Origin of the sequence: Aureitalea marina (assembly GCF_002943755.1) — a bacterium.
GTDB classification, from domain to species: domain Bacteria; phylum Bacteroidota; class Bacteroidia; order Flavobacteriales; family Flavobacteriaceae; genus Aureitalea; species Aureitalea marina.
On the sequence record NZ_MQUB01000001.1, the window covers coordinates 1042501 to 1157843 of the forward strand.

The 115343-nt window shown below is 45.0% G+C and carries 103 protein-coding genes, 3 tRNA genes, 2 other RNA genes and 6 pseudogenes (2 of these 114 only partly in view); 66 read left to right on the top strand and 48 right to left on the bottom strand.

The annotated features are described in order from the left end of the window. A protein-coding gene (trhA, locus tag BST85_RS04675; protein WP_104812196.1) for a PAQR family membrane homeostasis protein TrhA crosses the window boundary here: on the top strand, positions 1–98 show its end. Its footprint begins 523 nt before the window's first position; only the last 98 of its 621 coding nucleotides appear in the window; the start codon falls outside the window, past its left edge; its stop codon occupies positions 96–98. Here trhA and BST85_RS04680 read toward each other — a convergent pair. Both BST85_RS04680 and BST85_RS04685 read right to left on the bottom strand, forming a co-directional pair. Further along, positions 95–772, bottom strand: a complete 678-nt coding sequence (locus BST85_RS04680) for a ZIP family metal transporter (protein ID WP_181039956.1) — start codon at positions 770–772, stop codon at positions 95–97. The genes trhA and BST85_RS04680 overlap by 4 nt on opposite strands. Beyond that, positions 769–1515, bottom strand: a complete 747-nt coding sequence (locus BST85_RS04685) for a class I SAM-dependent methyltransferase (RefSeq protein ID WP_245917636.1) — start codon at positions 1513–1515, stop codon at positions 769–771. Before BST85_RS04685 ends, BST85_RS04680 begins: the two co-directional genes overlap by 4 nt. A gap of 38 nt (positions 1516–1553) precedes the next feature. Between BST85_RS04685 and BST85_RS04690 the strand changes: the two genes are divergently transcribed. Then, positions 1554–2726, top strand: a complete 1173-nt coding sequence (locus BST85_RS04690) for a THUMP domain-containing class I SAM-dependent RNA methyltransferase (RefSeq protein ID WP_104812199.1) — start codon at positions 1554–1556, stop codon at positions 2724–2726. Here the strand turns inward: BST85_RS04690 and BST85_RS04695 are convergent. From BST85_RS04695 to rlmD, 3 genes are read right to left on the bottom strand one after another with little or no spacing between them, the layout of a single operon-like run. Beyond that, positions 2716–3417, bottom strand: a complete 702-nt coding sequence (locus BST85_RS04695) for a DUF6048 family protein (RefSeq protein WP_146090651.1) — start codon at positions 3415–3417, stop codon at positions 2716–2718. The genes BST85_RS04690 and BST85_RS04695 overlap by 11 nt on opposite strands. After that, positions 3383–3883 carry a DUF6452 family protein gene (locus BST85_RS04700; protein WP_104812201.1) on the bottom strand — a complete coding sequence of 167 codons (501 nt, stop codon included), beginning with the start codon at positions 3881–3883 and terminating at the stop codon, positions 3383–3385. Before BST85_RS04700 ends, BST85_RS04695 begins: the two co-directional genes overlap by 35 nt. Position 3884: 1 nt before the next feature. Then, entirely contained in the window at positions 3885–5294 is a 1410-nt protein-coding gene (gene rlmD / locus BST85_RS04705; protein ID WP_104812202.1) for a 23S rRNA (uracil(1939)-C(5))-methyltransferase RlmD, read from the bottom strand. Between the two features lie 143 nt (positions 5295–5437). On the opposite strand from rlmD, the gene rocD reads away from it, so the two are divergent. After that, positions 5438–6718, top strand: coding sequence for an ornithine--oxo-acid transaminase (rocD, locus tag BST85_RS04710; RefSeq protein ID WP_104812203.1), 1281 nt, complete (start codon positions 5438–5440; stop codon positions 6716–6718). A 28-nt stretch (positions 6719–6746) separates the two neighbouring features. Here rocD and BST85_RS04715 read toward each other — a convergent pair whose 3' ends face one another. The 3 genes from BST85_RS04715 to BST85_RS04725 form a co-directional block, all read right to left on the bottom strand. Continuing rightward, the gene (locus BST85_RS04715) at positions 6747–7088 is read right to left on the bottom strand and encodes a CCC motif membrane protein (RefSeq protein ID WP_104812204.1); all 342 of its coding nucleotides are present in this window, start codon (positions 7086–7088) and stop codon (positions 6747–6749) included. 71 nt (positions 7089–7159) lie between these two features. After that, complete coding sequence (locus BST85_RS04720) at positions 7160–7456, bottom strand: DUF2752 domain-containing protein (protein WP_245917637.1); 297 nt, start codon at positions 7454–7456, stop codon at positions 7160–7162. 7 nt (positions 7457–7463) lie between these two features. Next, positions 7464–9416, bottom strand: coding sequence for a T9SS type A sorting domain-containing protein (locus BST85_RS04725; protein ID WP_146090652.1), 1953 nt, complete (start codon positions 9414–9416; stop codon positions 7464–7466). A 149-nt stretch (positions 9417–9565) separates the two neighbouring features. Here BST85_RS04725 and BST85_RS04730 point away from each other — a divergent pair, with 149 nt between their 5' ends. Next, positions 9566–10129: a Smr/MutS family protein gene (locus tag BST85_RS04730; protein WP_104812206.1), complete on the top strand. Its 564-nt coding sequence runs from the start codon at positions 9566–9568 to the stop codon at positions 10127–10129. 1 nt (position 10130) lies between these two features. Here BST85_RS04730 and BST85_RS04735 read toward each other — a convergent pair whose 3' ends face one another. Further along, a complete protein-coding gene (locus BST85_RS04735; RefSeq protein ID WP_104812207.1) occupies positions 10131–11000 on the bottom strand; it encodes a hypothetical protein in 870 nt (289 codons plus the stop codon). Between the two features lie 131 nt (positions 11001–11131). On the opposite strand from BST85_RS04735, the gene BST85_RS04740 reads away from it, so the two are divergent. Continuing rightward, the gene (locus tag BST85_RS04740) at positions 11132–12277 is read left to right on the top strand and encodes a cysteine desulfurase family protein (RefSeq protein WP_104813904.1); all 1146 of its coding nucleotides are present in this window, start codon (positions 11132–11134) and stop codon (positions 12275–12277) included. Between the two features lie 3 nt (positions 12278–12280). On the opposite strand, the gene BST85_RS04745 is transcribed toward BST85_RS04740, so the two are convergent. Beyond that, positions 12281–14743 (bottom strand): TonB-dependent receptor, encoded by a 2463-nt coding sequence (locus BST85_RS04745; RefSeq protein WP_104813905.1) that lies wholly within the window; start codon positions 14741–14743, stop codon positions 12281–12283. Between the two features lie 10 nt (positions 14744–14753). Next, positions 14754–16451, bottom strand: coding sequence for a M23 family metallopeptidase (locus tag BST85_RS04750; protein ID WP_104812208.1), 1698 nt, complete (start codon positions 16449–16451; stop codon positions 14754–14756). Between the two features lie 147 nt (positions 16452–16598). Between BST85_RS04750 and BST85_RS04755 the strand changes: the two genes are divergently transcribed. From BST85_RS04755 to rny, 4 genes are all read left to right on the top strand, one after another. Next, positions 16599–16889, top strand: coding sequence for a hypothetical protein (locus BST85_RS04755; RefSeq protein WP_104812209.1), 291 nt, complete (start codon positions 16599–16601; stop codon positions 16887–16889). Between the two features lie 7 nt (positions 16890–16896). After that, entirely contained in the window at positions 16897–17187 is a 291-nt protein-coding gene (locus tag BST85_RS04760) for a cell division protein ZapA (protein WP_104812210.1), read from the top strand. 56 nt (positions 17188–17243) lie between these two features. Beyond that, a non-coding RNA gene (gene ssrS, locus BST85_RS04765) (6S RNA) lies at positions 17244–17365 on the top strand. 52 nt (positions 17366–17417) lie between these two features. Then, positions 17418–18983, top strand: coding sequence for a ribonuclease Y (gene rny, locus BST85_RS04770; protein WP_104812211.1), 1566 nt, complete (start codon positions 17418–17420; stop codon positions 18981–18983). A gap of 29 nt (positions 18984–19012) precedes the next feature. Here rny and BST85_RS04775 read toward each other — a convergent pair whose 3' ends face one another. After that, the gene (locus BST85_RS04775; protein ID WP_104812212.1) at positions 19013–19960 is read right to left on the bottom strand and encodes an aldo/keto reductase; all 948 of its coding nucleotides are present in this window, start codon (positions 19958–19960) and stop codon (positions 19013–19015) included. 33 nt (positions 19961–19993) lie between these two features. Then, positions 19994–20896: a site-specific tyrosine recombinase XerD gene (gene xerD, locus BST85_RS04780; RefSeq protein WP_104812213.1), complete on the bottom strand. Its 903-nt coding sequence runs from the start codon at positions 20894–20896 to the stop codon at positions 19994–19996. Between the two features lie 82 nt (positions 20897–20978). On the opposite strand from xerD, the gene BST85_RS04785 reads away from it, so the two are divergent. The 4 genes from BST85_RS04785 to aroQ all read left to right on the top strand — a co-directional run bounded on the left by BST85_RS04785 (position 20979) and on the right by aroQ (position 23249). Continuing rightward, positions 20979–21536, top strand: a complete 558-nt coding sequence (locus BST85_RS04785; RefSeq protein ID WP_104812214.1) for a porin family protein — start codon at positions 20979–20981, stop codon at positions 21534–21536. Positions 21537–21581: 45 nt separating this feature from the next. Next, a complete protein-coding gene (locus tag BST85_RS04790; RefSeq protein WP_181039957.1) occupies positions 21582–22103 on the top strand; it encodes a hypothetical protein in 522 nt (173 codons plus the stop codon). Positions 22104–22227: 124 nt separating this feature from the next. After that, positions 22228–22746, top strand: coding sequence for an outer membrane beta-barrel protein (locus tag BST85_RS04795; RefSeq protein WP_181039958.1), 519 nt, complete (start codon positions 22228–22230; stop codon positions 22744–22746). An 86-nt stretch (positions 22747–22832) separates the two neighbouring features. Continuing rightward, positions 22833–23249, top strand: coding sequence for a type II 3-dehydroquinate dehydratase (aroQ, locus tag BST85_RS04800; RefSeq protein WP_104812215.1), 417 nt, complete (start codon positions 22833–22835; stop codon positions 23247–23249). A 45-nt stretch (positions 23250–23294) separates the two neighbouring features. On the opposite strand, the gene lpdA is transcribed toward aroQ, so the two are convergent. The 4 genes from lpdA to BST85_RS04820 all read right to left on the bottom strand — a co-directional run bounded on the left by lpdA (position 23295) and on the right by BST85_RS04820 (position 26200). Then, positions 23295–24671, bottom strand: coding sequence for a dihydrolipoyl dehydrogenase (gene lpdA / locus BST85_RS04805; protein ID WP_104812216.1), 1377 nt, complete (start codon positions 24669–24671; stop codon positions 23295–23297). 99 nt (positions 24672–24770) lie between these two features. Continuing rightward, complete coding sequence (gene msrB, locus BST85_RS04810) at positions 24771–25172, bottom strand: peptide-methionine (R)-S-oxide reductase MsrB (RefSeq protein ID WP_104812217.1); 402 nt, start codon at positions 25170–25172, stop codon at positions 24771–24773. Beyond that, positions 25165–25659, bottom strand: coding sequence for a peptide-methionine (R)-S-oxide reductase MsrB (msrB, locus tag BST85_RS04815; protein WP_104812218.1), 495 nt, complete (start codon positions 25657–25659; stop codon positions 25165–25167). Before msrB (BST85_RS04815) ends, msrB (BST85_RS04810) begins: the two co-directional genes overlap by 8 nt. A 7-nt stretch (positions 25660–25666) precedes the next feature. Further along, on the bottom strand, positions 25667–26200 hold the full coding sequence (locus BST85_RS04820; protein ID WP_104813906.1) for a hypothetical protein: 534 nt from the start codon (positions 26198–26200) through the stop codon (positions 25667–25669). Between the two features lie 137 nt (positions 26201–26337). On the opposite strand from BST85_RS04820, the gene BST85_RS04825 reads away from it, so the two are divergent. After that, on the top strand, positions 26338–27162 hold the full coding sequence (locus BST85_RS04825) for a M48 family metallopeptidase (protein WP_104812219.1): 825 nt from the start codon (positions 26338–26340) through the stop codon (positions 27160–27162). 2 nt (positions 27163–27164) lie between these two features. Further along, positions 27165–28489, top strand: a pseudogene (locus BST85_RS04830) (MFS transporter). A 34-nt stretch (positions 28490–28523) separates the two neighbouring features. Here BST85_RS04830 and BST85_RS04835 read toward each other — a convergent pair. Genes BST85_RS04835 through BST85_RS04850 form a run of 4 tightly spaced genes read right to left on the bottom strand, consistent with a single transcriptional unit; the run spans position 28524 to position 31456 of the window. Continuing rightward, positions 28524–29258: a head GIN domain-containing protein gene (locus tag BST85_RS04835; RefSeq protein ID WP_104812220.1), complete on the bottom strand. Its 735-nt coding sequence runs from the start codon at positions 29256–29258 to the stop codon at positions 28524–28526. A 21-nt stretch (positions 29259–29279) separates the two neighbouring features. Further along, positions 29280–30365 carry a DUF4097 family beta strand repeat-containing protein gene (locus tag BST85_RS04840; protein WP_104812221.1) on the bottom strand — a complete coding sequence of 362 codons (1086 nt, stop codon included), beginning with the start codon at positions 30363–30365 and terminating at the stop codon, positions 29280–29282. Continuing rightward, positions 30349–30900 carry a hypothetical protein gene (locus BST85_RS04845; protein WP_104812222.1) on the bottom strand — a complete coding sequence of 184 codons (552 nt, stop codon included), beginning with the start codon at positions 30898–30900 and terminating at the stop codon, positions 30349–30351. The genes BST85_RS04840 and BST85_RS04845 overlap by 17 nt, the downstream gene beginning before the upstream one ends. Next, positions 30893–31456, bottom strand: a complete 564-nt coding sequence (locus BST85_RS04850; RefSeq protein WP_342750394.1) for an RNA polymerase sigma factor — start codon at positions 31454–31456, stop codon at positions 30893–30895. The genes BST85_RS04845 and BST85_RS04850 overlap by 8 nt, the downstream gene beginning before the upstream one ends. A gap of 212 nt (positions 31457–31668) precedes the next feature. Between BST85_RS04850 and lon the strand changes: the two genes are divergently transcribed. The 3 genes from lon to cmk all read left to right on the top strand — a co-directional run bounded on the left by lon (position 31669) and on the right by cmk (position 35927). Beyond that, the gene (lon, locus tag BST85_RS04855) at positions 31669–34119 is read left to right on the top strand and encodes an endopeptidase La (RefSeq protein WP_104812223.1); all 2451 of its coding nucleotides are present in this window, start codon (positions 31669–31671) and stop codon (positions 34117–34119) included. A gap of 81 nt (positions 34120–34200) precedes the next feature. Further along, on the top strand, positions 34201–35232 hold the full coding sequence (gene porQ / locus BST85_RS04860; protein WP_104812224.1) for a type IX secretion system protein PorQ: 1032 nt from the start codon (positions 34201–34203) through the stop codon (positions 35230–35232). Beyond that, the gene (gene cmk, locus BST85_RS04865) at positions 35232–35927 is read left to right on the top strand and encodes a (d)CMP kinase (RefSeq protein ID WP_104812225.1); all 696 of its coding nucleotides are present in this window, start codon (positions 35232–35234) and stop codon (positions 35925–35927) included. The genes porQ and cmk overlap by 1 nt, the downstream gene beginning before the upstream one ends. On the opposite strand, the gene BST85_RS04870 is transcribed toward cmk, so the two are convergent. Further along, the gene (locus BST85_RS04870; protein ID WP_104812226.1) at positions 35924–37354 is read right to left on the bottom strand and encodes an amidohydrolase; all 1431 of its coding nucleotides are present in this window, start codon (positions 37352–37354) and stop codon (positions 35924–35926) included. The genes cmk and BST85_RS04870 overlap by 4 nt on opposite strands. A gap of 241 nt (positions 37355–37595) precedes the next feature. Here BST85_RS04870 and rpsA point away from each other — a divergent pair, with 241 nt between their 5' ends. The 9 genes from rpsA (at position 37596) to BST85_RS04915 (ending at position 46602) form a co-directional block, all read left to right on the top strand. Next, complete coding sequence (gene rpsA / locus BST85_RS04875; protein ID WP_104812227.1) at positions 37596–39431, top strand: 30S ribosomal protein S1; 1836 nt, start codon at positions 37596–37598, stop codon at positions 39429–39431. A gap of 164 nt (positions 39432–39595) precedes the next feature. Further along, positions 39596–40135 carry a bifunctional pyr operon transcriptional regulator/uracil phosphoribosyltransferase PyrR gene (pyrR, locus tag BST85_RS04880; RefSeq protein ID WP_104812228.1) on the top strand — a complete coding sequence of 180 codons (540 nt, stop codon included), beginning with the start codon at positions 39596–39598 and terminating at the stop codon, positions 40133–40135. A 35-nt stretch (positions 40136–40170) separates the two neighbouring features. Further along, a complete protein-coding gene (locus BST85_RS04885) occupies positions 40171–41109 on the top strand; it encodes an aspartate carbamoyltransferase catalytic subunit (RefSeq protein ID WP_104812229.1) in 939 nt (312 codons plus the stop codon). Next, positions 41099–41434, top strand: coding sequence for a ribonuclease Z (locus BST85_RS04890; RefSeq protein WP_104812230.1), 336 nt, complete (start codon positions 41099–41101; stop codon positions 41432–41434). The genes BST85_RS04885 and BST85_RS04890 overlap by 11 nt, the downstream gene beginning before the upstream one ends. An 18-nt stretch (positions 41435–41452) precedes the next feature. Then, positions 41453–42364 carry a ribonuclease Z gene (locus tag BST85_RS04895; protein WP_104812231.1) on the top strand — a complete coding sequence of 304 codons (912 nt, stop codon included), beginning with the start codon at positions 41453–41455 and terminating at the stop codon, positions 42362–42364. 86 nt (positions 42365–42450) lie between these two features. After that, positions 42451–43095: a pyridoxamine 5'-phosphate oxidase gene (pdxH, locus tag BST85_RS04900; protein ID WP_104812232.1), complete on the top strand. Its 645-nt coding sequence runs from the start codon at positions 42451–42453 to the stop codon at positions 43093–43095. Positions 43096–43105: 10 nt separating this feature from the next. Next, entirely contained in the window at positions 43106–43606 is a 501-nt protein-coding gene (locus tag BST85_RS04905; protein WP_104812233.1) for a SixA phosphatase family protein, read from the top strand. Further along, on the top strand, positions 43599–45701 hold the full coding sequence (gene ppk1, locus BST85_RS04910; protein WP_245917638.1) for a polyphosphate kinase 1: 2103 nt from the start codon (positions 43599–43601) through the stop codon (positions 45699–45701). Before BST85_RS04905 ends, ppk1 begins: the two co-directional genes overlap by 8 nt. Continuing rightward, the gene (locus BST85_RS04915; protein WP_104812234.1) at positions 45688–46602 is read left to right on the top strand and encodes a Ppx/GppA phosphatase family protein; all 915 of its coding nucleotides are present in this window, start codon (positions 45688–45690) and stop codon (positions 46600–46602) included. Before ppk1 ends, BST85_RS04915 begins: the two co-directional genes overlap by 14 nt. A gap of 104 nt (positions 46603–46706) precedes the next feature. Here the strand turns inward: BST85_RS04915 and BST85_RS04920 are convergent, their stop codons facing one another. Both BST85_RS04920 and BST85_RS04925 read right to left on the bottom strand, forming a co-directional pair. Continuing rightward, complete coding sequence (locus BST85_RS04920; RefSeq protein WP_104813909.1) at positions 46707–47288, bottom strand: MiaE family protein; 582 nt, start codon at positions 47286–47288, stop codon at positions 46707–46709. Between the two features lie 28 nt (positions 47289–47316). Then, positions 47317–49062 carry a DNA polymerase III subunit gamma/tau gene (locus BST85_RS04925; protein ID WP_104812235.1) on the bottom strand — a complete coding sequence of 582 codons (1746 nt, stop codon included), beginning with the start codon at positions 49060–49062 and terminating at the stop codon, positions 47317–47319. 90 nt (positions 49063–49152) lie between these two features. On the opposite strand from BST85_RS04925, the gene rnpB reads away from it, so the two are divergent. Continuing rightward, positions 49153–49494: RNase P RNA component class A (gene rnpB / locus BST85_RS04930), an RNA gene on the top strand. A gap of 14 nt (positions 49495–49508) precedes the next feature. Here rnpB and BST85_RS04935 read toward each other — a convergent pair. From BST85_RS04935 to BST85_RS04945, 3 genes and pseudogenes are all read right to left on the bottom strand, one after another. After that, positions 49509–50024: pseudogene (locus tag BST85_RS04935) on the bottom strand (RsmD family RNA methyltransferase); the annotation flags it as partial. Continuing rightward, positions 50024–50815, bottom strand: a pseudogene (locus tag BST85_RS04940) (DUF3822 family protein); the annotation flags it as partial. The pseudogenes BST85_RS04940 and BST85_RS04935, both read right to left, overlap by 1 nt. 10 nt (positions 50816–50825) lie before the next feature. Further along, entirely contained in the window at positions 50826–51497 is a 672-nt protein-coding gene (locus BST85_RS04945; RefSeq protein ID WP_104812237.1) for a hypothetical protein, read from the bottom strand. A 120-nt stretch (positions 51498–51617) separates the two neighbouring features. Between BST85_RS04945 and BST85_RS04950 the strand changes: the two genes are divergently transcribed. From BST85_RS04950 to BST85_RS04960, 4 genes and pseudogenes are all read left to right on the top strand, one after another. Next, entirely contained in the window at positions 51618–53048 is a 1431-nt protein-coding gene (locus tag BST85_RS04950) for an ATP-dependent DNA helicase (RefSeq protein ID WP_104812238.1), read from the top strand. 100 nt (positions 53049–53148) lie between these two features. Further along, positions 53149–53859: pseudogene (gene kdsB / locus BST85_RS14450) on the top strand (3-deoxy-manno-octulosonate cytidylyltransferase); the annotation flags it as partial. A gap of 48 nt (positions 53860–53907) precedes the next feature. Beyond that, a complete protein-coding gene (locus BST85_RS14455) occupies positions 53908–54966 on the top strand; it encodes an iron-containing alcohol dehydrogenase family protein (protein ID WP_245917715.1) in 1059 nt (352 codons plus the stop codon). An 8-nt stretch (positions 54967–54974) separates the two neighbouring features. Continuing rightward, positions 54975–55511 carry a 1-acyl-sn-glycerol-3-phosphate acyltransferase gene (locus tag BST85_RS04960; protein ID WP_104812240.1) on the top strand — a complete coding sequence of 179 codons (537 nt, stop codon included), beginning with the start codon at positions 54975–54977 and terminating at the stop codon, positions 55509–55511. 2 nt (positions 55512–55513) lie between these two features. Here BST85_RS04960 and BST85_RS04965 read toward each other — a convergent pair whose 3' ends face one another. Genes BST85_RS04965 through gcvT form a run of 3 tightly spaced genes read right to left on the bottom strand, consistent with a single transcriptional unit; the run spans position 55514 to position 58226 of the window. Further along, positions 55514–56239, bottom strand: a complete 726-nt coding sequence (locus BST85_RS04965) for a YebC/PmpR family DNA-binding transcriptional regulator (protein ID WP_104812241.1) — start codon at positions 56237–56239, stop codon at positions 55514–55516. 59 nt (positions 56240–56298) lie between these two features. Continuing rightward, the gene (locus BST85_RS04970) at positions 56299–57144 is read right to left on the bottom strand and encodes a sugar nucleotide-binding protein (RefSeq protein ID WP_104812242.1); all 846 of its coding nucleotides are present in this window, start codon (positions 57142–57144) and stop codon (positions 56299–56301) included. Continuing rightward, positions 57144–58226 (bottom strand): glycine cleavage system aminomethyltransferase GcvT, encoded by a 1083-nt coding sequence (gcvT, locus tag BST85_RS04975; protein WP_104812243.1) that lies wholly within the window; start codon positions 58224–58226, stop codon positions 57144–57146. The genes BST85_RS04970 and gcvT overlap by 1 nt, the downstream gene beginning before the upstream one ends. Before the next feature lie 103 nt (positions 58227–58329). On the opposite strand from gcvT, the gene BST85_RS04980 reads away from it, so the two are divergent. Together BST85_RS04980 and hutH are read left to right on the top strand one after the other, a co-directional pair. Then, on the top strand, positions 58330–59874 hold the full coding sequence (locus BST85_RS04980; protein ID WP_104812244.1) for an NAD(P)H-hydrate dehydratase: 1545 nt from the start codon (positions 58330–58332) through the stop codon (positions 59872–59874). Between the two features lie 64 nt (positions 59875–59938). Then, complete coding sequence (gene hutH, locus BST85_RS04985) at positions 59939–61450, top strand: histidine ammonia-lyase (protein WP_104812245.1); 1512 nt, start codon at positions 59939–59941, stop codon at positions 61448–61450. Here hutH and BST85_RS04990 read toward each other — a convergent pair. Both BST85_RS04990 and BST85_RS04995 read right to left on the bottom strand, forming a co-directional pair. Further along, entirely contained in the window at positions 61447–61770 is a 324-nt protein-coding gene (locus BST85_RS04990; RefSeq protein WP_104812246.1) for a TraR/DksA family transcriptional regulator, read from the bottom strand. The two genes, hutH and BST85_RS04990, sit on opposite strands and share 4 nt — an antisense overlap. A gap of 57 nt (positions 61771–61827) precedes the next feature. After that, a complete protein-coding gene (locus BST85_RS04995) occupies positions 61828–64380 on the bottom strand; it encodes an ATP-dependent Clp protease ATP-binding subunit (protein WP_104812247.1) in 2553 nt (850 codons plus the stop codon). 263 nt (positions 64381–64643) lie between these two features. Here BST85_RS04995 and gyrA point away from each other — a divergent pair, with 263 nt between their 5' ends. Together gyrA and BST85_RS05005 are read left to right on the top strand one after the other, a co-directional pair. Continuing rightward, the gene (gyrA, locus tag BST85_RS05000; RefSeq protein ID WP_104812248.1) at positions 64644–67169 is read left to right on the top strand and encodes a DNA gyrase subunit A; all 2526 of its coding nucleotides are present in this window, start codon (positions 64644–64646) and stop codon (positions 67167–67169) included. An 18-nt stretch (positions 67170–67187) separates the two neighbouring features. After that, the gene (locus BST85_RS05005; RefSeq protein WP_104812249.1) at positions 67188–68450 is read left to right on the top strand and encodes a tetratricopeptide repeat protein; all 1263 of its coding nucleotides are present in this window, start codon (positions 67188–67190) and stop codon (positions 68448–68450) included. A gap of 50 nt (positions 68451–68500) precedes the next feature. Here the strand turns inward: BST85_RS05005 and BST85_RS05010 are convergent, their stop codons facing one another. Both BST85_RS05010 and BST85_RS05015 read right to left on the bottom strand, forming a co-directional pair. Beyond that, positions 68501–69250 (bottom strand): C40 family peptidase, encoded by a 750-nt coding sequence (locus BST85_RS05010; protein ID WP_104812250.1) that lies wholly within the window; start codon positions 69248–69250, stop codon positions 68501–68503. Positions 69251–69267: 17 nt separating this feature from the next. Continuing rightward, positions 69268–70446, bottom strand: coding sequence for an acetyl-CoA C-acyltransferase (locus BST85_RS05015; protein WP_104812251.1), 1179 nt, complete (start codon positions 70444–70446; stop codon positions 69268–69270). 153 nt (positions 70447–70599) lie between these two features. Between BST85_RS05015 and BST85_RS05020 the strand changes: the two genes are divergently transcribed. From BST85_RS05020 to BST85_RS05035, 4 genes are all read left to right on the top strand, one after another. Continuing rightward, the gene (locus BST85_RS05020) at positions 70600–72645 is read left to right on the top strand and encodes an HD family phosphohydrolase (RefSeq protein WP_104812252.1); all 2046 of its coding nucleotides are present in this window, start codon (positions 70600–70602) and stop codon (positions 72643–72645) included. A 30-nt stretch (positions 72646–72675) separates the two neighbouring features. Then, complete coding sequence (nagB, locus tag BST85_RS05025) at positions 72676–74583, top strand: glucosamine-6-phosphate deaminase (RefSeq protein ID WP_104812253.1); 1908 nt, start codon at positions 72676–72678, stop codon at positions 74581–74583. 541 nt (positions 74584–75124) lie between these two features. Continuing rightward, entirely contained in the window at positions 75125–75538 is a 414-nt protein-coding gene (locus tag BST85_RS05030) for a hypothetical protein (RefSeq protein WP_146090653.1), read from the top strand. Between the two features lie 168 nt (positions 75539–75706). Continuing rightward, on the top strand, positions 75707–77044 hold the full coding sequence (locus BST85_RS05035) for a purple acid phosphatase family protein (RefSeq protein WP_104812255.1): 1338 nt from the start codon (positions 75707–75709) through the stop codon (positions 77042–77044). Positions 77045–77074: 30 nt separating this feature from the next. On the opposite strand, the gene BST85_RS05040 is transcribed toward BST85_RS05035, so the two are convergent. Both BST85_RS05040 and BST85_RS05045 read right to left on the bottom strand, forming a co-directional pair. Then, positions 77075–77998 (bottom strand): bifunctional metallophosphatase/5'-nucleotidase, encoded by a 924-nt coding sequence (locus BST85_RS05040; protein WP_104812256.1) that lies wholly within the window; start codon positions 77996–77998, stop codon positions 77075–77077. Beyond that, entirely contained in the window at positions 77995–78765 is a 771-nt protein-coding gene (locus BST85_RS05045; RefSeq protein ID WP_104812257.1) for a 5'-nucleotidase C-terminal domain-containing protein, read from the bottom strand. The genes BST85_RS05040 and BST85_RS05045 overlap by 4 nt, the downstream gene beginning before the upstream one ends. A 185-nt stretch (positions 78766–78950) precedes the next feature. On the opposite strand from BST85_RS05045, the gene BST85_RS05050 reads away from it, so the two are divergent. The 5 genes from BST85_RS05050 (at position 78951) to BST85_RS05070 (ending at position 81584) form a co-directional block, all read left to right on the top strand. Beyond that, the gene (locus tag BST85_RS05050) at positions 78951–79526 is read left to right on the top strand and encodes a hypothetical protein (RefSeq protein WP_181039960.1); all 576 of its coding nucleotides are present in this window, start codon (positions 78951–78953) and stop codon (positions 79524–79526) included. Then, positions 79489–79809 (top strand): hypothetical protein, encoded by a 321-nt coding sequence (locus tag BST85_RS05055; RefSeq protein WP_104812259.1) that lies wholly within the window; start codon positions 79489–79491, stop codon positions 79807–79809. Before BST85_RS05050 ends, BST85_RS05055 begins: the two co-directional genes overlap by 38 nt. Positions 79810–79842: 33 nt before the next feature. Next, positions 79843–80790 (top strand): hypothetical protein, encoded by a 948-nt coding sequence (locus tag BST85_RS05060; RefSeq protein ID WP_181039961.1) that lies wholly within the window; start codon positions 79843–79845, stop codon positions 80788–80790. Between the two features lie 62 nt (positions 80791–80852). Beyond that, entirely contained in the window at positions 80853–81200 is a 348-nt protein-coding gene (locus tag BST85_RS05065) for a hypothetical protein (protein WP_104812261.1), read from the top strand. Positions 81201–81212: 12 nt separating this feature from the next. Further along, a complete protein-coding gene (locus BST85_RS05070) occupies positions 81213–81584 on the top strand; it encodes a hypothetical protein (RefSeq protein ID WP_245917639.1) in 372 nt (123 codons plus the stop codon). A gap of 186 nt (positions 81585–81770) precedes the next feature. Here BST85_RS05070 and BST85_RS05075 read toward each other — a convergent pair whose 3' ends face one another. After that, on the bottom strand, positions 81771–82892 hold the full coding sequence (locus BST85_RS05075; protein ID WP_104812263.1) for a hypothetical protein: 1122 nt from the start codon (positions 82890–82892) through the stop codon (positions 81771–81773). A gap of 753 nt (positions 82893–83645) precedes the next feature. Between BST85_RS05075 and BST85_RS14225 the strand changes: the two genes are divergently transcribed. The 9 genes from BST85_RS14225 to BST85_RS05120 all read left to right on the top strand — a co-directional run bounded on the left by BST85_RS14225 (position 83646) and on the right by BST85_RS05120 (position 88542). Beyond that, positions 83646–83996, top strand: coding sequence for a hypothetical protein (locus BST85_RS14225; RefSeq protein WP_146090656.1), 351 nt, complete (start codon positions 83646–83648; stop codon positions 83994–83996). Positions 83997–84188: 192 nt separating this feature from the next. Further along, positions 84189–84479, top strand: a complete 291-nt coding sequence (locus tag BST85_RS05085; RefSeq protein ID WP_104812265.1) for a hypothetical protein — start codon at positions 84189–84191, stop codon at positions 84477–84479. Positions 84480–84735: 256 nt separating this feature from the next. Further along, positions 84736–85152 (top strand): hypothetical protein, encoded by a 417-nt coding sequence (locus tag BST85_RS05090; protein WP_104812266.1) that lies wholly within the window; start codon positions 84736–84738, stop codon positions 85150–85152. Then, a complete protein-coding gene (locus BST85_RS05095) occupies positions 85149–85454 on the top strand; it encodes a hypothetical protein (protein ID WP_104812267.1) in 306 nt (101 codons plus the stop codon). The genes BST85_RS05090 and BST85_RS05095 overlap by 4 nt, the downstream gene beginning before the upstream one ends. A 209-nt stretch (positions 85455–85663) precedes the next feature. Next, positions 85664–86023: a hypothetical protein gene (locus BST85_RS05100; protein WP_104812268.1), complete on the top strand. Its 360-nt coding sequence runs from the start codon at positions 85664–85666 to the stop codon at positions 86021–86023. A gap of 130 nt (positions 86024–86153) precedes the next feature. Continuing rightward, positions 86154–86528 carry a hypothetical protein gene (locus BST85_RS05105; protein ID WP_104812269.1) on the top strand — a complete coding sequence of 125 codons (375 nt, stop codon included), beginning with the start codon at positions 86154–86156 and terminating at the stop codon, positions 86526–86528. A gap of 93 nt (positions 86529–86621) precedes the next feature. After that, positions 86622–87443 carry a leucine-rich repeat domain-containing protein gene (locus BST85_RS05110; RefSeq protein WP_104812270.1) on the top strand — a complete coding sequence of 274 codons (822 nt, stop codon included), beginning with the start codon at positions 86622–86624 and terminating at the stop codon, positions 87441–87443. A 56-nt stretch (positions 87444–87499) separates the two neighbouring features. Continuing rightward, the gene (locus BST85_RS05115; RefSeq protein ID WP_104812271.1) at positions 87500–87973 is read left to right on the top strand and encodes a hypothetical protein; all 474 of its coding nucleotides are present in this window, start codon (positions 87500–87502) and stop codon (positions 87971–87973) included. A gap of 188 nt (positions 87974–88161) precedes the next feature. Beyond that, positions 88162–88542, top strand: coding sequence for a hypothetical protein (locus tag BST85_RS05120; RefSeq protein ID WP_146090657.1), 381 nt, complete (start codon positions 88162–88164; stop codon positions 88540–88542). 452 nt (positions 88543–88994) lie between these two features. Here the strand turns inward: BST85_RS05120 and BST85_RS05125 are convergent. The 6 genes from BST85_RS05125 to BST85_RS05150 all read right to left on the bottom strand — a co-directional run bounded on the left by BST85_RS05125 (position 88995) and on the right by BST85_RS05150 (position 92494). Then, positions 88995–89068: transfer RNA gene (locus BST85_RS05125), tRNA-Arg, on the bottom strand. An 805-nt stretch (positions 89069–89873) separates the two neighbouring features. Then, a tRNA-Pro gene (locus BST85_RS05130) sits at positions 89874–89948 on the bottom strand. Between the two features lie 18 nt (positions 89949–89966). Beyond that, positions 89967–90050 (bottom strand) — tRNA-Ser (locus BST85_RS05135). A gap of 121 nt (positions 90051–90171) precedes the next feature. Next, positions 90172–91341, bottom strand: coding sequence for a THUMP-like domain-containing protein (locus tag BST85_RS05140; protein ID WP_104812273.1), 1170 nt, complete (start codon positions 91339–91341; stop codon positions 90172–90174). Then, entirely contained in the window at positions 91338–91856 is a 519-nt protein-coding gene (locus BST85_RS05145; protein WP_104812274.1) for a TrmH family RNA methyltransferase, read from the bottom strand. Before BST85_RS05145 ends, BST85_RS05140 begins: the two co-directional genes overlap by 4 nt. Beyond that, positions 91856–92494, bottom strand: a complete 639-nt coding sequence (locus tag BST85_RS05150) for a DUF4159 domain-containing protein (protein WP_104812275.1) — start codon at positions 92492–92494, stop codon at positions 91856–91858. Before BST85_RS05150 ends, BST85_RS05145 begins: the two co-directional genes overlap by 1 nt. 181 nt (positions 92495–92675) lie before the next feature. Between BST85_RS05150 and BST85_RS05155 the strand changes: the two genes are divergently transcribed. Then, positions 92676–94094, top strand: a complete 1419-nt coding sequence (locus tag BST85_RS05155) for a helix-turn-helix domain-containing protein (protein WP_104812276.1) — start codon at positions 92676–92678, stop codon at positions 94092–94094. 2 nt (positions 94095–94096) lie between these two features. Here BST85_RS05155 and BST85_RS05160 read toward each other — a convergent pair whose 3' ends face one another. From BST85_RS05160 to tsaD, 3 genes are read right to left on the bottom strand one after another with little or no spacing between them, the layout of a single operon-like run. Then, the gene (locus BST85_RS05160) at positions 94097–94807 is read right to left on the bottom strand and encodes a 16S rRNA (uracil(1498)-N(3))-methyltransferase (RefSeq protein WP_104812277.1); all 711 of its coding nucleotides are present in this window, start codon (positions 94805–94807) and stop codon (positions 94097–94099) included. A gap of 27 nt (positions 94808–94834) precedes the next feature. Next, positions 94835–95632, bottom strand: coding sequence for a M23 family metallopeptidase (locus BST85_RS05165; RefSeq protein ID WP_104812278.1), 798 nt, complete (start codon positions 95630–95632; stop codon positions 94835–94837). Positions 95633–95676: 44 nt separating this feature from the next. Beyond that, positions 95677–96723 (bottom strand): tRNA (adenosine(37)-N6)-threonylcarbamoyltransferase complex transferase subunit TsaD, encoded by a 1047-nt coding sequence (gene tsaD, locus BST85_RS05170; protein ID WP_425427878.1) that lies wholly within the window; start codon positions 96721–96723, stop codon positions 95677–95679. A gap of 74 nt (positions 96724–96797) precedes the next feature. Here tsaD and BST85_RS05175 point away from each other — a divergent pair, with 74 nt between their 5' ends. Next, a complete protein-coding gene (locus BST85_RS05175; protein WP_245917640.1) occupies positions 96798–101180 on the top strand; it encodes a translocation/assembly module TamB domain-containing protein in 4383 nt (1460 codons plus the stop codon). Position 101181: 1 nt separating this feature from the next. On the opposite strand, the pseudogene BST85_RS05180 reads toward BST85_RS05175, so the two are convergent. Then, positions 101182–101564: pseudogene (locus tag BST85_RS05180) on the bottom strand (Rid family detoxifying hydrolase). Positions 101565–101574: 10 nt separating this feature from the next. Further along, a pseudogene (locus BST85_RS05185) lies at positions 101575–103976 on the bottom strand (putative LPS assembly protein LptD). A 586-nt stretch (positions 103977–104562) separates the two neighbouring features. On the opposite strand from BST85_RS05185, the gene BST85_RS05195 reads away from it, so the two are divergent. From BST85_RS05195 to bshA, 10 genes are all read left to right on the top strand, one after another. Beyond that, on the top strand, positions 104563–105684 hold the full coding sequence (locus tag BST85_RS05195) for an N-acetylmuramoyl-L-alanine amidase family protein (RefSeq protein ID WP_104812281.1): 1122 nt from the start codon (positions 104563–104565) through the stop codon (positions 105682–105684). Between the two features lie 53 nt (positions 105685–105737). Continuing rightward, positions 105738–106691, top strand: a complete 954-nt coding sequence (locus tag BST85_RS05200; RefSeq protein WP_104812282.1) for an MlaD family protein — start codon at positions 105738–105740, stop codon at positions 106689–106691. Between the two features lie 3 nt (positions 106692–106694). Then, positions 106695–108011 carry a 4Fe-4S dicluster domain-containing protein gene (locus BST85_RS05205; protein ID WP_104812283.1) on the top strand — a complete coding sequence of 439 codons (1317 nt, stop codon included), beginning with the start codon at positions 106695–106697 and terminating at the stop codon, positions 108009–108011. Between the two features lie 34 nt (positions 108012–108045). Next, the gene (locus BST85_RS05210) at positions 108046–108342 is read left to right on the top strand and encodes a hypothetical protein (protein WP_104813911.1); all 297 of its coding nucleotides are present in this window, start codon (positions 108046–108048) and stop codon (positions 108340–108342) included. Next, on the top strand, positions 108335–108769 hold the full coding sequence (locus BST85_RS05215; RefSeq protein WP_104812284.1) for an LNS2 domain-containing protein: 435 nt from the start codon (positions 108335–108337) through the stop codon (positions 108767–108769). The genes BST85_RS05210 and BST85_RS05215 overlap by 8 nt, the downstream gene beginning before the upstream one ends. A 3-nt stretch (positions 108770–108772) precedes the next feature. Further along, a complete protein-coding gene (locus tag BST85_RS05220; RefSeq protein WP_104812285.1) occupies positions 108773–109564 on the top strand; it encodes a (Fe-S)-binding protein in 792 nt (263 codons plus the stop codon). 175 nt (positions 109565–109739) lie between these two features. Further along, positions 109740–110906, top strand: coding sequence for a porin family protein (locus tag BST85_RS05225; protein WP_104812286.1), 1167 nt, complete (start codon positions 109740–109742; stop codon positions 110904–110906). Position 110907: 1 nt separating this feature from the next. Then, entirely contained in the window at positions 110908–111393 is a 486-nt protein-coding gene (locus tag BST85_RS05230; protein ID WP_104812287.1) for an ABC transporter ATPase, read from the top strand. 19 nt (positions 111394–111412) lie between these two features. Further along, a complete protein-coding gene (locus BST85_RS05235; RefSeq protein WP_104812288.1) occupies positions 111413–114331 on the top strand; it encodes a serine hydrolase domain-containing protein in 2919 nt (972 codons plus the stop codon). Between the two features lie 75 nt (positions 114332–114406). Then, a protein-coding gene (gene bshA, locus BST85_RS05240) for an N-acetyl-alpha-D-glucosaminyl L-malate synthase BshA (RefSeq protein WP_104812289.1) crosses the window boundary here: on the top strand, positions 114407–115343 show its 5' portion. 194 nt of this gene lie beyond the right edge of the window; only the first 937 of its 1131 coding nucleotides appear in the window; it begins with the start codon at positions 114407–114409; its stop codon lies off the right edge, out of view.

The following is a 115343-nucleotide window of genomic DNA, read 5'->3' on the forward strand; positions in this document are numbered from 1 at the left end:
TAGTAGAGCGCATACCCTTCAATCACGCGATCTGGCATATCTGGGTCCTGGCGGGTTCAATTTTCCACTTCTTTTTTATCCTCCTGGATGTGATCTAAAGAAGTTGTGGGCCATAAGCCAGGACAAAACCGGCTATTATGGCGATAAGCTTCTTCAAATTGAATTTGTGATCACGAGAACTTTCAAAGAGTATAGTCGTTGCAACATGAAGGAAAACACCGGATGAAAGAGCATTGATGCGATCTAAATAGGGTAGGACTTCTGATCGTTCAATAGCCACAAAGCTACCCAGGGGAGACATCATTGCAAAAAATGTCAGGAATACTAAAATTTGTTTGAGGGGATATTTTGAGCGTAAAAAGACCAAGGTCAGAATAACTGATACAGGAACCTTGTGAACAATTACTCCAACTAACATTCGATCGCTATGAGCTGCCGGAAATCCTTCTATAAGCGCATGTACAGACAGCCCAAGAAAAAGGGCCCAAGGGAAGGTTCGTCTTTTTTGTTCTAAATGAACGTGGCCATGTTCAGCACCGCGCGTAAAAAAGTCGAGCACTAGTTGCAGGAGCAAACCACAGGCAACCCATAAGCCGGTCTCTTTCCCAAGGCTCTCGTAGGTATCTGGTAACAGTTCAAATAAAGTGACACCTAGTAAAAAAGCTCCACTGAAAGCCAAGGTTATCGATAGCACAAAGGGATCTCTATCGCGAATTAACTTCGCGAGTATTGCCCCTCCCAGGACCGATAATATAAGTGCTAGATAGATCACGATGTTTTAAATATCATAATTAGACGATCCGACCTCTCAGAATCAAAAGGCTGAAGCTCATAATCACCGAAAGTTTCAATTAGATTTAGACCAGTTTGGTCGAAGTAACGCAAAAAATCTGACAGATATAAGGTTTTTACTCGTTCCGTAAAGCGCAAGCTACGGTGTTCATCTTCCAAATGAATATCTTTTACGATGTACTCACCCTCGAGTCTTTTACTAATTTGAAACCTAATACCGTCAATCACTTTAGTTTCCTCTGGAACTAGGTGATTCTTGACATACTCAGCATTCATAAAATCGATTATACCAACTCCATTCGGTTTCATTTCGGATTTGATCGATTGGATGGTTTGAAGATCCTCTCCTTCGGTTTCAAAATATCCAAAACTGGTAAATAGGTTGAAAACAGCATCAAATTGTTCAGGAAAGGGTTTGGTCATGTCATGGACAAAAAAACGAAGTCCTGATCGTTCAAATTCTTTGGCTGCATGAATACTGCGTTCAGACAGATCTAAACCCGTAACGTCATAACCTAAGGAATTGAGATAAATGGAATGTCTGCCCTTGCCGCAGGCCAGATCCAGTATTGAACTACCGGGTTTTAATTGAAGGAATTCGAGTAGACGATTCATAAAGTGGGCTGCCTCTTGATCATTCCTGTCCTTGTACAGTACATGATAATAAGGCGTGTTAAACCAAAATGAATACCAATGATTACCCATAGGAATTTCTACAAGCATCTAAAATAGCTCAATTTTTTACCATCTTTGCAACAGTTATGGGAAAGAACTTTCTTATGGTCGCTAAGACCTTGTATGGTCTGGAGGATCTTTTGGTCAAAGAACTACGCGACCTTGGAGCATCGGAAATCGAAAAGGGTGTGAGAAGCGTATCCTTTCAAGGTGACACTGGTTTTATGTATAAGGCAAATTTGTGCTGTCGTACCGCAGTTAGGATCCTGAAACCGATCTCATCTTTCAACGTTTTTGATGAGGATCAGCTCTATAAGCGGATCTATGAAATCCCCTGGGAGAATCATATGGATAGTCGTGGGACGTTGTCCGTAGAATCAACCGTTTTCTCTAAACGTTTTACCCACTCCAAATATATCGCCTTAAAGACCAAAGATGCCATAGTCGATCGTTTCAGGGATCGTTTTGGTCACAGACCGGACATCGACAGATATCATGCATCCTTGCATGTGCACATTCATATTGACCGTCAGATTGCCACGGTTTCATTGAACAGTTCAGGCCCATCGTTGCATAGGAGAGGCTATCGGGTTGCACCAGTTGCGGCTCCGGTAAGCGAGGTCCTGGCAGCGGGATTGATCATGCTGTCCGGTTGGAGTGGGCAATGTGATTTTCTCGACCCCATGTGTGGAGGTGGAACCATTCCTATCGAGGCTGCGATGATCGCATGTAACATCCCGGCGAACATTAATAGGGCTGAGTTTGGTTTCGAGCATTGGCCAGACTATGACCCTGAATTATTCGAGCTAATCCGAAATTCTGCCTTGAAGCGGGTCAAGGAATTTCATTTTAAGATATATGCCAGAGATCGGGACCCACTTGCGATCCGGAAAACAAAGGCCAATGTTGGAGAAGCCAGCTTAGAAGAATTCATCGACATTCAACAAGCTGATTTTATCAATAGCGAAAAGGAGGACAAGGAAAAGAATTTGTTCATTTTGACCAATCCACCTTATGATCAAAGACTTTCCCTGAGGGATGTATCAGACTTCTATGGTCGCATCGGCAGTACCCTCAAACACGGTTATGCCGGAAGTGAAGCTTGGCTTTTTGCCGCCAATGAGACTGCGCTGAAATCCATTGGGCTTAAACCCAAGAAGAAGATCAAATTATACAATGGTAAATTAGAAGCCAGATTGGTCGGGTTTAATCTCTTTAGCGGAACCCTAAAAGCACGAAAAAGTACTTCTACTTCCTAAAGATGGGTATCAGGTAAGAAACCGTAAACCCATAACCTGCACCGAACTCACTAAAGTCATAGGTCCTGTTATAACCCGGAATGATAAGGTTATCGAAATTCTCCGGTCTGTCCTCTGATAGCAATCGCTTAAGCTGCAGATTGACGCCTAAGAAGATATTATTCCAGACCTCTGTCTTAACACCGAAGACCAGTTCCAGCCAGGAAGCTGAAAGTCCGTCATAGGTGATTGGATCTGTTTTTAATTCTGCGGGAAAGGTGGGGTCTGTTGTGTATATACTGTAAGCCAGCAATTCTTGCTCAAATGTTGCGAAGCCGTATCGCAAACCAAAATAGATCATATTGTTCATACCGATCCAATTCTGGTAGGCATTAAAATCAACACCAAGTTTGGCATAGCTGCCTGTAGCTCTGGATTGTAGATTGACCTCGTCCCATTCCCGTTCTTCAGTACCCAATTCCAAAGCCGCCCAAAATCGTTCGGAGAACCGAAAATCTCCCTGTATCTCAAATCCCGTATAGCCATCTTCGAAAGCCGTCCTCGCCAATTTTGACAGATCAAGACCCAAACGTAGTCCGTAGATATTTGTTTTGCTCAAACTATCAGGCAAAACCTCCTGTTGCTGCGCCTTTGCATGGCCAGCCAAGATCAACGCACTAATGAAAAATGGTAATATGAGCTTCATTCTCATTTTCCACACGGGTTAGGTTAACATTGGCGGTAAGGATCCATGCCTGGTTTACGTCATCGACTCGCTCAAAACCCAGCGAATCGTAAAAGGTCTTAAATGCACAGGCCCTATTTACATAGATATCATCCCGAACATAATTGATATTAACCAGATCAGTATTAGCATCTTCCTCACTATTAGAATTAGTGGTGAAATCCAATGCCGTAACATCAAGGTTAACATTTAATGGGATGGCAATAGAGTCAGTGGTACCGGTAAAAACCACGGTACTTTGATCTGAGGCGGAAGTGATCAATAAATTGGGAACTGATTTTGATTGATTTGGACTGGCTATATCCCTGAACACAATAACTAGCAGTGGGGTAGTGGGTGTGTCTTGGGTGCAGATGTCATCACGGGTACAGCCCGCCAGAATCAATCCGACCAGGAGAACAACCAAAGATCTGAGCTTAAAACGTATATTCATCTCACCGCTTCTCTAAAAGTACGATATTTTCTACGTGGGCTGTATGGGGAAACATATCGACCGGTTGAACAGCCGTTACCTTGTAATGATCGTCCATCAGTGACAGATCCCTCGCTTGGGTTGCCGAATTACAACTCACATAGACAATCTTGGGAACACCAGAATGTATAAGGGTTTGAACTACATCTTTATGCATCCCATCCCGGGGTGGATCTGTGATGATCACGTCCGGAGCCCCATGTTCTTCTATAAATTGTGAGTTCATCACTTGCTTCATGTCTCCAACCACGAATTCTACATTGTCAATGGAGTTTAACCGGGCATTAATTCGTGCAGCATCTATGGCTTCCGGAACTGATTCTACCCCGACAACCTTACCGGCCTTGGCTGCCACAAATTGAGCAATAGTGCCTGTGCCCGTGTAGAGATCGTAGACCGTTTCACCTCCTGTAAGTCCGGCCATTTCCCTGGTAAGTTGATACAGGCGATATGCTTGAGCGCTATTGGTCTGATAGAACGACTTAGCCGTAACCCGAAATTGCAAGCCTTCCATGGTCTCGGTGATGTAATCCTGTCCGTGATAACAAAGGATATCCTGGTCATAGAGGGTATCGTTGGACTTTTGATTGATCACATACAATAAGGAGTTGATCTCTGGGAAATTAGTCTTGATTGCCTCCATCACAGTATCTATGACATTTTGATCAGGATCAAAGAATTGGACCAACACCATGACCTCACCTGACAATGTTGTTCTTATCATCAAGGTTCGGAGTGTACCGGCTTGATTTCTGAGATTAAAAAATGGAATGTTCTCTTTCCTAGCAAAATCCCGAAGGAAGTTTCGGATGGCGTTGGTCTGTTTCAAAGGTAAATGGCATTGGTCGATATCCACAACCTTGTCCCACATTCCAGGCTTGTGGAAGCCTAAAGCTCGTCTATCGGGAATTTGATGGTCAGAAGCGACCTGCTCTTGCGTTAACCATTTGGAATCACTAAAGCTGTATTCCATCTTATTCCGATAATTGTAATGCTCATCAGAACCTACTATCGGAGTAATATCTGGCAACTGGATACCGCCAAGGCGTTTCAAATTATTGACCACCTCCTGCTGTTTAAAGTACAGCTGGTCCTCGTACTTCATGTACTGCCACTTGCAACCACCACAGACTCCGAAGTGTTCACATCGCGGTTCCGTTCGTCGGTCTGAGTACTTACTAAATGAAACAGCAGAACCTTCATAATAGGCTCTTCGTTTCTTAAAGGTCTGTACATCGGCAATATCACCGGGTACGGCGTTATTGACAAAGACCACACGGCCATCAGGTGCCTTGGCTACAGCTTTACCTTTGGCTCCGGCATCCAACATTTCCAGGTTTTCAAATAAGGGTTTTGATCGTCTTCTAGGCATGGTTTCAAAAGTACTACAAATGGGATTTTTATTTGATCTGGCTTTCAAAAAAGATGCTCAATTATTTAGTAATTTGCAAGTCCGGATGATTTCTCTCCAAAAAGAAGGAATGGTCAATGTAGGATCCGTTAATTCAATTTAAAATGGCGGTATTAGAACACATTTCGTCTCAAGAGGCGATGGCGCTTGAAAATAAATATGGCGCACAAAATTACCACCCGCTTCCGGTTGTTTTGAGCAGGGGAGAAGGTGTATTTGTATGGGATGTAGAAGGCAAGAAATACTACGATTTTCTCTCTGCATACTCTTCCGTAAACCAAGGACATTGTCATCCCAAGATCGTTTCGGCCTTGAATGAACAAGCTGGAACGCTGGCGCTGACGTCCAGAGCTTTTTACAATGACATGTTAGGCAGGTATGAGAAGTTCGCCACTCAGTACTTCGGTTATGATAAGTTGTTGCCGATCAATACAGGTGCTGAAGCAGTAGAGACGGCCATTAAATTATGCCGTAAATGGGCATATGAGGTCAAGGGTATCGATCTAAACAAAGCGAAGATCGTGGTGTGTAAGAATAATTTCCACGGACGTACTACTACAATTATCTCCTTTTCCAACGATCCTGTGGCACGAAAGAATTTTGGTCCCTACACCGAAGGGTTCATCAAGGTGGAATACGACAACTTGAAAGAGTTAGAGGAGACGTTTATGGCCCATGATGATATTGCAGGCTTCTTGGTAGAACCGATTCAAGGTGAGGCCGGAGTATATGTGCCAAGTGAAGACTATCTGATTAAAGCGAAAGCTTTGTGTGAGCAGTATAATGTTCTGTTTATTGCCGATGAAGTTCAGACTGGTATTGCTAGAACAGGTCGTTTATTAGCGTCCTGCGGAAACTGTAGTTGTCCTAAGCGGGATTGTTCTGGAACTCCAGATGTAAAGCCTGATATCCTGGTCTTGGGCAAAGCACTCTCCGGTGGAATGTATCCAGTTTCGGCGGTACTATCCACCAATGAGATTATGAATGTTATACAACCGGGTAATCACGGAAGCACTTTTGGAGGTAATCCACTTGCAGCCGCCGTCGCCATCTCCGCTTTGGAAGTGGTTAGGGACGAAGAATTGGCTCTAAATGCCGAACGACTTGGGAAGTTGTTCCGAAAGCATATGAATGCTTATATCGAAGAGAGTAAGATCGTACGACTTGTTCGAGGTAAAGGATTGCTCAATGCCATTGTGATCAATGACGATGAAGAAAGTGATACTGCTTGGAATATTTGTTTGAGATTAAGAGATAATGGTCTATTGGCCAAGCCAACTCACGGGAATATCATTCGATTTGCCCCTCCTTTGGTCATGACCGACCATGAGCTCGAAGAATGTGTCTCTATAATCACGAGTACCTTAAAAGAATTTGAAGCATAAAAAAGCGGCCCTTGTGGCCGCTTTTTCGTTATGGTAGGAGGAATAATTTACCCCCGTACTGTTCCATGATATCTTGATTCATTTCCATGATTCCTTCCATACCCAGGGTTGCAAATAACCATATTACGTATCCCAGGTAAATCAGATTTAAGATTAGTCCGATAATAGCGAGGATTCGTCCTGTCTTTACATTATTAAATCCAGTATACTGCTCCGGAGCTTCGACATAAAGGGCAGTAGCCTTCTTGGCCATGACCAAAGCAATAATTGCAAATATCAATCCTAGTACACCGTAACAGCAACAGGTCAGAATGGAGAGTATTCCAAATACGAGTATGAGCGTGGAATTAGGGAGTTTTTGTTGTTCCATGTTAGATAAGGTTGGTTAATTATATTTAAAAGTAATTTAAATCGTGGATTAATTCATTATAAATGATCAATTTATGAGAGGTATGGGCTCATTTTGATTACATAACTAACCACGATGACGGCGACGTTGAAGATCAACAATCCGATTTTGATCTGATAGTCGTATTTAAATTTGATAAAGAAGTTGACAATAACAAGTGCGGCCAAAAGGAATAAGGTGTAGATGGCCGGGTACATTTTGAAAGCTGCTACAAATTCTCCCTGAAACAAAAGGGCCGTAGCACGTTGAATGCCACAGCCCATACATTCTACCCCGAAGATTTTCTTATTGGTACATTCCAGCATGAAATCTTCAAGGCCCTTGGTCATCTATGGCTTATCTTTTATTGAACACACTGATCTTATAATCTAGTGTGATGTTATCTGTTGTATTCAGTTTTACAATATAGATACCGTCAGATAGATTCCCGGTAGGGAAGGAGTAACGACGACTGTTACCTACGTTCTGCTCACTGAGAACTAGTTTTCCATTGATGTCGAAGATATTGGCCTGTGCAATGTCATAACCCTCCGGATTGCTGATCTCCATATGTGCGGACCGATTATTCTGAACAACGTCAATACTTTCCTTTATTTCCGCAATCAACTGACCGGCCTCTTCTTCCATTTGCCTATTACTCTTAAACACGATATAAAATCTATTCGCATAGGTTCCTGGCGAGAGCACAAAGGTTGCAGTTTTACCACCGGTGAATTGCTGGTAGGTATCTGCTTCAGAATCCCAGATGTACATATCCCTCGTAAGGTGCAACTCTTCATCACCAAAAATCGATAATTTCCGTTGCTGTTCTAGTCTGACAGTAAGTGGAATCTGGTAGTAAGGATCAAAAGGCACAGTTTGCAATACCATCTTTGCTTGTAGACCATCACGCTGAATAGGAAACCATATGTCTCCAACATCTGCATCCATTGGATGAGGAACATCCCATCTGCGATCAAACTCATTAGTCATCTCGTTATTGAACATGAGAACCATATCCCGGATGTGATACTGATCATTAGTTCCTAAAACTCCAAATTGTGTGATAATATGTAACCTAGGAATAACAGGACCGGAGTTTTCTTGTTGATCCTGCTCAGTGTCATTATTATCGTTTTGATCTTGATCCGTCAGTGATATACCTGATGATGATGCAAGTGATATTGCATTTTGTGCATTATTGTTCATACCACGCATCACAGAAGAGGACGGGTCCTCCTGCTCGAATACACGCATGCTATTTGTGAAGGTTACGGATGAATTAGGAGTGCCTTGGATTACAAAACCTTGACCTACGGGGGAGTATCTACGAGGTATGTCCTCTCCAACATCCGATGTAGCGTCTCCTTGTGTCCCGTCGTTGTTCCACTCGTAGAAAGTGGGCACCATATAAGTTCCGTCTGCATCAGGTACGTTTGTCCAAGAGCCATATCCACCTTCATTATCTACATAATAGTGTGAATTAATACTTCTGTTCTCGTCCCAGAACCAAATAGCGGTGATATTTGTGTTATCAGTCATTAACAGGTCCAAATCTATTGCGGAAGGATATGGGTTTCCCGATAGTACCTCTCCGTCAACGGCACTTCCAAGTTCACCACCCCCGGCGTCAGCCGCAGGAATCTGAACATCAATGTCTCCGTTATTCGGACGTCCTCTAAAATCGTAGGTTTGATTATTTGTATCCTCATACAAATTTCCATGGTTGGTTATGTTTGTGCCCTTCATGGTGAAGCCAATGCCCGGAGACCTTGTACCAGTGTTAAATCGTTGCCAGGAATTCAAGCTATTGTATGAGTAAAGCCATCTGCCTGAAATGGTCAATTGAAGATCGGCTCCAAGTCCACTACCAGAACCATTTTTAGTCCCTATGGGGGTTATCACCGAAGCTCGAGAATCAGTAATACTAGAGATTCGCTTATCCTCTATGATGCTTACGTCAAATGGTAAATTTCCTGAAGTTGAAGCATTCTCTTGACTCACAGGAGAGGACCATAAATTGTAGTCAAATGAGTCTGATCTGGTGTCTTGCAAAACAGAGATTGTTCCATCTCCAGAATTTGCAACATCATTACCTTGGATCAGCTGTGCATCATCTCGCAGATAAATACTCGCTTCTGTGGTCGCATCATTGGTATTTGCATCAAGTTCAATGTCATCCGTAACATACAGAACAACATCACTAGCATAGATATACGAGTCCTGGCTTCCTGTTGGCTTTACAGATAATTGTCCCCACACAACGGGAGCAGTGCAAATAACTAAGAATGCAGATAGTAGGGTCTTCATAATTTGTTTTTTTACATAAGCACTTTGGGGTAAAGGCCTTATTATTAGGTTAAAAATAGAAATATTTTCCGAATTTGTGGTCCAATATTCAAAAATTCGCACAAGTAATCCTAAAAAAGTTCGTCAAGTAGTAGTATATACTCGTTGAAATGCAAAATAATGTAGGAAAATACAGCTTCAAACTTGGAGATAAGGTGCAACACCTCGACGAAATGATCGAAGGAGAAGTGGTCGTGATTCATGAAAAATCGGTTGTGGTAAGTGACCAGGACGGATTTGAACATGAAATCGCAATGGACAAGCTTATTTTTTTGCCTGATCAATCTGAAGAAAATCACCTAAAAACATCGCTCTTATCAGGACCTGTGCAATCTAAGGATGAGGAAAATAAACCAAAGAGATCCACGAAGCGTGAAAAGGGTCTGCCCAAAGTTCCAGAATTCGATCTTCACCTTGAAAAGATGTTGGACCATTATCCCAATCTGCACAAGAACAATGCCTTAGACTATCAATTAAACTACGCCAGGATGCAGCTGGAACGAGCCATAGCCAATAAAACTCCCAGGGTAATTTTTATCCATGGCGTTGGTGAGGGAATCTTGAAGCAACAACTTCTCAAGTTGATCCGTCAATACGATCAATTTGACCCACAACCGGCCAGCCCCAGAAAATATGGCGCTGGAGCCACTTTGGTCTATATCAGACAGCGATAGTTTATTGGAAATCAGGGGTAACGAAAAGACTGCCGGACAATATTCCGGTCTGAGTTCCTAGGTCTAGACTTTCCTGTATGATTTGCTCCTCTCCACTTATCAGTACCAGGTCATTGAGCAATACTCGAACGTCACTATTGAAGCTGAATTCGTGAATTCGATAGATATCTATCACGGTCGAAACTGAAACGGCTGGATTGAGAAAATCCGGGCCTGCCAATGGATCGGTGACGTCATTTGTTGGATCCAGATCTATATTGGTGTCTTCGTACCTGGTCAATATCCCATCATTGTCATCGTCGGTGTCCAGGTAGTTCGGGATACCATCTCCGTCAGTATCCTGGGGGTTTTGTGGATCAATTCCGATTTCACTAAGAGTAGGGACGTTATCCCCATCATCATCAAAATCATAAAAATCCGGAAGGCCATCCCCATCGGTATCACCATCTCCTTCAAATTCAGGATCTAGGCCGTCATTATCATCAAAAATCGTAGTGATAAATAGGGTTGCAGAACCATCATTGGCCAGATATTCCTGGGATATAGACGGTGTGGTCGGAGGAATACTGTTACAGAAGTATGAGGCATCCACAGCCTCATTAAAAAGCCGATAGTTCACTTTGCTTGTGTTGCCATTGAGAGTGAAATTGAGAGTGTCAGACTCAACAAACAAAGATTCATCTCCAGGGATCTGAACAGATATACTCTCGGCCGGATCATTATTGATCTTAAAGAAGACTACTACATCAGACCCAAAGCAGCTCTGAAGCGTAGCGTCGTCAAATTCGAAGGTGGTTACAATGATATCTCCGTCATTACAGGAGTAGAGGGCCCAGAAAATCAGGCTGAATAAGAGCAGCTTTCGCCTCATATGCCGTGTCACTTTTGCGTCTGCAAAATACCATTTTTCTTATGAACAGATTGATTGGCATTCGCATTATATGTTTATTTTTGTCCGGATCGATCCTAAGCAACCATAATCCGGATGATCTTACCCACACTATGAGAGTTTATTTTGACAGCGCAGCTACTACCCAGCTTCGAGACGAAGTGGTGAATAAGATGGCTGAAGTTCTTAAATCTGAATATGGAAATCCCTCATCAACACATAGTTATGGCAGATCTTCTAAGGCATTACTTGAACAGGCAAGAAAGGATGTTGCCGCGCATTTAAAGGTAGAAGCTGGTGAGATCATCTTTACTTCAGGTGGTACTGAAGCAGACAACCTGATCATTCACAGTTGTGTGGACGACCTGGGCGTAGAACGCATCATTACCAGTCCGATTGAACATCACGCCGTTTTACATTGCGTAGAGGACCTGGCCGAAAAACGTGGAGTCGAGGTAGAGTATACCCAACTGCTTTCATGTGGTAGCATTGATCTTGAGCATTTAAGTGAACTCCTGGCCAACTCTCAAAAGAAGACCTTGGTCAGTCTGATGCACGTCAATAATGAGATCGGGAATATGTTGGATCTGGAAACAGTAGCCAGGATGTGTAAAGAAGCAGGAGCGCTAATTCATAGTGATACCGTTCAGTCCGTAGGCCATTTTGACATGGATTTCTCCCAGATTCCCGTTGACTTCGCGGCGGTAGCCGCCCATAAGTTCCACGGCCCGAAAGGAGCAGGATTTGCCTTTGTGCGCAAGAACACAGGCTTGAGGCCGCTTATCCACGGAGGTGCCCAGGAAAGAGGGTTAAGAGCAGGTACAGAAGCGGTTTATGCCATTGTCGGTTTGGCAGAGGCACTGAATCTATCTTATCAGAATCTTGAAGAAGAATCAGCGTATATCGCTGGTTTAAAACAGTATTTCATCGAAGAATTGGGTAAAGCCATTCCCAACGCTAAATTTAACGGGGGTTGCACGGATATAGGGAAAAGCACCTACACCCTGATCAATGTTTGTATTCCCATGCCTGCGCAAAAGGCTTTAATGCTGTTGTTTCAGCTCGATCTGAAGGGGATAGCCTGTTCTAAAGGAAGCGCATGTCAGAGTGGAAGTTCCGGTGGTTCTCATGTACTCAAAGCGATCCAATCTCCCGAAGAGTTGCAAAATCCATCTCTTAGATTCTCTTTTTCACATTACAATACCAAGGACGAAATCGACTACGTGGTAGGAGTTCTTAAAGACTTTCTAGATTCCTAACAATTAGAAACGCGCACTCAGGCGCACATTGAACACCCTTGGGGTAAGAAAGTTTGGAATGGCGTACTGGGTTTTGGTATATACATCCCGCACCCAAGTATTGGTAATGGAGTTTTGAACGTCGAAGATGTTGAAGATCTCTGCGCCTACAGCAAGTTCTCTAAAAGGCTTTAGAAATCCTTTGTTTCTGCGGTTATCCTGCCGCACAATGACGTAAGACACACCGAGGTCTGCCCGTCTGTAGTCCGGTAATCTGGTTTGGAAATCGTAAGGATCTGCATAACTAGGCGAACCACCAGGAAGTCCCGTATTGTAGACCAGGTTCAAATACATTTTTAGATCTGGAATTACCTTGACATAGTCCTGGAAAAGAACAGCGAATTTAAGTCGCTGATCAGTCGGGCGGAAGATATAACCCCGGTCGTCAATGTTTTCCTCGGCCCGCATATAGCCAAAGCTCACCCAACTTTCCGTACCTGGCACAAATTCACCCGCTAAGCGGACATCAAGACCATAAGTCCTGGCCACCGCGTTATTGTTCGCCCTATACCTGATCCTGACATTTTCCAGGGTATAGGGGTTGACATTGGTCAAATGTTTGTAATAAACCTCAGAATTGAGCGTAAATGGCCGATCCCAAAGGTCAAAACTGTAATCATTGCCCAAAACCACATGAATGGATTGCTGGGCTTTCACTTCTGGTCTGACGGTTCCCGTAGAATCACGAAGTTCACGGTAGAAGGGAGGCTGGTGATAGAATCCACCAGACAGTCTGAACAACATATCAATATCCCAATCCGGTTTCAAAGCCAATTGAACCCGAGGACTGACCACGGTCTGAGTGTTCGACTGAAGATTTCGTCCGCTCACTGTCCAGTTGTGTGCCCGGATCCCGGCATTCATCCAAACGTCATTGGATCCCCAAGTAGATCGTTTACTCCACTGCACATAACCGGAAAATCTATTGATCTGCACATCATTATCCGCCCTGATCTCTGTAAAAGGAACTATGGGCGAATCGAATGGCTCGTAGGGTTGATTATTCCCAAAATCGGGCACCGGTGGTCGGATTGAGAAACCGGCAGAATCGATTATCTCGTATTCTTCTACCCGATCCCTGAAATCTTCATGGGTGTATTTAACCCCATATTCAATGGTGTTCTCCTCGATCTGAGCAACTCCCTTATGTTCAAAGTTGAAGATCAAAGCGTCCAGATCGTTCCTTGCGTGAGTAAGCTGAGATCCGATCCCTTCACTGAATTCCACCTCTCCCAGATCCTCACTTCCGATATCCGTATTTACCTGTCCCAATCTGTACCTGGCGAATATGTCAAAATATTCCTGTTCCTGGGTATGATAGGCAGAAGCAATGAATTTGGCGGTGTAATTGTTGGACACTACCCAAGTTCCTTTCAAGGCTCCAAAATAGGTGTCGTATCTATCTTCCTCCTGGCCTTCATAAAAGATAAGCAAGGCAACTGGGTCTGATAATGTCCCAAAATTGGTCTGCCTGGTTAAGGGTTCGTAACTGTAGTCATTGACAGAAATATTCCCTAGGAAGCCCAGTTCGAATTTACTACTGACCTTGTAGGTGATCCAGGTCTGTGCGTCGGCGAAGACGGGCCGGAAATTTGCATCCGTCTGTCTGGCATCAACGAAGAGACTGTTATTGCGGTATCTTAATCCAACTATTCCGGACAGCCTTCCGTCTTTAGAAATTCCGCCGGCAGAAACACTAGCACCCAGGAAGCTGAGGTCAACGCTTCCCTCATATCGGGTTGGCCTTCTGTAGGTAATATCTAAAACAGAAGAGAGTTTATCTCCGTATTTCGATTGAAACCCTCCTGCCGAGAAATCTACCTTGGCAGTCAAATCACTATTTACAAAACTGAGTCCTTCCTGCTGACCACTGCGGATCAGGAAAGGTCTGTATACTTCTACTTCGTTCACATAGACGAGGTTCTCGTCATAATTTCCTCCTCGAACGGCGTATTGAGTACTCAGTTCATTATTACTACTTACCCCAGGTAAGGTCTTTAGCAGATTCTCTACCCCAGCATTTGCACCTGGAATTTTCCGTATGGCCTCAGGGCTAATGGAGGTAATTCCCTCTACTCGTTTGCGTTTACGAGCATCCAAAACCACTTCACTGATCTGTTCCACATCCACCTTCATCACCGGGTTGAATTCGTAGTCCTCATTTGGCGAGAGGGTAAGCGTTAAGGTGACATTCTGATGACTGACATGCGAGTAGGTCAGAGTTACAGCTTGGTCCGCAGGAATCTCAATGAAATAGAAACCATTAAGGTCCGACAGGGCGCCTCTGGCCCCATAACTAATTGTCACCCCTGAAATGGGGAAATTGTCCTCATCCAAGATTACACCTTTTACAGTGGCCGTTTGAGCGAGGATCACACTACAGGAAAAGAAAAATATTAGCTGAAGGAAAAACCGGGAAAGCTGCAATAGGGGAGGTTTATTGTTGTTTTCTATATATGGTTGCCTCAAATGTAGCACTATTTCCTACATTATCCACAACTTCAATTTGCAATTTCTGTTCGGTCTCAGATGAAACCATATCGTCAAAATTATAAACGATCCTATTCTTCTTGTAGTCATATTCCATAAGCGCGAATTCACCATTGATGGTGGCCCGGTAGGATCCAATTCCGCTCTTACCATCCGTTATCTTTAACGAAAGTGTCTTATTCTTGCTCACCCATTGACCATCTCTAAAATTAAGCGGCTGAATAACAGGCGGGACTTCATCGCTTGCCAACACATAGGTCCCTAATGTTCTAGTTTTAATGGTGATCTTATCGTTCTCCAGTGTTGATGACTGATAATATGGTTTACCAGAAGGAGAAAGCCTTCCCAGGTATAGACGGGACCGGTCTTCTTCAGGATGGGCAGAAACATCCATGCGGACCGTAATATTTTTATGCACGGGAATCTGATCCTTATCTAGTATGATGGTATCCCCTTTGGCACGAATATCCAGATCGCTGTTCTCATAGAGGCTGCCGGCTGGAAAATAAAGTGAGAATTTACCTTTGGTCAGTGCGGTACCCTGATCTGAAACGATCAGCTCTCCTTGGATCGTCTTGTCCGGAATGTTCAGGTTTAGCCCAGAAGAATACTCGATCGGAACATCAATGATGACCTCGTTCCCGGCTTTATCGCTACAGATGATCTTGACCATTTCGGAATACCCCTGCTCCATCCTAATTGTACCATCATTGCCCTGCGTCTTCAAGAGGCTAAGCGGATTATCATTCTCCCGGAACAATTTCTGGACCCGGCTCCTGTTCTTTTTCCAATAGGCGTAATCTACATACTGATTGATGTATCGAGTCTCATTGAAGTTGAATTTGTCAAATTTTATCTCAAAGAGTGGGCTGCCATTTCTGGTCGTTATCACCTGGTAAAGTCCATTTTTATTGGATGCACCGTCCTGCTGGTCATAGGCGGACACCCCAAAGCCAATCTCCCCCGCTGCCTTTATTGTTCGGGCGATGTAATGCCCATTGGACTGCCGGCTAAGTTGAATTTTGACAGCCTTGGTCAAATTATTGACATGAGCAGAATCCGACAAGGGATAAGCGATGAGCGAATTGATCAGGGGAGGACGGTTGTCTGGAATTTCCATGCCGTAATCCATCGGATTCATAGGCCTGGAATTGGCATCACGAATCTCGAAGTGGAGGTGAGGCCCTCCGCTGCCTCCTGTGTTTCCGCTGTAGGCGATCAGGTCACCTTTCTTAACAGCCAGCTGTTCTTTTTCCGGAAATAACTCTAACTGGAAGGATTCTTTTCTGTATTGATTGGTCTTCACATAATCCTGTATGGCCCCAGCATAATTTTGAAGGTGGGCATATACCGTTGATTGCCCGTTGGGGTGCTGCAGGTAAAGGGCTTTTCCATAGCCGTAATGACTTACTTTGATCCGGACCACATAACCATCGGCCGCAGCGTAAACCGGCAGACCTTCACGTTGTTGGGTTTTGATGTCCAATCCGGAATGAAAGTGATTGGATCGCAATTCTCCAAAACTACCCGACAAGATCATAGGTATATCCAGAGGAGGTGCAAAGAAGTTGGGATCGCCATTCGATTGTCCCAGTGCGGGCAACGAAAAAAAGATCATAAATAGGCCGGCAAAAAGCTCGCGCATAATGAGGTTATTCGTTTTCAATTAAAACGGGGAGATCCGATGGATATGATCGGAGGGAATCAATATTACAAAATAAATGCGAAAACTTTTGACTATTTCGGTTGGCTTCTCTTAACTTTGTGAGAACGTATTGATGGCAGGTTATTGATGAGTACCATTTCCGAAATTGTTGAGAATCTGGAAATTAAGATTCACCAGCTGGTGAAACGCCAGAAGGAATCTGAACAAGAGTCGTCCCGTTTAAAGGCTCAATTAGAGGAAATGACCAAGGACCGTCAGGAGTTGGAGAACCAGGTGGATACCTGGCGCGAGAAATGCAACTCTTTAAAACTTGCCAACTCGATGCTTGGCAGCGACCAATATAAACGAGAGACTAAACTTAAAATAAACGCATTGATCCGGGAAATTGACCATTGTATAGGTCAGTTATCGGATTGAGAAGAAGATGTCAAATCAGCTGAAGATCAAGCTTTCCGTGGCGGATCGAGTTTATCCGCTTACCATCAACCCGGACCAGGAAGAAGGGTTAAGGAAGGCCGCCAAAAAGATAGAGGCTATGATCAAGCGGTTTGAAGAAAGCTATGCCGTAAGGGATAAGCAGGATGTTTTGGCCATGTGTGCCTTACAGTTTGCAGCCCAGGTAGAGCAAAAGGTCATCGATAGTGATAATGATCAGGTAGATGTGGAAAAGCGCCTACAAGCGCTGAACCAGTATCTAACTGAAGAGTTATCATAACGTTCTTTAGACATACAAAAAAGGTTACTGCCTACGTTAATACACATTTTTGGTAAACTCAACACGAATTCTTTAAAAAGGGTGAGTCGTTGTTGTAAAAGCGCGCCGTTACCGGTTTCAATCGGTTGGACGGATTCTTGATCAGCACGTTAATCCTAAACTTGTTTTTAAGGAGTTTATTCAAAATTACCCTATTAACGTAGGCTTTTTTTTATTTATACATACCAGTTATGGACAATATAATTACCATCGTAATAGTGGGAGTCGTAGCTCTGATCGCAGGCTTCCTCATCGCCAAGATGCTGGAAAAGAACAATGCATCACAGGTTGTTCGTTCTGCTAAGAAAGAATCCAATGCCATCTTAAAAGAGGCTAATACTGAGGCGGAAGCGATCAAAAAGGACAAGATCCTGCAGGCCAAGGAAAGGTTTATCGAACTAAAGGCTGAACATGAAAAGGTGATCACGGCCCGAGACAAGAAAATTGCAGAGGCGGAAAAACGCACCAGGGACAAAGAGTCCAAAGTGTCGAGCGAATTGGCACGGAACAAGAAATTAAATGGCAATCTCGAACAAAAGTTGTCGGAATATGATAACCGTATGGCTATCCTGGACAAGAAGAAGTCCGAGGTAGAGAAACTTCACCGTTCTCAGATCGAGCAATTAGAGGTTATCTCCAGTTTGTCTGCAGAAGACGCAAAAGCTCAATTATTGGAGAGCTTAAAAGAGGAGGCCAAGACAGACGCCATGGCGTTCATCCAGCAATCCGTGGAAGAATCCAAACTCACGGCTCAGCAAGAGGCCAGGAAGATCGTGATCAACACTATCCAGCGGATTGGAACAGAAGAAGCCATAGAGAACTGTGTCTCCGTGTTCAACCTGGAAAGTGATGATGTAAAAGGACGGATCATTGGACGAGAGGGACGAAATATTCGTGCGATCGAAGCGGCCACCGGAGTGGAGATCATCGTTGATGACACACCAGAAGCGATTATCCTGTCTTGTTTCGATTCAGTAAGAAGAGAGATTGCCCGTTTATCCATGCACAAATTGGTGACCGATGGACGAATTCACCCGGCCAGGATAGAAGAGGTCGTCAGAAAGACCCGCAAGCAGATCGAAGAGGAGATCATCGAGGTTGGTAAACGAACGGTCATTGACCTTGGTATCCACGGTCTTCATCCGGAACTCATCAAGGCGGTCGGACGGATGCGCTATCGTTCGTCATATGGCCAGAACCTGTTACACCACTCCCGTGAGGTGGCACGTCTTTGTGGTACCATGGCATCGGAATTAGGCCTGAACGCCAAACTGGCGAAACGGGCGGGTCTGTTGCACGATATTGGTAAGGTGCCGGAAAAAGAAACCGAAACACCCCATGCCATTTTAGGTATGCAGTGGGCCGAGAAATACGGTGAGAAACCGGAAGTCTGTAATGCCATTGGAGCTCACCACGATGAAATCGAAATGAACAGTCTTCTTTCGCCTATTGTCCAGGTGTGCGACGCCATAAGCGGAGCCAGACCAGGAGCCCGAAGACAGGTCTTAGACTCATATATTCAGCGGCTTAAAGATCTTGAAAACATCGCCTTTGGCTTTAATGGGGTGAATAAAGCCTATGCTATTCAGGCCGGGCGCGAATTACGCGTTATGGTAGAAAGTGAAAAGGTGAGCGACGAGAAGGCCGCTCAACTATCCTTCGAGATCTCCCAAAAGATCCAAACAGATATGACCTATCCGGGACAAGTGAAGGTCACGGTTATCCGAGAGACTCGAGCTGTCAACATTGCCAAGTAAAATAAAAGCCTCCTAATTGGAGGCTTTTTTTATTCATCGTAGATGTTTTGGTAACCACTGCCGGGCATTTCAAAGAACTTCCCGTCAATAAACCTGAAGTGTTTATCTAAAGCTGCAATATCTGCCATGTCTGTCTTATCCAGTGCAATCTCTGCTGCCTCTAAGTTAGAGCGCATATGGACAGGATTGGTCGATTTGGGAATGGCGGAACTACCCCTGGCGGCATGCCAGCCAATGAGGACTTGCGCCGGAGAAATCCCGTGTTTCTCAGCAATTTGACCGATAGTCGGTATATCGAATAGATTAGGCTCATTGTCTGCCTTCATGGCATCCGGACGATCTCCAGATCCTAAGGGTGAATAGGCTGTAAGGATGATGCCATTTTTGTCGCAATATTCCTTTAATGCATTTTGTTGTAGCAGTGGGTGCAATTCTACCTGATTAACTTCCGGGATGATCTCTGCCTTGGAATTGAGATCTTCTAGCTTCTTTTGACTAAAATTTGACACCCCTATGTGCCGGGTGAGGCCTTTGGCATGCGCCTTTTCCATTTCTTGCCAGGTGGTGATCAGAGGAACTTCATTCAAACTCCTGTAATCCTCCGGCTTGGACGGAAATCCAATTCCTTTTTGAAAGGCAACCGGCCAGTGGATCAGATAAAGGTCCAGATAGTCCAATTGTAATTTATCCAATGACTCTGATAAAGCAGGCAGTACGTCTTCTGAAGCATGTGCATCGTTCCAGAGTTTGGATGTGATGAACAGATCCTCCCGTTTTACATTGCCCTCGGCGAATATTTCCTGCAGGGCTTCTCCGATCTCATTCTCATTCTGATAGACAGCGGCTGTGTCGATATGCCGATAACCGGCATTGACCGCATCCTTAACAGCTTGCTTAACAGTTTCACCTGTAGCTTTCCAGGTTCCCAGACCAATGGCATGAGCCTGGTCTCCATTCTTAAATTTTATCGTTTTCATAGTTGATTTAATGAAATTTGAAGATAGCTAATCCTAGCTAGATTTCCGAGGATGAAAACGGTTGATCACTTCGGTCAGATAGGTGGTGTCGATATGGGTGTATATCTCGGTGGTAGTGATACTTTCATGACCCAGCATCTGCTGGATTGCTCTCAAGTCTGCACCATTTTCCAACAAATGCGTGGCAAAACTATGTCGAAAAGTGTGTGGACTTATGGTCTTGTCGATACCTGCTCTCTCTGCCAATTGCCTGGTCAGGGTGAAGATCATGGCCCTGCTTAAACCTTTTCCTCTCCTGTTGAGGAATAAGGTGTCGCTATAGCCGGGATCGATCTGTTGATGAACCCTCACCTGATCCTGATAGATCTTCACATATTTGATGGTGTTGGGTCCAATTGGAACCAGGCGTTCTTTATTACCCTTACCACTAACTTTGATGAAGCCTTCCTCGAAGAACAAATCTGAAATCCTCAATTGAGTCAATTCGGATACACGCAGGCCGCATCCATAGAGCAGTTCCATGATAGCCCGATTGCGTTCACCTTGTGGATGGCTCAGATCGATGGCCGCTATTAGTCTGTCAATCTCACCGGTGCTGAGGGTTTTAGGTAATTTTCTACCTACACGAGCACTTTCAATAAGCTCGATAGGATTATCTTTTCTATAGCCTTCAAAGACGAGGTAAGAAAAAAAACCCCGTAGGGAGGAAAGTAAGCGGTTCTGAGACCTTGGACTAAGTTCTGAGGCAGAATTCCTGACGAATTGAGTCAGGTTTTCCTGGTCAATGCTCAGTGGAACCTGGCCAGAAGAAAGATGCTCAGACCAGACCATTAATCGATTAAGATCCTGCTCGTAACTGCTAATGGAATTGTCTGAAAGCCCGCGTTCGATGCGACAGTATTGCAAATAATCGGTTATAGCGTTTTGCCAGTTCAATTGAAAGTTCGATTTTCAGGCTAAAATTAACCAATCGAAAATATCCTTGACGGTATTTTCGTTATTCAATCAAATCTTCATCATGAAAAAACAAATTGTTATTGTAATTGCTATCGCATTGCTGCCATTTACCGGCATGGCTCAAGGTCTGGACCTAGGAATCAAAGCTGGGTTAAATTTCGCTACACTATCCGACGCGGCAGGTCTGGATAATAAGACGGGATTTGTAGGAGGTGTTTTCCTGGGAGCAAAATTCAGCGAAAAATTAGGTATACAAGCAGACTTGCTCTATTCGCAACAGGGGGCGGAGCTGGATCTGGGTAGTTTTGACCTGGATTATATCAATATACCGGCAGTGATCAAATACTATCCGGTAAAAGCCTTTAATATTCATTTTGGGCCCCAATTTGGCTTTCTGGTGAATGATGACACTCAGGTGATCGTCAACGAGATCATCAATGATTTCAAGGTAAACGATTTCGATTTCTCTGGAGTAGTGGGGGTAGGTGTCAATTTGCCTTTTGGTCTGCGTCTTGAAGGACGTTATATTTTTGGAATTTCCGAAGTGCCTTCCGGCCCAGTCTACAACAACAGCAGAAACCAGACCTTTCAGTTATCTGCCGGAATTTCCTTGTTGTAGTTCTTCATTATGTCTATCTTGGAGGTACAACCAAAATAGATCATTATGAAAAAAGTTTTACTTCTATCCCTGTTCGTACTGTTAGGACAAGGATTATTTGCGCAAGGATTTCAGATTAGTGTTAACGGTGGATTACCAGTCGGTAATGCTTCGGATTTTGCTGATTTTGCCATCAATGTAGATGCTGCCTATCTATTTGAAGCAGGTTACGAGTTTTCTGCAGGTCCTGTGATAGGATATTCACACTCCTTTGTAGATTTTACCCAAACAGTAGGACCGATAACAATCGATTTAGACGACGTTCAATTTATACCCCTAGCGGCCAGGGGTTCCTGGAATTTTGCGGATGCCTGGACTTTCCAGGGAGATGTAGGATATGCCATCGGCGTGAACGATGGTAACGATGGTGGCTTCTATTACAGCCCAAGAATAATGTACTGGGTTTCACCTATAATTGGCATTGCTGCCGCCTATCGCGGTGTAGCAGTGTCAAACGGTGGTTGGAATATGCTCACACTTGGAGTAGAATTCAATCTAGGAGGCACTTCTAGTGCGGATGTCGAATAACTGATTTCGGTCATATCCCAGCATTTTTTTGGTTAATAAGTTTGTTAAAATAGGGCAATTGACCTATTGAGTTGAGAGTCAATTTCTAAGTAGTTTTAATGTAGTTAACCAATACCTTATTATAATGAGAAAATTATGGATTTTTGCGGTTGTGGCCCTCTTCGGTCTAGCCGCGCAAGCTCAAGGCCATTTCAATGCTGGACTCAGTGGAGGGATACCTGTAGGTGATGCAGGTGACTTTGCTACGTTCGCCATTGCGGTAGATCTCGGTTATCTTTTTGAGATAAATGATAGTTTCGAGGCAGGTGTTGCCACTGGTTATTCGCATTCGTTCGGTGATGATGTAGAAATCGCAGGGTTCACCGTAGAAGTTGATGATGTTCAGTTCATTCCAATAGCGGCTGCGGCAAGATTTGACGTTGCGCCGAGCTTTACTTTAGGTGCGGATGTGGGTTACGCCATTGGTATAAACGATGGTAACGATGGAGGCTTTTATTATGTCCCAAGTGCGACCTATAACGTAAATGAATCTTGGGGAATAATGGGTGCATTCAGAGGAATTTCCAAAGATGGAGGCTCCTGGAATCTGATCACACTAGGGGCTGTTTATACTTTTGGAGCTGGCAGTTCTGACGTAGAATAGACCTTAAGACAAATTGAATTATTCTGGGGGCGATTTCGCCCCTTTTTTTAGCTTAACTTTGAATACCTAATCATAGCTTACGAAATATGCGGATAATCATCATTAACGGCCCTAACCTAAATCTGCTTGGCAAGCGGGAGACTGATATCTATGGTGATCTATCATTCAATGAATTCTTCCAAGCCCTGCAAGAAGAATATCCGCAAGTTCAACTCAGTTCGTATCAATCCAATATAGAAGGAGAGTTGATCGATAAACTTCATGAAGTTGGGTTTGATTGCGATGGAATTATTCTCAATGCAGCCGCCTATACCCATACCTCTATTGGGCTAGGAGATGCGGTCAAGGCGATTTCATGTCCGGTAGTGGAAGTGCATATCTCCAATACCATGCAACGGGAAGAGTTCAGGCATCAATCTTATATCTCTTCTGGTGCTCGAGGGGTTATCTTAGGATTCGGGATGCAGAGCTACGAATTGGCTCTCCAAAGTTTTCTAAAATAAAAAAGCACCCCGTTTTGGAGCGCTTTCTTTAATCCTATTAATTTTCTACAGGTGGATGACCTCGTCGTAGGCATCGGCTACGGCTTCCATCACGGCCTCACTCATGGTGGGGTGAGGGTGAATTGCCTTCAATACTTCATGACCTGTAGTCTCTAGTTTTCTCGCTACGACCGCCTCAGCGATCATATCCGTAACACCAGCTCCTATCATATGACAACCTAGCCATTCTCCGTACTTGGCGTCGAAAATGACTTTCACAAATCCGTCTTTGTTACCGGAGGCACTAGCCTTACCACTGGCAGAGAAAGGAAACTTCCCAACCTTGATGTCAAAACCGGCTTCCTTGGCCTGGGCTTCTGTCATCCCCACACTAGCGATCTCGGGCGAAGTATAGGTACAACCGGGGATGTTACCGTAATCGATTGGCTCTACATGCATGCCAGCGATCTTTTCTACACAGGCGATTCCTTCGGCGGAGGCCACGTGAGCAAGCGCAGGGCCATGTACAATATCTCCTATGGCGTAGTAACCTGGGATATTGGTCTGATACCAATCGTTCACTATGATCTTGCCCTTATCGGTAACTATGCCGACATCCTCTAATCCGATATTCTCTAGGTTTGAGGTAATACCTACCGCGGAAAGGACCACATCGGCTTCCAGGATCTCTTCTCCTTTTTTGGTTTTAACCGTAGCCTTCACCTTGTCTCCTGAAGTATCGACAGATTCTACAGAGGAATTGGTCATAACCTTGATTCCGGATTTCTTAAAGATGCGTTCAAACTGTTTAGAGACTTCTTCGTCTTCTACAGGAACCAGTCTTGGCAGAAATTCTACTATGGTTACATCAGTACCCATACTGTTGTAGAAGTTTGAAAACTCCACACCAATTGCTCCGCTTCCAACGACTATCATACTTTCTGGCTGCTCCGGCAATGTCATTGCCTCCCGATATCCGATCACTTTCTTTCCATCCTGTGGCAAGTTTGGTAATTCCCTGGAACGAGCACCTGTAGCGATCACGATATGATCTGCGCTGTACTCCGTACCATCAACTTCCACCTTTTTACCAGGCTTGAGTTTACCATAACCATTGATCACATCGATCTTGTTCTTCTTCATCAGGAATTGAACCCCTTTGCTCATACCATCGGCTACACCACGACTGCGATCCACTACCTTGCCAAAGTCCTTATCGGCACCTTCTACGGTCAAACCATAGTCCTCAGCATGTTTCAAGTATTCGAAAACCTGGGCACTTTTAAGCAAGGCCTTGGTTGGGATACAACCCCAGTTGAGGCAAACCCCTCCCAGACTTTCCTTTTCGATGATTGCTGTTTTCAAACCTAATTGTGAGGCTCGGATGGCCGCCACATAACCTCCGGGTCCACTGCCCAGAACGATCATATCGTATTTGCTCATTGCGCTAATTGACTAGGGTTAAATTCGAGCCACGAAATTACGGAATATTCAGGTAATCCTGAAGTCAAAATCTAATTATCCTGAGGGCCATGAAATGCCTTAGGATTCGGTCTTAAAATCAATCGAGAGGGAGTTTACACAGTATCGCTGACCCGTCTGTGTAGGACCATCATTAAAGACATGCCCCAGGTGACTGCCACATTGCGCACACAAGATCTCGGTCCTGATCATTCCATGCGAAGTGTCCCTGATATATTCTACTCTTCCGGGGATGGATTCGTCAAAGGAAGGCCAGCCACAGCCACTGTCAAACTTAGAATTACTCTCAAAAAGAGGAGTCCGACAGGCTCCGCAAGAATAGGTGCCCGGCTCGGCATGAAGGTTATACTTACCCGTAAAGGGACGCTCCGTTCCTTTACCCCTCAGGATATGGTAGCGATCATGCCCCAATTCCTCCAACCACTGTTCTTCAGTTTTATGAATTGGATACTGTTTATTCATTGCTCTCAGGTACAAATTTCAGAGCCGCTCCATTGATACAGTGACGTTTTCCAGTAGTATTTCTTGGACCGTCATTAAACACATGACCAAGATGTCCACCGCAGGTAGCGCAATGCTCCTCTGTTCGAGGATAACCGATCTTATAATCGGTAGAATAGGCCACATTGTCCTTGATCTCTCTGTCAAAGCTTGGCCATCCCGTTCCGCTGTCAAATTTATGCTCGCTTTTAAACAAGGGCGTTGCACAGGCCGCACAAACGTAAGTTCCCTGCTCGTAGTTTTTGTTCAATTCTGAGGTGAATGCTCTTTCCGTACCATCCTCTCTGAGCACATAATACTGAATGTCCGTTAGTTGGGCCCGCCATTCTTCGTCTGTTTTAGTCACTTTATAAAGTGTTTCAGACTCTTTTTCTCCTTCTTTATCCTGGGCGGGAGATTGACAGGACATCAATAACCCGCCCAGAATTAGCAATACAATTTTTTTCATAGTTTCTTTAATCCGAATCGATCTCCAAGGGGAGAAATTCTACATCTACAGATTGCATCAACTGCTCCATGGTTAGATTGGCATCGCCAAACTCGGCAGGAACAACGGCAATTCGAAATATTTGGTCGTTCGTAAAGCCACTTCCTAACCCATTGAGGTTGATATCTCCCTGTAAAAATAACAATACATCCAGAAATGTGTGATTAAAGGTGTATTGGAAGGATCCATTCTCCAAATAAATGGTTTGGGGTAATTGACTCCAAACATCCAGGGTACCACCTTGGCCATCCGGAACTACATCCTCTAACCAGTAGACCAGGATAACGTCACTTTCGAACACCTCGATCCGATTGGGAAACACAACCAATTCCTGGAAGTTATTTCCGGCATTAAAACTGACCTGAGCCTCAAATACTTGGCCCAGGATATTGATACCATCATTGCCAGGAGGTCCTGGAGGTCCCGGAGGTCCTGGATCGCCCGTACAGGCTGTGATGCCGATGGCTAAAAATACGAATGCTAATAGTCTGATATGTTTCATAATCATTGGGTTTTGTATTGAGAAATCAAAAGTCTTGCCATTTCTGAAGAGAACCAAAAAAAACAGCTCAAAGATTGGTATTAATTACGCTGAAATAGAATAAATAGTATCTTTAATTGCTTTAATATCACAATTCAATGATCTCCAAGCGACAACTTTGCCTTTCACTGACCTTTTTACTTTTTCTTAGTTGTAATACCAATCCGTTCACGGGCAAGAAGACCCTGGCCTTGGTTCCCAATTCCCAGATCTTTCCCATGGCTTTTCAGCAGTATGACGAGTTCTTAAGCCAGAGCAATGTGGTGAAAGGAACAGCGGAAGCCAGAATGGTGACCAATGTGGGTCAGAAGATCGCGGCAGCTGCAGAACGCTATCTGACAGCTCAAGGTTATGCGGGATATCTGAAAGACTATGCCTGGGAATACAACCTTGTAAATGACGAGACAGTCAATGCCTGGTGTATGCCGGGAGGGAAGATCGTATTTTATACGGGAATATTGCCAATCACTCAAGGGGAAGTTGGCATTGCCACTGTGATGGGGCATGAAGTAGCACACGCATTGGCCAATCACGGACAGCAAAGAATGAGCGCCAGCCAGTTACAGGCCTTGGGAGCGGTAGCAGGGAATGTTGCCTTGAGCAATGATCCGGAGAATGTAGAGATCTTTAATCAGGCATATGGTATTGGATCCCAGGTAGGGGTGATGCTTCCATTTAGTCGAAGTCATGAATCTGAAGCAGATAAAATTGGTCTTTACTTGATGGCCATTGCAGGTTATGAACCTATGGAAGCTGTTCAGCTCTGGGAACGTATGAAGTCAAATAAAAATGGGGAAGCTCCACCGGAATTCCTCAGTACTCACCCATCTGACGACACCCGGATCTCTAACATTCAAGGTTGGGCGCCGGAAGCCAAGGCTGAAGCCCGTAAGTTTGGTGTCACCCAATTCAAAACTCAGTAAACATGCCTAACCTCCCTAAAGGAAGCAAGAAATTGCTTCACGCCTGGGCCTTTTACGACTGGGCCAATTCGGTCTATAGTCTGGTCATAGCCTCGGCCGTCTTTCCCATCTTTTATCAGGCCCTTTTCGAAAGTTCAGGTTTAAAGACAGTGGAAATTTTTGGAGGAAGCATTCGAAGTACTCCTTTGATCACTTATACCACGGCCTTAGCCTTCTTAGTGATTTCCCTCATCTCGCCCTTGCTGTCTGGTATAGCAGATTATGTCTCGAATAAGAAGATGTTCATGCGCTTCTTCTGCTACCTGGGGGCGCTTTCCTGTATGGGCTTGTATTTCTTCTCCCTGGATAGGTTGTATTTCAGCCTCATCCTTTATTTTCTTGGTTTGATAGGATTTTGGGGTAGTCTGGTTTTTTACAATTCCTATCTGCCGGATATTGCGCATCCGGAGCAACAAGACCGCTTGAGCGCCAAAGGGTATTCCTTAGGGTATATCGGTAGTGTGATCCTCTTGCTGATCAACCTGGGTATGGTCATGTTCCCAGAATTATTTGGCTTTGGAGATGGGGAGAGGCCAGTATGAAGGCCATGCGAATCTCCTTTGTCATGGTAGGTCTGTGGTGGATCGGATTCAGTCAATATTCTTTTAAATACCTGCCTAAAGGAGTAGGTGAGGCTAAAAAGGCTCATCCGCGCTTTATGCTGAACGGTTTTCTGGAATTACAGACTGTCTATCGCTCTTTGTCCAACAATAAGAGACTTAAGCGCTACCTGGGGGCCTTCTTTGTGTACAGTATGGCTGTGCAGACAGTGATGCTGGTTGCGACCTATTTTGGTGAACAAGAGATCGGTTGGGGAAGTTCCGAGGAGAAGACCATGGGATTGATCATCAGTATTTTGATCATACAGTTGGTGGCCGTTGCCGGTGCTACTTTAACCTCCCGGGCTTCAGAACGGTATGGCAACATCCCAACCCTGATCGTGATCAACCTGATTTGGGTGATGATCTGTGTGATCGCCTATTTCATTGTGACCCCGGTGCAGTTCTACGCCACGGCAGGTATAGTTGGTCTGGTCATGGGCGGGATTCAGGCTCTGTCTCGATCTACCTATTCCAAATTCTTGCCGGAGACCAAGGATACCACCTCCTACTTCAGCTTCTACGATGTGACCGAAAAGATCGGGATTGTGATCGGAATGCTCTTGTATGGCCTGATCGATCAGATCACAGGAAGTATGCGGAATTCCGTGATATTTCTAGTGGTGTTCTTTGGGCTTGGAGTCATCTTGCTGATCCGCGTCCCTAAAAATGAAGAAAGGACCGCTTAATGCGGCCCTTTCGGTTGGCTATCAAATTAGTCGTTTAGTTGTTTGAGGTGATACTACCTGAACCGGAAGCTTTGGTATCACTTTGTTCCGGGTTACCTCTGTATTCAATATCACCAGATCCTGCCACACGTGCAATAATAGAGCTATTGGCAACTACCTTGGCATCTCCGGAGCCTGAAATTGATACATCTGTATTCTGGGCCTCAAGGCCAAAACCTTTATAATCGCCACTACCACTAATTGCAAGGTCAAGGTCTACGGTTTTCCCGCTTAATTCTATATCGCCAGAACCGGTCACTCTTACTTTGGCCTTACCAGAATTGATATCCAGGATGACATCTCCAGAACCAGTAACACTTATAGCCATGTTTTGGGAATCGATGGTGTCTTTAGTGTCGATGTCTCCCGAACCCGTAAGAGCTACCTCCGAGATGTCCTGGAAGGGAACAGTTACATGGATTCCTTTCTTGGTCTTCAGATTGTAACCTTTTTTGGTCGCGATGACCAGGGAACTACCCTTGACCTGGATATCCAGGTACTCGTGCAGGTTGTCGTCTGTTGTCACCTGTACTGCGCCTTCAGTTCCTCTTTCCAAATGGATGTCCATAGAACCAACACCTTTCACGGCATCATAGCTTCCGGTATTGACGGTTTTGGTGGTTACATTACCATTTCCGGTCACTTTCTTACTGCCCCATTGGGCAAATACACTACTGGTTCCTCCTACTATAAGCAGGGTACAAAGGATGGTTTTGATCGTGGTTTTCATTGTACTGTCGTTTTTTGATTTTTAGTATTTCTTAAGGGTAACTCCTCCGTATTCTGAATTTACGTAGATGGTGTTACCGGATCCTTTAGTTCCGTGGTATCCTTTATAGGTCTTACGGCTATTCTCTTTGTGGGTGTGTTGCATCTCTACCAGCTCTTCACCTTTAAGGCTGGCATAGCGTAGGTCTAGATCGAAATCAAAGCTGTATCCGCTTTCAAAACCGATCTTGATGCCCGCATAGTCCGATTCGATATTGATGTCGCCACCACTGCTGGTTACCCGGTCTACCGAAATGGAGCCGTAGTCTGCACTGACTGTCAGGTCTCCGTTCAGTTTACCGATTCTGAGTGGAATATAATCTCCGCTCCCGTCCATATTGGTCACTTCACCAACTGTGAGCTTGCCATAGTCACAGCTATAATCCAGGGTATGCACTTCCATAACCTCACTTTTGGTGTAATCTGCATTCAGATCTAAGGCCTCAGTTCGTTCCAGGGTAAAGTTGGAATAATCCGCATTGATGGAGCCGGTCTTCATATATCCGATGGTGGAATTCTTGGTGTAATCAAAGTTCAGATCGTTATTGTCTCCCATCAACTCTCCAATATTAAGCTGCCCGTAGTCACAACTGATCTCTGCTCTTCCTTCGATCCGATTCAGATTGATAGGGCCGTAGTCATTGCTCAGGTCTACAGAATTGGTCACAGGCACCTTAATGGTGTAATTGATCTCCATGCTGACGTTGTTATTGTTGTTACCCCACCAGTTCCAACCTTTTTTCTTTCCGTTGAAAACTGTCCTGGCACTAACCCCTGATGCATTTCCTGAGAATTCTACATCGATGTCATCCAATTTCTTTTGGACCTTCTCTTCGTTATTTCCGTTGGTCTTAATTACTACCTCAATAACGGTTCTGTTCTCGTTCCAGCTTACCACGTCAATGTTTCCATAGCTATTGCTCACGGTCAAACTGGCGTTGGTATTTACAGTATATTCTTTGTTCAGTTTCTTTTCTTTGGTGTACTTACCCTTTAATTTACCGCCTGTTGCCAGTACCATAGCCGGTACCATCAACAACAGCATCAGGGCATTAAATGGTCGTCTCATTTCTATTCGCTTTAAGTGTTTCAATTTGTTCAATAGTTTGAATGACCTCTTGCAGTAGTTCGATACGATCCTGGAAATTGGCAATCATCGCATTGATCACTCTTTTGTCATTTCCACTTTCTTTGAGATCTACTTTGAGTTGGTCGTAGTTCTGCTCCAGAAGATCCAGTCGGGTCAAAGCATCATCAATGATCGCTTTGGTCTCTTCGGTCTCAAATCCTTTAAGGGTAGCCAGTTCTTCATTGATGGTTGTAACGAAGAACGACTCGGCCTGCTCCATTTCAGGAGATACAGAGGCGAGCTCTGCAGAATTATCTTCAGGTTCTAATACCGAGATCCCCAATGAGATCAACACCAGGAAGCCGGCTGCTATACTCAATGGCTTCCACCAATTACGCTTGTTCTTAGCTGGTTTCCCCTGCTGCTGGTTCAGTCGAGACATAAACCTGGCTTGATGCCCCTGGGGGGTATCGTGTAGGTCCAATTGCCCTTCTAACTCCTCAAATAATCGATCTATCTGGTCCTTATTACTCATGATGAATAATTAATTTCTTTCGTAAACTTTCTTTGGCTCGTGAAATCATTGTACGGCAGTTGGCGTAACTAATGTCCATGATCTGGCAGATCTCTTCGTAGTCAAAGCCTTCTACAAAATGAAGACTGAGTATCTGACGATAGCTATGATGAAGCTCATTCATGGTTTCCATGAGTTGACTGACCTGAACCTGGGCATAATCCTCAGCATCCAGCCCGTCATTTGCTTCATCGGCGGCCAAAGGAATATTCTCATCAGACACAGTGCTGATACGCTGTGCCTTTCTGAATTGCGCAATGCTATTATTGACCACGATCCGTTTTAGCCAGGCACCAAAAGAAGCTTCTCCTTTGTAGGTGTCCAGTTTCTGGAAGGCGGTCAGGAAAGATTCCTGCATCACATCCTCGGCCTCTGCAATGTCTTTGACTATGCGTAGTGCCGTGTTGTACATGGCGCGCTGATAGCGGTTGTATACTTCCAGCTGTGCCAATTGATTTCCATCTTGACAAAGAACAAGTAACGATTCAATATTCTGTTTGGTTAGTGTCAAAAACATGATCGTTTATGCTAAGGATAGACCCTTAATTAAAATGTTACACTCCGAAAGATTAAAGTTAGGGAAGTGGCACAACTATTGAAACATTAGAACGTAGAAGACTGAACAAAATCCCTGAATAACAAGGTTTTACAATTTAGTTAGCACAAAACAAAGAATAAGAAGTTTCTGAAACCCCTATTTCTGGGTGACAGAATGTCCTGATAATACATATGGCCAGAACAAAATTGATAACACTAGACAGTTTGTCATTGCAGGAATTCCAGGAGGATGCCGAGTTAATTCCATTGATGACCCCAGAGGATGAAGATGCAATGGATAAGGAAGAAGTCCCGGAATCCTTGCCTATCCTTCCCCTTAGAAATACCGTACTATTCCCTGGAGTGGTTATTCCGATCACAGCGGGAAGAGATAAGTCCATCCAATTGATCAATGAGACCAACCGGGGGAATAAGATAATCGGGGTGGTATCTCAAAAGGAAGAAGTACAGGAGGATCCTCAGCTTCAAGACCTCAATACGGTAGGAACGGTAGCAAGGATATTGAGGGTACTCAAGATGCCCGATGGTAACACTACCGTTGTGATCCAAGGTCAAAAACGCTTTGAGATCTCCCAATTGACCACCACCGAGCCTTATCTGACGGCTACCGTCAACCCAGTCCCGGAAGCAAGGCCTTCTGCAGACAATGAAGAATTCCAGGCCATTATCGAGTCAATCAAGGAGATGGCCCTGGAGATCATTAAGGATAGTCCGAACATTCCTTCTGAGGCTTCGTTTGCCATCAAGAACATAGAGAGCAACTCATTCCTGATCAATTTTGTGTCGTCCAATTTGAATATTTCTGTAGAGGACAAACAGAAACTGTTGGAGATCAATGATCTGAAAGAACGAGCTTTAGCTATCCTCAAACACATGAATGTGGAGTTGCAACGGCTCAACCTACGTCAGGATATCCAATCAAAAGTAGAGAGCGATATCAACCAACAACAGAGAGAATACTTCCTGCAACAGCAAATGAAGACCATACAGGAAGAATTGGGTGGAAATGCTCATCAGGTGGAGATCCAGGAATTGCGGGACAAGGCAAAAACCAAGGATTGGCAAGAAGAGGTTGCTGAACACTTCGAAAAAGAGATCTCCAAGTTGGAGCGAATGAATCCACAGGTTGCCGAATATGGTATTCAGCGGAATTACCTGGACCTGATCTTGGAGTTACCCTGGAACGAGATCAGCCAGGATCAATTCGATCTCAAACGGGCTAGAAAAATACTAGATCGCGATCATTATGGCCTGGACGATGTCAAAGACCGGATCGTCGAATATCTGGCGGTACTTAAACTTAGACAGGACATGAAGTCTCCTATTCTCTGTCTGTACGGACCGCCGGGAGTAGGTAAAACTTCATTAGGAAAATCCATAGCCGAGGCTTTGGGCAGGGAGTATGTACGTATGTCACTTGGCGGTTTACGGGACGAAGCGGAGATCAGGGGCCACAGAAAAACCTATATCGGGGCCATGCCAGGCCGGATCGTTCAGAACATCAAAAAGGCCGGTAAAAGCAATCCGGTATTTGTCCTGGATGAGATCGACAAGCTTTCGGTAGGTAGTCAAGGTGACCCTTCGTCTGCTATGCTGGAGGTTCTTGATCCCGAGCAGAACATGGAATTTCACGATAATTTCCTGGAACTGGGATACGATCTGTCCAAGGTATTATTTATCGCTACCTGTAATAGCTTGAGCACCATTCAACCTGCTCTTAGGGACAGGATGGAAATCATCGAGGTCTCAGGTTATACCATAGAAGAGAAGGTGGAGATCGCCAAACAGCATCTGTTGCCCAAGCAATTGGAAGAACACGGACTCAAATCTGATCACCTCAAGATCGGGAAGAGACAATTGGAACGCATCGTAGAAGGGTATACCCGGGAAAGCGGAGTGAGAACCCTTGAAAAGCAAATTGCGAAGATGGTTCGGTATGCGGCCATGAAGATCGCGATGGAGGAGAAGTACGAGACCAAGGTCACGGAGGAAATTATCATACAGGTATTAGGAGCTCCTAAATTAGAGCGAGACCGATACGAGAACCACGATGTGGCCGGGGTGGTTACCGGATTAGCCTGGACTCGGGTAGGAGGAGACATTCTCTATATAGAATCTGCTCTATCCAAAGGAAAAGGACAATTGACCATGACCGGAAACTTGGGTAAGGTGATGAAGGAATCGGCAACTATTGCCCTGGAATATATCAAGTCCAATGCTGATCTATTCGGCATTGACCCGGTTCTATTCGAGAAGTATAACGTGCATATTCACGTTCCGGAAGGAGCCACACCAAAAGATGGACCCAGCGCCGGGATCACCATGCTGACTTCTCTTGTATCACTATTCACCCAGCGACGAGTGCGCAGGAACCTCGCTATGACAGGGGAGATCACCCTGAGAGGAAAAGTACTGCCAGTAGGAGGAATCAAGGAGAAGATCTTAGCCGCCAAGCGCGCTCGTATCAAGGAGATCATACTCTGTGAAGAGAACAAACGAGACATAGACGAGATCAAGCCGCGCTACCTCAAAGGATTGACCTTTCATTATGTCAGAGAGATGAATGAAGTTCTGGAAGTAGCCCTGCTGAAGAACAAGGTGAGCAAGGCCAAGGTCCTTTAGTCCGGAGAACTCTTTAAAAGCCGTCTACAATTTCCTAATATTGCAGACGTTTAAGTTCACAGGAAAAGGTACCTTGTTTACATGCACTTACGGTCTGCCCTTATCGTAGTCCTCTTACTGCTGTTTGTTCGATCCGAATCGGTCGCTCAGATCGGGGGACGGGCAACCTATCAATTCCTGAACCTGGTAAACTCACCAAGACAAGCCGCTTTGGGTGGCAAAACTGTTACCAATTACGATTACGACCCTACCCAGGGACTTTTCAATCCGGCTGCCATCAATTGGGAGATGGACAACCAACTCTCCCTGAACTACACCAATTATTTGGGGGATGTGAATTATGGTACGGCTGCATTTGCCTATCAGTGGGATAGACGACGGACACAGGTGATCCATGCGGGAGTGACCTACGTGAATTACGGTCAGTTTGACGGTTATGACGAATTAGGTAACGCCACCGACACTTTTAGCGGAGGGGAAGTTGCTCTTTCTGTTGGTCACGCTAGGAATATCGCCTTTACCAATTTTCATGTGGGTGCCAATTTGAAGTTCATCTCTTCTAAATTAGAACAATATTCCTCCTTCGGTGTAGCTGTGGACTTGGGCGTTTTTTATTTGTACGAACCCTGGGACCTGAATATTACCCTGGTAGCACGTAACCTGGGATCACAGATCACACCTTACGAGAATACCTACGAGAAATTACCCTTCGAGATGATCTTCGGGATCTCTCAAATATTGCCCAACGTTCCCATTCGCTGGCATTTCACAATGGATAACTTGCAGCGCTGGGACATCGCCTATTCCAATCCCAATAGGGAAGAGACCGATCTGGAAGGTAATACCACCGAAGAGAACATCAATTTCTTTGACGAAGCCCTAAGGCACATGATCCTGGGAATAGAATTGTTTCCGGAAAAAGGATTCAACATTCGTCTGGGATATAATTTTAGAAGGGGGGAAGAACTGAGAATTGTTGAACAACGGGCGTTTGCAGGCATAAGTGGAGGGTTCTCTATTAAGCTAAATAAGCTCAGGCTGAGTTACACCTATGCAAAATACAGCCGGGCCGCTGCTTCCAGTCATTTCGGATTAAATATTAATTTGCAGTAGTGGGACGAATTACGATTGCAATAGACGGACATTCTTCTACCGGAAAGAGCACGGTGGCCCGTCAATTGGCTCATAAACTGGGCTATATCTATGTAGATTCAGGGGCCATGTACCGTGCCGTGACCTATTTCGCCTTGCAAAATGGACTTGTTGATCACGACGGCTTGAACGAAGCTGGACTTGTGGCTAGGCTAGATGAGATTAGTCTTAATTTTGGGATGACCGACGAAGCGGGTAAATCCCCTATCATTTTGAACGGTGAAAACGTCGAATCCGCTATCCGGACCTTGGAAGTGTCTGAATGGGTCAGTCCGGTTGCAACATTGTCCGAGGTACGCAAGAAGATGGTCCAGCAACAGCATCAGCTAGGGGGAGAAGGCGGGATCGTTATGGACGGGCGGGATATCGGAACAGTTGTCTTTCCTCAAGCAGATTTAAAGATCTTTATGACGGCCTCTGCCCAAGTCAGGGCGCAAAGACGATATGATGAACTTTTGGCCCGAGGAGATCAGATCAGCTATTCCGAGGTTTTGGAAAATGTGACAGAAAGAGATCGGATCGACTCCACCAGGGAAGTTTCCCCATTAAAACAGGCCGATGATGCCGTGTTGATCGATAATTCTGAGATGACCCTGGAGGACCAATTCCAATTGGTTTTGAAACTGGCCCTCCAAAAGATCGATCAGATCGATTAGTTCTTTCCAATAGGTGGTGGTCCTTCAGGAATTATGGCCTTGTACTGGTAATCACCTTTTCTTTCCTTGAATTCGGCCTTTACAGCTTCCACCTTTTTTGGGTCTTCAAACAGATCGACCATGGTCATAGCCATCGCTTTGGTAGCATAAAGCATCCCTTTATGACCGATTGACATCCCACCACAGGCTACAACAGCCCAGGAGTGCCAGGGTGTGTCTTTTGGGGCAACCGTTGCACTTAGATTGATGTTGGCCACATTCCAACTTACATCTCCCACATCGGTGGATCCGCCACCAGGGTTCTCTTTTGTCGCCTCCAGTGGCCGAACTTTGCTGTCCATCCCTACTTGGGGCTTTCCTGTTTCTTCCTGGATCTTCTTTCCAAATGCGATCTCTTCTTCGGTATACTCGATATCACCCAGTATTTCCAGGTTGCCCTGCATGATCTCTCCACCTTTACGATTCACCAGTACTTCGTGAAGACCGGAGACCAGAGAGACCTTATAGTCTACATTAGCCATTATGGCAGCGCCTTCGGCCATTTTCATGACGTGCTCGTAGACCGGCATCATGCCTTTACGATCACTATTTCTAACCCTTACCCAGAGTTTACTGTAATCTGGCACTACATTGACCACCTGACCACCATCTTGAATGTGATAGTGCATCCTTACCGTTGGTTTTACGTGTTCCCTGTAATAATTGATCCCGGAAGTGTACAACTCCAAAGCGTCGCTCGCGCTACGGCCGTTCCATGGATCACCAGCTGCGTGAGCAGCCTGGCCATAGAATTCTACGATAAAGTCGACCAGCGCCAGTGAACTCTGAACGTCTGCTTTGGTTTCGGCGCCTGGATGCCAACTGATGTTTACATCGACGTCGTTCCACAATCCGGCTTCGATCATCCAGAGCTTGCCAAAGAATTTCTCTTCTGCAGGGGTCCCCAGGAACTTGATGGTCCCTTTGATCTTACCAGCATCCATCAACTCTTTTATGGCGATGGCGGCACCCAAACTGGCAGTTCCAAACATATTATGCCCACAACCATGTCCGCCTGCTCCGGCCTCTAGTGGCTCCTTAGTAGGCTGGGCCTTTTGCGAAATGCCCGGCAATGCGTCAAACTCACCCAGTATGCTGATAACCGGTGAACCGCTACCATAAGTAGCAGTGAATGCAGTAGGTATCTCGGCTACACCACGTTCTACTGTGAATCCGTTGGCCTCTGCATAACTGGCCAAAACTTCGGCCGATTTTTCCTCCTGGAAGGCGATCTCGGCATTGGCCCAAATGGCGTCACTGATCTCGATCAACTTATCGCTGTGGGCGTCTACAGACTGCATGACAGCAGCCTTGGTTTTAGAAACTTTTTTCTGAGCCCAACTCATGGTAGTGAATAAGGCCAATAACAGGATTACTAGTCTTTTCATTGAAATTTGCTTTAAGGTCTTTAAATATAAAGATTTTGGAGCGTTCGCATTACTGGTCTAAAGCCTTTGAAAATCAAATATTAAATCTTAATTTTGCAGCCCTTTTGGCGGTTAGGCAAGTCCCATTAGGATCATATAAAACGTCTAATTACTTCTACCGGTTTCCGAACCGACTTGCGAGCAGGTAGAATACAAATCAAATGAACAGGGCCCAGGTCCTGATTCAATTGAAAAACTAGAAATGGCTGATAAAGCACAACAAACTGAAGAGCAGGTACAAGAAGTAACCCAGGAGGTTGCCAAGCCAGAAGTCTCTTTAAAAGAAAGTAATCCTGAAAAATTCCTAGCTGAATTTGACTGGGAGAATTACGAAGAAGGGATCGACCCTATCGATGATGGCAAGCTAGCCGAATTCGAAAAATTGGTGGCCCAGAACTTTGTAGACACCCTAGACAATGAAGTGGTTGTTGGGACCGTTGCTCACATGACAGACCGTGATGCGATCATCGACATCAATGCCAAGAGTGAAGGTGTTATCTCCTTAAACGAGTTCCGTTACAATCCTGACCTTAAAGTCGGAGACAAGGTAGATGTCCTGATCGATGTCAGAGAAGACGCCACCGGTCAGTTAGTATTGTCTCACAGAAAGGCCCGTACCATCAAAGCTTGGGAGCGTGTAAACGTTGCTCACGACGAGGGTACTGTAGTTACCGGATTTGTTAAGTGTCGTACCAAAGGTGGTATGATCGTTGACGTATTCGGAATCGAAGCCTTCTTACCAGGATCCCAGATCGATGTTAAACCGATCCGTGATTACGACCTATATGTAGGAAAGACCATGGAATTCAAAGTGGTTAAGATCAACCAGGAATTCAAGAATGTGGTAGTTTCTCACAAAGCGCTTATCGAAGCGGATATCGAAGAACAAAAACGAGAGATCATCGGTCAGCTTGAAAAAGGTCAAGTACTGGAAGGTGTTGTTAAGAATATTACCTCTTACGGTGTATTCGTTGATCTTGGTGGTGTTGACGGACTTGTTCACATTACCGATCTGTCTTGGTCTCGTATCAACCACCCGAACGAGATCGTGGAACTGGATCAGAAACTGAATGTAGTGATCCTGGACTTCGACGAAGACAAGACCCGTATCCAACTTGGACTGAAACAACTGAAAGCTCACCCATGGGATGCCCTTGGTGAAGAGCTTAAAGTAGGTGATCGAGTTAAAGGTAAAGTCGTTGTTATAGCTGACTATGGCGCCTTTATCGAGGTTGCAGAAGGAGTTGAAGGTCTGATCCACGTTTCTGAAATGTCTTGGTCTACTCACCTGAGAAGTGCTCAAGACTTTGTGAACGTTGGAGACGAAGTAGAAGCAGAGATCCTTACCCTGGACAGGGAAGAGCGCAAGATGTCTCTAGGAATCAAGCAGCTGACTCCGGATCCATGGACTGACATCACTTCAAAATACCCTGTAGGTTCTAAGCATAGCGGAATTGTTCGCAACTTTACCAACTTCGGTGTATTTGTAGAGATGGAAGAAGGTATCGATGGTTTGATCTATATCTCCGACCTATCCTGGACCAAGAAAGTGAAGCACCCAAGTGAGTTTACCAACATTGGTGACAATCTGGAGGTGATCGTACTAGAACTGGACGTGGAAGGCCGTAAGCTAAGCCTCGGACACAAGCAAACAACAGAGAATCCTTGGGATAAGTACGAGGATGAGTTTGCCGTGGGAAGCAAGCACAACGCGAGCATAGACGAAGTTGTGGAAAAAGGAGCTGTGATCCATTTCAACGATGACATCACTGCTTTTGTTCCAAAACGTCACATGGTGAAGGAAGATGGTTCCAGCCTGAAGAAAGGTGAAGAGGCAGAATTCCAGATCATCGAGTTCAACAAAGACTTCAAGAAAGTGGTAGCGTCGCATATGACCATCCACCGGGAAGAAGAGGCCAACATTGTTAAGCAGGCAGCTCGCAAGGCAGCCAAGCAGGCAGAAGAGGCTAAACCAACCCTGGGAGATGCTAATGCCAAGCTACAAGAGCTTAAGGATAAAATGGACGGAAAGAAATAATCCGATCCAATCAAATAAAAACCCCTCACTTTGAGGGGTTTTTTTGTGCCTTCTTTCAAATAAGGACATCAAAAACGACCACTGCTGCCATATTTGTTGGAGGCTTCATCGATTAAAAGTTGTATTTTTGTCTCCTGAATAAGCATTCAGATCCTTTCCTGTCTATGAGCCAAAAAGTGTTGTTAAACGCAAATGAGGTGAAAATTGCCCTTCACCGCCTGGCTTGTCAACTAATTGAAAACCACAACGACTTTTCCAATACCGTTTTGATCGGCTTGCAACCACGTGGTATCTATCTGGCCGATCGGTTAAAGCAATTGCTGGAAACGGATTACGGAATCGATAAGATCCAACTAGGCTACCTGGACATTACATTCTACCGTGACGATTTCAGACGAGGAGACAAGATATTAGAGGCCAACAGTACCCAGATCAATTTTATCGTTGAGAATAAACGCGTGGTCTTTGTGGACGACGTACTGTATACCGGAAGGAGTATCCGATCTGCCCTGACCGCTATTCAGTCCTTTGGTCGTCCTAATGAGATCGAGCTGCTATGCCTTATAGACCGGAGGTTTAGCCGTCATTTACCAATACAACCCGATTATCACGGAAGACAGGTGGATGCCATAGGCCAGGAAAAAGTAATTGTGAATTGGGAGGATCAGGATGGAGAAGATGCTGTTTACCTGGTACCCAGATAAGGAATGAATAGAAGAAGTAAACTACAATACCTAGGATGAGTGAGCTAAGTGTAAAACACCTGTTGGGGATCAAATATCTCAGCGAAGCCGATATTCATCTGATCTTCGAAACAGCGGACCATTTCAAAGAAGTGATCAACCGCTCGATCAAGAAAGTACCGACCTTAAGGGATATCACTATAGCCAATCTGTTCTTTGAGAATAGTACCCGAACCAGATTGTCTTTCGAACTGGCGGAAAAAAGATTGTCCGCTGATGTTATCAATTTTTCGGCAGCATCGTCATCTGTTAAGAAAGGTGAGACCCTGGTGGATACGGTCAATAATATACTGTCCATGAAGGTGGACATGGTAGTTATGCGCCATCCCAATCCAGGAGCCGGGATCTACTTATCGAGGCACATCGACGCCAGCATAGTCAACGCGGGAGATGGAGCCCATGAACACCCAACACAAGCCCTGCTGGATTCTTACTCGATCCGTGAACGCCTGGGTGATGTTGCTGGGAAAAAGGTGGTCATTGTAGGAGACATACTGCATTCCAGGGTAGCCCTATCCAATATCTATGCCCTGAACAAGCTTGGAGCAGAGGTTAAAGTTTGTGGACCCAAAACCCTTATTCCTAAATATATAGATCATTTAGGAGTTCAAGTAGAAAATGACCTGAACAAGGCCTTGGCCTGGTGTGATGTAGCCAATATGCTAAGGGTACAGAATGAGCGCATGGACATCAGTTATTTTCCAACAACTAGGGAATACACCCAACAGTTTGGGTTAAACAAGCAACGTTTGGAAAGACTGGATAAAGAGATCGTAGTCATGCACCCTGGCCCTATCAACCGAGGGGTAGAGGTCACTTCTGAGGTAGCTGATAGTGATCAGGCTATCATCCTGGACCAGGTAGAGAATGGAGTTGCCGTGAGAATGGCGGTCCTTTATCTATTAGCCTCCAAAATAGATCGTAATGAAGATTGATCAAACACCCAAGTTTACTGTCCTAAAGGATGAAAAGGGATATTTCCCTGCATTTGCAGCCTACCTGGATAAGGTCATACCTATTAAATTTGGGGATCATCACCTGGTGATCGATCTATTGGAGTTTACGGAGCTTGACTTGGATCAACTGCTCCTACTCCTAAAAGTGAGCACTTACCACCGTTCTACTAAGCATTCACTGGTCATTGTTAGTCAATCTGTGGATATAGACGATATACCTGCAGAACTGGTGGTTGTTCCGAGCCTACAGGAAGCAGCTGATATTATCGAAATGGAGGAGATCGAGCGAGATCTGGGATTTTAGATTAAACATCACCAAGTTTTGAAACTCACCGTATTAGGATGTTACGCAGCGACCCCGAGGGCTTTCACGAATCCAACCTCTCAAGTGTTGGAGATCAAGGGACAGCTCTTTCTGATCGATTGTGGCGAAGGGACTCAGGTCCAGCTTAGACGTTTTAAGGTGAAATTCTCCCGTATTGAACGGATCTTCATTTCCCATCTTCACGGTGACCACTTTTATGGATTGGTTGGGCTCATATCGACCTTCAGGCTACTTGGGAGGGATCGTGAGTTGCATATCTACGGTCCAAAAGGCATTAAAGAGGCTATTACCATGCAATTAAAACTTGGGGATTCCTGGACCAATTACCCCCTTTATTTTCACGAATTGGAGAGTAAGAAACCCCAGGTTATCTTTGAAAACAGCAAAGTAGTTGTGGAGACCATTCCGCTGGAACACCGGGTTTATACCAATGGCTATCTATTTCGAGAAAAGCCAGGTGATCGGAAGTTAATAGTCGAAGAAGCAGTTAAACACGGGGTGGACAAAAGTTACTTTAACAAAGCGAAAAAAGGCTTTGACGTGCCAGGAGAAGGGGATGAACTTGTTGCCAACCATCTGATCACCGAAGATCCTGACCCTCCCCGGTCTTATGCATTTTGTTCTGATACCATCTATTTGCCAAGATTGACCGAGCAATTAAAAGGCGTGGATTTCTTGTACCATGAGTCTACCTTCTTATCTGAACACGACCATCTGGCCACTAAAACCAAACACAGTACAGCTGCCCAGGCCGCTCAGATCGCCAAGGACGCCAGCGTCGGTAAACTGATACTCGGACATTATTCTACCCGTTATCCGGACATACAGGCCTTTGCCGATGATGCTGAGCGCATTTTTCAACCAGTAGAATTAGCAGAAGATGGCAAGGTGTTTGATTTCGACAAATAAGTTGTTATTGAGATAACCAATTAATAAGGATATCATCATTTTTTACCTCTGGCAAATGTTTTAACTTGCACATAAAAGCGTCAATAGTGCAGGATAATCTCTACGACAAACGGCAATCTTACGAAGGGGATCAACTGGATATATCTTCCATAGACCCCAACCCCATGCAGCAATTCAGAACCTGGTACTATCAGGTGGAAGAATATGGGGGAGTGACGGAAGTTAATGCTATGGCCGTATCCACCATTGGATTAGATGGATACCCCAAGACTCGAATGGTCTTGTTAAAAAAATATGATGAGAGAGGCTTTGTTTTCTACTCGAACTATCGTTCCGAAAAAGGAAGGAGCATCGATAAGAACCAGGAAGTCTGTCTGTCCTTCTTCTGGCCCAATCTGGAACGGCAGGTAATTATCAAAGGAATAGCCAAGAAAGCTCCAAAGGACGAATCCGACCATTACTTTGCTTCCAGGCCGCGAGGCAGTCAACTTGGGGCACTGGTTTCCGAGCAGAGTCAAATTGTGGGAAGCCGAAAGGAATTGGAAGAAGAACTGCAACGGTTGGAGCAGCACTATGAGAACAAAGACATTCCAAGACCAGAACATTGGGGAGGATATTTGGTAGAGCCTGTTGAGTTTGAATTCTGGCAGGGAAGGCCTAATCGGTTGCACGATCGGATCAGGTATCGATTAGATGGGATAGACTGGAGCATTGACCGCTTATCACCCTAACTAACTACACATGAAGACATTGTATTTGTTGCGACACGCCAAATCCTCCTGGAAACACGATGTGATCGACCATCAACGACCCCTTAAGCAGCGAGGCTTAAACGATGCTGTGTTGGTTTCCAAGCATGTTGTTGAACAGGTGAAAGCGCCACAGAAGATCATATCCAGTGATGCAGAGCGTGCCATGACCACAGCGCTCTTCTTTAAGGAGGCATTCAAGGTTAAGGACGAGGACTTTACAACCAATCACAATCTCTATGATTTTGGTGGGAGGCAAGTGCTGGAAATTATCAAGAACTTGAATGATTCCTGGAAGCGAGTCATGATCGTGGGTCATAATCACGCATTTACCAGCATAGCCAATATGTTGGGGGATGAGTACATAGAGAATTTACCGACCTGTGGTTTTGTGAAGCTGCAGTTTGACGAAAAGAACTGGAGGGATGTGAACGTAGGTAAGACCAAGTTAACCGTATTCCCTAGGCATCTAAAGACCAAGGAGGATGAGTGAGACCTTAATGAACAAAGAGGTGAGCAATCGCTACCTGAACCGTGAGCTGAGCTGGCTTCAGTTTAATGCGCGGGTGTTGCAGGAAGCGGAGGACATCAGTGTACCCCTGATCGAACGCCTGAGGTTTCTTGGAATTTTCTCTAATAACCTTGACGAATTCTTCAAGGTCCGCTATGCGACCATTCGGCGAATCGTAGAAGCAGGTAGAGAGGGTTTTAATGTGTTGGGAGGTATCACAGCCAAAGATCTGCTGGAAACCATTACCCAAACGGTGATCAGTCAGCAGGCCAATAGCATGAGCGTCCTTAGCGATATCACCCAGGAATTGCAAAAGGAGAACATCCACATCATAGACGAAACCCAGGTAAATGAAGAACAGGCGGAATTTATAAACTCTTATTTCATTCGGAATGTGAGTCCTGCATTGGCCACTATTATGGTATCCGAATTGGAGGAGTTTCCCGAGTTGAAGGATAGCGGGGCCTATTTGGCGATCAGAATGCTGATGAAACCAAATGACGAGACCTTCGAGCAACGGATCAATTATGCACTGATCGAAATTCCGAGGGTCATCGATCGCTTCGTGGTTTTACCCTCCAGCGGTGAGAAGAAGTTCATTATCATGCTGGACGATCTGATCCGATTCAGCCTGGGCAATATCTTCAATATCTTTGAATATGAGGAGATAACTGCTCATATGATCAAGATCACCCGGGATGCGGAACTGGATATCGACAGTGATCTTTCCAGGAGTTTCTTAGAAAAGATCTCCAAGGGTGTAAAGGGACGTAGTTCTGGCGTTCCGGTGCGTTTTGTTTACGACAAAGAGATCGATAATGAGACCTTGGCATTCCTGCTCACCAAAATGGATATACACGATACAGACAGTATTATTCCCGGTGGGCGGTATCACAACCGGCGTGATTATATGGGCTTCCCTGACCTGGGAAGAAAAGACCTGCTCTACGAACCTAAAACACCTTTGCCTATACCAGGACTGAGCTTGCAGGGCAGTATGCTGGACGAAATATCGAAAAAGGATTACTTGCTTTATTCCCCTTACCAATCCTTTGCCTATGTGGTAAAGTTTCTAAGAGAGGCTGCCATCGACCCCAAGGTGAAAACCATCAAGATCACCATTTACAGACTGGCCTCCATCAGTCATATTGCGGGGTCATTGATCAATGCCGTAAAGAACGGCAAGGAAGTGACCGTTCAAATCGAATTACAGGCCAGATTTGACGAGGCAGCCAACATTCGCTACGCCGAACAAATGCAGACCGAAGGGGTCAAGCTGATTTTTGGGGTTACCGGTCTTAAGGTACACTGTAAGGCCTGCGTGGTGGAGAGATTGGAAAGTCAGAAGTTAAGGCGATATTCTTTTATCAGCACCGGTAATTTCAATGAATCCACGGCACGCATCTATACGGATTATACGCTGTTCACTGCTAATCCGAAGATCGGGAAGGAGATCAATAAGGTCTTCGACTTTTTTGAGGTGAATTATCAGGTCAAAAAGTATCGACACCTGATCGTTTCTCCTCATTATACGCGGAACGCTTTCAATAATCTGATCCAACAAGAAGTAGAGAACCACAAGAACGGATTATCCAGCGGCATCCGACTTAAGCTGAATAGTCTGTCAGACTTCAAGATGATCGACAAGCTCTATGACGCCAGCAGGGCAGGAGTGAAGATTCAATTGATCGTACGTGGTATTTGTTGCCTGATCCCCGGAGTAGAAGGGATGTCAGAAAATATTGAGGTGATCAGTATCGTGGACAAATTCCTGGAACACCCCAGATTGTATATATTTGAGAATGCCGGAGATCCCAAATATTATATCTCGTCGGCAGATTTTATGAGCCGGAACCTGGATCGCCGGGTTGAGATCAGTTGTCCGATATACGATCCCGATATCAAAAGAGAGTTGGAGGACACCTTCCAGATCAGTTGGAATGACAATGTCAAGGCCAGGGTTATCTCGGACAAACAGGACAATGCCTATCGCAAGAATGACAAACCACCAGCCCGCTCCCAGTTTGAGCTATATGATTACTACCTGAATAAACTGAAAGAATTTGATTCACATTGAAAAATATGCGGCCATCGACATTGGCTCCAATGCCATTCGATTGCTGATAGCGACCATAATTGAGAAGGAAGGATTCCCCACCCAAGTAAAAAAAACCTCCCTGGTTCGTGTGCCCATTCGGCTAGGTGCAGATGTTTTCCTAAACGGCAGGATATCAGTAAACAACTACAGGCGCATGGTAGACGCCATGAACGCTTATAGTTTATTAATGAAGACTCATGGAGTCTCTAGCTACAGGGCTTGTGCTACGTCTGCCATGCGAGAAGCCGAAAATGGTGAAGAGCTGGCCAGGCAGATCCGAAAGGCCACCGGGGTCAATATCCAGATCATCAATGGTCAGGAAGAGGCCACCATTATTGCGAGTACCAACCTTTGGAACCAGATAGATCCGGACAAGACCTATCTCTACGTTGATGTAGGAGGTGGAAGTACAGAATTTACCGTCTTTTCAGACCGCCATAACATCGTATCAAAATCCTTTAAGTTAGGAACGGTACGTATACTGAACGATATGGTGAGCGACAAGGTGTGGGACGATGTTAAAAAGTGGATCAAAAAGAATACGGGTAAGTACGAGAAGATCAGCCTGATCGGTTCCGGAGGTAATATCAACAGTATCTACAAAAGCAGTGGTCGGAAAATAGGTAAACCCCTCAGTTACCTCTATCTCTACAACTTTTACCAGAAGCTCAAGTCCATGAACTATCATGAACGGATCTTTAATCTGCAAATGAATCCGGATCGAGCTGATGTTATCCTTCCAGCTTCACGAATTTACCTTTCTGCGATGAAATGGAGCAATGCCAAGAATGTATATGTACCCAAGATAGGTTTGTCCGACGGCATTATAAAAACGCTCTATAACGAACGCCAGGCCAGGAATATAGAAGTGAACTCCTGAGTATAGGCAACTTTTTTCCAGTTTTAGACGTCGAGCAATAAACAAACTGTATTGGCGGAACGCGTCTGCACTATATCGATTGGATTCTAATTGGTGTGAAGTAACTAGCCGTGCATGGTCTCTTGCTTCCCAAGATCTTTAATAAGTTCGGCCTCATGAGTCAGTAGATCCTGCCACTTCTGATCAACTTCTTCCCGGTTTCCGTACTTCCTGGCAAATCCCAAAAACATGGTGTAGTGATTGGCCTCGGAGATCATAAGCTTTCGGTAGAAATCGGCCAGTTTCTTGTCTGGAAGTTCTTCGCTGAGCAGCCTGAAGCGTTCACAACTCCGTGCCTCGATTAGTGCAGCATACAACAAGCGGTGGATCAACTGATCCAGACGGCTGCCTCCCTTGGGAAAGAATTTCATCAGATCGTTAACATAGACGTCCTTCCGCTCCCTGCCCAATACATAACCTCGTTCCAATAGCCTGTCGTGAACCATTTTAAAGTGGCTCATCTCTTCCTGTGCCAATAAGGTCATCTCGTCTACCAATTCACTGTATTCAGGATAACCTATGATGAGCGAAATAGCCGTTGACGCTGCCTTTTGTTCACAATAGGCGTGATCTGTAAGGATCTCTTCAATATTCTTCTCTACGATATTGACCCAACGCGGATCGGTGGGCAGCTTTAGCCCCAGCATCTTAATATTCTCCTGGTTCTCCATGGTATTAAATATCGAGATCGAAGGACTTGCGCAGATCTTCGACCAAAGGGTTCTTCTTTTTCATCAGTTCGAACTTCTCCCTGGGGGTATAGGCATACCTTTTTGTCTCCGTTTCGTTTACCTCTATGGAAAGATCGACCTGATCATTCTTGAGCTGCGTACGGATATATCGCAGCAATTCAGGCTTAGCCCGCTCCAATTCCACCTTGATCGTACTATTGGGGAAGACCAGATGGATCAAATGCCCTTCCAGTCGAGGTACTCCCATGGAAAGATGGGAATGTAAGTTAAACCGCCCATCCTTTTCGATCTTACTGGCAAAGCTATTCCAGGCATCCAGCATATCACCTTCTGTAAATTCTTCCCGCAGTTCCTGGCGTTGAACATCCCTGGACTGTCGCTGAAGTTCAAGCTCCTTTTTCTTTCGTACACTTTTAAGCGATAGGCCTGAAACTTTTTCTGCATTGCGCTTAACGAGCCTTTTGGCAGCTTGAACATCCGGTTCAGTGGATAGTTCTGTGGGCTCTGGCGACACATCATCCTCTTTGGCCGGCTTTGAAAGTTCACTTTCCGGATTGATCGGTTTAGCAATGGGATTATCCTGTTTAACTGGGATTTCGGGTCTAGCTTCTTCTTTAGACCCAGGGTTCTTAACCGGAGGAAGTATTTTTAGGCTAGTCTTTTTTTTTTCGAGGCCTTGACCTATAGAAGCTAATTTCATCAGGCATAACTCCACTAGCAAGCGTTGATTGCGGCTACTCTTGTATTCCAGGTCACAGGAATTGGCCAGATCTATAGCCTGCATCAAGAACGATTCTGTCACCTCCTTTGCCTGTTCCAGGTAGCGTTTTCGGATGTCTAAACCAACCTCCAATAAATCCAGGGTTTGAGGGTTCTTACCAACAAGCAGATCCCTAAAATGAGAAGCCAGCCCCGAGATAAAGTGACGGCCATCGAAACCAGAGGCCAGGACCTCGTTAAAGGCGGATAGCAATTCCGGAATCTGGTGAGCCAAGATCATATCGGTCATTGAAAGATAGACCTCGTGATCCAAAACGTGTAAATTCTGCGCTACAGTCTGCCTGGTCAACTTATTGCCGGCAAAGCTAACCACCCGATCAAAGATGGAAAGTGCGTCCCTCATAGCTCCATCCGCTTTTTGGGCGATCAAATGCAGGGCATCATCTTCAGCATCTATTCCTTCCTGCTCGGCCACTTTAGCAAGTTGCTCCTTGATATCCTGGACAGTGATCCTACGGAAATCAAAGATCTGACACCTGGACAAAATGGTCGGAATGATCTTGTGCTTCTCTGTGGTTGCCAGAATGAAAATAGCATGGGAGGGAGGTTCTTCCAAGGTCTTTAAGAATGCATTGAAAGCACTAGAAGACAACATATGCACCTCATCGATGATATAGACCTTGTACTTTCCGATCTGAGGCGGTATTCTGACCTGATCGATCAGACTCCTGATATCGTCTACAGAGTTGTTGGAGGCGGCATCCAGTTCGAAGATATTGAAGGCAAAATCCTCTTCCTTCTGGTGATCTTCGTCCTCGTTGATCCGCTTGGCCAGAATACGAGCGCACGTGGTTTTTCCAACTCCTCGGGGGCCAGTAAATAAAAGGGCTTGAGCCAAATGATCCTGGGCAATGGCATTTTCCAGGGTATTGGTAATGGCCTGCTGTCCGACCACATCTTCAAAACGGGTAGGACGGTACTTTCTGGCTGAAACGATGAAGTGCTCCATAGTGGGTAAACAAATATAAAATACTAGCCTTAGTTGACCGTGATGACCTACCACTAATTTCTGGTTTTTATCAACATTGACTAACTTTGCAGCGCAGGCCGCCTTATCGCTGTGTACTAGGGCATAGCTCAGTACATGGAGGAAAGTCCGGACACCACAGGGAGGCATATCGGTTAACGGCCGACCCTTGTAGCACGTGCTACAGGGAGGACAAGTGCAACAGAAAGTATGTACAGGTTAAGCTGTAGTGAAATCAGGTAAACTCTATGCGGTGAAATGCCATGTATACCTGCGCCTGAGGGCGTCCCGCCCAAGCAGGAGGGTAGGCAGATAGAGGTGTTTGGTAACAAACACTCCAGATAAATGATAAGGTCGTGAACTGAGCTTGCTCTGGTTTACGGACAGAATCCGGCTTACAGGCCTGCTTCCTTTTGGAAAATACTGAATACGGATCCTCCGTATTTTCTCATCTCCACAAAATTGCTCAGATCACTGATGTCCTGGTGTTTGGAATGCTCTATAATCAGTAGTCCATCAGTCTTTAGCCGAGACCCCTCCATGATCTGCCCATGGTATTTCCCAAGCTCTAAAGCTTGCATTTCATAAGGCGGGTCCATAAAGATGAGATCATAACTATTCGAATCCTTCCTCAGATAGGTCCAACAATCCATCTTAACTGTTCTGATGGGAAGATCCAGCTTGGTGGCAGTTTGCTGAATGAACCTTACACAACCCGGATGTTTATCTACAGCTACTACCATTTCGGCACCCCGAGAAGCAAATTCGAAACTGATACCACCTATGCCGGCAAATAGATCCAAAACACGGATCTCACTAAGATCGATTCTGTTACGCAGGATATTGAATAAGCCCTCTTTCGCAAAATCGGTTGTGGGACGTGCAGGAAGATTGCGGGGAGCCTGCAATCTTTTCCCCTTATGGCTTCCGGAGATTATACGCATTACAAACTAAGTTTCAACAGGATCTGATGATGGGTAGGGCCGGGAAAATCATCTACGGCATTCAGTAAGTCCCTTTCCAAAAAACTAAGCTCTCGGATATAGGTGTAGAGCAATTCCCATCTTTCGTCGTCCTGCTCTATATCTCCGCACAATACAACCGGTATATTCTCAGGACTGTAATCCAATTGCTCCAGAGCGAACAACAGGAAATAGACAAAGTCTTCGGAAGATCGGAAGGGGTAGGTGTTACAGAGCTGTAATTTCCCTCCTTTAAAGATCATGAGATCGAATCTATTCCTATTGCTATGCACATAGGCCACTGTTCTTTCCTGGGCTCGTTCCAAATAACAAAAATAGCCAAGCATAAGCGACACTGAATGGTAATAGTCGAAGGTGCCGTACTTGTCGAATAAGAGGTTATTGATATTGACCCATGGTACGTAAACCGAAACCAGATCTGTATTAGAAACTTCGTCATGGGCCAAATAATCTCCTGCCAGTATCCTGGCATTGAATTTCAGATAGTCGCTGGCCCTCCTGGAATCAAACAATGAAGAGGGGACGATCGAATAAAGTTCAGAACAGTGGATCACTTTGATCTCCTCAAAGGGTCCCTCCAGAATCGGTCTGAGGTCAAACTGACGCATCAACTCGTCAGCCACTTGTTCCGGTGTGAGTTCGGAATCGAATGCGTGTTCCCAGCGGCCGATCGCTTTCCGGTTGGAAGCGTCTGCCACTAAAAAAGAAAGTCCGGACAAGGAAACTTGAACGGACAATCGTTTTAAGATGCTATTTTCGGGTCTAGTTTCCGCTGTTGTCTTTTTCGGTGTCGTACAACTGTGGCCAGTTCCCGGTGGTGTTGATCTCGTTCATAGAACCGATAGAGATGTATTCTCCGTTCACACCATCTACAGAATTGACCTGCTTTTCATTGGCAACCATATCTTTATCCTTATCGTGAAGAATGACATCCTTAGATACTTTGCATTCGAACACGGAAAAGACGGTTCCATTTTTTTCCAGCTTGCCCGCTTCGATATCAAATTGAGCATCGATGCCCTCCACTGGCACATTCATCATCGTTTTATATCGATCGCTCCCACCATACAGTGAATCCTTCACATTTACAAACCCTAAAGTATCCAATAAAGTCTCTTCGATAAAGTAACCTTCGTCTATTCCGTATGCCCTATTCTTTTCGACATCCGCATAACTAGTATCTCGTCGCTGAATAATGGCAAATTGAGCAGTGTCCACAAATTGAACCAGGCTATCGAAATTACCACTGAAATTACCGGTGATCTCCTGGTGAGCTAACTGAGCAACTCGAACATCCTTCAAGGTCTTGATCACAGCCCGGTAACGAACTTCTTTCTCCTTGTTAAACTGAACAGGTCCCAAAACGGAATTATAGAGTTTATAGCCAAGGAAAATGATGACTACCCACAGGACAATCTGGATTACAACTTTCATTATGCGATTGTTTAAATAAGTTTGAATTCGATTGGTAACAAATCTACAATTTTTTTTTGTTCACCAAAGTGATACGTCAATTTTTCATCTTTATCTTTGAACGGCCTCGAGCCTTGTAAAATGGAGCAATCAACACTGTATCAACTCTTAAAAAAACGCTTCCCATTTGACCCTACTGTCCGGCAGGAAATGGCCCTGTCCGCCCTGTCGGAATTTGCCACTGAACGTACTCCTCGTACTACCCTGTTAATCAAAGGATATGCCGGAACTGGGAAGACCACTTTGATCGGAACTTTGGTGACCGACTTGTGGAAGTCCCAAATGAGCAGCGTACTGTTAGCTCCAACCGGAAGAGCCGCTAAAGTAGTTAGCAACTACAGCGGTAAACAGGCTTTTACCATACACAAGAAGATCTACCGTCCCTTGAGCAAAAAGGAGGGAGGGGTTAAGTTCAAATTGCAAACCAACAAGCACCGCAACACCCTCTTTATCGTAGACGAGGCTTCCATGATCCCTGATGTGAATCAGGAAGGCCGTATGATGGACAGTGGTGCGCTGCTGGACGATCTGATCCAATATGTATTCCAAGGATACAACTGCAAGCTACTGCTAGTAGGAGACACTGCTCAACTTCCGCCGGTCAAACTGAGCATCAGCCCCGCCCTGGATGAAGATCTGTTGGAGAAACGATACGACCTCAATATTAAATCCATTGAGCTGACCGAGGTGGTCAGACAAGAAGAAGGGAGTGGAATCCTGAGCAATGCCACCCATTTGCGAGAAAATTTCCGACAGGGATTCTTCAATCATTTTCACTTCCGGCTCAGGAGCTTTACGGATATCCACAGACCCCTGGATTCCCAGGAATTACTGGATGCCATAGAAGACAGTTATGCTAGGAATGGCAAAGAGGACACGGCCTTTATCGTTCGATCCAACAAACGAGCCAATCAGTACAACCAGCAAATCCGAAATCGCATTCTCTATCAGCAGGAGGAGATCAATACCGGAGACTATCTCATGGTGGTTAAAAACAACTATTTCTGGTTAGAAGATGGTAGTTCGGCCGGTTTTATCGCCAATGGGGATATAGTCGAGATCTTGCGTGTATTTGATATCGTGGAGAAACACGGGTTTCGGTTTGCAGAAGTTGAAGTACGCATGGTCGATTATCCGGATGTCGCTCCCATGGAAACAGTTTTGTTACTGGACACCTTGGATTCTGCATATGCCAGTTTAACCCAGGAACAAAGCAATGAGCTCTATCAGCAGGTAAGAGCGTCCTATGCGGACATCAAAACCAACTACAAACGTTTTCTGGCTGTTAAGAATGACCGGTTCTTCAATGCGCTGCAAGTCAAATTTGCGTATGCCATGACTTGTCACAAATCTCAGGGAGGTCAATGGAATACTGTTTTTGTGGAGCAACCTTTTCTACCTGATGGCATCAATAAAGAGTACCTGCGTTGGCTTTATACTGCCGTAACCCGGGCCCAGAAAAGTCTATATCTTATCGGGTTTCCGGAAGATTTCTTTGCCGAAACCGATTAAGCCCGATAGGCCCAGAAGATATATTCTCTTAGGTTCGATAAACGAAGGAAACTTCTTATTTTTGTGTAACCATAAACCAATTGAATTGAAGATTATTGCTATGATTCCGGCCCGTTATGGTGCCACTCGATTTCCAGGCAAACTGATGCAAGACCTGGCCGGAAAAACGGTTATCCTCCGTACTTACGAAGCCACACGTGATACCGAACTCTTCGATGAAGTATACGTTGTAACAGACAGCGATGTGATATATCAGGAGATCGTTTCAAACGGCGGCCAGGCCATTATGAGTCAGAAGCAGCACGAATGTGGAAGCGACCGTATAGCCGAAGCCGTGCAGGACATGGACGTGGATATCGTTGTAAATGTTCAAGGAGACGAACCCTTTACCAGTAAAGGCTCCTTGGAAAAGGTTTTGAAAGTGTTCGAGAATGACCATGAAAACCTGATCGACCTGGCATCCATTATGACGGAGATCGATGATTGGAAGGAGATCTCTGATCCCAATTGTGTTAAGGTGATTGTCGATGAGGAGGATTTTGCCATGTACTTCAGTCGATCGCCGGTTCCTTATCCACGCGACAAGAATGTTTCTGTTCAATACTACAAGCACAAAGGAGTCTATGCGTTTCGAAAGAAGGCCCTGATGGATTTCTATCGTTTACCGATGCGCTCACTGGAAGCAACAGAGAAGATAGAATCTATCAGATACCTGGAATACGGTCACCGCATCAAGATGGTCGTTTCTAATGCAGAAGGAATAGAGATCGACACCCCGGAAGATCTTGTCCGAGCCAATAAAGTGCTAAAGGAGGGGGTGGAATCCATGACCGTGAACAACAAATACAGAAACTTCCCTATGGTGCCTAAGGTGGTCTTTGGTGCCGGTTGTTTCGATCAGTTGCAATCTATCCTAACACCGGAGCGAAAGGCGAATGCACCTTTTATCTTTTTGGTGGACGACGTCTTCCGGGACAGGTCTGATCTGGTGGATAGAATCCCGCTTCGTTTTAACGATCAGCTTCAATTTGTTTCGGCAGATGAGGAGCCCAAGACTTCTCAGGTGGATCAAATAGTAGGGGACATCCGAAGCGAATTTAAGATCACCCCATCCGGTATAATTGGAATTGGTGGTGGAACCATCTTGGATCTGTGCAAAGCTGTAGCCATCATGCTGAACAACCAGGGTAGTGCAGCCGATTACCAGGGTTGGGACCTGGTTGGGAACCAAGCCGTCTATCATGTCGGTATTCCTACCATTTCCGGTACAGGAGCGGAAGTGTCAAGGACCACCGTTCTAACCGGACCAGAAAAGAAACTTGGGATCAACAGTGACTTTACACCCTTTGACCAGGTGGTGTTGGATCCAGACCTGACCAAAGGAGTTCCCACGGATCAGTGGTTCTATACCGGGATGGATTGTTTTATCCACTGTGTGGAGTCCCTTTCCGGTTCCTTCCTAAATACCTTTTCCGAAAGTTATGGAGAGAAGGCTTACGACCTGTGTAAGGAGATTTTTTTAAATGGTGATCTGAGTGACGAAGAGTCCAGATCCAAATTGATGATGGCCTCCTGGCACGGCGGAATGAGCATCGCCTATTCTCAAGTTGGAGTTGCTCATGCCATGAGCTATGGCCTGTCTTATGTATTGGGAACCAAACATGGGATTGGAAACTGTATCGTCTTTGATCATCTGGAAGAATATTACCCAGAAGGTGTTGCCTTGTTTAAAGAGATGAAGAAAAAACACAAGATCGAACTACCCACCGGTCTTTGTCAGGATCTCAGCCCCCAACAATTTGACATTATGATGGACATAGCATTGAGCCTTCACCCGCTATGGGAAAATGCTCTTGGTCCAAACTGGGAACAGATCATGACCCGTGAAAAATTACGGGAATTATACCTAAAAATGTAACAGCCAGTTTGTCGTTCAGTCGTTTCATATTTAACAAAGTACTGGGGTGGTCCATAGCAGGAAATTTTGATCCGACTATCAAGAAAAGTGTAGTCATAGCAGTGCCTCACACCAGCTGGCACGATTTCTATGTCGGAGCTTTTACTCGAAAAATCCAAGGTGTGCCCATTCATTATGTGGGTAAAAAAGAACTATTTAAGTGGCCTTTTGGATGGTATTTCCGATGGATGGGAGGGTCTCCCTTGGACCGCACTCCCGGGCAGAACAAAGTTGAATCTATTGCAGCCTTATTTGAAAAAAAAGAGGAGTTTCGCTTGACCCTGGCGCCGGAAGGAACACGAAAGAAAGTGGATAAATGGAAGACGGGGTTTTACTACATCGCTAAAAAGGCAGGAGTCCCAATAATTCCGGTGGCTTTTGATTATTCGTCCAAAACAGTTACCATTCATCCAGCTTTTTACTTAACCGACGATACAGAAGCCGATTTAGCCTATCTGCGAAGTTTATACAGTGGGGTGGTGGGAAAGGTACCTGAGTATACCTAAGGCTATTCTTCAGAGGAACTTTCATCCATGGTGTGATAGACGTTCTGAACGTCATCGTCTTCCTCTATCTTTTCCAGGAGTTTATCTACATCCGCCGCTTGCTCAGCGTTTAATTTCTTGGTGACTTGAGGAATACGCTCAAAACCGGAAGAAAGAATCTCGATCTCGCTAGATTCCAAATAATTTTGTATCGCACCAAAACTTTCGAATGGGGCATAGATCAGCACTCCGTCCTCGTCCTCGAAGATCTCTTCCACGCCAAAATCGATCAATTCCAGTTCCAATTCTTCCATATCCCAGCCTTCGGCATTGATCCGGAAATTACAAACATGGTCAAACATAAAGCTCACCGACCCAGAAGTTCCCAAACTGCCGTCACATTTGTTGAAATATGATCTCACATTCGCAACTGTGCGAGTATTGTTATCGGTAGCGGTCTCAATGAGCACGGCAATACCATGAGGGGCATAACCTTCAAACAAGACCTCCTTAAAATCACCCTGGCTCTTATCCGACGCACGCTTGATGGCACGCTCAATATTGTCCTTAGGCATGTTAACAGCCTTGGCATTCTGAATTACAGCCCTCAATCTGGCATTACTATCAGGGTCCGGACCTCCTTCTTTAACAGCCATCACAATGTCCTTCCCAATACGAGTAAAGGCCTTGGACATGGCTGCCCAGCGTTTCATTTTCCTGGCTTTACGAAATTCGAATGCTCTTCCCATGGTGTTTCTTTAAAGCGAATACAAAAATAAAAATTAGTCCTTCATGCCAAAACGGAAATTTATCCCGTCTTCAACGATGAAATTTCCTCTTGTAATGTACAGTGTCCGATCACATCGGCCACGGTGATGGAATAGGAATCTGGTAAGCTGTCTTCCGCTGGTAGTATGGCGTAGTATCTGTCGTCATTGCTTTGAAATACACGTTTAAAAACAGGCTGAACGGGGTTGATCTTCTCACTGATCTCAGTAAACAGATCTTCATGATGCACCAGGTCACTACTCGCTAAATGGAATACACCATGTAGGTCCTGATTGATCACATAATGAACCTGCTGTGCCAATTTATCGTCAGTGGTTACACTGATGACCATTTTGGGGAAGATCTCAAAACTGGTCTGATTTCGTCCGGCTTGCCTCAAATTGTAGATGGTTGGCGAATTCACCCCAAGCACCCATGGCAATCGTAAAATAGCCCACTGATCCGGTAGTAATTCCCTAACCTGCTTCTCGATGGTCAGTTTCAATTTACCACTGTAACTTTCAGACATAGGCGAGTCCTGTTCATAGGAAGGATACTTCCATCTGGCATCGAAAACCTCATAGGAAGAAAGCAATATCAAACGCCTGTCTGGAGTGGCTCCCACGTAGTCAACCATTTCAGCATGTGTTCGCACTAAGGCCTCTGCCGAGGACGAAAAGGCGGAAATCACAACGGTTGGTTTTAATTCCTCCAGTACTTTAAGAACAGAATGCTTCTCTGCATTGAATTGCCTAAATACCTGGTTGTCCTTATACGGGCCGACCTGGTTGCAATAGGTGGCGTAAACGTCAAAATAGGGCTGCAGTTCCCTGTAGAGTGCCTGACCCAGAAAACCACTGCCTCCTATGATCAGGATCCGTCCCATTAGCCTTTGTAAAACGGAAGTTTAACGATGGTGGCCGGCACGGCTTTCTTACGAATCTGAATCTGAATCTCAGTGCCAACCGCTTTCATGGCAGCGGGTACATAACCCATACCAATACCTCTACCCAATGAGGGGGACATTGTTCCGCTGGTCACCCGGCCAATAGAATTTCCGTCTATATCCAGGATGGCATAGTCCTTCCTGGGAATGGCCTTTTGTTGCATTTCAAACGCGACCAGGCGGTTGGTAATTCCCGCCGCTTTTTCGGCTGCTAATTGCTCCGAATTCACAAAATCCTTGGTGAACTTGGTGATCCAGCCCAACCCTGCTTCCAGAGGCGAGGTGGTATCATCAATATCATTACCGTAAAGGCAATATCCCATTTCCAATCTGAGGGTATCCCTGGCGGCTAAACCAATGGGTTTAATGCCATAATCGGCTCCGGCTTCCATAACCTTGTTCCACACCTGTTCAACCTCAGAATTCTTACAGTAAATCTCAAAGCCACCACTTCCTGTGTAACCGGTTGCGCTGATGATGGCATAATCAATACCGGCAAAATCGGCGACTTCGAAGGTGTAAAATTTGATTGACTCCAAATCGACGCTGGTTAATGCCTGCATGGCCTGGGCGGCTTTTGGCCCCTGAATGGCAAGTAGAGAAAAGTCATCCGATATATTTCGCATTTGAGCTCCGCTGGTATTGTGGGAACTTATCCACTCCCAATCTTTCTCAATATTAGAAGCATTGACCACCAGTAACCACTTTTCCGAATTCAATCGGTATACGATCAGATCGTCAACAATTCCACCCTGATTATTTGGCAAACAACTATACTGAGCCTGACCATCCACCAACTTAGCGGCATCATTGCTAGTCACTCGTTGGATCAGATCTAAGGCGGAGGGGCCTTCTATCAGGAATTCACCCATATGAGATACATCAAATACACCCACACCTTCTCTGACTGTTTGATGCTCAATGTTCACTCCTTCGTATGAAACGGGCATGTTGTATCCGGCAAAGGGTACCATCTTGGCTCCCAGGGCTTGGTGTACATGACTTAATGCAGTGGATTTCATAAAAATTAATTTCGGCAAAAATACGCCAAATGAAACGAGTGGAAAGTAGTTTTTATTTGAATGTTATCCACATTTGGTATCTTGCTGAAAACCCCCTTTTAATATGAAGATATTCTCTGCCGAACAACTCTATGAAGCGGATAGGATCACCTGCGAAAAACAACAGATCAGCTCTACGGATCTCATGGAAAGAGCAGCAGGACAGATCTTCAATTGGTTGAACACCCGGATGCAGGGAGCCCAGGTGCCCATTCATATTTTTTGTGGTATTGGCAACAACGGGGGAGATGGGCTGGCCTTGGGAAGAATGCTGATCAATCACGGTTACAAGGTAGAGGTGTATATTGCCAATTTCACCGATAAACGCTCCAAGTGTTTCTTGATCAATTACGGTCGCATCAAAGATGTTACCAAAAATTGGCCCAAGCTGATGTCAGGGCCGGACGATTTCCCGGAGATACATCCGGACGATATCATTGTGGATGCCCTTTTCGGAATAGGCCTTACCCGGGCCATTGAAGGTTGGGTCAAGGAATTAGTACTACATCTGAATAGCAGTCCGGCATTTAAACTAGCCATAGATATACCTAGTGGTCTCAGTGCAAATGGCCCGGTCCTGGATCCTGAAGGGGTGGTCAGAGCAAATCATACCTTGACCTTCCAGACTCCTAAAATGGCTTTTTTCTTGCCTAAGTCTGGCCAGTTTGTGCCCTATTTTGAGGCCTTGGACATTGGCCTGGATCCACAATATCTAATCGAAACAAAACCAATGGCCTCTATAGTCCTGAAGCCTGAGGTCAAGTCGTTTTACCGGCAACGCAACAAGTACAGCCATAAAGGTGACTATGGACATCTGCTAATGGCAGGAGGGAACCAAGGCCAGATGGGAGCCATGGTATTGTCTTCTCAAGCAGCTCTCAGAACGGGTTGTGGACTGTTAACAGTTCATGTGCCAAAATGTGGCCTGGACATACTTCAAACTGCTGTCCCTGAAGCTATGGCTCAACCGGACTTGGAAGAATTAACCATTAGTGATATACCCGTCAATTGGAGTCCAACAACTGTAGCTGTTGGAATGGGAATGGGAACCAAAGCGGAAACGGCCGAAGCTATAAAAACATTATTCGCTCAAACCGAACAACCCATGGTCATTGATGCCGATGCCTTGAATTTAATTTCCGAGCACCAAAACATGTTTGATTCCATACCTCAAGGTTCCATTCTTACTCCACATCCAGGGGAATTAAAGCGGCTGGTCGGGGAGTGGACAGACGATTATGATAAGATAGAGCGAGTAAAACAATTGTGCGAGAAACACCAACTGATCATACTGGTCAAAGGTGCCAATACGCTGGTGATCGGCCCTGGACTTATCAAGATAAATAGCACCGGGAACCCGGGTATGGCCACAGCTGGTTCCGGAGATGTGCTTTCGGGAATGATCGGCAGTCTGCTGGCCCAAGGTTATGAACCAATCATTGCTGCAATTATGGGGGTATATTTACACGGAAGTGCGGGAAACATGGCAGCAACAGAACTTGGCTTCGAGGCCGTGACTGCCTCCGAGATCAGTTCACGTATATCTGAGTCGTTCCTGGAACTATTCAGAGAAGAAGCGCCTCCACAAAATTCGGGATCGAAAGAGTAAATTCGATCGCTTGAGGTTTTACGGGGACGTCGGAAATTGTATTTTTGCGACACAACCTATTTTAATGAGATCCACCCACTTTATCAGCAATGAACTGCTGACCCTGCCTGTAATCCGTGAGATCATCGAGGAGCATAAAAAGCTGGAGCTTTCCGAGGAGGCTAAAGCCCAGATTGAACGAGCTTACTCTTATCTCCAAGATCGATTGACAAAAGATGAGACCCCTGTTTACGGAATCAATACTGGCTTTGGTTCGTTGTGGAATGTGAAGATCTCACATGAGAACTTGAATTTACTGCAGGAAAATCTGGTGCTTTCGCATGCCTGTGGCACGGGTGACTATGTGCCACATCATATTGTCAAGATTATGCTGTTACTCAAGATTCAGTCCTTGAGCTATGGGTACAGCGGGGTACAACTAGATACGGTACAACGGCTGATAGACTACTTCAATGAGGACATTCTCCCACTCGTTTTTAACCAAGGGAGTCTAGGGGCTTCCGGGGACCTTGCACCCTTGGCGCATATGGCCCTGCCGCTTATCGGTAAAGGAGAGGTCTTTTTTAATGGTGAGATCAGGGAGGCTTCAAAACTATTGGAGGAGAAAGGCTGGAAGCCGATCAAATTAGAGGCTAAAGAAGGACTGGCATTACTGAACGGAACCCAGTTTATGAGTGCTTATGGTGTTCACGCGCTGATCAAAGGGCACAAGCTATCCTATCTGTCCGATCTCATCGGCGCCATATCTTTGGATGCCTTTAATTGTAATATGAGTCCCTTTGACCCGAAGGTACATCTTGTCCGGCCACATCGCGGACAGATCAAGACCGCTCAACGAATACAGGAAATCCTGGAAGAAAGCGGTATAGGGAACTCGGAGGATAAGAAATTACAGGACCCTTACTCATTCCGCTGTATTCCACAGGTTCACGGTGCCTCCAAGGACACCTTGGAATATGTGCGAAAGACCTTCCAGACCGAGATCAATTCTGTTACAGACAATCCGAACATCTTTGTTGGTGAGGATAGTATCATATCTGGTGGTAATTTCCACGGTCAGCCATTGGCCCTGGCACTGGACTTCTTGGGTATCGCTTTGTCTGAGCTGGGCAATATTTCAGAAAGACGGACCTTCCAACTGGTATCCGGACTAAGAGGACTACCACAATTCCTGGTCAACAATCCCGGTTTAAACAGTGGGTTTATGATTCCACAATATACCGCAGCCAGTATAGTGAGCAAGAATAAGCAACTGGCCACACCGGCCTCGGTAGATTCCATAGTTTCCTCTAACGGACAGGAAGATCATGTAAGCATGGGAGCCAATGCAGCCACTCAGTGCCTGGAGATACTGGATAATTTGGAAACCATATTGGCTATTGAATTGATGAATGCCTCGCAAGCTATCGCTTTTAGGAGGCCCATGGAATCCTCTCCTTTTGTGGAGTCTTTTCTGAGTTCCTACCAGGAAGTAGTTCCCTTTGTAGATGAGGATCGGTTGCTATCTGACGATATACAGGCCAGCGTCAACTTCTTACAAAGTCTGACCATAGAGAGCGATCTGCTCTTTGATTAGCGACTACAATGTACGCAACGAATAGTTTGCGGCATAAGAAGTATTCTGCCTTCAGGTATGGGTTGCTTACAACTCACACAGATCCCAAAGTCCAAATCATGGACTCGTTGCAAAGCCAACTCGATATTCCGAAACTTGATCCTGGCCTTGTTCAAGGCTGCCTCGTTCACCGATTTATTGTTGATCGCATCCATACGCGAAACCCGACCAATGGCGTTTTCCGGGGCTATGGGCCTTGTTAGATCCTCGTAGCGCTCAAGCTGAAGGCGAGTAGCTTCCAGATTCTTTAACAACTGTTCTTCTATCTTTCCTCGGTCCATACTAAAAAAGAACGGCCAGCTAAATGCCGGCCGTCAATATAGTCTTCGAAATCAGCATCAGGACTCTGTCGCCTTTTTCGCTTTTTTGATCTTAATGACCAACTCTTCCGATTTCTTATCCAGGTCCATGTGAATGGTGTCACCTTCTTGAAGGTTAGAGTTGATGATCTCTTCTGCCAGAGCATCTTCAATATACTTCTGAATGGCCCGTTTCAATGGTCTAGCACCAAAGTCCTTGTCAAAGCCTTTGTCCGCTATATAAGCTTTGGCCTGATCTGTTAGCACTAATTTGTAACCCAGATCGGTAATGCGCTCATACAGCTTATCCAGTTCGATATCGATGATCTGATCGATATGCTCCTTGTTCAGTACATTGAACACCATGACATCGTCCACTCGGTTCAGGAATTCTGGAGCAAAGGTCTTCTTAAGCGCATTTTCGATCACGCTTTTGGCGTGAGCATCGGCCTGACTGGCCTTAGCCGCAGTTCCAAAACCAACTCCCTGACCAAAGTCCTTCAGTTTCCGAGCTCCGATATTGGAAGTCATGATAATTATTGTATTCCTGAAGTCAATCTTTCTTCCCAAACTATCGGTCAGGTAACCATCATCCAATACCTGTAAAAGCATATTAAAAACGTCCGGGTGGGCCTTTTCGATCTCGTCCAACAGAACGACCGCATAAGGTTTTCTTCGGATCTTCTCGGTCAATTGACCACCTTCTTCATACCCGACATATCCCGGAGGTGCACCGATAAGACGAGATACGGCAAATTTCTCCATATACTCACTCATATCGATACGCACCAAGGCATTATCACTATCAAACAGCTCTCTGGCCAGTACTTTGGCCAACTGGGTTTTACCGACCCCGGTCTGTCCAAGGAAGATAAAGGACCCAATAGGTTTATTAGGATCTTTCAGTCCGGCACGGTTCCGCTGAATAGCCTTAACCACTTTCGCAACAGCTTCATCCTGACCAATAACCTTTCCTTTGATCCGATCCGGGAGGGCAGCTAGTTTAGTGCTCTCTGTCTGGGCGATACGGTTAACGGGAACCCCTGTCATCATGGAGATCACCTCGGCCACATTCTCTTCGGAAACGATTTCCTTGTGGAGTTTGGAGTCGTTCTGCCAGGCTTCCTGCTCAGTGGCCAACTCCTTCTCGAGATTCTTTTCATCGTCCCGAAGCTTAGCAGCTTCTTCGTACTTCTGCTTCTTGACCACAGAATTCTTTAGTTCTCTGACCTCTTCTAATTGTTGTTCTATAGTCAGGATCTTCTGTGGTACGTTGATATTGGTAATGTGTACCCGAGAACCGGCTTCATCCAGGGCGTCGATCGCCTTGTCTGGCAAGAAACGCTCGGTCATATATCGGTTGGTCAACTTGACACAAGCCTCCAGGGCATCTTCTGTATAAATGACGTTGTGATGAGCCTCGTATTTATCTTTGATATTCTTGAGGATCTCTATTGTTTCCTCTACTGAAGTGGGCTCTACCAATACTTTTTGGAAACGGCGCTCCAATGCACCGTCCTTTTCAATATACTGTCGGTACTCATCCAAGGTAGTGGCTCCTATACATTGAATCTCACCTCGCGCAAGGGCAGGTTTGAACATATTGGATGCGTCGAGGGAACCTGTGGCTCCACCGGCACCTACTATGGTATGGATCTCGTCTATAAAAAGGATGATGTCATCATTCTTTTCCAGTTCGTTCATGACGGCTTTCATCCGTTCCTCGAACTGCCCCCTGTATTTGGTTCCTGCCACCAGGCTGGCCAAATCCAGGGTAACCACTCGTTTATCGTACAGGATACGGGAAACCTTACGTTGAACGATCCTTAGTGCCAGTCCCTCCGCAATAGCGGATTTACCAACACCGGGTTCCCCTATAAGTAGGGGATTGTTCTTTTTCCTTCGGCTCAATATCTGGGAGACCCGTTGGATCTCTTCTTCCCGGCCAACCACCGGATCCAGTTTACCGTCATCCGCCAGAGAAGTTAGGTCTCTACCAAAATTGTCCAAAACCGGTGTTTTGGATTTCTTACTTCCTTTGGCCGATCCACTTCCGGTGAACATGTCGTCTTTCTCTTCCTCTGAAGACGAGCTGTCGTCATCGGAATACGACTCGGAGGCCGATGGCTCTACGAAATTCTCATCATTGGCGATCAACAATTTGAATTGATCCTTCACGCCATCGTAATCTACTCTCATCTTGTTGAGTAACTTGGTTGTCGGATCATTCTCGTTGCGCAGTATACAGAGCAACAAATGAGCCGTATTGATCGAATTGCTCTGGAAAAGTTTAGCCTCCAGAAATGTTGTTTTCAGTGCACGTTCTGCCTGTCTGGTCAGGTGCAAGTTCTTTTTATCGTTACCTCCATCTCCGGAATTGGGATTAGCCGGGCTCAGGATTTCCACTTTTCGTCTCAAATGGTTCAGGTCTACATCCAACGCATTGAGTATGGAAACGGCTTTACCATTCCCATCCCGCAATAATCCAAGCATCAGGTGTTCGGTCCCAATAAAATCATGGCCCAACCTGAGTGCCTCTTCCTTGCTGTAGGCGATCACATCTTTGACTCGTGGCGAAAAATTATCATCCATAAAATATCTCCTTCCTTCTACTAAAATAGCTCTTTTTTTAACCTAGGTGGCACAAAAACCGTTCCTCGATGATATTATCAGTAGTAAAAGGACAAAAAAACTTACTGAAATCAAAACCTGACAGGCGGTATTTATCAACGATTATTTTGCCAAATTTTGTTAATAAAAACGTGGATATTGAATGGCCGAAATGGCCCTAAACCCTAATAATTGGCGTATCTTGCAAGCTAAGTTTTGATTTAAAAATATAAAGCATTTTTTAGATGGCTGAAGGTGAGAAATTGATCCCTATCAACATAGAAGATGAAATGAAATCGGCCTATATCGATTATTCGATGTCGGTCATTGTGTCACGAGCCCTGCCAGATGTGCGGGATGGTATGAAGCCGGTGCACCGGAGGGTCCTGTTCGGAATGCACGAATTGGGTGTCAGGGCTAATAGTTCTCACAAGAAATCTGCCAGGATAGTCGGGGAGGTGCTAGGTAAGTATCACCCACACGGGGATTCATCGGTCTATGATGCCATGGTCCGAATGGCCCAGGACTGGAGCCTGCGTTACATGCTGGTGGACGGTCAGGGTAACTTCGGTTCAATTGACGGTGACAGCCCGGCCGCAATGCGATATACTGAGGCCAGGATGCAGAAGATCTCTGAGGAGATGTTGGCGGATATCGACAAGGAAACGGTTGACCATCAACTCAACTTTGACGATACGCTGAGGGAACCGACCGTTTTACCGACCAGGGTCCCAGGTCTATTAATCAATGGTGCCTCTGGGATAGCCGTTGGTATGGCGACCAATATGCCTCCACACAACCTGTCTGAAGTAGTGGACGGAACCATAGCCTACATCGACAACAACGACATCACCATAGACGAATTGATGCAGCACGTCAAGGCACCGGATTTCCCTACCGGAGGTGTAATATACGGATATGAAGGAGTTAGAGACGCCTTCCATACCGGACGTGGACGCGTTGTTATGCGTGGTAAAGCACATTTTGAAGAAGTGGATGGTCGTGAGGCCATAGTGGTCTCCGAGATCCCTTACCAGGTCAATAAGGCCAATATGATCAAGAAGACGGCAGACTTGGTGAACGATAAGAAGATCGAAGGCATCTCCAATATCAGGGACGAAAGTGACCGGAAGGGGATGCGGATCGTTTATCTGTTAAAGCGAGATGCGATTCCAAACATTGTCCTGAACATGCTTTACAAATACACCGAGCTGCAATCCAGTTTCAGTGTGAACAATATTGCACTTGTCAACGGTCGGCCACAACTACTCAATCTAAAGGACCTTATCCATTATTTCGTGGATCACCGTCACGAAGTGGTCACCCGTCGTACAGAATATTTGCTGCGTAAAGCAGAGGAGCGGGCTCACATCTTGGAAGGACTGATCATTGCCTCGGACAATATAGACGAGGTGATCGCTCTAATCCGTGCTTCTGCCAATGCAGAGGAAGCTCGGGCCAAATTGATGGAAACCTTCGAGCTTTCTGAGATTCAGGCCAAGGCCATAGTCGAAATGCGACTGCGCCAACTGACCGGACTGGAGCAAGATAAGCTGAGAACGGAGTACGAAGAGTTGATGAAGACCATAGAGGACTACAAAGATATTCTGGCCAGAAAGGAACGTCGAATGAGCATCATCAAAGATGAACTCAATGAAGTTCGGGAAAAGTTCGGCGATGAACGTCGCTCACAGATCGAATACTCAGGCGGTGATGTGAGCATTACCGATCTGATCCCTGACGAGAAAGTGGTCATTACCATTTCGCATGCTGGTTACATCAAACGTACGTCCCTGACTGAATACCGCAAGCAAAATAGAGGAGGAGTCGGTCAAAAAGCGTCCTCCACCAGAAATGAGGATTTCCTGGAGCACCTGTTTGTAGGGACCAATCACCAGTACATGCTCTTCTTTACACAAAAAGGAAAGTGTTTCTGGATGCGTGTATTCGAGATTCCAGAAGGAAGTAAACAATCCAAGGGTAGGGCTATTCAGAATCTGATCAATATAGAATTGGACGACAAGGTCAAGGCCTTTATCTGTACTCAGGATCTAAAGGACGAAGAATACATCAATAGCCACTATGTGATCATGGCCACCAAGAAGGGTCAGGTCAAGAAAACTCCTTTGGAACAATATTCCAGACCGAGGACCAATGGTATCAACGCTATTACCGTAAGGGAAGGAGACGAATTACTGGAAGCCAAATTAACGACTGGTGATTCACAGGTCATGTTGGCGGTTAAGAGTGGCAAGGCCATACGCTTTGAAGAGGAAAAAACCCGTCCTATGGGTAGGAATGCTTCCGGTGTTCGTGGCATCACCCTGGGTAGCGAGACTGACGAAGTAGTTGGCATGATCGCCATCAACGATCAGGAAAGCAATGTACTTGTAGTCTCGGAGAGAGGTTACGGTAAGCGCTCGGACCTAGAGGACTACCGCATTACCAACCGTGGTGGAAAAGGGGTGAAAACCATTAATGTTACCGAAAAAACCGGTAATTTAGTTGCCATCAAAAATGTAACCGATGCGGACGATCTGATGATCATTAACCGATCGGGCATTGCGATTCGCTTAGCCGTTGAGGATCTGAGGGTTATGGGACGAGCAACACAAGGTGTCCGGCTGATCAACCTGAAAGATGATGATGCCATCGCGGCCGTGGCCAAAGTGATTCACGATGATGAGGATGTGGAAGATCTAGATGACGAAAGTACCAATGAAGAGTCAGGATCTGAAACTACTTCAGAAAATACGGAGAACAACGAGTAAAATTATAATTACAGACCAATGAGAAAACCATTGTTAATCATGTCTGCTATGCTGGTAACTGTGCTGGCGTTTGGGCAGAAGAAAGAGTTGAAGAAGGCAGAGCGTGCCATTAAGTCCGGAGATCTAAGTGAGGCCTTGGCCGCAATCGATCAGGCCGAGGGTATGCTGGGTGGAGCAGATGATGCATTAGTAGCACAATTCTATGTGGTTAAAGCGGAAGCCTATTTAGCCAATGCAGGTGAAAGCGACTTTGACAGTATGAAAAAATCTGCAGAAGCCCTGAAAATGGCCAAAGAGTCCGCAGGTGGCTCTAAGTATGCGGATCGGATCGACCTGGCAAGACAAAACCTGAGAACGGCTATTGTAAACAGTGCGGTTGCCGATCAGAATAGTCAGAATTACGGACCAGCTGCCGAAAAATTGTACGAAAGTTACAAGGTTAGCCCTCAGGACACCTCGGATCTTTATTATGCTGCTGGTAATGCCATCAACGCCAAGGACTACGATCTGGCCATGAAATATTACGACATGCTTTTGGATGTTGGATATACAGGTATTAAGAAGGAATATGTAGCTACCAATACAGAGACTGGCGAGATCGTTGCCTTCCGCGATGAGAACGAAATGAAGACCAATATGTTGACCGGTCTTTATTCCAATCCTGAGGATCGCATGACCGAGTCCGTCCGTGGTGACCTATTGACCAATATGACCCTGATCTACATGGCCCAGAATAAGAATGAGAAGGCCCTAGAATTGATGGCGAAGGCGCGTCAAGAGAATCCCGATGATATTTCTTTGGTCCGAGCAGAAGCAGATCTGGCCTACAAGATGGGAGATATGGACAAATACAAGAACCTGATGCAAGAAGTCATTGCCTCAGACCCTAACAATCCAGAATTGTACTATAACCTGGGTGTTGGTAGTGCTCAGGCTGGAAACGATGATGATGCCAAAAAGCTCTATGCCAAGGCTATCGAATTGGATCCCGAGTATGCGAACGCCAAGATCAATATGGCTGCTTTGATCCTGAAAGGGGAAGGGGCGATCATAGAAGAAATGAATAACCTAGGTACTTCGGCGGCGGATAACAAGCGCTATGACGAACTTAAAGAACAGCGTGTGGATATTTATCGCAGTGCTGTACCATATTTGGAGGATGCCGTTGAGCTTAGACCAAATAATAAAGAGCTGGTAAGAACCTTGATGAACATCTACAGCCAGATCGGAGAAGATGGTAAGTTCAAGGCCATGAAAGCCAAATTGGAATCGATGGACTAATTCGTCCGATTATAGAGAAAAAATTGAACCCGGCCTTGTGCCGGGTTTTTTTATACAATACGTTTGATTACCCTCAACTTATGGGTGTGTTGCCGTATGTCAGTATTGAAGATGCCGGAATGGTCGATCCTATCAATACGTACCTCGCCATGGGCATGGATGATGTGATTATCCGGGAGCATAATGCCTACATGGGTAATTAAACCTTCCTCATTGTCAAAAAAGACTAGATCACCTGGCTCGCTCTCTTCAATAAAACTGAGCGCTTCTCCTAGGGTGGCCTGCTGACTGGCATCTCGCAAAATGGAAATACCATTCAAGCGGTAGACCAGTTGGGTAAATCCGCTGCAGTCTATTCCGAAAGGAGTTTTTCCTCCCCACAAATAAGGAGCATGCATATACAGTAAAGCCGTCTGCACCAAGCGTTCCTTTGGTTGTGATCCACTGAGAGATCTACCTTCAAACTGATGGCCCAAGTATTCCGCTTTATCCACCTGGCTACCTAGGGGGATGGTCAGTAACTGACCGTCTGCCTTTTGAATGAAATCGACAAGGTCCAAGGAGTAAGCTGCCTCTTGTTCCGCCAATCGCAAATAATCTTGCTCAGATATCTCCAAGCCCTGTTTGGGGTCGATCCATCCCTCATAATTGTCGATCTGAGAACGGACCTTCCACCATTTTTTGCGAGTTTCAAGGATCTTGAAAAGTTCGCCATACAGTAACTGGGTAACCATTTCGCTGCGGTCGGATTTATCCTCCCGCACCGGAACTATGGACAATTGGCAGATCCCGTACTTCATTCAGTGATATCAGCTAACTATGCTCGTTGAAGCACCATGGCAGAAGCACCTCCACCGCCATTACAGATGGCAGCAGCACCATATTTGGCATCCTGCTGTTTCAATACGCTCATCAATGTGATCAATATCCGCACTCCACTACAACCCAGTGGGTGACCTAAGGAAACAGCCCCACCGTTAACATTTACTTTATCGTCGGTAAGACCCAGAATCTTCATATTGGCTAATCCGACTACAGAGAAGGCTTCGTTAAACTCGAAGAAGTCAATATCGTCCTGAGAAAGACCTGCTTTCGCCAAGGCCTTTGGCAGTGCTTTGGCCGGAGCCGTAGTAAACCATTTGGGCTCTTGGGCTGCGTCCGCGTATGAAACTATGGTTGCGATTGGCTGCAGACCGAGTTCATTTGCTTTTTCCTCGCTCATCAATACCACTGCTCCAGCTCCGTCGTTAATTGTGGAGGCATTGGCTGCGGTAACCGTACCGTCTTTGGTGAAGGCTGGCCTTAGATTTGGAATCTTCTCCATCTTCACATTGGTGAATTCCTCATCCTTAGAGATTGATAAGGGTTCGCCTCTTCGTTGAGGAACTTCCACGTTAATAACTTCATCGTCAAAACGCCCCAGGCTCCAGGCTTGAGCAGATCGCTCATAAGATTGAACGGCAAAGGCATCCTGGTCTTCACGGCTGAATTGGTATTCTGTCGCACATAGATCTGCACAGACTCCCATGGCCTGCCCATCATAGGCATCCACCAAACCATCTTTTTGCATACCGTCCTCCATGGTCTTAGGACCAAACTTATGTCCGTTACGCATAGGAACATAATGCGGGATGTTGCTCATGCTCTCCATACCACCGGCAACCACGATATCCGCATCCCCTAAGGCAATCGCCTGGGCTCCCTGCATAACCGCTTTCATCCCAGAGGCACAGACCTTGTTCACGGTTGTACACGGAACAGAATCTGGAATCCCGGCACCTATGGCAGCTTGCCTGGCTGGTGCCTGTCCAACTCCGGCTTGAACCACATTACCCATGAGGACTTCCTGTACCTGAGAAGGATCCAGGTCGATTTTTTTCAAGGCACCTGAGATTGCGGCCGAACCTAACTGGGCAGCAGTCAAAGAGGAGAGTTTACCCATAAAACTACCAATGGGTGTGCGGGCCATAGAAGCGATTACTACTTTTCTGCTCATTTCGTTTATTTTTTGGATGATTGTACCAGAAACCGTTAGGCGGATTCGAGTGCGAATTTACGTATTATTCGATGAAAGAACAATGCAATTGGACACGTATCCAGGCCCTGAATTTGCCCTTATTTTTTACCTTTACATTTCGCAGAAAGCTCGATGGATAACATATTAAAATTCTTATCGTCCAACCAGTCTAACATTTACAAGGTTTTTCTGTTTGTCGTTTCCACCTTGCTGATCATCTACCTGCTTCCTAAAGGCGGACAGTTTAAATACAATTTTCAAAAAGGAAAACCGTGGCAGTATGAAAACCTGTATGCGCCATTCAGTTTCACTATCAAGAAAGATGCAGAGACAATCGAACAGGAGATGGAGGATATTCGGAACCAGGCGATCCCATATTTTGATTTTGATCAGCAGTTACCTGCACAAGCGAAGATCCGCTTTAGCGAGTTGGTCCGGACGACCTTGATCGATTCTACCCTGACCATACCCAAAGAACAACTCCTGGTCCTGGGAGAGAATTTGTTGGACCAATTGTATGAACCTGGATATCTGGACGAGTTGCACAGCTATTCAGACGACAAATTGGTCTATCTAAAGAAAGGGAACCAGATCGAAGAGCACAACTACGGGTCCTTTTTTAGATTGGAACAGCTGGACTCCTGGCTTAGTGGCCGATTGGATCAAGTGGAAGATGTGAGCTATTACGGCTTGCTCAGTTCACTGATCAACCGATCGATATTGCCCAATGTGACGCTGAATAGCCGTTTGACGGAATCGGCGATCGAGCAACAAATAGGAGAGATCAACCCCAACAGGGGAGTGGTCGAAAAAGGAGGTCGGATCATTGCCAAGGGCGAAGTGGTTGAAGGAGACAAGTTCCAGATCCTGAATTCACTTAAAGCAGAGTACCAATCTCAGGTCTGGAGCCAGTCGAACTATCTCTGGTTGCTGGTGGGATATTCCTCTTTGATCTCCCTGGTCCTGCTGATGCTGCTATTGTTCTTGAAAAAATATCGCAAGGAAATCTTTGATCACAATACCAAGGTTACCTTCATATTCTTCAACATCGTTCTGATGGTCTTTCTGACCACTTTGGTCGTGCGGATGGATGCCAAGTACGTCTATGTCGTACCCCTCTGTATACTTCCATTGGTACTGAAGGCCTTTTTCGATCCGCGATTGGGCTTGTTTGTTCATGTGCTAACACTGTTGATATTGGGCTTCATCGTCCCGAACAGCTTTGAATATCTCTTTTTGCAGATCATAGCGGGAATTGTAACCATCTTGACCGTCTCAGAACTCTACAAACGGGCCAATCTGTTTATATCAGTCGGTCAGATCACCTTTGTCTACATACTGGGATACTTTGCCTTCTTCATCATTCAAGAGGGAAATATTCAACTGATCGAATGGGAGAATTTTGGATACTTTGTGCTCTGCGGATTGGCCACTTTGTTTGCCCATCCGTTGATCTATTTGTATGAAAAGGTGTTCGGATTGGTATCGGACGTATCCCTGCTGGAATTGAGTGACACCAATTCCAAACTACTGAAGGATCTCTCCAACAAAGCTCCCGGAACCTTTCACCATTCCCTCAATGTGGCCAATCTTTCTGAGGCTGCTGCCAATGAGATCGGGGCCAATGCCATGTTGGTAAGGGTAGGGGCGCTTTATCACGATATTGGTAAGATGTACAATCCAACTTATTTCACCGAGAACCAGGTGAGTGGTATCAATACCTTGGAAGAGCTCGCTCCCAAAGAAGCTGCTCAAATGATCATCGATCATGTTATAAAGGGGATAGAAATCGCGAGGAAGAACAAGTTACCTGATCGGGTGATCGACTTTATCCGAACTCATCACGGAACCAACCTGGTTTACTTTTTCTACAAAAAGGAAGAGGAGAATCAAGGTAGTGCTGATCCAGCCGATTTCCAATATCCCGGTCCCAAACCCTTCTCCCGTGAGACAGCTATTCTTATGATGGCCGATAGTGTGGAAGCTGCCAGCAAGAGCCTAAAGGAGCCTACAGCAGCCAAGATCGACTCTTTTGTCGAGGCTATAGTGGATAAGCAGTTGGAGGGCGGACAGTTCCTCAATGCGAATATTACCCTAAAAGAGATCGAGACCATCAAAAAGGTCTTAAAAAAGAAACTGAACAACATTTATCATCTCCGGGTGGAATATCCCGAATAACCCAACCTAAACGACCAAGCCAAGCCCACTATGAGCCAGATAAATTACCAGCCGGCAGGACAATTTGAAGAGACCCGTTTTGAAAAGATCCACAATGTTCAGTTTTCCGATTCTCAATCTGCCTCCCTGGAGGTTGCGGCCGAGATAGCGGCCTTGATCAGGGAAAAAGCGGCAAACAATGAACCTTGTGTACTAGGCTTAGCCACAGGTTCATCTCCTATTAAGGTCTATGATGAATTGGTCAGACTTCACCGGGAGGAAGGCCTTAGTTTTAAGCATGTGACCACCTTTAACCTGGACGAATATCATCCCATGACCAGGGAGAATATCCAGAGTTACCACTACTTCATGCACGAGCATTTGTTTGATCACATCGACATTCCTGCCCAGCAGATCAATATCCCGGATGGCCAGGTTAAAACGGAAGATTTGCATCAATACTGCCTGGGTTACGAAGAGAAAATACAGCAGGCCGGCGGTTTAGACTTTCAGCTTTTAGGTATAGGGCGTACCGGCCATATAGGCTTTAACGAACCAGGATCACATTACAATTCCGGCACTCGCATGATCACCCTGGATTATATCACGCGAGTGGATGCCGCACCAAGTTTTCTGGGTATAGAGAATGTTCCCAGAAAGGCCATTACCATGGGGATAGCTACTGTTCGTTCTGCAAAACGAGTGGTCCTGATGGGGTGGGGTCAGCACAAAGCAGAGATCATCAAAGAAACTGTTGAGGGTACAATAGATAGTCACGTTCCTGCTACTTATCTGCAGGACCATCCCAATTGCACCTTTGTACTGGACGATGAAGCGGCCTCGGAACTCACGCGCAACAAATCTCCATGGCTAGTAGGCCCCTGCACATGGACTGATTCCTTGAAACGCAAAGGTGTAGTCTGGTTGTGCGGATTATTGAATAAGTCCATTCTACGGTTAACAGACGAGGACTACAACAATCACGGAATGTCCGCCTTGTTGGCCGAAGAAGGATCGGCTTACGACCTGAACATCAAAATGTTCAATGTCTTGCAACATACCATTACCGGCTGGCCCGGTGGCAAGCCCAATGCCGATGACAGCAACCGACCGGAAAGGTCCAAGCCATCTTCCAAGCGTGTACTGATCTTCAGTCCTCATCCTGATGACGATGTAATCTCCATGGGAGGGACCCTGGATCGTCTGATCGAACAGGGGCATGAAGTACATGTAGCTTATCAAACCTCCGGAAATATTGCAGTCTCCAATGCCGAGGCCCTGAAATTTGCAAGAACAGCGCGCTCCTTATACAAAGATTCCGATTCCCTGGATACGATCTGCAAGGAGTTGGATCAAAAGGACGATCTGCAATTGGATAGCCCTGCAGTCAGAAAGTTGAAGGGGGAGATCAGGCGTCAGGAATCTTATGGGGCTACTCGTTTTCTTGGTTTGCATCACAATCATATTCACTTCCTGGACCTCCCGTTCTACGAAACAGGAACCATTAAAAAGAATAAACTGACCGAGGCCGACATATCGATCATGAAAGGGATCATTGACCAAATAAAGCCTCATCAAATCTACGCTGCAGGGGATCTGGCGGACCCTCATGGGACTCATCAGGTTTGTTTGGAGGCGCTATTCCAATCCTTGGATCAGTTAAAGGGAAAAGAGTACATGTTAGATTGTTGGGTTTGGCTCTACCGCGGTGCATGGCATGAGTGGGATCTGCACGAGATACAAATGGCCGTTCCTATGAGTCCGGACCAGGTGTTGAAGAAGCGGAGAGCTATCTACTTCCACCAGACCCAAAAAGACGGAGTGATGTTCCAGGGAGACGACAGTCGGGAATTCTGGATGCGTGTTGAAGAACGCAACGCCACAACAGCCAAGCGTTATCGGGACATGGGATTGGCGGATTACGCGGCCATGGAGGCCTTTGTGCGGTATAATCAATAGTATGGCCATGCGAATTGAGCAGCTTACATTTAACCGTTTTGCGGCTAGACCTAAATACTTCGTGTTGAGCGTTTAGTGTTAAGCAATGTTAAGTGTAATGAATGAATTGTTAAAATCTAAAACGTTGAGTAACATAATTGATCTTGTTGCGTCTTTAAGGTGTATAAATCATTTATCAATCATTAAAAGCCAACATCATGAAAGCAATCAAATCAATCGCGTTTTTCATTAAGACCCATCCCAAATTAAACACAATCAAGTAACGGTTTTAAATTCCTTGAGACCGATCCTAGGGGTGATTAAATTATCGCAATCCTCATTTTTAATAGGTTCAAACGATTTCGCACCATCTTGTTTTTATCTTTTTGTAAACTTTTGATTATTTGATGGTTAAGTAAAAATATACGTATTAATACGTATTCTAAGTCTTATTTCATTCATGTAACTTTGATCTAGAAAAGTAGCCTAACCATCTAGATTCTAATATCAACCTAATCCTACTATGGTTAAAAAGCTTTTGTTGATTTGCATGTTTCATGTTGTGAATTTTGCAATCAGTCAGGAAATACTAGATGCAAAGAACAAACTTGAAGCTGAATTAGTAGGGGAGGTAACTACGGACAATCGATATATCTCATTAACTCGTTCAGGGACTACCGGAAGTAAGGAAGGGTTTGTATTTTATTTTAAGAATTTGGGGTTTCCGGAGCAGAATGATTACTGTTTGGTCACTTTTGAAGCCAGTCGTTCAGAGCTGGATTTGATCTATCTGGCTTTTCGGGAACGCTTCACATTTGAGGATAGCATCGAATTCAAACTTCACGACGCTTTCTTAAAAATTGCCTTTATGAGCGATCCAATTCGAATCCGTGTTGTTGTCATCGAGGAAGGTCAACCCATGAAATGGACCGATCTCAAGCGTGAAGAGGTGGACAGGCTTTTTAAAATGAATTAATAAAATTGGATGGATCATATGAATTACTATGCACAAGTAAGTAATTGATTCGGGAATGGTCCCCCAATACCCCTGCCTTTAACGGTGGGGTTTTTTCTTTCTATCTTTAAACTGATTATAGTATAAGACAACTAGCTTGCTACTAATTAGATTCTTAATAAGTCACTTATGCGCCAATACATTTTGAATACTTTAAAGATCGCTTTCATTTGCTGTATTTCCTGTTATACTATTCAGGCTCAACATACTCATGACGGACTACATCATTGGGAAATTCCTAGCAAAGACCCCGACCGGATCATCTTGACCTTTCACGGTGACCCCAGCTCCAAAAGAGCCGTTACCTGGAGGACAGATTCCACGGTTAACCGATCAGTAGCCCAAATTGCGGAGGCTACAGTTAATTCTGGTTTCACCAAAGAGGCTATAACGGTTGAAGCTCAAACAGAACCATTCGATCTGGGTCGATACAAAGGAAATGCATCGCTCATGGTTAATTATCACAGCGTCACCTTTGAGGAGCTAACTCCAGATACCATCTATGTATACCGGGTTGGGGATGGTATGGATCATTGGTCGGAGTGGATTCAATTTCGCACGGCCAAAGAAACTACTGAAGCTACACAGTTTGTCTATTTTGGCGATGCACAAAACGATGTTCTGGCCCACTGGTCCAGAGTGATCAGAATGGCCTATCAGACGGCGCCAGACGCCTCTTTTGTGGTTCATGCCGGTGATCTTATCAATAACGCACATCGTGACTATGAATGGGCAGAATGGTACAAGGCCGGTGGTTTTATTCACAGCCAGTGGACCGCCATTCCAGTTGTTGGAAATCATGAGTTCCGACCAACAGCAGAAGGTGAACCGAGGAAATTGGCACTTCAATGGAGACCCCAGTTTACCCTCCCTGTAGAACAGTCATTGGACTCCACCCTCCACGAAACAGTGTATACTGTAGATTATCAAGGTGTTCGCATTATCGTTCTCAATTCAAACGATAAGCTAGAGGAACAAACCGAGTACATTGAGGATCAGCTGAAGAGCTCAAAAGCCCAGTGGAACATAATCACCTGCCATCATTCGGTATTCTCGCCCGCCAAAGGAAGAGATTTCCAATTTGCCAGAGAATTCTGGAAGCCGCTTTTTGATAAATATAATGTCGATCTGGTCCTAAACGGGCACGATCATACCTATGCCAGGGGACATGTTCCTGTACGCAGCGCAGACAGCACACTGACCGGTGATATTAAAACAGTTTACGTAACATCGGTTAGCGGGCCGAAGCAATATCAGTTGGACGAGGAACAAATGAAAGCCTATGCTTCCGATGGTTATCAGAGGGATCAAGCAGCTGAACAAACTCAGTTCTTTCAGGTAATCACCATAGATGAAGGTAAGCTGACCTATGTCGCCTATACAGCATTAGGAGAAGAATACGATCGAGCGGTCATCGATAAAGATTTGAAGACTGGAAAGAAGAAACTCATCCAAGCCGATAAATAACAACCAGCTGAAGATATTCATAAATCACTATTAAGCCCAGTGATTATCCCTAATCAGAATAGGAGTAGAAGCCGTCATCTGGTTATTGCTTTCCGAAAACTCAATATCAATCCTCCCTAGATTTATTCCAGCCCAACCAACCTGGTTAATGGTGGTTGTAAAACCTTCTGCATTGGTCAGGATCAAGGGGTCATCCATAAAAGTATGTGTATGACCGCCCAGGATAATATCGATCTCGCTCACTTGCTGTGCTAACACCTTGTCGGAGGGTCGGTCCGGCTGGTCGTATTGATAGCCTAGATGGGATAGACACACGATCAGATCGCAACCCTGCGTTTTAAGCTCCTGCACCATCTCTCTGGCCACCGCAATGGGATCTTGATATACGGTCTTACCGTACATAGCCGAGCTAACCAACGCTTGCAGCCTAATTCCAAGTCCAAAGACACCCACCTTAATTCCACCTTTATCAAATACCTGATAGGGCTTGATCATGCCGTTCAATTGGGTCTTTGAAAAATCGTAATTGGCACTGAGGTGTGGAAAGTTGGCGTATTGCATGGCATACTTCAAGCCGTCAAGACCATTGTCAAATTCGTGGTTACCGATGGTTGTCGCATCATAGCCCATGGTACTCATCAGTTTGAGCTCCAGTTCTCCACCAAACATATTGTAATAAGGTGTTCCCTGGAAAACATCTCCCGCGTCCAATAACATCAGTTGATCAACCTCCTTCCGTATCCTTTGAATGGTTCCTGCGCGAGCGGTCATTCCCCCCAGGCCTTTATAGCGTCCTTCGCCAAAGGCTTCAATATGGGAGTGCATGTCGTTGGTATGTAAAATGGTTAGGCTTTTTCCGGTTATGCCCGGTCTACAACCTGTCAACAAATAGGGGGGTAGGGCCACTGAAGCTGAGGCGGTCAAGGATCGGATGATAAACTGTCTTCGTCTCATGATTTGTTCACTATTACGGCATCTTCTATACTGGCTTGTACATATTCTCCACGCTCTGTCCGCTCCCTAATTTCCTTCTCGATCAAATACCGAACCTTGACTGGTTCGACTTGGTGTCGATTGAGGCCTTGCAACATATCGAATCCGCCTCCGCCGTTGGCCAAGTAATCGCTAATGGATAGAACATAGATTCGATTCTGGTCGATAGGCTCTCCATTGATCAAAACATTCGCAACACCCTGGTTGGTGACGGTAAAACTTGCTGGCCAGATCATGCTGCGGCCAGATTCTCCGATATGTTCTATCACATCAGTCAAAACGGAACCCGGAACGTCCAAGAGCAAGACTTCGTTTTCAAATGGCATCACCTGGTAAACTTCACCAAGTGTAATATCTCCCTTATTGATAGGTGCTCTCAATCCGCCGCGGTGATTCATAATGGAGACATCAATTTTTCGATCAAAAACCTGTTCGGATTGTTCCAGACAAAGTCGGGTGACAAATAGCCCTAAGGTGGATTCATAACCCCCATTGGTGGTGAGGTCGTGTGCCGCAAATCCAATGACTTCATCCATGATGACCTCCATGCGGTCTTTGTAGGGCGCTATGATGGAATCGATGGTTTGTTCTCCTTGTATATCGGAGGTTATCTCTATTCCCGAGACGGAAATATTCGGCTTCTCTTGTTGTGGATCAACACAAGAAGAGAGTTGAACAATCAATAATAGGACCGGTAGAACGGTACGCCAAAATCTGTTTTTGGACATCTTAAAATGACTCAATTTACTGAGTAGGGAAGATAAGTCATAATCATGAGTTGTTTTTAAAAATTACATGATTCATGTCAAACTTTTCAATTTATAACACACTATTTAGACTGCAATACACTCAATATCAGAATAAAATGTACCTTTAAACCTGAATTAGTAACTAAAACTGATTGATGCCCCAAATGAAAATCAGCAAGATACTTTCTCCGTGGTTTTTTAATTACTCCTCTTCTTGGAAGGCTATTCAGGTAGTTATACTACTTCCCTTAATTACACTTTGTTGCACCATTACCGATTCACTTCAGGCCCAGAATGTAGAGCATGAAACGGAGTTGAATTTAGAGCGAAATGAATGGATCAGCCAAACGGTTTCCAAGCTGGAAGCGATTGATCCAGAGCTTATAACCTCTTCTGTCAACCTTCTGACAAGACCAGATGATGGGGAATTCTACAATACCATAGATTTGACCAAAGATAGCCTGATCAAACTACCATCCGGAGACTGGATCTACGTAATTATCCACTCCGGTCACGATAATAAGCTTATCGGCGACCTATCCATAGCTCGCGATCAGTCTGGTCAAGTCTATTTCAACCAGGGGCATGTTTGCGGCGAAATTCGATACAAGGCACATACCCAATCTCCTATAACGAGCAGTGAAGAATTTTTTCTGCATTTAAAAGATTCTTCTGATAAACTGTCCTGGAAGAAATTGGATCATGATGAACTCATATCGGCAGGCCATACACACGACTGATTTGTATGCTTTTGGACGAATTACTGCTCCCTTCATTGGGACAGGGCATTTCATTCTAAACTTGAAGAAGTTAGCTCGCCAAGCTGTCTGTAGACATAAGCGAAGCAGAGCAAAAGCTGGCCGGAGTGAAGATGGATGGACTGTAGCATTCGAAATGAAATTACCGGAAGATTGGGAGGCCTACTATTATCAATTTAACTGGTGGGGGACACGACATCCTTTACAGGGTCAAAAAGGGATATTGATGAAGTACCCCAGTTTCTTTCAGCTGATCACTGATTAAGCTGGCACAATGGTTATGGTGAAAGTTAGCTTAATGGATCACGGTGTCATATTCATCCAAAAGGGGAAATATTCCGATGTAATTCAGGCACTTAGACAGTGGATCGAACTTTACACGGATGCTTTGGAGCAAGGGGATACCTTCACACTCTACCAAGCCGATAAACAGCTCACCGTTATCCAGTTGAACCAGGAAATGGATAACGAACACTTCAACTACCTGGTGAACTACCTCACTTATCCGGAAGGTTTAGAAGATCGGTTTGAGGTCAACGGCTACACCCGTATCGTGGACAAGAGTCTTTTTCCAGGGCAGCAGCTCGGTGATATTGTTCAGATTTATGTCCCTCAAGACGACACCGAGTTCGACATAATTCATGGAATAGTGCAGTCTCGCAAGACATTCAAGATCGATTTTGGAGGGAAGTCTGAAGTAGTGCATTCAGAGAAGTCGTTTTCGGCGCCAAATTCAAGCTATTGTAATTTTCCTTCTGAGACCATAGACGTTAAAAAAAGGAACATTGAACAAAAGCGAAGTTATAGTACGCTGCAAAAATTCAACCGCCGCTTCAACATCATCACACCGATCTATCTAGCCGGAATTGGAATATCCGGGTATTTCACCTATGGGTCTGAATCCTTCCTGAACGTGGTCAAAGTGGCTTCCTTTGGGATGTTCTTTTGGGTCATATTGGAACATGACCGCTTACGATTGCAGCGTGCTTATCTGAAACTTCTGGCCATGTCCATCACTCTGGCCGTGATGGGGTACTATGCGTCAATGGACCATTCTTTCAATGTTTGGTTGAGAGCGACCCGTATGGGTTTGTGCTTTTTGATCTTATATCCCATACTACGATTCCTTTATAAGGCCATGTACAAGCGTGAGCCGGAACTAGACAAACATTCAGAACATTTTGCAGATAAGGTCTATTCCCTGATCATCATGATGGGGGCTGTGGCCGCGAGTCTTTTAATTTGATATTTATCCGGAATAAACCAGAAGATTATCGATCTTTAGGTTGGAATCTCAATTCAACACACATGAAAACCCTTAAATCCATATTCGCATTAGTTAGCCTTATTTGTCTAGTTAGTTGTAGCTCGTCAAAACAAACCACAGTTCTGGATGACGATTACAAGTTAACAACAGTGGAATATCAGGCGGAGGACAATAGCATTGAAGACCTACTAAACTCATATAGCGACAAATCGAAATTTAAAAAGGGACAATCATTGAAAGAGTCCACCTTTATCCAAGAGCGGGAGCGAATAGCGAAATTGATCCGGGAAAATAAAGATCCCAATTTTTCGATCGATCAAGTCAGTTTTGAGGTTGACACCACCTCGACCAAGAATAAATTCTCGGTGACGGCTGTTGTTAAGGAGTGATAAATGCCCTGAATGGAAAAACCTACAACAGGACTAAATAGAACATTGAGCAGGATTTTGATCTGGTTGCCATCATTGGCGCTGTTACTGTTCTATGTTCCGAACGCTTTGGATAAGCTGATCAACCACGACCAAACCGGAAAAATTGTCGAGAGCAGTGCGGTTATGATTACGGCCGGTGTTTTTATCCTAATTGGGACAGCCCTTTTCCTGTACCATAGAACGATACTTATCGGCACCTCCATGTTGGTGCTTTATATGACACCTATCGTGTTAATCCATCTGTATAAAGGAAAACCAGCTGAGATCGTCATGCTGATCCTGATCGCCACCATATTTGCTGCCTATATTCGGAGGCCGCAATTATTTTCAAGGGATAATTAGCTGGTGGGATACTCTAAGAGAAGTTAATGGATTACACGGACGTGTGATCCTGATTCGGTTCAATTTTGCGATTAGTAAACCAGGTGGCTATCGCCAACTGAACACCATGAATTTTTTAATCATTTCAATTTTAATTATTAAAGAATTTTTATGGTTATTATTCTATTTAACGTTATTGGTTTTGACCTATAATCTGAATCGATACTGCAGTCCTCCAATGAATTGGGTTCGTTCACCAAGGAAGCCAAATTCGGCACGGACCATCAAATTCTTATTGAACTGATATTGTCCTCCAACGACCATATTCCACAAATTTTTCTGTCTCTTGTCTATATTATATTGTACAGACGAATCGGCGATTCGTTGACCTGCGTCTTCCAGTCTGAAAAGGAAATTATTGGCTGCGCCGAGGATAGTTGTTGCAGCCTCATACTTAGGTCTGTTAACTACCTGTTGAGGTGGGCTTAGCGCATTGAACCAGTCATCCAACTCCTGTTGTTTGGTGACTACGGCCTGCATACCGTCATCTATTTTCTCTTGTAGGCTGCCATCAAAATCAAAGATCTCACTAAATGGCAGTGAGCCTGAGGTTTCATTTTTTATATCCACTCTAAATGCCCCTACCCAAACAGCTATATTCTGGTCTGGTCTTCTAAAATGGAAAGTCTTCCCTATCCTTGGACCAAAAACAAAAGTGTATACCGGGTCTTCCAACTCATTGATATCGCTCCAGGAAAAGTTCATATCTAACGCAATCCAGCCACCGGCGACACCTATAGTTGGGGTGAGACCAAATCCGACCGTACTGCCCTCAAATTCAACTTTAGTGGAAAAATCAAAGATATCCTCAAATCCATCTTGATTGGGGAGTGTGAGCACCGCATCTATAGCCGTACTGGAATTTGTCCTGGCCAAGACGCCGTAGACATTCAAAAAAGGGAAAACCCAAATATCTGGCCTGAAATTGATCACAGTGGAAGTAGCAACGGCCGAAGGAAATCGGATAAACTCATCTAATTCGATTAACTCGCCATTATTAAATCCTACCTGTAAATTTTGTACCAATATTTCTGATTCTTGCGTCACATAATTAATACCAAGACCTGCCGAATAAGGAATGTCAAATCCTTTTTCGATGACCTTTTTGCCCCAAATAGGCAGCAAATATGGATAGGGTTCGTCCGCAATACTATCTACTAGCTCTATGCGCTCTTCACTGACCACCTTATCTGAAAACACTTGGCCATAGAGGTAGGTTGAAAAAAAGAATACGGCAGTAAAAAAAGTGATTGTAGATTTTGCTTTCATATAGATTCTCGTTAATTGGGTTGCTAATCAAAATTTACTTAACCGATTTAACCCGTATTTATCTGAAAATGAAGGTAAAGAGGCTACAAGGCTTTTTGAAAACAATTAGCCCAATAGCACGTATCTTTCGATAAAACTATCCTCTGCTTAGATAAGTGGGATTCTGTTCATTTTCTGCAAACACTGGAGTGTTTGGGCGCTCCATCACAATTCCTCTCCCAATAACTTTCCAAAATAGACTGACCAGGTTTGGTATTTAAGGTATCATAAGGTAAAAATGATCCTTTGAGACTGAATCGAATGGTTGTTTCCTAAAGGCCAAAGCATGTAAAACAAATACCTGCAGTATCAACGCATAAAAGCCAGTGCGAATTGCGGGAAATACGTATTTACTCGCTCCTAGAAATTACTAACTTAGCTAGACTAACAAAGCAAACGGCAGTGCACTTGCCCTGCCTCTGCCCCAATTTTCCGGCACAGCCGGAATCGACCTAGGCAAGTGCCTGAGTGGCACCGAGTTTTTATACAAAACCGTTACCCAACATTTGATTGATACTTATGACAAAAAAAGATTTCTTCCGAATAGTCATTAAAATTTTTGGACTGTATGCACTACTCCTATCGGTATTGACTTACTTACCTTCCAGTCTGAGTTTTATTCTGCCAGATATAGGAGCTACAGAAATATTATTAATTGCTGGTATACTAGTTTTGATCCTACTTCTGTACGTGTTCTTAATTCGAAAGACAGACATGATTATCAATCTACTCCAACTCGATAAGGGCTACGACGACGACACAATAGTTTTAGGCAATTTCGATAGCCTTAAAATTGTCAAATTCGCATTGATTATTATTGGCGGAATGATGTTACTAGATTACGTTCCAGACTTCCTTCGGTATTCGTTCTTAGCATTTAAAAGTGAGGTTTCAGCAAATGGTCTTGATGAATTTGAAAGAATGAGCTATGGGAGCTCTATTGATTATTTTAACTGGGCGCTATCAGGGGTGAATATTGTGATCGGCTATTTAATGCTCTCAAACTATTCTAAAATTGGAAAGTGGCTTACAAGAGATGATAAAACGTTGGGTAACAACGCATAAAAGCCATACTAGGTGTGGTAAGAATCAAAGCGAGATCAGGTGAAGAGAAAAACCAACATTAACTAACAAAACAAGCGCAAGAACTTGCCTCGCCTTAGGGCCTATTTTTGGCTCCGCCAAAACCCAGCGCCAGGCAAGTAATAGAGCCGTGCGGCTCTTATACGAAGCCCTTGTAATGAATTCATAAGAATTATGCCAGTAGATGGAACATATGGACGATTAGGGGCGCACAAACAGCGCATGAAAGACATGCGTTCTAAGCGTAAAGAAAAAACCGAAAATTCAAGTCGAAAATCTCGGTTTTCTGATCCCGAGACTCTCGGGACAAAAGACATTGATCCTGTCAAATTGGAGCAAATCAAAAAGGAGATTCGTGAAAAGGCTAGGAGAAGTAAAAAGCGAGATCAAATCTTTACGGCGATAATGATTTTTTTCACGATTCTATCCGTTGTTTTATTCACTAATTGGATTTTGAGTTTGTAAACGCATTACAACAACGGCTATAATTGCTGACGCCAGTTCGCACTTCGTGCTCGTGCCAGTGGGCTATTGTTCTGGACCGATAATTGATCAAGAGAAAACTAATAACATCGTAAAACAAACAACAACGCAATACACCGGCCCACCGAAATCGAGTTTACAAGATTCATGAGTTCCAATAGAAATTTCACGAATAAGTCATAGCCGGAACTGTTGTGCACTATTTAATAAAAATCGTTATGCTGAATTATAAATAGAAATGAAATTAACAAATGAACAGTTTACAGAAGCTGGATTTATATTTGAAAAAGCGAACGGTAATTCCCACTCTGATTACGAAAAACAAATAATTGCAGAATCGGAATTGACCAAATTCAAACCGGCTGAATTGGAGCAAATTATTGTTGACGGATTGAATTCTGGGATTTATAAAAACGAAGACGAACGAGTTAGCGGATATTGGAGTTTGTCAAAAATTGGAAATCGGACTTTGATTGCGGAATATAAAAAATGGTTGCGGACTGAATTGCAAAATGAAAATGGAATTGCAGTATTTCAAATATTAATTGGACTCGACCGACTTGAGGAACCTGCATTTAATGAAAACCGAACTGGACGTGGAGTTCACGAAACTGAATTGAATTTAAAGGACGCAAAACTATATTTACAAAAATGACCTTTGAAGATTTTAGAAATGATATAGAAGCAAAACTCAATTCGATTGCGGATTTTGAATTGCAAGAATATCATTATGAACCTTATAGTTTCGGAAATGGAATACTAGCATACCGAATTAAAGGACAAATTCACAAGTTCATTTTCGATGGACGGGAGAACGAAATGACATGGTTTTCAAGCAAACCCCATCAAAAATATTTTGGTGCGGACTTTAAAATGTTAATGAGAAATAACGGACTTGAATTAACCTCGGACGAATTAAAAAATGGAATAAAAAACAGTGCACAACAACGGCAATAATTGCTGACGCCAGTTCGCACTTCGTGCTCGTGCCAGTGGCTTATTGTTCTGGACCAATAATTGCTCAATTGAAAACTAATAAGAACGTAAAACAAACAACAACGCAAAAACCTGGCTCACTGGCCTTGGCCAAACTCCGGCGCTTAACGTTCGCCGGGCCCTATGGCCCACCGAGGTCATAGCCAAACCGTTGTAACGCATTTCTAAGAATGTTTTTCAAAAGAAAAAGAATTGTTCAAATTGATAAAGAGAAGTATGAAATCATACTTTCAAATATGGTAGTCCTTCTGAAGAAAAGTCCCAATACATTTCAAGCTAATTGGGTAGAACAGATTATTCATGCCTTAAAAAAAGATGACCAAGAGGAGTTCATGGATAAATTGATTAGTGCTGAGATGTGGGGTGGATCCGGATCAGTATGGGAAGTTGGAGGGTTTTATGATGGAGAAGATTACAAACAATTCGCGATTCAGATTGTTAAGCTAGTTGATCTTCTGAAGGAAAGCGGGATTAGATCAAAAGCCGCAAGGTCCGCCGGCCGAGTATTAAAAAAGATGAACAATATTTAAAACGGGTTACAACAACGCATATTCCGTGAAGAGGAAGGTCTGGTAGACCTTCAGATGAGCGGACCTTGCGAAGCAATCCATAAGTGCCGTTCGACTCTTATAAATAACCGTTGTACTCAATTAAAATGAAATGGGAATATTCTCTAAAAAACCTAAGATGGATTCAAGGCAGAAATTCCTTGAAATTATTAGAAAGGAATACTCGAATTTAACTCTCGATCAAATTAAGGAGGAACTACTTGATGCTGTTTCTATTGGTGTTACTGATTACTATTATAAACAGTATCAACGATTTCGAAAGCAGTATCCAAAGTCAATTAAGAGATATTCATCTTTTCATCTGAAAGACTTAGACCATCCGACCACACATGAATTGATAATAAAAATACTTAAGGAAAAAGTTGGGGCTGAATATAAAGAGCCAGCGACTAAATTCTTGAATATGACTCTAGATGAATTCAAGGATTTTGAAAAGAAACGAGAGGAGTTTTATAACATGTTTTAAATAAAAACTGAGTACAACAACAGCTAAAATACATGCCCAACCAACCTACCGTTGCAAGGCATTTTGGCCGGAAAGTTGTTCGTAATTAGAGAAATGAACGAAATTTCCATAGACCGATTTGAGAACAAACCAGGATTTACTTCTGATTTAGCTGATTTTGACAATTCTAAAATGGAATTGCATATTCGTGCGGATGTAAAGAATCGAAAACTCTTAAGTGAACTGAATATTGAAAAACTTTGGTTAATTGGTGCAAAAGAAAAAGACATCGAACAGATTTTTTCTCTTCATCAACCAAAGTATGTCAGTCTTTATCAATTACTCGCAAAGGATTTAAGTTGTTTAGAAAACCTGAATAAGTGCGAAACTCTAATAACTGAATGGAATACTAAAGCAACTGAACTTTGGAATATCGAATCTAACCCGAACTTGAGAAAATTGGCAATTAGAGATTATTCCAAAATTTCGGACTTGTCAGAATTGGAAAGAGCAACTCAATTAAAAAGTCTGTCTTTAGATGGCGGTTTGAATAAAGAACTAAAAGTTGACAGCTTAAAACCACTAGCGAACCTGACACAGTTGGAATATTTGAGATTGACAAGCATAAAAGTTGTAGATGAATCTCTCGATCCAATTTCACATTTGAGAAATTTAAAAACGCTTGAACTTTCCAATCAATTTCCGACACAGGAATATGCTAAACTTTCAGTTAAACTGACTCAAACTGAATGTTCAATGTTTCGACCTTATCAAGAAGTTGAAATAAAAGATGAAAATGGAAATTTAATTTATGACAGAATGATCACTGGAAAAAGAAAACCATTTCTATTATCGGCAAAAGACCAGGCTCGGATTGAGAAATACGAAAAGGAATTTGAAAAACTAAAAAATAACTACGCACAACACCGTGTATAGTGCATACCCTGCAGGATAAGTACCACATACTAAGCGTTAGACACCGTACTTAGAAATTGAACGACAAACAAAACATCTTTAATAAGATTGATGAGGCGATTCAACTAAGACCCCTTGAACTGGAGCCTGATTTGGCAGACTTAACGGATTATCCAGGGGTTCCCAACTGGCATGATTATGAATCAAAAATTTGGGAAATCGGAGAAGACATAAGACAAATTCATTTATCAAATAATAAATTGAGAAGGGATACTGAAATTAACTCCTGGATTGCAGATTTTTGTCTGGACAATAGATCCAAGCGAGGTCGTCAATCATTTCTCAGCTGTTTGGAAAATGTTCATGCTAAGGGTCAGGCTGAAAAGGTTGCTTTACTCGTAAAGGATCCTTATGTGGATGGACAAGCAATAAGCTGTTTACTTAAAATGAGAGTGCCAGGGTACGGTAACCTCATTGCGTTTCACTTAGGGAATGATACAACTTGGATTAAGAATCTGGCCAAAAAATATATTGAGCGTTACGGCGTCTAACAATGCATATTCCGTGAAGAGGAAGGTCTGGTAGACCTTCTGATGAGCGGACCTTGCGAAGCAAGCCATACTCAGTGGGGGAAGAACCGTAGCCAATCAAACTGTGATAGGATAATTCAATGATAGATTCTGAAGATTACAAAAACTATGTAGATAAAACCTTTCAGTTCTTAAGAACCGAATTCAGTATGGAGTTAGGTAAGCAAAACTTCAATGGTAATGTCTTCTATGATATCGAATACAAAGACAAAGACAAAATTATTTCTATGTCATTAGAAACAATTGAGAATTATTTTCAGGTAATAATTTTCAAATTGGTCAAGGGTAAAATGCCCGATTATGATGATAAAGCCAAAACTCTTCACCTAAGCAATTTGAGCAATAAGATCTTTAAGACGCTTACAAAACAGGATTTCAAGGAGAATAAAATATATTTTCAAAGCATTGAAGCAAAAAACAAAACCGAAAGAATGATTCTGAAATCAGCAATGGACTTAAGGTTATGTTTAAGGAATTATTCATTTAAAGACGAAACCGAAAAAAAGTTACCTTGGAAGTTTTGGAAATAACAAAGACTGGACACAACAAAGCATATTCCGGGAAGAGGAAGGTCTGGTAGACCTTCTGATCAGTGGACTTTGTTAAGCTAGCCATACTTCAACTTATTCCTTTGATCGGTTTTTTTTGTTGCTGTAAGAACTTAGAGTTAGCCAGGTTTACATGGACGTGTGATCCTGAGTGTAGTCGAGGTTGCAAATAGGACCGAGGGATTATAAAATGTCCGGTGGACATTTTACCCGAGGGGCCAGCTTGTTGCGGGGGCAATTAAAGTGGTTATTTCGCTTCACACTTCACGCAGGGTTACTCGCTACGCTCGTGATCCTGAGTGCGATCAAGGTTGCAAATAATAAACCACGTGGCTGTCGCCACCATGTTCTTTTCTAGTCGCCAATTTCAAAACCAGTTTTGAATTGTCTCCAAAAAAAGAACCACGCCGAATGGCGTGGTTTATTGAGTGTCGTGATCGCGCCAGGATTCGAACCTGGGACCGTCTGCTTAGAAGGCAGATGCTCTATCCAGCTGAGCTACGCGACCATTTGGGTTTCTATAGCGGGTGCAAATATAATTGCATTTTATCAGAAGACCAGCATATCCTTAAAATATTCGGATCAATGATACTGATATTATGATTCGATTGCATTTCGGTAGAAGTGTGCTTTCTACCTTGGGGCATTAATCCCCACCCGGTACAATTTAGCAGTTTTGATAGGTCGGTACAAGAGCTTGCCATTAACTTGTCCGGTATCTGAGAATTTCAAGTCCAAATTCTTGAAAAGCCAACTAGCTTCCCTCTTCACTGCTCACTCTTCACCTAGGATTACATGCTCCACATGTGATCTTGAATAGGGGAGTTTCCCGACTCACGATTCACCATTCACTATTCACTCAGGATTACGCCTACGGCGTGATCCTGAATAGGGGAGTAACACGACTCACGATTCACGATTCACCACTCACTCAGGATTACGCCTTCGGCGTGATCCTGATAGGGGAGTTTCCCGACTCAAGATTCACGATTCACCACTCACTCAGGATTACGCCTTCGGCGTGATCCTGATAGGGGAGTTTCCCGACTCAAGATTCACCAGTCACTAATCACTCAGGATTACTCGCTTCGCTCGTGATCCAGAATAGGGGAGTTTCCCGACTCACGATTCACCATTCACCATTCACTCAGGATTACTCGCTTCGCTCGTGATCCTGAATAGGGGAGTAACACGAGAAAAACCAGCAAGGCTGCGCCTTGCTCTGATTTTTTGCCTTTATCCCCTTACACAAGCGAGCTTGTGACGGGTCTAAAAACAAAAAACCAGCCACATCTGTGACTGGTTTTTCTCGGTCGGGGTGGCAGGATTCGAACCTGCGACCTCCTGCTCCCAAAGCAGGCGCGATAACCGGGCTACGCTACACCCCGAGTAAATTATAAAGAGAGCGGAGAGACTGGGATTCGAACCCAGGCAACGGTTGCCCGTTGACAGATTAGCAATCTGCTCCATTACCACTCTGGCACCTCTCCTTTGATCGTTAAAGAACGTTCTGCTTAATAGCGGATGCAAATGTAAAATTTCGATTGATTATAGCCAAACAATTAATTGGAATTTATGTCAATAAATTCTAGTGTCCAGCACTTGTTAACTTCAGATCCGTTTTGCGCGCACCACAATCTTCTGATCCTGATGATCCTTGACAAAGAAAAGAAACTGTTCGCCGCCATCCTGAAGCTTCCATTTCTTCCGAATCTCCTGGACGGTTAGTGGAAAATTTCTAGTGGCAACATTGGCCTTACCCGGTTTCAGTTGTTTCTTCAGGATTGCCTTAGTGTAGGGGAGGACCTCCACTACCTCGAACCGTCTTCCTGGATAACTCAATATATCTGGGTCGGTGTAAAGGTGGGTGTGAGCCGCTAGTTTGGACAAACCCATTTCCACTGCGAACCCATCATGCTGATTGGCTTTAACCATGGCCGGGTTTGGATCGTAGAGATAGGCCGAAACAGTTCCCATCTCAGGGTGCCTTATATCCCTGGTCCAAGCAGAAGTATAGGATTGAAATCCTCCTGTTCTCAGCAGATTAGAAGAGACTATATTGACGGGGCCATCATATTCACGACTGCAGATCCAAAGCAATTCTTTGACCTCTCCTTGTACGGCCACCACATGAATTTCTTTCACAGAATTGAGTTCCCTGAGTCCCTGGGAGATGTCAAGCATGGGCGATGTCTTGATCATCACATTGGGCGCAAATCCCAAAAGCTTATCTAATTCCGTGGTCATATCCGGTTCACAATCTGCCAGGAAGTACACTTTGCCCTTGGTTTTATTTCTCCTTGAAGGATCAATAAAGATCCAATCCGGCTTCAGGTCCTTGAGGCCCTGAAGACCATCCGAAGAATGAACGGAGATATTGTGGGCACCAAAAGCTTTGAAGTTGTGGGCTGACAGGCCAGCCAATTCGGAATTCAATTCAAAGTAATCTACTCGCTCAAATTGTTTAGAGAACCAATAGCTATCAACTCCCATACCACCGGTGATATCAACAAATGATTGCCCACTAACCAATTTAGCTTTGTATTGTGCAGTAGCCTCGGAGGAGGATTGTTCCAAACTGATCTTGGGTGGATACAGTATAGCAGGGTTCTTATGCCAGCTAGGTAATTTGGTTTTTGCCTTTCGTAAACCCTGAAGTTGTTGAGCCAGTTGTGAAGAGGAGAGACCTGGAAATTTCGATTTTCCCAAGGCCAGGTCCGCAGGACTCCCGCGATAATCTAACAGGAATTGATGGACTTCAGGGCGTATCAGCTCTTTCATTCTTGCTCCAATTGTTGAACAACACAATACAGGCCGATAGCAGCCGCCTGTGCAACATTAATGCTACTGTTGCGCCCATACAGCGGGAGATGATACACCTGATCTCCTGCCATTTCTAATACCTCCTGTGAAACTCCTCTGTTTTCGGCACCAATGATAAAAATAGTCTCGCCATTAAGTTGAGCTAATTGAAACTCCTTTATGGGCCGACTCTCCTTCGTGATCTCCAAAGCAAGAACATGGGCCCCTTGATTCAATTTTTCCTGAAGAAAACGAGGCAGATCACTTTCCTCCCGAAATGTCATCCATTTCTCGGCTCCTCGTGCCGTTCGCCGAAGCCGATCGGAGTCCGTGTTGATGGATGCATTGGCAAAAACCACTTCCTTGACACCAAGTCCGTCCGCTAAACGAAGTATGGACCCTATATTGGCCGGCCCATTGACCCCATCGCAAACCAGGGTCAGCGAAAAACTGGGTTGATGCCTGACCACTTGGTCATGGTTTAGCTGAGTCATCAGAATTCGAAGGCATACTTGATAATATTAGCACCCATTCGCAGCGCTTTTAGTCTGACCTCAGGTGGGTCGTTGTGAATCTCCGGGTTTTCCCAGCCATCCCCCAAGTCACTTTCAAAGGTGTACAACAGCACCAAACGACCTTCGTGCACCATACCCAAGGCCTGCGGGCGTCCACCGTCATGTTCGTGGATCTTCGGAAGACCATTAGGAAAGGGGTAATAACTACTAAAGATGGGATGATCTATACCCAACTCGATCAGTTCTTTATTGGGAAACAACTTGTCCAATTCCTTGCGCAAGTAAGTGTCCATTCCGTAATTATCATCGATGTGCAGAAAACCACCACTCAACAAATAATTGCGTAGGTTTTCAGAATCTTCTGCCGTAAAGAACACATTACCATGACCGGTCATGTGTACGTAGGGATAATCGAACAGATCTAAACTGGAGGGCTGAACCTCGGCTGGATTTTGGTCGATGTTGGTTCCTAATTCCTCATTACAGAACCTAGCCAGGTTGGGCAGAGCGGTTGGGTTGGAATACCAGTCTCCACCGCCACCATATCGCAACACCGCTAACTTTTGAGCCTGAATGGGAACGGTCAGTAATAATAGGATGAACGCAAGTGGCTTCATAGGGCAAAGTTACGAAGCGGAAGCTGGATTCTAGAACTGCTTTCTTAGAAAGTTTTCATAAATATTGAAATTCCGAAATCGCTGAATAGCCCAGCATAACTGCCTTCAAAGTGGTAAACTTTTATCGGGAGCTACTAATCCGCTTTCTATTAACCCATCGAAGTTGTAGTTTTATGATCTCATGATATCGCGCAAGATTGCATACCCATCACTAACCGTCGTCATGCTGTTTTTGGCCATGATCAACCAGGCGGTATTCGCTATGCCGCAAGAATCGGAAACACCACACACAGAGGATAGCTATGCGCAGTGGAAAGAGATGGCCAAAGATGCGGCCGAAGAAGAGGACGTGGCCAGGGCTATTTCATTTGCCCAGCGCTACATTCAAGAGTCTTTAGACCTGGAATTCGCAAGAAGTGAGGCTTTTAGTGACTTCTATGATGACCCCCAATTTCAGCAGTTTCAGAACAGCTACCTGGTAAAAGGTAGGTGGGGTTCCCTGGTTTATATCTATGCTGGGCTTATTGGCCTGTTCATCGTGGTGATGTTCAACCTACAACCCAAACAGGATAGGGTTGCCACCGTACTGTTGAGCATATTGATCTTTATTCACGCATTCTTCATTATCCATGTTGGGCTGCACTCCATGAATTACGACCTGTATTACCCGCACTTATACAGCAGTTCAACCATCTTCTCATTATTGTATGGCCCGCTCTTGTATTTCTATTTCAAGCGGATAAAAACCGGATACCGATTCAAGTGGCGGGATCTGCTCCATTTGGCTCCCACCTTAGTACTCATCGGGCTTTTTATCCCGGTGTTCATTCTTCCGGCCGACGAAAAGCTGAAAATCATGCTGGGCGTGGGTATTTACCAAGACAGAGCTTACGGATTAGAGATCAGTTCAGGGAAGATGTTATCGTTGATCATCTACAGTTTTCTGACCGCTAGACTATTCTTTAGAAACAAGAACAAGATCACCACCCCAGAATACTTACCCATCTGGAAATGGCAGCGCAATCTTGTCAGTTTCCAGGTCTTGTTCACCCTTGTTTATGCTATTTACCTGATCTTACTGGTGACCAACCAATTGACCGGGCCATTCTTTCACCTGCAATTGATCACACTATCTGGTATGGTTCTTTATGTAGCCTACATGGCCTATACCAATCCTAAGACCTTGCTTGGGTATCAGTTGGAGGCCTCATTTTTGAAATACAAGAACTCCGGTCTTACAAATTCCTTCTCCAATGAATTAAAGGACGAAATGATCCGCTTGTTGGAAGAAGAAAAGATATTTCAACATAACGATATTAACCTCAATACGATCTCGGAACGACTTGGAACGACCCGGCATAATGCATCCCAGATCATCAATGAACATTTCAACCTAAGTTTCTTCGAACTGATCAATCACTACAGGATCAAAGAGGCTAAGCAGATCTTTGAAGAAGACGTTGCTGGCCAAAAGAATATTATAGAAGTAGCTTATGAGGTGGGTTACAACAACAAGGTGACCTTCAACAAATCGTTTAAGAAACTTAACCAACTGACTCCCTCACAGTATCTTAAAAAACTTAGGCAAGAAACTCCTTAAGGCTAGGGATTAGCCAAATTAAAGAGGTGGCAGGCTACAATACCTGCAGTCTCCGTGCGTAATCTCGACTTCCCAAGACTTACGGGTTCAAATCCAACTTTCAATGCAAGATCGACCTCTTTAGGTGTAAAATCACCTTCTGGCCCGATCAAAACAACCACCGGTCTACCAGTCTGTAATTGATCGTTAAGGAGCTTGCGAGGCGACTCTCCGCAGTGAGCAATGAAGAGTTGGGTATTGACCGGCCAATCCTTTTTAATGTATTCTTCAAAACTCAGTTGGTCCTGGATCTTAGGAAAGATATGTTTGAGCGACTGCTTAGCTGCACTTACGATTATCCGTTCCATCCTGGCTAGTTTCAGAATCCGCCTTTCACTGCGGTCACAGATGATCGGACTGATGGTATGAATGCCGATCTCCGTGCTTTTTTCCAGGAACCACTCCATACGATCGTTGAGTTTGGTTGGGGCAATTCCGATCTCCAGGGTCGCATCAGGTTTAGCTTGTTTACTTACCCTTACAATGCGTCCCTGGCTTCTTTTGTCGTCGGCCAGGGTGACTTCAACCGTAAACAATCCTCCCTTACCATCAGTAACTGAGAGTGAGTCTCCCACTTTCTTTCGTAAGACCCGGATCAAATGACGGCTCTCCTCCTTATCGAAGTGAACTTCAGATTGAGAATCATCGATATCTGGTTGATAGAATAACTGCATAGGCGTAAATTGAGTGAAGTAAATTAACTACTTCCTTTTTAATCGCATATTCTTCTTGATGGGGCCTTTAGTGTAACCTTTAAAGTAGAAAGGAATTGCTATGCTTCCTGCCTTCCTGATCACAAAGTGCAGGTGAGGAGTGGTGGTAAAACCTGTATAACCCGAAATCCCAATGGGTTGACCTGTTTCTACACGCTCACCTAAGGACACCAGCACACCCTCAAAATCCAAATGAACATAGGAAGCGATGGTTCCGTCGTCGTGCAATATATTGACCAGGTTCGCTTTGTCCCTAAAGTCCCGACCACCACGTTCAGTAAACTGATCCCGGGTTCGTATGACGAGTCCGGAACGAGCTGCGGTAATTGTATCCCCCACCTGAGTGTTGATGTCCACGGCGTACTTGGATTGCTCTGAATCATGAGAAAATTTACCTCCAAAACCTTGAATGACTTTGTATTTCTTTCCTCTAGAGAAGGGTAGCTCATATAAGGTTCCGTCGGCCTCTGCCCCAGGATTTCCCATAGTACCTCTCAGGGAAATATAATCGGATGGGTAGATCTCTGAGGTGTCCTTTACCATCTTAATGGGAAGCCGCAATGCCTTGAAGAGTGTGTCCTTGGGGGGAATAATAGCATAATCGATCACCTTAACGCTGTCCTTTATGCTATCCTTAGGAGTGATATAAAACTCAATATCAACCAATAGATTGTTGATCACGGCAATGTCAATGCTGTCGGTTCCGATGTATTTTTTAAGGCCTATATCCTGGGAAGTTGCCTGAAGGCAGATCATTAAAAGAGGAAGGATGATTCTCAATCTCATACTCCAAGGATTGCTAATTGCTTTCAATTGTGACAGTTTCAGTTTCAGAGTGAAAAACGGGCTTTGGCAGTGACTGATGTATCACTGATCAATCCTCTTTCCAATTTTAGCTGGCCAACCATGGCTATCATGGCTGCATTATCTGTGCAAAATTCGAATTTAGGCACATAAGTCTTCCATCCCAGATCCTTACTAGCCAATTCCAAGGCCCTCCTGATTCCGCTGTTGGCTGAGACACCACCACCAATAGCGATCCGGTTAATGCCAGTCGTTTTAACGGCTTTTTTCAACTTGTCCATCAGGTATTCCACAATGGTGTACTGGATGCTGGCACAGATATCATTCAGGTTATTCTCTACAAAGTTGGGGTCTTCTTGCGTTTTTTTCTGAACGAAATAGAGCACGGCCGTTTTTAGTCCGCTAAAGCTGAAATCCAGTGGCCCAACCTGCGGTTTGGGAAATGGAAATGCCAGCGGATCTCCTTCCTGGGCCAGTTTATCCAAAACCGGGCCACCCGGGTAGGGAAGTCCTAAGATCTTGGCCGACTTGTCAAAAGCTTCACCAACCGCATCATCCAAGGTTTGACCGATGACTTCCATCTCAAAATAATCCTTTACCAAAACGATCTGGGTATGACCTCCGCTGATGGTCATGGCCAAAAATGGGAATTCCGGTTTTTCCTGTTCGGGTTCGTCGATAAAATGAGCCAGGATATGAGCCTGCATGTGATTCACCTCGATAAGTGGGATATTTAGCCCCATGGCCAAGGATTTAGCAAAGGAGGTTCCCACCAAGAGTGATCCCATCAAACCCGGTCCACGGGTAAAGGCAATAGCGCTTAGCTGTTTTTTATCGATATTTGCTTTAACCAAGGCCTGATGAACAACCGGTACTATGTTTTGCTGATGCGCACGAGATGCCAATTCTGGCACAACTCCACCGTATTCTTCATGAATTTTCTGAGTAGCTATCACATTAGAGAGGATTCTGCCGTTCTGAATAACGGCAGCAGCCGTATCATCACAGGATGATTCGATTCCGAGGACGCAAATATTTGAAGAATTCAATTCGGGCACAATTATTGGATGCAAAAATAAACTATTAGGTAGTCATCAGGAAATTCAAGAAAATACTGAAACGTACTCTAGCGATCATACTGATCCTTTTGGTCAGTATAATCGTTATTCTTTCTATTCCTGCTGTCCAGACCCGCATAGCCAAAATAGTCACTAACCGGATCAACGAGGATTTCGGGACCAAAATCAGCATCGACCGCCTAGGACTCAATTGGAAAGGGCAGATCGACGTCCGCAAGATCTACATCGAAGATCATCAACAGGATACATTGATTGCCGTAGACCGCTTGAATACGACCATTCAAAGTGTTCGCAACTTACTGAACGACAAGCTGGATTTTGGAGATATCCGATTGCGCGGGACCAGTTTCTACATCACCACCTATCCTGGAGACGAGGAACACAACCTGGATATCTTCCTGGCCAAGTTCGATTCTGACAAACCTCCCAGCACCAACCAAAAGGTCTTTGAATTATTTGCTACCCGCATCCTGATAGAAGATGGGCGGTTCAGGGTTATAGATCTGAACGATGAAGAACCTCTTGCAGTCCAGTTCGATGATCTTTTCATCGATATCCAAGACTTTTTGATCTACAACGAAGACATCTCGACCAGGATCAACCACCTTTCGCTAAAGGCACTCAAGGGTTATGAGATAGGGGACCTGGAAGGCGACTATTGCTACAATTCTGAAAGGATGACCCTGGAGAACATGTTGCTCACCACCGAGGATTCTCAGATCAAAGGGGATCTGTCCATGGATTATGCCGAAAAAGGCATGCAGGACTTTAAGAACAACGTAAAACTTATTGCAGACCTTAGAGATTCTCGCGTTTCCACTAACGATATCAAGGTGTTCTATGATGAGTTTGGTTCGAACATCGATATTCTGGTCGAAGGGAACCTGGAAGGTACACTGAACTCCTTCATCTTCCAGAATGTTGAGTTGAGCACGCTCAGTTCCAGGGTTCAGGGATATTTTGAGTTCGACGATCTTTTCCAGGATGATAAAGGTCTTCGTTTCCGCGCCTACGACCATATCATACGTTCTAACCGGCGCGACCTCACCAGACTTCTTCCTGACATTTTGGGCACCTCCTTACCCCCGGAATTGGCAGAACTTGGCTATTTCACCCTGAGAGGAAATACCGTGCTCGACCTTGAGCAATTGGCTGTAGAGAGTCAATTGGAAACCCTGCTGGGACAGGCCGAAATCGACATTGACATGGAGGATATTAGTCAGATCGACACGACCACCTATGGTGGGACGGTCATTACTGATGGATTCAATCTGGGGCCTCTTCTGGGATTCCCTGATCTGCAACAAGTTACCGCCGATGTCCGCGTTGACGGGAGTGGTTTCAGCCGAGAGACCGTAAACACCTTGATACAGGGGAGAGTGGATTCGCTCCGATTTATGGACTATAACTACAGCAATATCCAGGTTGCCGGGACCTTTAGTAAACCGGAATTCAATGGTAAGGTGCAGATCGATGATCCAAACCTCCAAATGGACTTTAACGGGCTTGTAGATATTACCCAAAGCTTTAACCAGTACGATTTCACAGCCGATGTGGAATACATGGAACTGAATCAGCTGAATCTGATCAAAAGGGATAGTATCTCCGTCTTTGCGGGAGAGGTCAATATGAAGATCTCCGGGACCAGTGAAGACGATGTTCAGGGTACCATCGAGTTCAAAGAGACCTTTTACCAGAACGAAGAAGAAGACTACTATTTTGACGACTTCCTCATCATAGCCAATCGAAATGGGGAGGATCGATCCATCGAAATACGTTCTCCGGATATCCTGAACGGTAGCCTCAGAGGGCAATTTGAGATCCTGGCTATACCGGATCTGTTCCGAAATGGCATTGGTAGCATCTATGCCAATTATCAACCCCAAGAGGTCACGGACAACCAATTCTTATCCTATGAATTTGAGATCTATAATAAGATCGTGGAAGTTTTCGTACCGGAGATTCAATTGGGTGAAAACACCAAGATTAGAGGGTCTGTGTCGTCGGATGAGTCTGAGTTTAAACTCAATTTTAACTCTCCTGAAGTGCTGTTATACGGCAATTATCTAAATAAAGTAAAACTTCAGGTTGACAATGATAACCCTATATACAACACATATATATCAGTTGATTCAATTCACACAGACCAATACCGGGTAACAGACCTCAGCTTGATCAATAAAACCTTGAACGACACCCTTTACATCCAGTCTCAATTTAAAGGAGGCGACCAAAAAGAAGACCGCTTCAATCTCTCACTTTACCACACCATTAATCCGAACGGGAAGTCAGTGGTCGGCATGAAGCGTTCGACCATAGAATACAAGGAAAACACTTGGTACCTGAACAAGGAGAACAATCAGAACAACAAGGTGGTGTTTGACAACGACTTCCAGGATGTCAAGATCGACTCCCTGGTACTGAATCACGAACAGGAATATATTCGAATGGCCGGTATGCTGAAGGGCAGCAATCAGAAAGATGTGCGGGTAGAGTTTTCCGAAGTGAACATCGACAATATCACGCCCAAAATCGATAGCCTGGAGCTGGATGGCCGGGTTAACGGCAGTCTCCGCCTGTTGCAACAGGAAGGAGCTTATCTCCCCACTGCAGATGTTGAGGTCACTGGTGTTGAGATGAACGAGATCCCACTAGGAGACCTGACCCTGGATATAACCGGAAATGAAGACCTGACCTATTACCAGGTGGATAGCCGCCTGGCCAATGAACAGACCACCCTATTCAGTCTTATTGGGGGAGTGGATACGACAAATGACAAGCCCATTTTGGACCTGGATGTCAATTTCCGGGAATTCAAGCTGGCGACCATAGAACCTTTTGTTGCCGATATCTTCTCGGATATTCGAGGCGATCTCTCGGGGCAATTTAAGGTGTCCGGAGTCTACGATTCCCCGGAAATGGACGGTCAGCTCTTTTTGGATGGCAGCGGGATGAAGGTTCCTTATCTGAACCTGGATTTCGACTTGGCCGACAATACCCTGATATTTTTAGACAAGCAATCATTCAACCTAAGCCGGACCACTATCATCGATACCGAATACGGCACCGAGGCTGCGCTATTCGGCTCTGTAACCCACGAAGACTTCGGAAACTGGAATATGGACCTGAAGGTAGAGTCCGATCGCATGCTCGTTCTAAACACACCACCGGACGAAGACGAATTGTATTACGGAACAGCCTTTATCAGTGGAAATGCTCAATTTTCGGGGCCCTTGGACGAATTGACCATAGATGCAGCTGCTACCACAGAATCCGGAACCACTTTTAAGATCCCTATTAGTGATGCTCAGTCCATAGGAGACGATTCCTTCATTTATTTTATTTCCCCGGAAGAGAAACAGGCACGGCTGTCTGGTGAAGAGTTTGAATCTAAACGCGTAAAGGGCCTTACCCTAAACTTTGATCTAGATATCAATGAAAACGCTGAAGTTGAGATTCTGGTGGACCAAACCAACAATTCCACTTTAAAAGGCAGAGGAGTGGGAACGCTGTTGATCCGGATCAACACCCTGGGTAAGTTCGACATGTTCGGGGATTTCCTAGTGATCAACGGGACCTATGATTTCAAATACAAAACCCTGATCCAAAAGCAATTCGAGGTGTTGTCAGGAGGTAGCATTACTTGGGATGGTAGTCCCACCGGAGCGAACCTGAACCTCAGTGCCAAATACAACACCAGAGCCAATCCATCTGTTTTGCTGGACAATCCAACAGCCAACCGCAAGATCCCGGTAGAAGTGCTGATCGATCTTTCCGGCGAGATCCTGCAACCAGACCTGGACTTTCGCATTGATTTTCCTGAAACATCCTCGACCTTGAAAGCAGAATTGGAATATAAACTCCAGAATGATCAGGAAAGGGAATCCCAAGCGCTCTTCCTAATATCGACAGGCTCTTTCCGAGGGGATACAGGAGCATTCACCAATGCCGGAGGGTCTTTGGTTACGGAAAGCGTAAACGCCATTGTAGCTGATATCTTTGCCGGAGATGACAACAAATTCTCCGTTATTCCTTATTACGAGACAGGATCCCGGACGATCAATCAGGAAACTGCAGACCAATTGGGCGTAGAGTTGACCACCCAGATCTCTGAACGGATACTGATCAATGGGAAGGTAGGAATACCGGTAGGTGGAGTTACGGATACCCAGGTTGCCGGCGATATCGAGATCCAATGGTTGGTCAATGAAGACGGCAGTATGCGAATGAGCTTCTTTAACAGACAGGCAGATATCCAGTTCATAGGGGAGGACCAGATCTTCGAACAAGGTGCAGGTATCTCTTATTCCGTAGACTTCGACACCTTTAAGGAATTAGTTGATAAATTATTCAATAAGGAGATTTCCCTGGAATCGGAAGAGGAGAACAACAACATAGTACCGGACGACAACTCCTATCCGGTCAATTTCAAGCCCAAGAACGACAATTGACCTAGGCCCCGGCAATCATAGAGATCTCCACGTTCACATATTTTGGCAGATTGGCAACCTCTACCGTCTCACGGGCAGGTGCTGTAGCTTCGTCGAAGTATTGCCCATAAACCTCATTTACCGCAGCAAAATTTTCCATATCACTGACAAAAATGGAGGTTTTGATCACATTAGTAAAATTCATAGAAGCGGCCGCCAATACGGCTTTCAGGTTCTCCATGACGAGTGTGGCTTCCTCTTTTATCCCCCTTTGAACAATTCTCCAGTAGTGGGGTCGATCGCGATCTGTCCTGAGGTGAAGACCAGATCCCCGTATCGCACGGCCTGGTTGTAAGGACCGATGGGTGATGGGGCGTTTGGTGTATTGATGATATTAGCTGCCATATTATTGGTGTTATAATTGTCTGTCTGGTTCTCTACGTTGTTCCCACTTGATATCGCTGAGCATACCGGATTTGATCCCGATATAGAAGTACCAGGCCGTATTCCGCGCTCCGATAGGGGTCCAGTTAAAACTCATCTGCCAGCTTTCCAGGTCTCGTTGGAAGCGCAAATTGGTCAGGGTCACCCCCTTGTTCTTAAAATCGTAACCCGAGGATATACCCACACTCCATCGCGGCGATAGTTCTACGTTAGAACTGAACATCAGGGACTGGGAGGTTATCTCATTCTGCCGTTGGGCATTGGAATAGGTCATGGTATAAGCCAGCCTAAAGGTCCAGGGGATCTCGTTCTGATACCAGGTATTGCTGATCGGCCCGCGGTCCGGGCCAGTCTGAACCGGATCAAATCGACCGGCATTGATGGGGGTCGCATCTCCAAACAGATCATCCGGACGCCCTCCATTTCTAAATGTCTCACTATTAAAGCCTTCTTCTCGTTCTTGCTCATCAGAACGCCCCCTTTGGAAATCCTTGCTGGAAAAAGAGTAGTTGATCGAAATATTCCCCTGTGTCAGCCTGAACAGGCTACCGCCATTATCGATGTTCAGGGTATTGATCCGTTGATTGTTGTTATTGAGGGCGTAGATATCCAGGGTGCCGTTGAAGTTGAAATCGAGCTTTTCCACAATTGGTATACTTCCGGTAAACCGCACCGGGCTCAGATTGAGGGAATCTGCCGCAAAATCGTAACCGGTAGAGAAATTAAGGTTGTTGATCAGGGAGATCTTCTTGGGGTCAGTGGCCGTAGTATCCCGGTCCCTGACCTTAGCTTCGATGGTATTACTGAGTGAGAATCCCAGACTGCTGCTCAGATTCTCTGTCGGGGCTCCAAACAGCGTATTTTGAAAGCGAGAGTAGGTGACCACCTGATCGGCCACTTCGGGGTCAGCCGAAGGAACGACATATTCATCATAGAACTGATCGAAGGAAGGCTGAATACTGTATCCGATCTGAGGCCTCATCACATGGCGTATGGCCTGAATCTTTTTATCCTCTCCAAAATTAAATGTACCATAAACGGTTGTTCCTAAACTGGCATTGAAGTTATAGGTCCTGTAGGCATCAAATCCAGAGACGGTGTCGGTTACCACAGCGCCTTCTCCATTGTTGGCTTCTTCATCGTAGCGCTGGTCAAAGGTTCTTCCCACCCAGGTTTCCTGGTAATTGGCGCCCATAGAGGCACTGAGGTAATTGAATATCTTGAAATTAGTACTGATCGGGATGTTGTGCCTAGCACCTATGCGGGCATCATCGAACATCTCTGATTTAAAGAACAGGGAATCTGTTGTAGTGATCTGATTCTGGGCACTAAGATCATACTGCATGTTGATATTCTGCAATATCCCCTTTTTGGTACCGGTTTTTGGTGCAAAAGGAAAGATACGGGAAACAGTTGCATTCAGGTTCGGCAAGGTCATGTTGATGGTCTCCGTATTCGTATTTTGTGAATGGGTGGCCGCCAGGGTCACATTGATCTCCGGTTGAGTTTCAAATGTCCTAGAATAAGAGACCGAAGAGGCCAGGGTATTGACCAGTGAACTGGCATTATTGGTCTGGTTAATGGACTGGGCGTAATACTGGCTACTTCCCAGGTTCACCGAGGCTGAGAATCGGGAGTTGGGGCTGGCTTTGGCGTCCTGGTTGTGGTTCCATCGTATGTTGTACAAACGCGATTCACTAAAGTCCGGAAAACCTCGCTCACTGTTGATCAGGTTTTCCAACCTAAAACTCAGATTACCTCGGAACTTATATCGCAGGGCATAGGCTGATTCCAGGCGCAGACCATAACTACCATTGGTGTAGTAATCCCCCAGAACCGTCAAGTCCACATAATCGTTGATTGCGAAATAATAGCCCCGTTCTGGAAGAAGAACCCCCTGTTGTTGTTCTCTCCAATGTTTGGTATGACTACCCCAGAAGCCCGGTCGTCCGTCAATGGAAAAAAGGCAAATGGTAAACCGATGGGTGTCGGCACATCGGCGATATACATATTGGTGAGCCCGGTTACCACTTTACTTCCCGGTACGAACTTGGCTTTCCTTGTGTAGAAATAGTACTCAGGGTCGTCTATATTTTCTGAGGTAGTGAACTTCACCTTGCTCAGGAAATAGACAGAATCGTTCTCCTTTTTGGTCACCTCGGAGATCACATTGAAACCATTTTGTTCTGTCTTGGAATTGTAGACCAGGGCTTTTTGGGTATCAAAATTAAATCGGATGGAATCCGGCTCAACCCTGTTGTTAGCCTGCACAAATATCGGAGACTGAGAATACACCCCTGCACTGTCTATTCCTTTGGCATAGACCTCGTTGGTATTGTAGTCCAATATGATTAGACCGGCATCGATCCGCATATCCTGGTAGATCACATAGGCCTCGTTGTACAGAAAGATCCTGTTGGTCTTACGGTCCAGGTAGACATAATCCTCCCCGTAATACTCCACTATGTCCTGTAAGAATTCTTCGGCCGCAACAGTGTCTGTCCTCACTGTATCGGCCAAGACCTGGTTAAATTCGGCACCTACAATGGGCCGGGTAAGAGTGGTATCACTTACCGGGCCAGTGATGGAGTCCTGACGACTACCCGCCGTTATCTCCACTTGCTGACCGGGTTGGATATCCTGTGCACGAATGCCCTCAACAAGTAAAACTGGGACAATCAGGAGCAAAAAACCGAATAAAATTTGCGTTCTGACTTGCAAGATTACGGGCTAAAAATTCGTATTTTTCTGACAAATTACGGTTGGCCTGAACAAAGTAGGTGATTTTATTGGTTGACGCAATTGGGTGCACCCCGCGTTTTTAGGTCTATCAAATGTGGGGTTAACCTGACAACATTCACCACTTTCGGCTCGTTTTTTGATGGGTTCAAAAGTACGTATTTTTATTTGGGCTTTGAGTTTTCGAGTAACAAATAAGCCGCCTAACACTAGTACAAGCATGAGATCAAATTTGCTCGGATTCCTACTTATAATTTTTTCATTGGGTGTCAGTGTTCCTTTTGAAGCGCGCAACAATGATACCACAAAACCCTTTATTGTTGTTCTTGATGCCGGACACGGAGGCAAGGACCCCGGAAATCTGGGGAACGGATACAAAGAGAAGGATATTGCCCTGGATGTAGTCAAACGGGTAGGGAAGATCCTGGAAAAGGATGAACGCTTTAAAGTGATTTACACCCGGACTACCGATACTTTTCTGGAATTGCACGAGCGTGCAGCTATTGCGAATAGATATGACGCCGATGTCTTTGTATCGATTCATTGCAACTCGCATCACACACAGGCCCATGGTGCCGAAACTTTTGTTATGGGACTGAATAAAAGTGATCAGAATCTTGACACTGCAAAAAAAGAGAACGAGGTGATCTTCCTAGAGGACAATTACGAGGAGATCTATGCTGGATTCGACCCCCGATCGCCTGAAACTCTGATCGGGCTATCGCTGATGCAGGAGGAATACCTTGATCAGAGCATTATGCTGGCTGGCTTGATCCAGAACAACATGGTCAATAATCTAAGACGCAAGAACAGGGGCGTTAAACAAGATGTATGGTGGGTGCTGCACAACACCTACATGCCAAGTGTTTTGGTGGAACTCGGTTTCCTGACTCATAATTCCGAAGGTCATTATGTCAATTCGCAAGAAGGCAGAAAGGACATGTCCGAGGAGATCGCCAAAGGTATAGTTGCATATAGGGATAACATCATGTTGGCCACTGCAAACAATGTGAAGCCGAAGATCACTGAAAAACAGGTTGAGGAAGTTACAGAATCCGTGGTGAAGAATATTTATCCCGGGATCGAATTTAAAGTGCAATTGGCTGCCGGTAAACGAAAAATTTCACTGAAACCTGCCCAGTGGAATGGGCTGGTGAATATAAGCAGGAATCAAGAAGATGGCCTTTACAAGTATTACTATGGGGCCACATCAGATTACAATGAAATTCAGATCATGAAGGGATTTACCAGAGAGAAGGGGTATTCTTCCAGTTATGTAGTGGCCTTTAGGGATGGTCAGAAAATTCCGCTACAGGAAGCCCTCAAATCCAGAAGTAATTAGGGTAGCCATACTCAATTTATTTCTACCTTTGTTTTCGTCTTAAACTCTACCCGTTGAATCGCTCACGAGAAATCAAATCCGGAATTCTGGCAATTGCAGCCATTTTGTTGTTCATCTTTGGATATAACTTCCTCAAAGGCTCTAACCTCTTAAATTCCAAACGGATATACTACGTCCTGTACGAGAATGTGGATGGCCTTGCTCCGTCGGCACCCGTTACCATCAACGGATTGCAAGTTGGACGCGTAGAGCAGATCAATTTTGCCAACGACCAAGGTGGGCTAGTTGTCACCTTTTCTGTAGACAGTGACTTTCAATTCTCCAAGGAGAGCATGGTAGAGATCTACAGCAGTGGTTTCATCAGTGGAAATAACCTGGGAATTAAACCCAAGTACGACATCAACAATATTGCCGTATCAGGCGATACCCTCACCGGTACAATAACGAAAGGGATGCTGGATGGGCTCATGGATACCTTTAGTCCATTAGAAGGAAGCATCCGCTTGACTCTGGCCAGGCTAGATACAGTTCTCTACGATATCGACGACATACTAAATGATGAAACCAGAAACGATCTGAAATCGGCTATAGCAAGTCTGGATGCCACCATGGCCTCCGTTAAGGGCATTACCGCGAATACCAAATCTTTACTGGCAGATAACCGAGAAAGCCTGGATAGAACCATTCAAAACCTGGATACCACAACGGCTAACTTTGCTCGCATTTCGGACTCTTTAGCTCAAATAGAAACGGCAAAAATCGCTGCTGACCTACAAGCAGTTGTAGACGATTTCAAACAGATAACTACCCGTATTGAGAGCGGGGAGGGCACCGTTGGTAAGCTGCTCTACGACGAGGCCTTATACGATAATTTGGCCGGCGCATCCAAGGAGTTGGAGGAACTACTGGCTGATTTCAAGGAAAATCCGAAGCGCTATGTGCACTTCTCAGTTTTTGGTAAGAAGGCACAACCCTACGAAGCTGAACCACAAAATCCCCCAGAATAAGCTGTGCATTTGCTCCCAAACATACTCTTTGCCATAATTCTCATTTGCGGGATAGGCTTCTTTGTCAGAAACATTAGAAAGGTGATCGGTCGGATCAAACTGGGACGCGTCATAGACAGGACAGACAACAGCAAGCAGCGCTGGGGCAATGTAGTGCGGATCGCGCTAGGACAGTCCAAAATGGTTGTCCGGCCTGTTTCCGGGATTATGCACATCATAGTATATCTAGGTTTTATCATTATCAACTTGGAAGTTCTCGAGATCATCATCGATGGTTTATTCGGTACCCATCGGATCTTTGCATTTATGGGGTCGTTCTACAATGTCCTGATCGCGTCCTTCGAGATCTTGGCGCTTTTAGTGCTGATAGCCGTGATCGTATTTTGGGTTAGACGGAACATGCAACGGATCAAACGCTTCCTGTCCCCTGAAATGAAGGGCTGGCCTAAACAGGATGCCAACATCATTCTCTATTTTGAAGTGGTCTTGATGGTCTTGTTCCTCACCATGAATGCTGCCGATTTGCAATTGCAGCGTTTAGGTGCCGATCACTATGAGGCTGCAGGAAGTTTTCCTGTGAGTCAATACCTGTTGCCGCTGATCGATTCCATGTCTGTAGAATCACTTGTTCTTTTGGAAAGAACAGCCTGGTGGATCCACATACTAGGTATACTGGTCTTCTTGAACTACCTCTATTACAGCAAGCACTTACACATACTGCTGGCATTCCCCAATGTATATTTTGGCAAATTGACCCCTGCTGGGCAATTCCCCAACAATGAGGCTGTGACCAAAGAGGTCGAATTGATGATGGATCCCAATGCCGATCCTTTTGCGGCACCACCAGAATCGGCCGAACCTCCGGCCAAATTTGGAGCCAGTGATGTGATCGATCTCAACCAAGTGCAGCTACTAAATGCCTATACCTGTACAGAATGTGGGCGTTGTACCAGTGTTTGCCCAGCCAATCAGACCGGAAAGAAATTATCTCCTCGCAAGATAATGATGGATACCAGGGACAGGCTGGAAGAGGTGGGGAAACAAATGGAGAAAAACGGCAAGATCGAAGAAGGAAAACAGCTATTAGGAGATTATATTTCTACAGAGGAGTTGTGGGCTTGTACCTCCTGTAATGCATGTGTCGAAGCTTGCCCTGTTAGTATAGACCCATTATCCATTATCATGGATATGAGACAATTCCTGGTTATGGAACAGTCTGCGGCTCCATCAGAGCTAAATGTGACTATGACCAATATTGAGAATAACGGCGCCCCCTGGCCATTTAATCAAATGGATCGGGCCAATTGGATCAATGAATAATTGGAAAGTAATCATAACGATAGCATGCTTGACCATGGGATCTGTTGCGACGGCTCAGTCGTCCGGTTATCGTGCAGATTCCTTGCAGTTCAAGATGTATACGCGCTTGTTTGTCAATGATCAGATCGAGTTGGATTCTGTAGTCGTAAAGAAGGTGTTCTGCGACTACTGTTCGGACAAGCAGTTGGAAATATTGAAGAGGGAGGCCTACAGGCAATCGATCTTGGAGAGTGAGAACCCGAAATACAAAAAACCTGGTCAGCACAGGCTGGCCCTATATGTTAGACTTAGTAAAGAAGATTTTAGAGCATTAAATGACCAAAATGAATAAAGACGACGTAAAGAAATTGTTGAAAGAAAAACTGGAAGAAGGGGAGCACGTTAGTCCTATTCTACCAGAAGGAATTAAGAATTACCTGATCGATATTGACGGGACAATCTGCGATGATATTCCCAATGAGGAGCCGGAAAGAATGGCCACTGCCGAGGTTTATCCAGACGCCCTAAAGACCTTGAACAGATGGTATGACCAAGGACACATCATTTGTTTTTTTACCTCCCGCACTGAAGATCACCGCGAAGTGACCGAGGTTTGGCTGAAGGAGCATGGGTTTAATTATCATAGTTTGCTGATGGGTAAACCCCGTGGAGGTAACTACCACTGGATTGATAACCACTTGGTTCGCGCAACGCGCTACAGAGGTAAGTTTACAGACCTGATCGAAAAGGAAGTGACCATAGAGGTTTTTGAAGATTAAGTTATGAGCGACTCCATCCAAGTACCGACCATGGCCCAAATGATGGCCCAGGGCCAAAGCCCGGAAGTACTCTTCTGGGTGGGCTGCGCAGGTAGCTTTGACGACCGGGCAAAGAAGATCACCAAGGCATTTGTGAAGATTCTGAACAAGACAGGAGTTTCCTTCGCCGTTTTGGGTACTGAAGAAAGCTGTACCGGCGATCCTGCCAAACGAGCTGGAAACGAATTCCTGTTCCAGATGCAGGCCGCCATGAATATACAGGTTCTTAATGGCTACGAGATCAAAAAGATCGTGACTACCTGTCCGCACTGCTTTAATACCCTTAAGAACGAATACCCCGAATTAGGAGGGAACTACGAGGTGCTACACCATACTCAGTTTCTGAAATCCTTGCTAAACGAAGGCAAGTTGAAAGTGGAAGGTGGAAGTTTCAAAGGCAAGCGAATTACCTTCCATGATCCTTGCTATTTGGGACGGGCAAATGGCGAATACGAAGCTCCACGCGAGCTACTGCGCAAACTGGAAGTCGAACTGACAGAAATGAGACGTTGTAAGAGCAATGGGCTTTGTTGTGGTGCCGGCGGTGCTCAAATGTTCAAAGAGCCGGAAGCAGGAAACAAGGACATCAATATTGAACGTACCGAAGAGGCCTTGGACACCAAGCCCGAGATCATTGCTGCCGGTTGCCCTTTCTGTAATACCATGATGACCGATGGAGTTAAAGCTGCCGAACGTGAAGGAGATATAGAGGTGATGGACCTGGCCGAGATGATTGCCACTGCTTCGGATCTATAAAGCGGCGCTAAGACCAGTAATTACTGAGGGTCAGGGAGTTCGCATTTTTTCTTTTCAACGCATAAACATTACCTGAAAAAGGGTATATATTTGGCTCTTTTAATCCAAATTATACCCCATGATTTCGCGCACATTATTCCTTGTTCTTTCTACGTTCTTAACTTGCTGTTGCCTAATGGCTCAGAATGAATTTGTTCCAGGCTCCTATACCCTCCACAGCGGTAAGAAAGTAGAGGGTCTTATCAAAAACCAACCCCTTAAGCCATGGGATGTTTCTTTCGAATTCAAGGAAAAGGATGGCCCAACCGTTTCCGTGTCAGCAGAATCTGTTCAAGAAGTTACCATTGAGGACAATTCCATCTACTTAAGAAGACGGATCCGATACGATCAGTCTATTGATCGGTTGAACAATTTGAATTTTTCAAGTCAACCGGATTGGAGTTTCAGAACGGGCTTTATAAAGCTAGTTGTGGATGGGCAGGCCGATCTATTTGTACTTCAAGATGACGGAGGAGATCGCTTCTATTTTAGACGAGGAGATGCATCCATCCAGCCACTGGTCTACAAAAGATATCTAAAGGACCAGGATATCGCCTACAATAGGCAGTTCAGAGGTCAGTTGGCCACTCAATTTGCAGATTGCTTGAGTCTGAGTCCTTCTGATTTTGAATCCTTGTTATACCAGGAATCATCATTGATCGGAATCTTTAAGAAATTCAATAACTGTATCTCTGAAGATGCAGTTTTAGTACTTGACAAGGAAAAGCGAAAGCCGAAGATTACCTTGAGACTAAAGGCCGGTGTCAACTTTTCTGATTATGAAGTTGAAAATGATCTCTCTGAAAATTTCGGAGGTGATTTTGGAAGTAAAACTAGTTTCAGGGGAGAGGCCGAAGGTGAGATCATGCTTTCAGGAGAAAAAAGCCATTGGGCTTTATTCTTAGGTTTAGGTTATTACCCGGGCATTGATAAGACCATTCAGCAACCGACCGGATCGATCAACACTCCAATACAAGATGTCACCCTGAAATATCTTACCTCCTTCGAGATCCCTGTGGGAGCACGTTATTATTTTCCTATTACTGATAAAGTTCGCTTGTCCCTACAAGCAGGTTTCCTCTATACCTATGTTAAGGAGCTTTCCATTACTTATTCGGCCACCAACATTGATCTGAAAGAACCAAGTTTCGGAATCGGAAAACCTCTTATCGGATTTGGTATTCATGTCGACCGATTCTTCGTTGAGTCACGATTCGATTTTGAGGGTGATGTATTTCAAGGCTCAAGGAATAAAATGACAAATAATACCATTAATTTTGTAGCTGGAGTTCAATTATTCTAGCATGTTTGTCGAATTTAACGCACTACCAGATCACTCGAGGGTCTGGATCTATCAATCCAATCGGAAATTTCTCCCGGAGGAAGTAGAGCAGATACAACTCAGAACCCAAGAGTTCTTAGAGCAGTGGACGGCTCACGGTCAAAACTTAGAAGCCGGTTTTGAAGTACGCCATAACCGCTTTATCGTCATCGGCCTAAACCAGGAAAATGCTTCTGCTTCCGGCTGTAGTATAGATGCCAGTGTTCATTTTATTCAGTCCCTGGAAAAGGAGTTCGATCTAGACCTGATGGATAAAATGAATGTGACCTTTTACAACGGCCCTTATATTGCCCACAAGACCCTGGCCGATTTTAAGGCGATGGCCAAGTCCCGATCCGTATCTGGAAAGACGGTGGTTTTCAACAATTTGGTGAATACCAAGGCCGAGTACAAGGAGCATTGGGAGGTTCCGGCCAAAGAGAGCTGGCACAGCCGATTTTTAGCATAGAATTTGTATCTTCCCCATAATGAGAAGCTTAACCTTAACCTCACTCTTCGCACTGTTGGTGACAGGGCTATGGAGTCAGACACCAGATCCCCTGTTGGTGTCCTCAGAAGAGAACTTACAGACCCAATGGGTCGATAGTATCTACGACCAGATGACCCTGGAAGCCCGTATCGGGCAATTGTTCATGGTGGATGTTTTTTCACGAGACCCCGAATCTGTAACCGATAAGGTCAAATCCCTGATTACCAATTACGGAATAGGAGGGGTGATCTTTTCTAAGGGAGGTCCGATCAGGCAAGCACGTTTGAATAACCAAATGCAGGCACTTTCTAAAGTGCCCCTGATGGTTGGTATGGATGCAGAATGGGGCCTGGCCATGCGGCTGGATTCCACTTTCGCTTATCCCTGGAACATGACCCTGGGAGCCATACAGGATGATCGTATCGTGGAGCAGGTGGGGCGTCGTATCGGAGAACACTCCAAACGAATGGGTGTTCACATCAACTTTGCACCGGTTCTGGATATCAATATCAACCCTCAGAATCCGATCATCGGGAATCGATCCTTTGGAGAGGATGTCCAGAATGTAACGAATAAAGCAAGTGCGCTGATGCAGGGAATGCAGGGAGCCGGAGTATTGGGAAGCGGCAAACACTTTCCCGGTCACGGGGATACGGCCAGCGATTCGCATAAGACCTTACCCACCCTGAACTTTGACCGGCAGCGTCTGGATAGTATCGAGCTAAAGCCCTATCAGACTGTGATTGACCAAGGTTTGGCCAGCGTGATGATCGCTCATCTGAACGTTCCTGCACTGGTCCCTGAGAGTGGCTATCCAACTTCCATCTCTCCGTCAGTGGTACACCAGCTGTTGCAGGAAGAAATGGCGTTTAAGGGCTTGGTGTTCACCGATGCGCTAAACATGAAGGGCGCGGCAGACTTTAAAGAACCTGGAGCTATAGACCTGGCCGCATTTGAGGCGGGGAATGACATTCTTTTAATCTCTGAAGACGTACCCAAGGCCCATGCCTTGATCTTAAAGGCATACAATGATGGACGGATCAGTGAGGATCGGTTGTCTCACTCGGTCAAGAAGATACTTAAGGCCAAGTATAAGGTGGGATTAGCCGATTACCAGGATGTTACTGAGGAGAACCTGTTCAAGGATCTGAATACACCCCAGGACCATATACTGAACGAAGAGGCGATGGCGGCGGCCTTGACGGTGCTCAAAAATGAATCCCTGCTGCCGGTCACACAACTGGAAGGGAAAAAGATCGCCTATGTTCAAATGGGCGATGACGACGGCGAATTCTTTCACCAGGGACTTAGAAAGTATGCAGATGTCCAATGGATAAAAGCGAACTCCCTGCAATCCTATCGACAAAAACTCAGTGGGTTCGATCTAGTGATCATGGGCTTTCATAAGTCCAATGCCAATCCCTGGAAAGATTACAACATGTCCCAGACGGATGTTCAGCTTATCGAGGGCATTGCGGCAGAGAAGACTGTGATCCTGGATATCTTTACCAGGCCTTATGCCTTATTAGATCTGGAGAGTACCGCTAATATTGAAGGGCTTATCGTTTCTTACCAGAACAGCGAACTGGCCCAGGATCTCTCCGCTCAGCTGATCTTTGGTGCCAGAGCGGCAAGAGGGAAATTACCGGTGAGTTGTGGCTCCGAATTCCCCGTTGGCTCCGGTTTGGAGACCGTCAGCATCAAACGCTTAGGATATGGAAGTCCCGAGAGCGTGCAGTTGGACAGCGAGATTCTGGCCAAGATAGATACCATGGTAGAGGAAGGGATCTACGCCACTATGATGCCAGGTGCCCAGGTTGTAGTCGCACGCAAAGGTAAAGTCGTTTACCGCAAGAGTTTCGGTTACCACACCCCAGAGAAGAAACGCCTCGTCCAGGATGAAGACATTTACGATCTGGCTTCCTTGACAAAGATCCTCGCTACTGTACCTATGCTAATGGGTTTATTTGATCGCGGCGTATTGAACATGGATTCTACCCTGGGCAAAATGATTCCTTCCCTGGCCAATTCGAATAAATCTGATATCTCTCTCAAAAGAATGCTCTCGCATTATGCGCGCTTAGAAGCTTGGATCCCATTTTACACTGAAACGGTGAACAACGAAACAGGAGGTCCTTCCAGTGACTACTACAGGAGAGAAGCAGGCGATGGATTCAACACCAGGGTAGCCAGCAAGATGTTTATGCGCAGTGATTATCAGGACAGCATCTACCAGCGAATAAAGGACAGCGACCTGAGGAAGAGAAACGGTTATCGCTACAGTGATCTGGGATACTATTTATTGGCTCAATACCTGGAGGACTTTTACGGAAACTCCCTAGAAAAAATCACTCAAGCCAACTTATATGAGCCCTTGGGAGCTCACCGAACCACCTACAAACCCTTGGAAAAATTCTCCCTTGATCAGATCGCGCCAACAGAAGAAGATAACTATTTCCGGATGCAGAAGGTACACGGCTATGTGCACGATCAAGGTGCAGCCATGTTGGGAGGTGTTAGTGGGCATGCGGGTCTGTTTGGAAATGCCAACGATGTGGCCAAGATCATGCAGATGTACCTCTGGAATGGCCAATACGGGGGACGGACCTATTTTAGCGGAGATGTGATCGATGCCTTTAATACCTGTTATTATTGTGATGATGACGTACGAAGGGGAGTTGGTTTCGATAAGCCGCAACTGGGAGAAGTAGGCCCCACTTGTGGCTGTGTCTCCATGACCAGTTTTGGTCACAGCGGATTTACCGGCACCTTTACCTGGGCAGACCCGGAAGAGGAGATCGTCTACGTATTTCTATCTAACAGGACCTATCCCACCGCAGACAATCGCATGCTCATCAGCAGTGACCTTAGAAGTCAGATCCAGGAAGTCATCTACGAGGCCATCATACGGGACTGAGGCCATCCAGTATTAACAGATTTTTACCATCTCCTTGATTGGAAAGGAGTAACTTTCCCCTAAAAATTCACCTGCATGAAGATTGCAATCGTGTGTTACCCCACCTTTGGTGGTAGTGGAGTTGTAGCGACAGAATTGGGCATCGCCCTGGCCGATCACGGCCACGAGGTGCACTTTATCACCTACAAACAACCAGTCCGTCTGGAGTTGATCTCCCATAAAGTTCACTTTCACGAAGTACACGTTCCCCAATATCCCTTATTTAAATATCAGCCCTACGAATTGGCGCTCAGCAGTAAGCTGGTGGATATGGTCAAGCTTTACGGAATCGAGTTATTGCACGTGCATTATGCCATTCCGCATGCCTATGCGGGGTATATGGCCAAGAAGATGCTTGCCGAGGAAGGAATTCACATCCCAATGGTTACCACGCTTCACGGTACGGATATAACCCTGGTCGGTAATCATCCATTCTACAAGCCTGCGGTTACCTTTAGCATCAATAAGAGTGAGATGGTTACCTCCGTTTCTCAGAGTTTGAAGGACGACACCCTTAGACTCTTCGATATCAAGAATGACATTCATGTGGTTCCCAACTTCATAGATCTAAGTAAGTACCAATATCAGTTCACCGAATGTCAAAGAGCACTGATGGCCGAGGAGAACGAACGTATTATCACACACATCAGTAACTTCCGCCCGGTCAAAAGAATTATTGATATTATCGAGATCTTCGATAAGGTCAGGCAGCAATTACCTGCCAAATTAGTATTGGTTGGTGAGGGACCTGAAAAAGAACGAGCCGAACGGCTTTGCCAGCAAAAGGGTATCGTACAAATGGTACACTTCCTGGGGAATAGCGAAGAGGTGGATAAGATCCTATGTTTTAGCGACCTGTTCCTGTTACCTTCTGAAAAAGAGAGCTTTGGACTTGCGGCCCTAGAGGCCATGGCCAGCGGAGTTCCTGTGATCTCGACCAATACAGGTGGTTTACCCGAAGTGAATAAGGATG

Coding starts and splice junctions, on each gene's coding strand:
- BST85_RS04720 (WP_245917637.1), bottom strand. CDS start 7,456: ATGACCAAGGGCCTTGAAGATTTCATGCTGGAATGTACCAATAAGAAA.
- BST85_RS04760 (WP_104812210.1), top strand. CDS start 16,897: ATGTCAAATCAGCTGAAGATCAAGCTTTCCGTGGCGGATCGAGTTTAT.
- BST85_RS05220 (WP_104812285.1), top strand. CDS start 108,773: ATGAGCGACTCCATCCAAGTACCGACCATGGCCCAAATGATGGCCCAG.
- rny (WP_104812211.1), top strand. CDS start 17,418: ATGGACAATATAATTACCATCGTAATAGTGGGAGTCGTAGCTCTGATC.
- BST85_RS05195 (WP_104812281.1), top strand. CDS start 104,563: ATGAGATCAAATTTGCTCGGATTCCTACTTATAATTTTTTCATTGGGT.
- gcvT (WP_104812243.1), bottom strand. CDS start 58,226: ATGAAATCCACTGCATTAAGTCATGTACACCAAGCCCTGGGAGCCAAG.
- BST85_RS05155 (WP_104812276.1), top strand. CDS start 92,676: ATGATATCGCGCAAGATTGCATACCCATCACTAACCGTCGTCATGCTG.
- pyrR (WP_104812228.1), top strand. CDS start 39,596: ATGAGCCAAAAAGTGTTGTTAAACGCAAATGAGGTGAAAATTGCCCTT.
- BST85_RS04990 (WP_104812246.1), bottom strand. CDS start 61,770: ATGGACCGAGGAAAGATAGAAGAACAGTTGTTAAAGAATCTGGAAGCT.
- BST85_RS04845 (WP_104812222.1), bottom strand. CDS start 30,900: ATGAGTAATAAGGACCAGATAGATCGATTATTTGAGGAGTTAGAAGGG.
- BST85_RS05225 (WP_104812286.1), top strand. CDS start 109,740: ATGGCTCAGAATGAATTTGTTCCAGGCTCCTATACCCTCCACAGCGGT.
- BST85_RS05060 (WP_181039961.1), top strand. CDS start 79,843: ATGGATCACGGTGTCATATTCATCCAAAAGGGGAAATATTCCGATGTA.
- lpdA (WP_104812216.1), bottom strand. CDS start 24,671: ATGAGCAAATACGATATGATCGTTCTGGGCAGTGGACCCGGAGGTTAT.
- BST85_RS04995 (WP_104812247.1), bottom strand. CDS start 64,380: ATGGATGATAATTTTTCGCCACGAGTCAAAGATGTGATCGCCTACAGC.
- BST85_RS04730 (WP_104812206.1), top strand. CDS start 9,566: ATGCAAAATAATGTAGGAAAATACAGCTTCAAACTTGGAGATAAGGTG.
- BST85_RS05150 (WP_104812275.1), bottom strand. CDS start 92,494: ATGAAGCCACTTGCGTTCATCCTATTATTACTGACCGTTCCCATTCAG.
- BST85_RS04740 (WP_104813904.1), top strand. CDS start 11,132: ATGAGAGTTTATTTTGACAGCGCAGCTACTACCCAGCTTCGAGACGAA.
- aroQ (WP_104812215.1), top strand. CDS start 22,833: ATGCGGATAATCATCATTAACGGCCCTAACCTAAATCTGCTTGGCAAG.
- BST85_RS04840 (WP_104812221.1), bottom strand. CDS start 30,365: ATGAGACGACCATTTAATGCCCTGATGCTGTTGTTGATGGTACCGGCT.
- msrB (WP_104812217.1), bottom strand. CDS start 25,172: ATGAATAAACAGTATCCAATTCATAAAACTGAAGAACAGTGGTTGGAG.
- BST85_RS05160 (WP_104812277.1), bottom strand. CDS start 94,807: ATGCAGTTATTCTATCAACCAGATATCGATGATTCTCAATCTGAAGTT.
- BST85_RS04965 (WP_104812241.1), bottom strand. CDS start 56,239: ATGGGAAGAGCATTCGAATTTCGTAAAGCCAGGAAAATGAAACGCTGG.
- BST85_RS04835 (WP_104812220.1), bottom strand. CDS start 29,258: ATGAAAACCACGATCAAAACCATCCTTTGTACCCTGCTTATAGTAGGA.
- hutH (WP_104812245.1), top strand. CDS start 59,939: ATGAGATCCACCCACTTTATCAGCAATGAACTGCTGACCCTGCCTGTA.
- BST85_RS05140 (WP_104812273.1), bottom strand. CDS start 91,341: ATGAAAGAGCTGATACGCCCTGAAGTCCATCAATTCCTGTTAGATTAT.
- BST85_RS05075 (WP_104812263.1), bottom strand. CDS start 82,892: ATGAAAGCAAAATCTACAATCACTTTTTTTACTGCCGTATTCTTTTTT.
- BST85_RS05010 (WP_104812250.1), bottom strand. CDS start 69,250: ATGAAGTACGGGATCTGCCAATTGTCCATAGTTCCGGTGCGGGAGGAT.
- BST85_RS05215 (WP_104812284.1), top strand. CDS start 108,335: ATGAATAAAGACGACGTAAAGAAATTGTTGAAAGAAAAACTGGAAGAA.
- BST85_RS04685 (WP_245917636.1), bottom strand. CDS start 1,515: ATGCTTGTAGAAATTCCTATGGGTAATCATTGGTATTCATTTTGGTTT.
- BST85_RS04825 (WP_104812219.1), top strand. CDS start 26,338: ATGATCTCCAAGCGACAACTTTGCCTTTCACTGACCTTTTTACTTTTT.
- BST85_RS04920 (WP_104813909.1), bottom strand. CDS start 47,288: ATGCTGGGGCTAAAGCTGCCCACCGATCCGCGTTGGGTCAATATCGTA.
- msrB (WP_104812218.1), bottom strand. CDS start 25,659: ATGAAAAAAATTGTATTGCTAATTCTGGGCGGGTTATTGATGTCCTGT.
- lon (WP_104812223.1), top strand. CDS start 31,669: ATGGCCAGAACAAAATTGATAACACTAGACAGTTTGTCATTGCAGGAA.
- BST85_RS05070 (WP_245917639.1), top strand. CDS start 81,213: ATGGAAAAACCTACAACAGGACTAAATAGAACATTGAGCAGGATTTTG.
- rlmD (WP_104812202.1), bottom strand. CDS start 5,294: ATGCCTAGAAGACGATCAAAACCCTTATTTGAAAACCTGGAAATGTTG.
- porQ (WP_104812224.1), top strand. CDS start 34,201: ATGCACTTACGGTCTGCCCTTATCGTAGTCCTCTTACTGCTGTTTGTT.
- BST85_RS04870 (WP_104812226.1), bottom strand. CDS start 37,354: ATGAAAAGACTAGTAATCCTGTTATTGGCCTTATTCACTACCATGAGT.
- BST85_RS04785 (WP_104812214.1), top strand. CDS start 20,979: ATGAAAAAACAAATTGTTATTGTAATTGCTATCGCATTGCTGCCATTT.
- BST85_RS05095 (WP_104812267.1), top strand. CDS start 85,149: ATGACCTTTGAAGATTTTAGAAATGATATAGAAGCAAAACTCAATTCG.
- BST85_RS04925 (WP_104812235.1), bottom strand. CDS start 49,062: ATGGAGCACTTCATCGTTTCAGCCAGAAAGTACCGTCCTACCCGTTTT.
- BST85_RS05020 (WP_104812252.1), top strand. CDS start 70,600: ATGGATAACATATTAAAATTCTTATCGTCCAACCAGTCTAACATTTAC.
- rpsA (WP_104812227.1), top strand. CDS start 37,596: ATGGCTGATAAAGCACAACAAACTGAAGAGCAGGTACAAGAAGTAACC.
- BST85_RS04970 (WP_104812242.1), bottom strand. CDS start 57,144: ATGGGACGGATCCTGATCATAGGAGGCAGTGGTTTTCTGGGTCAGGCA.
- BST85_RS05230 (WP_104812287.1), top strand. CDS start 110,908: ATGTTTGTCGAATTTAACGCACTACCAGATCACTCGAGGGTCTGGATC.
- BST85_RS04945 (WP_104812237.1), bottom strand. CDS start 51,497: ATGAAAGTTGTAATCCAGATTGTCCTGTGGGTAGTCATCATTTTCCTT.
- BST85_RS04820 (WP_104813906.1), bottom strand. CDS start 26,200: ATGAAACATATCAGACTATTAGCATTCGTATTTTTAGCCATCGGCATC.
- BST85_RS05065 (WP_104812261.1), top strand. CDS start 80,853: ATGAAAACCCTTAAATCCATATTCGCATTAGTTAGCCTTATTTGTCTA.
- BST85_RS05090 (WP_104812266.1), top strand. CDS start 84,736: ATGAAATTAACAAATGAACAGTTTACAGAAGCTGGATTTATATTTGAA.
- gyrA (WP_104812248.1), top strand. CDS start 64,644: ATGGCTGAAGGTGAGAAATTGATCCCTATCAACATAGAAGATGAAATG.
- BST85_RS05165 (WP_104812278.1), bottom strand. CDS start 95,632: ATGAGATTGAGAATCATCCTTCCTCTTTTAATGATCTGCCTTCAGGCA.
- BST85_RS05040 (WP_104812256.1), bottom strand. CDS start 77,998: ATGAGACGAAGACAGTTTATCATCCGATCCTTGACCGCCTCAGCTTCA.
- BST85_RS05235 (WP_104812288.1), top strand. CDS start 111,413: ATGAGAAGCTTAACCTTAACCTCACTCTTCGCACTGTTGGTGACAGGG.
- BST85_RS05105 (WP_104812269.1), top strand. CDS start 86,154: ATGGGAATATTCTCTAAAAAACCTAAGATGGATTCAAGGCAGAAATTC.
- BST85_RS04750 (WP_104812208.1), bottom strand. CDS start 16,451: ATGCGCGAGCTTTTTGCCGGCCTATTTATGATCTTTTTTTCGTTGCCC.
- BST85_RS05085 (WP_104812265.1), top strand. CDS start 84,189: ATGCCAGTAGATGGAACATATGGACGATTAGGGGCGCACAAACAGCGC.
- BST85_RS04775 (WP_104812212.1), bottom strand. CDS start 19,960: ATGAAAACGATAAAATTTAAGAATGGAGACCAGGCTCATGCCATTGGT.
- BST85_RS05210 (WP_104813911.1), top strand. CDS start 108,046: ATGGGATCTGTTGCGACGGCTCAGTCGTCCGGTTATCGTGCAGATTCC.
- BST85_RS05055 (WP_104812259.1), top strand. CDS start 79,489: ATGATGAACTCATATCGGCAGGCCATACACACGACTGATTTGTATGCT.
- BST85_RS05145 (WP_104812274.1), bottom strand. CDS start 91,856: ATGACTCAGCTAAACCATGACCAAGTGGTCAGGCATCAACCCAGTTTT.
- ppk1 (WP_245917638.1), top strand. CDS start 43,599: ATGAGTGAGACCTTAATGAACAAAGAGGTGAGCAATCGCTACCTGAAC.
- BST85_RS04890 (WP_104812230.1), top strand. CDS start 41,099: ATGAAGATTGATCAAACACCCAAGTTTACTGTCCTAAAGGATGAAAAG.
- BST85_RS05110 (WP_104812270.1), top strand. CDS start 86,622: ATGAACGAAATTTCCATAGACCGATTTGAGAACAAACCAGGATTTACT.
- BST85_RS04950 (WP_104812238.1), top strand. CDS start 51,618: ATGGAGCAATCAACACTGTATCAACTCTTAAAAAAACGCTTCCCATTT.
- BST85_RS04690 (WP_104812199.1), top strand. CDS start 1,554: ATGGGAAAGAACTTTCTTATGGTCGCTAAGACCTTGTATGGTCTGGAG.
- BST85_RS04850 (WP_342750394.1), bottom strand. CDS start 31,456: ATGTTTTTGACACTAACCAAACAGAATATTGAATCGTTACTTGTTCTT.
- BST85_RS05015 (WP_104812251.1), bottom strand. CDS start 70,446: ATGAGCAGAAAAGTAGTAATCGCTTCTATGGCCCGCACACCCATTGGT.
- BST85_RS04885 (WP_104812229.1), top strand. CDS start 40,171: ATGAGTGAGCTAAGTGTAAAACACCTGTTGGGGATCAAATATCTCAGC.
- BST85_RS05100 (WP_104812268.1), top strand. CDS start 85,664: ATGTTTTTCAAAAGAAAAAGAATTGTTCAAATTGATAAAGAGAAGTAT.
- BST85_RS05035 (WP_104812255.1), top strand. CDS start 75,707: ATGCGCCAATACATTTTGAATACTTTAAAGATCGCTTTCATTTGCTGT.
- BST85_RS04725 (WP_146090652.1), bottom strand. CDS start 9,416: ATGAAGACCCTACTATCTGCATTCTTAGTTATTTGCACTGCTCCCGTT.
- BST85_RS04755 (WP_104812209.1), top strand. CDS start 16,599: ATGAGTACCATTTCCGAAATTGTTGAGAATCTGGAAATTAAGATTCAC.
- BST85_RS05005 (WP_104812249.1), top strand. CDS start 67,188: ATGAGAAAACCATTGTTAATCATGTCTGCTATGCTGGTAACTGTGCTG.
- BST85_RS04715 (WP_104812204.1), bottom strand. CDS start 7,088: ATGGAACAACAAAAACTCCCTAATTCCACGCTCATACTCGTATTTGGA.
- BST85_RS04695 (WP_146090651.1), bottom strand. CDS start 3,417: ATGAGAATGAAGCTCATATTACCATTTTTCATTAGTGCGTTGATCTTG.
- BST85_RS04795 (WP_181039958.1), top strand. CDS start 22,228: ATGAGAAAATTATGGATTTTTGCGGTTGTGGCCCTCTTCGGTCTAGCC.
- nagB (WP_104812253.1), top strand. CDS start 72,676: ATGAGCCAGATAAATTACCAGCCGGCAGGACAATTTGAAGAGACCCGT.
- BST85_RS05120 (WP_146090657.1), top strand. CDS start 88,162: ATGGAGTTAGGTAAGCAAAACTTCAATGGTAATGTCTTCTATGATATC.
- BST85_RS05045 (WP_104812257.1), bottom strand. CDS start 78,765: ATGTCCAAAAACAGATTTTGGCGTACCGTTCTACCGGTCCTATTATTG.
- BST85_RS04980 (WP_104812244.1), top strand. CDS start 58,330: ATGAAGATATTCTCTGCCGAACAACTCTATGAAGCGGATAGGATCACC.
- BST85_RS04905 (WP_104812233.1), top strand. CDS start 43,106: ATGAAGACATTGTATTTGTTGCGACACGCCAAATCCTCCTGGAAACAC.
- BST85_RS04700 (WP_104812201.1), bottom strand. CDS start 3,883: ATGAATATACGTTTTAAGCTCAGATCTTTGGTTGTTCTCCTGGTCGGA.
- BST85_RS04790 (WP_181039957.1), top strand. CDS start 21,582: ATGAAAAAAGTTTTACTTCTATCCCTGTTCGTACTGTTAGGACAAGGA.
- BST85_RS05050 (WP_181039960.1), top strand. CDS start 78,951: ATGAAAATCAGCAAGATACTTTCTCCGTGGTTTTTTAATTACTCCTCT.
- BST85_RS04735 (WP_104812207.1), bottom strand. CDS start 11,000: ATGAGGCGAAAGCTGCTCTTATTCAGCCTGATTTTCTGGGCCCTCTAC.
- BST85_RS14225 (WP_146090656.1), top strand. CDS start 83,646: ATGATTATCAATCTACTCCAACTCGATAAGGGCTACGACGACGACACA.
- rocD (WP_104812203.1), top strand. CDS start 5,438: ATGGCGGTATTAGAACACATTTCGTCTCAAGAGGCGATGGCGCTTGAA.
- BST85_RS14455 (WP_245917715.1), top strand. CDS start 53,908: ATGGTGCCTAAGGTGGTCTTTGGTGCCGGTTGTTTCGATCAGTTGCAA.